This is a genomic window from Halococcus salsus (genome assembly GCF_009900715.1).
GTDB classification, from domain to species: domain Archaea; phylum Halobacteriota; class Halobacteria; order Halobacteriales; family Halococcaceae; genus Halococcus; species Halococcus salsus.
Window position 1 is genome coordinate 912,966 of sequence record NZ_JAAAJC010000001.1, and the last position, 114,134, is coordinate 1,027,099.

Here is a 114,134-nt window from a genome sequence, read left to right on the forward strand (position 1 = left end):
GACGGCTCCAGCCACCGGTTCATCGGCGTGCCGAACGGGACGCCGACCGAGATCGCCGACTCGTCGGTGGATTGGCGGCGTGCGACGATCCCCTCGCCGGGCGGCGGCGTGACGGGCCCCGTGACGAGCTCGACCCAGCGTCGGTTCCGGACCGCGAACGGTCCCACGACGCTCGCGATAGACCCGCAGACCGACACCGACTCGCTGTTTCCCGCCTCGTGGTACGTGGCGAACGCCTCAACCGTCCGGTCGCTCGGTGACGGCGACGTCGACGCGCTCGTGATCCACCCCGACGAACGCCTCACGGGGCTGCTGTCGGTGCCGACGGTCGGGTCGCCGCTCGTCGCGGCCCTCGTCTTCCTGTTCGCCGGGATGCGCCAGCTACTGACCGCGCTGCTCGCCGCGACGGTCGGGAGCGCGCTGCTCGTGCTCGTCGTGGTCTACAACGTCCTCCGGATGACCGTCCGGGACCGGATCCGCGCGATCCGGGTCATCCGTTCGACCGGCGGGACCCCCCGTCGGGTGCGGTGGCTGTTCGGGCTCCGGGCCGGGCTGATCGTCGGTCTCGGCGTCGCGCTCGGCTACGCGGTCGGGTTCGTCCTCACGAACGCCGTGGTCAACGTCGCGGTGTTCGCGGGGCTCCCGATCTCGCTCACGCCCTCGCTCACGCCGCTCGCGCTCGGCACGCTCGCGGTCGTGCTCCCGACGCTGGTGCTCGCGGGCGTACTGGCGGGCGTGCTCGCCGCCCGGACCGCGACGCGCCGTCCCCCGACCCGTCTCGGGGACGCCCCTCGACGCGCCGGTGCGCGGGACGACTCGACGTTCGGACGGCTCCGCTCGCGGCTCGCCCCGACGTTGCTCGACCCGCGGGCGGTGGTGCCGACGACGCTCACGCTCGCGGTGTTCGCGGTCGTGGTCGTGCTCATCGTCTCGCTCACGGGCGCGGTCGCGCCGCTCTCGACCCAGGACGAGGGGACGATCGCGGAGGCCGGCTCGGCCAACGTACTCAACAGCCGGATCGACGCCGACTACGCGACGGTGCTCCGCTCGCGCGGGATCGATGCCAGCCCCGAGATCATCCTCGCCCAGGCCGTCGACGGCGAGCCGTTTCTGGGGCTCGGCGCGAACTACACCGCCTTCGCAGCCGTCACGAACGCCAGCCTCGAACGCGGTCACGCGCCACGAACCGATTCACAGGCGGTCATCGGGGCGGACCTCGCGCGAACGCTCGACGTCGAGGTCGGCGATTCGCTGACCCTCGGGGGAAGCTTCTCGCCGGCGGTCACCAGGGTCACCGTGGTGGGCGTGTTCAGCGCTAGCGGGGTCGACGACGACCAGGTCGTCGTCCCGCTCCCGATGGCTCACCACCTCGCGATCCGGGAGGGGATCGTCCAGTACATCCGTACCAGCGGCGCGGCCTTCGACGGGATGAACGGGACGACCGCCCGCGCCAACGACACCATCACGGCGACCGTCGTCTCCGCACCCAACGTCACGGCGGCGAATCGTCCCGTCTCGGTCACGGTGCGTGCCGAGAACCCGGGCGACGCCGCCGCGACGCGCGAGGTCCCGGTCTCGATCGGGAACGTCACCCGAACCCGGTCGGTGAGCCTCGACGCCGGCGAGTCGACGCAGTTCTCGGTGTCGCTGCGTGCCCCCGCACCGGGCGAACGGACGCTCCGCGTCGGGTCGCGGAGCCAGCCGATCCGCGTGCTCGCCGCGAACGCGCTCTGGTTCCCCACCGAACTCCCCGGGACCGGGCCGCCGAACGCGACGCTGTTCGTCCCCGTCGTGACCCCCGACGAGGAGCCGATCCCGAACGCGACCGTCACCCTCGGCGAGCGGACGGCGAACACGGGCTCGAACGGCATCGCGCAGGTCACCCTCCCGGCCGAACCCGGGAGCTACGTCCTCCGGGCGAGCAAGGCCGACCGGCCGCCCGCGACCCACAACCTCACCGTCGCGACCGGGAGTCGCCGCGAGCCCTCGGCACGGCTGCAGGTCACGCCACGGAGCGGGAGCGTGCTCGAACGCCCGACGGCGAACGTCACGGTCGCGAACCCCTGGAACGCCAGCCTGACCCGTGAGCTCACGCTGAGCTCGGCGATAACGAATCGAAATCGGACCGTGACCCTCGACCCCGGCGAGGTCGCCTCGCTCAACGTGAGCGTCTTCGCGGGGGCCGACGGGCGCGCCTCGCCGGGCACGTATCCCGTCCGGCTGCTCTCGAACGGGACTCCCATCGCCCGGACGGAGTACACCGTCGAGGGCGACCAGCGGCTGTTCTCGGCGCTCGCGAGCAATGGGCAGTACTCCGGGAACGCGGGCATCGGCCAGGCGATCCAGAGCGTCTTCGGCAACGTCCAACTCCTGTTCGTGGTGATGGTGCTGCTCGCGGGGCTCACGACCGTCGGAACCACCGCCGCGACGTTCGCCCAGACCGTCCACGCCCGGCGGCGCGCCATCGGGGTCCACCGCGCGACCGGCGCGACCCCGCGGGACGTGCTCCGGACGGTGCTCGCGGACGTCTGTCTGATCTCGGTTCCCGCGGCCGTCGTCGCGCTCGTGCTCGCGGTCGGCACCCTCCGCGTCCTCGGGCGGGTCGGGGTGCTCACGCTGTTCGGGATCCGGCTCTCGGTCGCCACGCCGCCGTGGGTGCTCCTCGCGACCGCCGTCGGCGCGTTCGCGCTCTCGGTGCTCGGTGCCGTCCTCGCGACGACCCCGTTCCTCACCGGACCGCCGACCGGCCTCCTCGGCGAGACGACCGCCGAACCCGCGCACCGGGACCGGGAGAACCGGTGACCGGCCGATGACCGGCCGCCGACCGAGGAGGGTTTATCCTGACCCGGGGAGAAGGGTCGTCGATGACGACGCCCGTTCTCGACGCCGACCACCTCGGCGTCACCCGCGGCGGCACGGCGATCCTCACCGACGTCTCGATGACGGTCGCGCCCGACGCGCGGACGCTGGTTCAGGGGCCGAGCGGGGCGGGGAAGACCACACTGTTCAACGTGCTCGGGTTGCTCGACCGGCCGTCGAGCGGCACCCTCCGGGTCGAAGGGCGGGTCGCGGACTCGCTCGGGGAGCGCGAACGCGCCCGGCTCCGCCGCGAGACGATCGGCTTCATCTTCCAGGAGTTCCAACTCATCGCGGACCTCACCGCCTGGGAGAACGCGCGGTTGCCCCAGGAACACGCCGGCGGTGGCGATTCGTCGTGGGTCGACACCCTCTTCGACGCCCTCGGCATCGACCACCTCCGCGAGCAGTACCCCGCGACGCTCAGCGGCGGCGAGAAACAGCGGGTCGCGATCGCCCGCGCGCTCGCGAACCGACCGGCGATCGTCCTCGCCGACGAGCCCACGGGCCAGCTCGACCCAGAGACCGCCGACGGCGTTCTCGACCTCCTGTTCGACATGCAGGACACCGCCGGCACCGCGTTGCTCACCATCAGCCACGACCGGCGGCTCCGCTCGCGTTTCGAGGACGTCGTCCGGCTCGAAGACGGCACGACGAAGCCAGTACCCCGGGCGGGTTCCGACTCGTCGGACGGGTCGGCCGTTACGAACTCGTGATGGTGTAGTCGTCGGTCTGTGCCGTGGCGTTGTCGACCGTGAGACCGAAGGTGTAGCTGCCGGCGCTCCCGGTCTCGACGCCGCCCTCGAGGACCGCGACGATCTCGTCGCCGGGTTCGACGGTCACGTTCCCGTCGAGCGGGATCGTGAGCCGACGACCGTCGTCGGCCACCCGAACGTCGCGTTCGACGCTGGAAGCGAGGCTCTCGTCGGTCCGGTCGCGGGCGAGGCTCCCGTTCTCGTCGATCCCGGCGGTGTCGACGTTCGCGACCGAGACGTTCGTCAGGTCGAGCCCGCCGCCGGTCTCGATGGTGATGGTCTCGATCCCCTCGCTCGCCGTGGCGTCGGTCATGGTCGCGCGGGCGGTCAGGTTCACGTCGGTGGTGTTCTCGGTCGTTGGCTCGACCGTCACTTCGAGGCCCGACGCGTTGGTGGAGCCGTTGGCGAGCATCGTCGACGTGCCGGTCGTCGCGGCCGTCGACGGGGTCGTGCTCGATGCTCCCGTCGCCGTCGCCATCGTCGGCGCGCCGGTCGCCGTCTCCTCGACGGAGGCCTGAGTGGTGGCCACCGTGGTGCCACCGTCGTCGGTGTTGCCGCCACAGCCAGCGAGCAGCACCAGACAGACGAGCACGCCGGTCAGGAGCAATCGCGTTCGCGTCGGTCCCGTCGAGTCGTCGCCCCGGGACCGGGGTCGCTTCGGGTTCATTGATCGAGAGACGCCCGGCGAACGATAATAATCCTACTGGTCCGGGCGGAGAAATCGACGGTCGACGACTCGAAACGAATCCGCTATCGGTCGAATACCGGCGGAACTCCCAACCTTGATATAGCCGTCGGCAGTTGTCTCCATCGACACCACCGACGACCATGAGCAGCGAATCCGACGCGTGGCTGTTGGTTCCGCGGCCCCTCCGCCGCCTGCCGGTGGACCTCGTGGTCGTCGCGCTGCTGGTCGTTCTCACCGCGGTCTCGGCGCTCGTCCCGCCGATCAGCGGGACGCCGATCCGGATCGTGCTCGGGCTGCCGTTCGTGCTCTTCCTGCCGGGCTACGCGTTCGTCGCCGCGCTCTTTCCGGAGGCCGGCCGAACGACGGACCGGACGGAAGACGACGAGTCGGACGACCGGATCGAACGCGCTCGCGAGGACGGTATCGACGGGATCGAGCGCGTCGCCCTCTCGTTCGGGCTCAGCATCGCGGTCTCCCCGCTCATCGGGCTGGCGCTCAACTTCACGCCGTTCGGGATCCGGCTCGTTCCCATCGTCGTCGCCATCGGAGGGTTCACGCTCGTCGCGGTCGCCGTGGCCGCCGCCCGGCGGTTGGCGCTCCCGGCCGCGGATCGGTTCCGGATCCCGCTGGGCCGGTGGTACGCCGCCACCCGCACGGAACTGTTCGACCCCGAAACCCGGATGGACCAAGTGCTGAACGTCGTGCTGGCCGTGAGCCTCCTGCTCGCAGTGAGCTCGGTCGCCTACGCGGTCGCGACCCCGACCGCCGGCGAGTCGTTCAGCGAGTTCTACTTCCTGACCGAGAACGAGACGGGCGCGCTCACCGCCGAGAACTACCCCGAGAACTTCACCGAGGGCGCGGGCCAACCGCTCGTGGTCGGGGTCTCGAACCACGAACACCGACCGACGAACTACACCGTCGTCGCCCAGCTCCAGCGCGTTCGGGTGGCGAACAACACGACGCGGGTGCTGGAACGGAGCCCGATACAGCGGTTCAGTCCGCGATTGGCGGACAACGAGACCTGGACCCGACGACACACCGTCACGCCGACGATGACCGGCGAGCGGCTTCGATTGACATACCTCCTCTATCGAGGCCCGGCCCCGGCGAACCCGACGACGGGGAACGCCTACCGCGAGACCCACCTCTGGGTGAACGTGACGTCGTAACGACGTCGAAGGGCCCTCAGGGGGTCGTTGTTCGGTCGTTCGGGACCACCTCGTCGGGATAGTCGCGAACCGAGAACTCCGGTGAACGATCGCATCGGGAGCGCCGTCTCCGCGCTACTTGAGGAGTACGTGATTGCAGTGCGGGCACTCGACCATGTTCCTCGACTCCATCTCGTCGTCGGCCGGCCGGTGATAGTAGACGGTTCTGCCGCACCGTTCGCAGGCTGTCTTTGGCACCGCTCCCCCGTTCGGGCGAGCCGATGAAGTGCCGCCTGCTTGCAGTGTAACGGTCGACGGCACCCGGCGATTCGAAGCACGGTGCCGGTTCGAGTGACCGGTGTGAGGTGCGGGAGCCGTCGTCGGGATCGAACGGTGGTCGTGGCTATGCAGGCTGTTGCTCACCTGGCGCGCGGATCTGTTCGTAGAAGGCGACGCCGTACGCCGCCGTGAACGCGCCGATGATCCCGGTCGCTATCACGAGCCCGACCGAGAGCACGGCGGCGACCACCAGGAGGTCGTTTACGTCGTACAGCGTCGGGAGCGTGCCGACGATCCCGCCGATGGTCCCGAAGACCATCGAGAACAGCACCAGGATGGCCATGTAGCCGAGCGTGCTGAGCTTGTGTCCCCACACGACGCGGACGCTCTTCTTGAACCCGCCGACGGCACTTTCCCCGTCGAGGACGATCGCCTGGCCGAAGAACTGGACGAAGAACGAGAAGGCGAACACCAACACGAACAGCAACAGTACGAGACCTGCGAACACCAGCAGCGAACCCGTCCCCGCAGCACCACCGCTCTGGCCGATCCCCACGGCGACGAACCCGCCGACCCCGCCGACGATGGCGAGGACGACGAAGTAGACGACCATCGCTACCACCAACAGTAGATACGCACCGAACATCGAGACGTAGTTGGCCCGTCCCACACGGAGGAACGTCCGGAGACTCGTCTTCCCGTTGAGCGCTTCGGCGGCCATCCCGATGATCCCCCCGAAGTAAAACGGCAGGACGAACACGAACACGAGCGAGAAGAGCCCCGATACGACCAGCCCGATGTCCGTGGCGAGATACGGCGAGACCAACTGCGGTATCTGGAGGAGCGCGAACAGGAGCGTGACGACGATGATGACCGGGTTTCGCCTGACGGCGTTCACTGCCTCTCCGATCGCTGCTATTGCACCCATAACTCAACGGGAAGTACTCCTCCAATAAACGTTGTGTTCGTCCGTCAGGTAGTGTGGTTCTGGGGTCGATCCTCCGCCGAAGGTCTCCCCGTCTTCTCGGCACTCCCCGCACTCGGATCTGGACGCGACCGACGGCCGGAGGAAGTGCTCGTTCGGTTTAGAGCGTGAACGGGGGCAACAGAGCATCCCTCGTTAGCGCATGGCCGCATCTATCGCACTCCCACGCTATCTGTTCGCCACCGTTGACCTCCGAGATGGAGTACATCTCGTGTCCGAAGAGGGCGCATTTGAATTGCACTACTGTGCTCTACTCACAAACGAGGAAAACAAATGCGTGTCGGCTTTCGCTCGGTCGGATCCCGGGGACCGAAGTCACGATTCGACGGTGGTCGTGAGTCGAGATTCCTCGGCCGACGACACGCGCCGTAGCGACCGGACCGAAGGTACGGTTCGGCGGCGGTTGGTGGGTACACGGCCCACAACGATTATACTCGATGAGCCGACTAACGCGAATACGGCGATGAGTTCGAACGGGTCGCCAGTCGAAACGTGTGCTGAGTGCGGGGAAAACGTGCTGACGGCGTATCTCGACGACGACGTTTGTCCAGCGTGCCGTGACGAGTGAGGAGACGGTTTCACAGCGCCAGTAGCCGTTTCGCTTTTTGGAGCCGTCGTACTCAGTGGGCTGACACTCGCTCCGGAACACCGGGTTTCCGCTGTGAATCGGGAGAATCGCCGGGCGTGCCCGGAATTACTGTGGTCGCGTGTCGTTTACAGTGCCGACGTCGAGAGGGTGACCTCGTGGTCCGTCGCATCGGGACGCGGATCGGTGGAGAACGTGAGCTGTTCGAGCTCGAAGCTCCACGTCTCACCGCTCGGGAGGTCAGAGACGTTCGTGTAGTCGCTATCGAGAGCGGTGCCATCGTCAGTGAGAAACACGACATTTGCTTCGAGATATGAGATCGGCGAACCGGACATGTTCTCCGCACGACCGGTGACGAGCGGTCCGCTGTACTCATCGGCTGGCTCGTTGAGACTGCTCTCAAGCAGCTCGACGCCTTCCGGCGAGGGTGGCGAGCCCGGTATCGCCGAGGCGACCTCGACCTCTCCCTCAGCGGGTGGCTCGCTGGCGAGCGACGGTACGTAGAAGTTCCAGGTCTGACCCTCCTCAAGCCCCTCGAAGTATACCGAGTTGGTGTCTACGACGTCGCCGGCATCGTTGCGGAAGCGAGCCTGGAGTTCGATCGACGCGAGATACGATGGTGCGGTGAGTTCGCCCACCACGGCAGTGTCGGTAACTCCCGACGCACTCTCCTGTGAGAACTCGCTCGAATCGATACTCACGTCGGCGTTGCCACCGCCACTCCCACTCATCGACGTTCCCATGCCGTCGCCGCTCATCGTCGTCATCGGGCTCGGCGTCCGCATCGCCGTCGGCATCTCGGTGTCGCCACCCGCCGTCCGCATATCCCCGGCTTCGGTGTTCGAGTTCTCGCCTCCGGAGGTCGACATCCCGGTCGCCTCGCCTCCACCCGAAGCTTCCGTCGACTCGCCACCGCCGTCGGAGCCGTTCCCGCCGCCACTACTGCTGTTGTTGCCGCCCGTCTCACCGCTACATCCTGCGAGGCCAGCCCCTACTGCAATTCCAACGACCGATATGTACTTACGTCGGTGCATCACGAATAAATACAGGTTTGATCGGGATAGTTCTTTGTTTTCCGACAACAGTACACTCGCGAGGAACTGACGAACGGTTCGACTGTGGACCGCGGTATGATCCTGTTTGTGGGTTCTGTAAGTGGTGTTCCAACTCAGAAGGAGGCCGGTGAGCCTACGCTACGGTTATCCGCTAGTCCGTGATTTCTGAAGTACTGGTAACAGCCAACGTTTGCACTGGCGTTGCCCGTGATGCTGACATCACACCCTGCAAGGTACCCGTTGTAGAGCGTCGCTACTCGTGATCCAACGGATCCCTCTGGAATAGTCGAAACAATGCGGTAGGCTACTTCACCCTGACAAGAGCGATTGCCACCTGATTCATTGTGTGTCTTGATGTTGATCGCGTAGGATTTGAAGCGCGTATTGTTTCGCGATATCTGCGAGAGGTTGGCCGAAAGCGTCGCTGCTGGCGACGCGGTGTTGATAACGCCAGTATAGGTTTTGTTGTCTCCAGCCCCCTCATACGAACCATAGACTTGCGGGAGATCCCCGCGGCAACCACGGTCAGTAACCGTGATTGACGTCACACCGGGATCGTCGTCGAATGGCCCGATACCCGCTGTATATATTCCGTACCCAGAGAAGGCGACGACGATGAGGACCACGACGAAGATATCGTAGCGTCGGTTCATCGAATCAACCGACAGCTTCCGAGATATTTATAGTACGCCGATCTCTTTGGCGCAGCTGCATTCAGTGGCTTTCGCGTGTACCGCCTGAACTTATAGGATCGAGCGGAACACGTGCCTACTTCGTCTCGTAAAGCCCTGTTCTCTATATAAACGGCCGAGCTTGTGAAATCCCGATACGAAGCCAGGGGTGGGATTTGAACCCACGAATTCTCGATTACAAATCGAGTGCTTGCACCGCCCAAGCTCCCCTGGCGCGGGCGGGAGTTACCGCCCGTCGGATTTGTGGCTATCGCTTTCGAGCCGTTTCTCGAGATCCAGTCGCTGTGGCGTGTAGCCGTGTCGTTCGTAGAACCGCCGTGCGCCGTCGTTGTCGGCGAGCACCGAGAGCGAGACGACGTCGAACCCCTCGGCTCGAAGGGCGCTCTCCGCCGCGTCGAGGAGCGCACCGCCGATCCCCTCGTCGCGGCGCTCGGGGCGGACCACGAGGTTTCGTACGATACCCCGCGAGACGTCCTGGGCGTACTGCTCGGATTCCGGCCCGAACATCACGAAGCCAACGAGGTCGTCCGTCTCGTCGCGCGCGACCAACAGCCCGTCGGCGATGATGTCCCGGACGACCGCCTCGCGGATGGTCTGCCGGTTCGCCTCGGCGTGGAGGTGCGAACCGTGGGCGCGCTGGCCCCGCGCCAGCTCGACCCACATGTCGGCGATGGCGTCGGCGGCCTCGGTGCTCGGGGCCTCGATGGTCACGCCCGCAGCGCCTCGACCGCCGGGAGCGAGTCGCCCGCGAGCAGCGTCAGCGACGCGCCACCGCCCGTGCTCACGTGTGAGAACCCCTCGATGTCCAGCTTTCGGATCGCCGCCGCGGTGTCGCCACCGCCGACGATGCTGTACTCGGCCCCCGCGGCCGCGGTGTAGAGGTCACGGGTGCCGTGGGCAAACGTCTCCTCCTCGAAGACGCCCGCCGGCCCGTTGAGGATCACCGTCCCCGCCGACTCGATCACGTCGGTGTAGGCCGACACGGTCCGGCTCCCGACGTCCATCGCCGGCGAGTCGGCCTCCGGCGGGAACTCGTCCACGGCGACCTCGTGGCGCTCGCCGTCGCGCTCGACCGCGACGTCCCGGGGTACCTCGATCTCGTCGTAGGCGTCGAGGAGGTCGCCCGCGCGGTCGATCTCGTCCCAGTAACCGTGGTCGTAGACGAACTCCGAGGTCGCGGGGCCGAGCTCCGCGCCGCCCGCGAGCAGACAGACGTTGCCGACGACGCCCGCGGTGAGGACCGTGTCGGCGAGCCCGCGTTCGAGCACGCTCCGGGCGACGCCGACCGAGTCGCCGACCTTCGCGCCGCCGAGGAGGTAGACCCGCGGCGTCGGGGTCTCCTCGATCGCCCCCAGCACGTCGAGCTCGCGCTCCATCACCCGGCCGGCGTATCCGGGCAGTCGTTCGGGAAAGCCGACCAGGGAGGGCTGGGAGCGGTGGGCGGCCGCGAACGCGTCGTTGACGTAGACGTCGAGTACGGGTGCCAGCCCCTCGACGAGATGGGTGTTCGCGGCGTCGGCCGCCTCGAACTCCATGTACTCCTCGGCGTAGAAGCGGGTGTTCTCGAGCACAACGATTGTCCCCGGGTCGAGTCCCGCGACCGCCTCGCGCGCCGCCGTCGAGAACGTGGCGTCGCAGTAGCCGACGGGGGCATCGAGCAGCTCGTCGAGGCGGTCGGCGTGGGCGGCGAGGGTGGAGAAGTCGTCGTCGCCGGGCCGGCCTTGGTGGGCGAGCACCGCGACACGCGCGCCGCGCTCCGTGAGCTCCGAGAGGGTCTCGACGTGGGCGCGCAGCCGGGCGTCGTCGGCCAGCCCGCCGTCGTCGCTGGCGAGCGGGCTGTTGATGTCGATGCGGACCCCGACGGCGACGCCCTCCAGGTCGAGGTCGTCGAGGGTTTGGAGCATTGCTATCCCTATTTCGGGGGGCCGGCAAATCCCTTTCCCTCCGAACGCACCGCCCCGCCCTCGGTTCGAGACCGTGCGACCCCGGGCCGGTGAGGAAAGCTTATTAGCACATCCCTACCGCGATTCATGTGGAACACTATCATGGGTATTGCTGAGACCTACTCTCGCGGCCGAAACTACCTCGCCGAGCAGCCGCTCGGTTTGCTCGTCGCGGTCGTCTGCGTGATCTTGTCGCTCGATCTCGTTCGCAAGCTGCTCGACGGCTCGCTCTCGGCGCTCAGCCTCGGTATCTTCGTGAAGGAGGGGCTGATCCTCGGGCTCGAACTCGGCCTCGCCGGCGTGGGCCTCTCGATGACCTACTCGATCCTCGGCTTCGCGAACTTCGCACACGGTGATTACATCTCGACGGGCGCGTTCGCCGGCTGGGCGACGACCTACGTCGTCGCGGGCTTCGGCGTGCTCCCGCTCGGCGACCTCGTCCTCGTCGGCGTGAGCGGCGACGCCACCGCGGGCGACGTCGGCGTCAGCGTGGTCTCGACCCCGCTGGCCGTCGTCGCGGGGCTCGTCGTCGCGGTGGGCGTCGCGATCGTTCTCTCGCTGGTCCTCGACCGCGTGGTCTACAAACCCATGCGCAATCAGGAGGGGATCGCGCTCCTCATCGCGAGCATCGGGGTCGCGCTCGCGCTCCGCTACCTCCTCGCGTTCGTCTTCGGCACCAGTGCACCGGGCGTCACCGGCGGGGAGGTCCCGGGGTTCACCGTCCCCGGCGTCGGGATCCAGATAAACGCCCACGAGGCCACGCTCGCGGTCTGTACCGTCGTCCTGCTCGCCGGCGTCCACGTCCTGCTCCAGTACACCAAGCTCGGCACCGCGATGCGCGCGATGGCCGACAACCGCGACCTCGCACGCGTCACGGGTATCCCGACCGAGCGCGTCGTCCGCATGACCTGGATCATCGGTGGGGGGCTCACCGGGGCGGCGGGCTACCTCGTCACGCTCGAAACCGGCACCATCAGCTTCGACTTCGGCTGGACGCTCCTCCTCTTGATCTTCGCCGCGGTGATCCTCGGCGGGATCGGGTCGGTCTACGGCGCGATGTTCGGCGGCCTCGTGATCGGGCTGGCCAGCCAGGTCTCGCTGGTCTGGATCCCCTCGGACTTCACGACCGCCGCGGCGTTCACCGTGATGATCGTGGTCCTCGTCGTGAAGCCCTCGGGGCTGTTCAGCGGGGTGACGACCACATGAGCGCCGTCGAGGGACTGCGCCGACGGCTCTCCGGAACGGACACGACCCTCGTGCTCGGGGTGCTGTTCGGGCTCTACGCGCTCTACATCGTCTTCGGCTGGATGCTCGGGCTCGGCGTCGGCGGGATCGTGAGCACCCTCCAGCAGGTCACGTTCCTCGCGGCGGTCTACGCGCTCGTGGCGCTCGCGTTGAACCTCCAGTGGGGCTACGCCGGCCTGTTCAACATCGGTGTGGCCGGCTTCATGGCCGTCGGGGCCTACACCATGGCGATGCTGACCGCGCCCGTGAACCCCGAGGTCGGCGGGATCCCGGGACTCGGACTGCCGCTCTGGGTCGGTATCGTCGGTGGGATGCTCGCGGCGGCGCTGGTCGGCGCGCTGGCGGCCCTCCCCGCGCTCCGGCTCCGGGCCGACTACCTCGCCATCGTCACGCTCGCGCTCTCGGAGATCATCCGGTTGGTCTTCAACTCCACCCCCGTGCAGACCTTCTCGCTCGGCGGAGTCGACCTCGGCACCGGCGGCGCACGCGGTATCCAGGCCCCGACCAACCCGGTCGGCGCGCTCTACTACACCGACCCCGCGAGCCCGGCGGCGGGCACCACGGGTCTCGGAAACGCGGTCTTCGGGTTCTTCTCCGGGCTCGGGATCGGCGACACCACGGTCGTGGACTCGACCTACACCCTCGTGCTCGTGCTGTTCGTCGTCGGCTTCTACCTCCTGCTCTCGCGGGTCGGGAACTCGCCGTTCGGCCGGGTGCTGAAGGCCATTCGTGAAGACGAACTCGTGGCGAACGCGCTGGGGAAGAACACCCGCCGGTTCAAGATCAAGACCTTCATGCTCGGCTGTGCGCTGATGGGGCTCGCCGGGATCCTCTGGCAGGGGAGCCAGGGCCGGATCACGCCCGCGCAGTTCCTCCCGATCGTCACCTTCTACGTCTTCATCGCGGTGATCATCGGCGGCTCGGGGTCGAACACCGGGAGCGTCATCGGCGGCGCGCTGTTCGCGGGCCTCCTGTTTCTGGGGCCGACCTACGTCGGGCGGATCGTCGGCAACTTCTTCGACCTCGGGGGCGGGCCGAACACGTTCACGGCCGCCGTCGGCGCGCTCGGAGCCTTGAACCCGGAACCGTTAGTGGCGTACGCGCTCAGCGACATCGCCAGCCTCCGGTTCGTCCTGCTCGGGGTCGTGTTGGTCTACCTGATGCAGAACCGTCCCGACGGACTGCTCGGCCATCGGACGGAACCCGCGGCGGCGGTCTCGCTCGCGCGACCCACTCCCGACGACGAGTCCACGGCCGCCCACACCGACGGCGGACCACGAACGGAGGAAGGCCGATGAGCGACACCGGCGATACCGGGCAGACGGAGATCATCGAAGGGACGGAAGGCGGTCCGGAGAACCTCTCCGAGATCGACCCCGAGGCCGAATCCGACGTCGAACGCGCCGCCCGTCGAACCCCCCCGGGCAAACCCCTCCGAGTACGCGACCTCAGAAAGGAGTTCGGCGGGCTGACCGCGGTCGACGGCGTGAGCTTCGACATCGTGGAAGGGTCGCTGACGGGGCTCATCGGGCCGAACGGCGCGGGGAAGTCGACGACCTTCGACTGCATCACGGGTGTCCACCGCCCCACCGGCGGCTCGGTCCACCTCCGCGACGAGGAGATCACGGGACTCAGACCCCACCAGATCGCGAACCGCGGGTTGGTTCGAACCTTCCAGATAACCCGCGAACTCACCGAGATGACGGTGCTCGAGAACATGCTGCTCGCGCCGCGGGGACAGCGGGGCGAGTCGCTCTGGCGGTCGGTGTTGCCCGGTGCGCGCGGTGGTGTCCGCACCCAGGAGCGCGAACTCCGCGACCGGGCGTGGGAGACGCTCGAACGCTTCGAGATCGACCACCTCGCCGAGGAGTACGCGGGGAACCTCTCGGGTGGTCAGCGCAAACTCCTCGAGATGGCGCGGGCGCTGCTCACCGACCCCGACGTCGTCCTGCTCGACGAGCCCCTCGCGGGGGTGAACCCCACACTCGAACGCAAACTCCTCGCGCAGGTCCACGAGCTTCGCGAGGAGGGCTACACCTTCCTCCTGGTCGAACACGACATGGACGTGATCATGGAACACTGCGAGCGCGTCATCGTGATGCACCAGGGTCGCGTGCTCGCCGACGACGACCCCGCAGCCGTCAGATCGAACGAGCGCGTCATCGACGCCTACCTGGGGGCGAACGTATGAGCGACGACGCGACGGACGAGTCCACCGACGAAAACGGTCCAACAGACGGAGGCGACCCGACGGATGGGAACGAACCAACTGTAGAGGAGTCGGCGGACGGAAACGGATCGGGTACGGACGCGTCGACGACGGACGAGTCAGTAACGGGCGGGACAGCCACGGGGTCCCCCGCCGACCTGCTCGCGGTCTCGGGGCTCGACGCGGGCTACGGCGACCTCCAGATCCTCTCTGAGGTGGATCTCGACGTCCACGACGGCGAGTACGTCACCATCGTCGGGCCGAACGGTGCGGGGAAGTCGACGGTGATGAAGACCGTCTTCGGGCTCACGACCTACATGGGCGGGGAGATACGGTTCGCCGACGACGACATCAGCGGTCTCGCACCCGAGTCGATCATCCACCGGGGACTGAGCTACGTCCCGCAGAACGAGAACGTCTTCGCGGGGCTGTCGGTCCGCGAGAACCTCAATATGGGCGCGTACATCCTCGATTCGGTGCCTCAGGACCGACTCGACTGGGTGTTCGAGCGGTTCCCGATCCTCGAAGAACGCCAGACACAGCGTGCGGGCACGCTCTCGGGTGGCCAGCGCCAGATGCTCGCGATGGGACGGGCGTTGATGCTCGACCCCGACCTCCTGATGCTCGACGAACCCTCGGCGGGGCTCGCACCGGACCTGGTCGACGAGATGTTCGACCGGATCGACGCCATCAACGCGTCGGGCACGGCTATCTTGATGGTCGAACAGAACGCGGTCGAAGCGCTCTCGCGGTGTGACCGGGGTTACGTGCTGGTCCAGGGTCAGAATCGGTTCGAGGACACCGGCGAGGCGTTGCTCGACAACGACGAGGTGCGCCAGGAGTTCCTCGGCGGGTAGCCGACTACCCGCTGGTGGCGTTCGTACTCGAATTGCCGCCGCCACCGCTCCCACCGCCGCCACCCGCGCTGAACTCGACGGTGTCCTCCTGTTCGACGCTGCCGTCCTCGGCGTAGGCGAAGATCTCGTAGGTCACGGACTCGACGTCACCGTTCTCGTCGAAGTTGACGCTGCTTGATGCGCCCTGGTAGTTTATCTCCTCGCCGTTGGCGGCCATCCGAACCCCCTCCGCGAGGTTCTCGGGGCCGACGGCCGTTCCGCCGGGGTTGGCGACGGCCGCGACGTTCTCCTGGACCGCCGGACCGCTGTTCTCGCCCGCGGCGGCGTTGGCGAGGATCTGGACCGCGGTGGCGTCGTAGGCCTGCGAGGTGAACACGCCGGGTTCGTTGCCGTACTGTTCCTGGAAGGCGTTCGTGAAGAACTCCTGGGCGGGCCCCGCGGCGAGCGGTGCGGTGCCGATCACGTTCGTCATCGACTGGCCGACGTTGCCCGGGAGCTCGGGGTCGCGCAGCCCGTCGGTCACCATGATGGTCGTGTCGCGGCTGTAGTTCGAGTAGTAATCCCGGAAGAGCTGGTTGCCGCTCTCGGGGTAGCCGATCACGAGGAGGCCGTCGGGGCTCGACGACATCGCCTGCTGGAGCTTCGAGGTGTAAGAGGACTGGGCCTTCTCGAAGGAGACCTGCGCCGGTACGTTCCCCTCCCCGAAGGCTTGGACGAAGCTGTCGGCGAGCGCCTGGCCGTAGGAGTTGTTGACGTACATCACCGACACCGTCGAGGCGTCGACGCGTTCGTTCGCCACCTGTGCCAGCACCTGCCCCTGGAGTGCGTCCGAGGGCGGTGTTCGATAGACGTAGCCGTTGTCCTGGAGGTCGGTGATGTCGGGCGAGGTGCTCGACGGCGAGACCAGCACGACCTGGTTGGGGATCGCGACCTCCTGGGCCACCTGGATCGTGGTCTCGGAGGAAGCCGCACCGGTTATCGAGGGGTAGCCACCGTCGACCAGCGACTGCGCCGCGGTGATGCCGGCCTGCGGGTCGGTCTGGGTGTCCTCGGTCTGGGTATCGATCGTGAAGCCGAGGTTCGAGCTACTCAGCTGGCGGGCCGGCAACAACGCCCCCTGCTGGATCGGCTGACCGACCGAGGCGAGGTCGCCCGTCGTCGGCAGCAGGACGCCGACCTTGATCGACCGATCCCCGCCTCCACCCCCACCGCCACCGCTTCCGCTGCTCGTGCCGCCCCCGCCGCCACTGGTTCCGGACCCACCACCGCTGGTTTCGCCACCGCCGCCACCACCGGTCCCCTCGCCGCCGCTCCCGCCACCTCCACCGCTGGTGCCGTTGCCTCCACTCCCGCCGTCGTCGCTCGCACACCCGGCGACGCCAGCGATACCGGCCACGCCGAGAGCCGCGAGAAATTCACGCCGTTTGCGATCACGTGACATGATACCGAAACACTTCGTTGATGAGGTGATAAGTCTTCCCCATCGTTTCGGCCGCCCACTGCCGGTTTCAACGGGGATCGTGGTCGGTGGGTTCTACGGCTCGTCGAAGACCACGTCGAGACCGTCGTGCCGACAGACTTCGAGGGCGTGTTTCGCGGCCATCCCGGCCGGCTGGGCGGTCCGCGCCCGTCCGACCCCGACCTTGAGGTCGACGTCGACCACCTCGCGGACGTGGGCGATCGCGTCGCGGTAGGCCGTCTCGTCGAGGCTCGAACAGACCGCGATGATGTTGTCGCCGCCGACGAAGAAGGCGAGCGAGTCGTGGGCCTCGCGGAGGTAGCGCATGAGTTCGGCGTAGCCCTGCTCGATGTGGATGAAGGTGTCGAAGGCCCCGATCCGGTCGGTGTACTTCTCGGTCGCGTCGTTGACGTCGAAGTGGGCGACCTGGAGGTCCTCGGTCGTCCGACGGTCCTCGGCCAGCGGTTCACCACGGAGGATCTCCCGTCGGTCCTTCGCCTGGGCGCTGCCCGCGTCCTGTAACTGGGTGCTCGCCGTGTCGAGCGCCGCGGCGGGGGTGTCGCCGGTCGCGACGCTCAGGCTCAACGTCACGGGATACCGGTTCGCCACCGACTCCTGGACCAGCGCGTGGGCGTCCATCCCGATACCGTTGGTGACCGCGATCATGTTGTCGAACCGCGAGAAGAAGACGTAGCCGTCGCGGTTGCCGAACAGCTGCGAGAGGTCGGCGTAGAGGCGCGACTGGAGCGTCTGGAGGTCGACTTCGCGACGCGGTTCGGGGGTGACGGTCCAGGGCCCGTAGTTGTCGATCTGGATGAGCGTTACCTGCGTGTTCGTCACGGTGGTCGAGGTACGAAAGCCGCCAGTATGCGTCTTTGGATATCGAGACCCGGCTCAGTCGCTTTCCGAACGGGACTCGGTTCCCGATGGCGGGACGGACGGCTTTCCGACTCCAGCATCGTCCGATCCACCGGCGAACACCACCGCGAGGATCACGACGAGTTCGTTCGCCGCGCCGACGAGCGCGAGGTACTGGATGGCGGGGAGCGACACCGACTCGACGCTGCCGGCGAGCGAGGGAAGCACCACGAGCGCGCCCCCGACGCCTGCGAGCCCCGCCAGCGCCGCGAAGCCACAGAACGCGAGCCGCAGCCGGCGCGAGAGGTGGTCGATGGCGAGCAGCGCGGTCGGGATCACGACCGGGAAGGCGATGAACAGCACCCGGGTGATGTTGCGCGCGATGAGGGGCTGAAGGAACGCGAGCGGCACGACGGCGATGCCGGCGGCGAGGAACGCGGTTCGGCGGTCCACGGACCGCTCGCGAACGACTTTCGGCAGCGTGAGGAGCCCCCACAGCGCCGCGAGCACCCAGAGCGTGCCGAAGGCGCTGTAGACCTCGTAGGGGATGTAGAAGACGCTCATCGCGAACTTGTCGAGCTGCGCGCCGACCCCGCGAGCGACGATCGCGCTCAGGGTGTCGCCCGAGAAGCCGTAGAACACCCGCAAGCCGAGGTACATCACGCCGGCGGGTATCGCCGCGGCGACGGGGCGGACCACACCACGAATCCCCCGTCGTTGGAGGCAGTAGAGCCCGTAGATCGGGAGGGCGAACAGCACGCTCTCCTTGGTGGCGACGCCGAGCGCGAGGAGGAGGGCGAAGACCACCAGTCGATCCCGATAGGCCGCCCAGAACACGCAGGCCAGCATGAACATCGTCACGCCGTCGACCAGCACGAGGTTGGTCGAGAGGTAGGCGACCGCGGGCGAGACCACGAACAGCGCGAGGCCGAAGCCCGCCCGTCGAACCCCGAACCCGAGGTCGCGGAGGTAGGAGTAGACGACGACCCCGCTCGCGGCCAGCGCGGAGACGTTGACGACCGCGAACCCGACGAGTCGGGAGGTCGGGAGCAGCCACGCGAGGACCGGCGTCACCACGCGATAGCGGAACGGTGCGGAGGGCACGTCCGCCGCGTCGAACGGAGCGCGTGCGATCTGGAAGTACTTCGGCGCGTCGCCGGCTCGCACGACGAGAAGCGGATCGACGAACAACGACGCGCCGGCCACCACGAGCCCGACGAGCAGCGTGCTCGTGAGGATGGCGGCGGGGAGTTCGTGATCGCGCCACGCGTCGGCGATCGGGTTGGAGCTCATCGGTGACGCGCCACGAGCGGCGTTAGATGCGTTTGAAGACGCCCTTCACCAGCGTGAGCGCGCCCTGGTCCCAGGCGACCCGGTGGTCCAACCCCGTGCCGTCGGTCTCGGGATCGTCGTAGTTGTCGAGGTACCACTCGTAGGTCTCGACGAGCGCCTCCTTGTTGGAGTAGCGGGGTTCCCAACCGAGCGATTTCAGCTTCTCGACGGAGACGTAGGAGTCCTCGTGGGCGGTCTCGTAGACCCAGGGGTAGAGCGGCGAGAGGTTGAGCTTGTCGAGCGTACGGAGCGCGAACACCGTGAGCGGGGTCGGGGTGCCCACGGTGCGCTTGCCGGTGCCCGCGTAGTCGATCGGGGCCTGGAAGTCCTCCTTCATCGTGCCGAACTCCTCGGCACCCACGTTGAACGTGGTGTTGACCTCGTCCTCGTCCTTCGCGAACATGAACTCCATCGCGCGCACGAGGTCGTAGACGTGCATCAGCTGGTACTTGTTGTTGCCCCAGCCGACCATCGGGACGTTCGCGCCGGACTCGATCCAGTCGAACAGCACTTGAAAGACGCCGAGGCGCTTCGGGCCGATGAACGTCTTCGGTCGGAGGATCGGAACGCACATGCCCTGTCGACGGAAGTCGCGACAGATCTGCTCGGCCTCGATCTTGGCCTCGCCGTAGGGACCAACGCCGTCGAGCGGGGATTCTTCGGTTATCGGGTGGTGGTCGTGGGTGCCGTAGACCGCGGTCGAGGAGATGTAGACCACACGGTTGACGCCCGCGTCCTTGGCGGCCCAGAGGACGTTACGAGTACCGTTGATAGTGGTGTCGCGGATGCGCTCGTCGTCCCAGAGCGGGAGCGCCGCGGCGGTGTGGACGACCGAGTCCGCGCCCGACTCCTCGAGCGCGGCGGCGATGGACTCCTCGTCGCGGACGTCGCCCTCGATGAAGTCGACGCCATCGATCTCGTCCTCGGGTTTGAAGGGTTTGAGGTCGAGCGCCACGACGTCCCAGCCGCGTTCCTTGAAGTATTCGCAGGTGTGAAGCCCGAGGAATCCGGTGCCGCCGGTGACGAGCAGCGTTCCGGGCTCGGTGAGCCGTTCGTCCGCTTGCTGTTGTGCCTGCATTGCCCCGTGATTCACGATGGGGTTTGAACTATCTACCGATACGGTCGCGTTTCGACGCCGGAGCTTGGCGATAAAACGTGCTGAAACGTGTCCCGGACGCCGGGAACGAAGCGGAACGGTCCGCACCGATCGGCCGTTTTATGGGACCCCATCCCGCAGAAGGGTGCAATGGGCGAGGCGCAGACACAGCGGAGCAGCATCGTCGACACGGCCGTCGGTCTCGCCTACGAGATCCGCCCGTGGCAGTGGTACAAACAGTCGGTCCTCCTCATCGGGATCGTCTTCTCGCGGGAGCTGTTCAACCCCGCGGCGTGGAGCCAGGTCATCCTCGGCGTGCTGGCCTTCTGTGCGATCGCCGGTGCGACCTACATCTTCAACGACATCAGCGACGTCGAGGCCGACCGCAAACACCCCACGAAGCGCAACCGGCCGATCGCCTCCGGCCAGGTGAGCGTCGCGACCGCGGGCGCGTTCGCGGTCGCGCTGCTTGTCGGCGGGTTCGTGTTGTCGTACGCCCTCGGACGGCTGTTCCTTATCGTCGTCCTGACGTACATTGCACAGAACGTGCTCTACTCGCTCTACCTCAAGGACGTCGTGCTGGTCGACGTGATGCTGATCGCGATCGGGTTCGTGCTCCGGGCGGTGGCGGGCGTGGTCGCCATCGGCGTGGCGCTCAGCCCCTGGCTCGTGGTCTGTACGTTCCTCGCCGCGCTCCTCCTCGCGATCGGCAAGCGCCGCAACGAGTTCGAGGCCAGCGACCTGCCCGGCGAGACCCGGGCGACCCTCGAGGAGTACACCCCCGAGACCCTCGACCAGCTCCTCGGGATCGTGACCTCCACCCTCCTGATATCCTACTCCATCTACACCTTCACCGGCGCGAAGCTCGCGATGATGCTCACGCTCCCGTTCGCCTTCTTCGGGGTCTTCCGGTATCACCACCTGGTTCACACCACCGACTCCGGCGTCTCGCCGGAGGTACTCCTGATCGACCGTCAGTTCATCCTCAACCTCGCGCTCTGGGGGCTGATCGCGGTGATAGTGCTCTACGGCCGCCCCCGGGCCTGGCTGATCGGGGCCGGGGTGGTCTGATGAAGCGCTACGACCTCCAGGTTCACACCGACGCCTCGCCGTGTTCGGCGACCCCGCCCGAGGAAGTGGCTGCGGCCGCGGCGGACGCGGGTCTCGACGGGATCGTGGTGACCGACCACGACACCCTCGCGAACGTCGACCGGGTTCGTGCGGCGGCTCCCGAGGGGTTGGACGTGATTCCGGGCGTCGAGGTCACCACGACACAGGGGCACCTCTTGGGGATCGACGTCGCCGAAGCGCCACCGCAGACGGAGCCGCTGACAGTCGTGGACCGGATCCACGACCAGGGCGGGCTCGCGGTGCTCTCGCACCCGTTCGATTCGCTCCGGCAGTACTACGACCGCGACCTCGACGACCTCGCGGCGGCCGTCGACGGGGTCGAGGTCGAGAACTCGCGGTGTGTTCGGGAATCGTTCAACCGGCAGGCGCGCGCGTACGCGACCCACCACGGACTGGCGATGACGGGCGGGAGCGACGGCCACTTCCCACGGGAGGTCGGGCGGGCGTACACGGCGGTCGAGGGGTCGCTCGTGGACGCGATCCGCGAGGGCTCGACCACGCCGCGTGGGCGCGGTCGGTACGCATCGGGCCACGTTCTCACGAAGGTCCAGCAGGCGCGACGGCTGATCGGGGGCGCGACGCCGTGAGCGGCCTCCCCGACGAGGGTCGGCCGGGCGGAGACCCGACGGGCGAGCCGGACGGGCTCACCGGCCGTGTTCGGCGGGTGGTGAGCGAGCACGGGATCTGGGTGACGGCGGTGCTCACGGTCGTGGTGTTCGCGGCGCTGTTCGCCTTCGGCGACGCCAACCAAGTCGCGAACGCGCTCGCACAGTTCGATATGCGGGCGTTCGCGGTCGTGATCGCGCTCACGACGGTCGGCTATCTCGTCCGGTTCGTGAAGTGGGAGCTCTACCTCGACGAACTCGACATCGACGTACCCCGGACGACGAGCCTCACGGTGTTCTTCAGCGGGTTGATGATGGTCGTCACGCCGGGGAAGGCGGGCGAGGTCTGGAAGGCGTGGCTCCTGCGCGACATGGAGGACGTCCCGGCGAGCAAGACTACCCCCGTCGTCGGGGCCGAGCGGATCACCGACGTGGTCTCGCTCGCGGTGCTCGCGTCGGTCGGCGTGGTGGCCTACGGCCGTTCGCCCGCGATCCTCGCGGCGGTCGTGCTGGCCTTCCTCGCCGGACTGGGGTTGCTCCAGTGGCGTGCGGGCTGTCTGCGGCTCCTCTCGTGGGCCGAAGGCCTGCCGGTCGTCGGCGAGTACGCCGACGAGTTCGAGACGTTCTACGAGAGCACCTACGTCCTCTTCCGATTCCGGCCGCTGGCGCTGGCGACGCTCCTCAGTGTCGTCGCGTGGGCGCTCGAAGGGATCGCGCTCTGGATCACCCTCGACGGGTTCGGGGTCGAGGTCTCGGTTCTCGCCGCGGTGTTCGTCTTCGCGCTCGGGTCGGTGATCGGCGCGGTGAGCCTCCTCCCGGGCGGTCTCGGTGCGGCCGAAGCCAGCATGACCGGGCTCCTGCTCACGTTCTCGGTCGCGGAGCCGATCGCCGTCGCCGCGACCCTGGTGGTCCGGGTCGGGACGCTCTGGTACGCCGCCGTCCTCGGGTTCGCCGTCTTCACCGTTCACAAGCTCCTGGGTGGGGAACCGAACCCCGAGGCGTGACCGGATAGCGCGGAGCGGACACCCGATCTGTTTCGCACGGCCGAGGCATTTCGTACGGTCGGAGCGGTTGGCGCGCGCTCGCGACCGGTCCGAACGATAGTGAGGGCCGGTCGTGGACACTGTGCGAGGGATGAGCACCGGAGTGAGCGACTAACGGGAGCGAACGAGGAGCGCAGTCGGCTGGGGAGGCGTGTGGCTGTCGCGGGACGGTGGGGTGCGGAGATGCAAGTTGTTGCACCGCGAGCGAGTGAAACGAGCGAGCGGGCCAAGGAACCTCCGAAGGAGGTGACGCAGGCTTTTGATCCACATTTTGCCAGGGAGCGAACGAAGTGAGCGACCGCAGCAAAAGGTGGGGGCGTTTTACCACCAATAGTCGCCGATCAGCTGCATGAAGAGCGCCTGGCCGAACACGGCGGCCGCGAGGATCGCCCGCCGGCGGGTCGTGGGGTCGGCGGCCCGGACCGCGGCGGCGACGGGAACGAGCAGGAACGGGTAGACGAACAGCGCGCCGCGGGCGGTCTCGCCGGTGTGGTAGACGCTCCCGAGGAAGAGGCCACCGAGCGAGAGCACCGCGCCGCCGAACAGGAGCAGGGGCTCGCGGTCCACCCGACCGCCGGCGCGGGCGCTCCGCCGGAGGACGCGTACGCCGCGGATCGCGAGCACGCAGAGGAAGGGGGTGAAGAAGAGCGCGATCTCGGCGACGTTCTCGATTCGGCTGTAGAGGTAGCGGAGCGGCGAGACGAACAGCAGGAACCCCTCGGTGTTCTGCTGGTCGGACGCCAGCGAGAACGAGTGGAGGTAATCGAAGCCGAAGCCAACCGCGAGGAGGGCGTAGGCGGCCACGAGACCGACGAGGACCACGGCGAACGGGAGCCACTTCTCGCGGCGGGCGAGCGCGAGCACGCCGAGCACCGGGAGGATGAACACGAACGTGAAGGTCTGGGTGGAGGCGACGAACACGCAGACGAGCGTGCCGAGGGCGGCGACGACGGGTGAGTCCCTGGTGAAGCAGTAGACCGCCGCGAGCATCACGACCGTGATCATCGCATCGAGGCTGGTGAGGGTGTAGATCTGGACCGCGGGAAGCAGGACGAACAGGAAGGTGGTGTAATTCGCGACCGACGCGGGGTAGTAGGTCCGGAGGAGCCGTGAGAGCAGGAGGGCGGCGAGCGCGAGCGAACCGAGACCGACGACGAGCGAGACCCAGAGCGCCGAGGGGAGTATCGTATCGAGGACGTAGAAGGTGAGCACCGCACCCGGAGGGTGTGTCTGTGCGTGGAGGGGTAGCGAGAGCTGCTGGGCTTCGAAGGTTTCGAGGAACCGGACCGGGTCCGCGACGTCGATCGCGGCGAGGTAGTAGCCCCCAGGATCGAGGATGTCGATCGCCGCGCGCTCGTAGTTGCCGGGGGCCGAGAGCGGTCTGAGGATCCCCGGGCCGACGCCGTGGGTCAGGGTGGTGAGCACGAGCAGCGCCCCGCCGGCGACGACTATCGGGAGGAGGGTGCGGTGGTCGGTCCGGAGGAGCACGACCACGGCGACGGCGAAGACGACGAGCGCGAGCGCGGCGAAGACCGCCGCGTCGGGCAGCGGGAGGCGCGTCACCCGAAGCGCGAACTTGCTGATCGGCCAGTATCGCGGGATCGGCACGTTCTGTGCGTCGAGAAGTTGGCGGTCGAACAGCTTGATGACCAGGTTACAGAAGACGACCGAGGTCAGCGTCACCCAGCCGAGCCCGAGCACCGCACGCACCGAGAGCAGTCCGTCCGATCGGCGTGCGGCGTCGGTCCCGGCGGCCATACTCGTCCGTTCAGTCCACGACGCTTAGGTGCTTCCGTCCGCGCCGGCTCAGGCCGACCCCGATTCGGGGCCCTCCGTCTCGGGGTCGTACTCCCAGAGCCCGTTCGCCCGCATGGACTCGCCGACGCGCTGGTGCATCGTCTGGATGTCCCCGATCTCGTCGTCCTCGACACCGTCGAAGACTTCTTCGAGGCTCACGACCCGCTCGTAGTTGAGCCGGATCGGTTCGTCGCCGTGTTCGTCGACGAACGCGCCCACGTCGAGCGGGAAGTCCTCCCCCTCGTCGACCTTCTTCGCGACGATCGCCTGCCCGTACTTGCGCATTCCCTCGCTGCCCTCCTCGCCGTCGGGGTCGTGCGGCCAGTCTGCCATACTTGCTCCTACCGCGCTCGCCGCAAAAGGATTGCCGTCCGTCGGCGCATCGTCGGGATAGTGCGCCAGGGGACGGTCGGCCCGCTGGTCGCGCTGCCGCTCGCGACGCGCTTCGGCTACACCGTCGAGTACCTCCTGTGTGCCGTGCTCGTCGTCGTCACCGCCGCGCTCGTTCTGGTCGCCCTGGTCGTCGAGGGCACCTCCACGGTCGACAAGCGGCTCGTCTCGGCCGACGATTGAACATGGAGTTCGACCGGTGGAGCTTTCCTGCGCGAGCCACGAGTCCGAACCGAAGTGAACAAGGGCTCCAGGTCGAACGTTATCCTTCGGTAACGCAGCCGTCTCGCTGACGGGTTCGACCGGCTCGCCGACGGTGGAAGTCCCGGCACCGACCGTGTTCGGTCGCGCTTGCCGGTGCGACACGCTGTTCGGCACTCGGTTCGCGCGCCGCGCCAGTCGTGCGTGAACCACTTTTCGGGTTCCTCTCGATGGGCGCAGCGCGTGGGCTGTCCCGTCCTCCGACCACCATGACCCCCAGCATCCACGCCAATGCCGAACACGCCGCGAGCCCGATCCTACCGCCCCCGACAGCATCGCCTCGGCCATCGTCAACGATACCACCACCGCCACTGCCACCGCTTCCGCGACTCGGTATCTGATCCGGTTTCGAGTGAGTGGCCGGTCGATCCACCCGGTGCCGGGTTCGTGCTCGGGTCGCGGGGGTGGCGGGGATGAGCGACGATACTCGCGTTCTCGAACTCGAATCACGGGTTTCGGCCGCACGACCCGTCTATCGGTTCCGTACCGCGGACGGCGTTCACTCGAAGCGCTCGTTTCGCACAGCCGAACTCCTGCTTCTCGACGCGCTCTGGGATTCGACCCTCGGGGACTGTTGCTGTCTCGAAGCCACCTACGGGGTCGTCGGTTGCGTGCTCGCCGGCCGAGCGGATTCAGTCCACATGACCGAATCGAGCGCCCGTGCCGCGCGTCTCTGTGGGCGAAACGCGAGCGCGAACAGTGTCGACGCGACGACCGCGCTCACTGCCGACCCGCGAACCCTCGACGAGCGATTCGACACGGTGGCGTACGCGCCGAAGCCCTACACACCGCTCTCGATGGGCCGCCAGCGCATCGCGAACGGTCTCGCCGTTCTCCGTCCCGGTGGTTCGCTCTCCCTCGTGGCGGCGAAACACACCGGGCTCACGCGCTATCGAGCCTGCCTTCGCGACCTCGTGGCCGGCGTCGAACGGGTCACCGAGCGCGACGGCTTCGTGGTGCTCCGTGCCAGCCGTCCGCCGGTGTTCGACCCGCCACAGCTCGTTTCGCCGCGAACGATCCACACGGCGGTTGACGGCACCGAACTGTCGCTCGTCACCCTTCCCGGGGTGTTCTCGGCCACCGGGCTCGACGACGGAACCCGGTTACTCCTCGAAGCTGCGACCGTGGAGAACGGCGAGCGGGTTCTCGACCTCTGTTGTGGCTCCGGCGCTATCGGAACTTACACCGCCCGTGTCGCCGACTGCGAGGTTTGGCTCACCGACGACGACTGCGTCGCGACGTGCTGTGCCGAGCGCACACTCGACGCGTCCGGCGTGACGGGGTCCATCGTGACCGCCGACTGTACCGACGGCGTCGATGGCCCGTTCGACCGCGTCCTCTGCAACCCACCGACTCACGCCGGTCGTGGGGTGCTCGCGGACCTCTTCGCGGGTGCTCGTGAGGTGCTCGCGCCCGGTGGTGAGTTCGTTCTGGTCCACCATCGCGACCTCGACCTTCGAGCGCATCTCTCGGGGTTCGAGACGGTGGAGGCGCTGCGGACGGGTGACGAACACGTCGTCCTACGAGCCACCGGATGAGGACGGACTACCCCGCTCTCGTTAGCCGTGCCTGGCGATGGTGCGTCCCGCGAAGAACGCGACGACACCGACCACGAGGGCGATGACACCACCGATGTTGAAGAAGAGGTCGGTGAATCCACCGCCGAACACGGGTCCCGCCGTCCTGAAGAACGCCATCGCGAACACCCCGAGGAACGGGGCGGCGGTGAGTGCGACGACGAACCCCCACGCTCGGCGGTCCCGCCGAGCGTGATATCCAAGCCCGAAGAACAGCGCGGTCGGTACGAACAGTGATAGAGCCATCCGGGACCCGTCGGTGAGGGTTCGACCGGCGAACACGACCGCGAGAAATGCGACCACCGCACCCAGCGCCACGACGAGGGAGACTCGCTCGTTGTGTTGCGCTGCCCCGTCCAGTCGACGTGTCAGGAATCCAGCGGCCCCACCGAGTACGAGCATCGTGAAGAACACTATCGACAGGGATTCCGTAGCGAGCTCCGGACCGACAGCGAGCGCGGTGGCGAACAGCCCTACGAGACTCGGAACGAGCGTGTCCGTCGGTACGAACGCCAGATAGGTGGGTTCGAAACCGACCTCATCGGGTCCGCCGCTCCAGACCACCGCCGAATCGTTCGTCGTGGCGATGCCAGTCGGTCGGTTCGCGGGACGGTAGCCCGGCGGAGCGTGGACCACGATGGTATCGACCCGGGCAGTGAGATACGGACTGGTGAGCGAACCGACGACGACAGCCCCCGCCGAGCGACGGGCGAAGTCGGAGTCGCGATAGGTCACGACGAGCGTGTCGTTGTCAACGGTGCTTCGAACGTCCGGTCCGTCCATGGCCGAGCGATCCACCGAGTCCCGAACGATGCTCCGTCTGCGCTGGTCGTTCTCCCGAAGGGCGTCCGCACCCGAGCGGAGTTCGACACGGGTGTGCCAGCGCGCGGAACCGTTCTCGGCGACCTGTATCGAGAGCTGACTCGCCCCGGTCGAGAGACCGACGCCGTGATCGGCCGCCGACTCGGTGAGTGAGTCGCCACAGACGCCACACAACGGTTCCGGCGGTGGGCTCGCCGCGGTCGCGCCCACGACGGTGAGGGAGAGAACGAGAGCAACTACGAGGAGGGACCGGGAACGAGCGGGCATCGACTTCTCAAATTGCGGATCGGTTCGGCTTAACTATTTTGGAGACCGTCGCTCGTCGGTTACCGACACTCGTCGTCCGTGTTCACGAGAATGCGGTGGGGATGGGATTCGAACCCATGAGGCCATAGGCCACCTGTTTTCAAGACAGGCGCAATTGTCCACTCTGCCACCCCACCGCGACCCCGACTACCGCCGCGCGTGTCTAAGGCCTGTCGGTGTCCGCTTTCGAGACCGTGAGTTCGTTCCCGTCCTCCTCAATCCCGATACCGAGACCCGAGAGACACGCCGCGGTGTGCTCGGGAACCCGCCGTCCAGCGCGTTCGCGGGCTTCGATGAGCCCCAGCGCGCCCGCGAGGTCGGCGGGCGTCTCCAGTACTGGCAGCATCGGTGCGTAATCGACGTCGAGCCCCGCATCGAGCGCACGGTTGGTCAACGTCGTGATGGCGGGGGCGGTGTAGGCGTCCGCGAAGTCGATAGTGGCCCCGAACGCCGCGGCGTAGACCCGACCGTTGGGTGCGGGTCCGAGAACTACGTCGTTCCGGCGGAGCTTCATCGCCAGCCCGTCGACATCGCCGCGGGCGAGGAACGGCGCGGTCGGTTCGATGGCGATCACGGAGGTCTCCTCCTCGGTTTCGAGCAGGTGTGTGAGGGTGTTCCCGACGCGTCCCGAGAACGTCGACCCGACCTGTGGCTCGAATCGCGCCGCGTCCGGGTCGTCGAGCGCATCCGTCACGACCGTTTGGAGGTCCTCCGGAGGGTCCTCGCCCTCGGCCCGGTAGTTGACGATGAGGTCGGCTGCGCTCTCCTCGACCGCACGAACGGTGTCGGCGCACATCGCCCCGTAGAGCGCTACATGGTCCTCGGCCGAGAGCGGCGACGGGTCGAGACCGGGGAGCACGCCCGTCCGCGGCGGGTCACAGAGCACGGCGACGGTGGTCATGGGAGGGGTCGGTGCGCGGCCGTCTTGAACGACGTGGGTCGGGCGCGGGAGCCGCCTGGGGGCCGGCGGTGCGTTCGTCGGACCGCGAGTCTTATTTGCAGCGACGGAGTGATCCAAGCAACGACAATGGTCTCCGACAACGCGGCCGGGTCGTCCTCGGGAGCGCCCGGGTGGGTCGTCGGTGGGACGGCCGACGACGTCGAGCACTCCGGAGGGTCGATACCGCTCTCGACCGGGACCGTCTGTGAACTCATCAGCAACGCCCGCCGCCGGGCGGTCATCGAACACGTCGCAGCGCTCGACACCGAGGAGGGCGTCGGGATGGGCGACCTCGCACGAACGATCGCGGGCGAGGAACACGACATCCCGCCCGCGACGGTCTCGGCCGAACAGCGAAAGACGGTCTACGTCTCGCTCCTCCAGAACCACCTCCCGAAGCTCGACGCCGCGAACGTGGTCGCCTGGAACGACCGCTCGGGGATGGTGGCCCACGGCGAGTGTGTCGACGAACTCGCGGCCCTCGTCGAGAGCATCGACCGCGCCTGCGACCCCGATGGCGTCTGAGATGCATCCCTCACAACCGCTCGCCGTCGTCGTCCTCTTTCTCACCGCCGTCGTGCTCCTCGCTACGCTCGTCAGCCTCGTGCTCACCGGGCTCGGCCTCGCGACGGTCGTGACCCTCGCGATGGCGCTCCTCGCGCTCGCCGGGACGTGCGCCGTCGGTGCGGGCTCAGCGCGGCGGCGCTCGAACCCCTACTGGTAGCCCGACGGGTACGTTTTCGTTGCTCCGGAGTGAAGCGACGATATGACGTTTCTCCCGGGTGACGCGGTCGACCTGGTTCCACTCGATCCTGCCGACGACGCCCACGTCGCGGCCTACCGTCGGTCACGCAACGAACCCACGATGCGCGCCACCGGGTCGTACGGCCGTGGACTCACCGACGGCCACGCGAGCGATCGGGTTCAGGAACTCCAGACCGGCGACGAGGACCACGCGCTCTGCGCGATCCGGGCCGAGAACGAGACGGTGGGCTGGGGAACCATCCACACGGTGGACGGACGTTCACGGACCACGGCTGTAGGCTACTACGTCCTCCCCGAGTACCAAGGCAACGGGTACGCCAGCGAGGCCGCTCGGCTGCTCGTCGCGTACGCTTTCGACGAGCTCAACGCCCGCCGTGTCGAGGCCACGGTGCAGGCCGACAACCCCGCGAGCAAGCGCGTGCTCGAAAAATTGGGCTTCGTCCACGAGGGCACGAAGCGCGACGCCTACTACAAAGAAGGCGAGTACAAGGACATCACGCTCTGGGGTCTGCTCGCCAACGAGTTCGTCCGAGCGTCTTCGTAGCGATCAGTCGTCCGTCGGTTCGGTGCTCGTCGCCGCGTCTTCCGGGTCGTTCTCCGGGCTCGACGGGTGGTAGTCGGTGTCGTACTCGCCGAGGTCGCCGTCGAGCCGGTCCGGATTGACCCGCCCACCGAGGAGCATGAAGTCGACCATCGTGAGCGCCGCCATCGCCTCCACCACCGGGACGCCGCGCGGTGGGAGCACGGGGTCGTGGCGACCGATGACCTGGGCCTCCTTCTCCTCGCCCGTCTCCCAGTCGACGGTGGTCTGCTTTTTCGGGATCGAGGTCGGCGCGTGGAGCGTGACCTCCCCACGGATCGGCTGGCCGGTCGTGATCCCGCCCTGGATGCCGCCGTGGTCGTTGCCGGTCGGGATTGGATCCCCGTTCTCGTCGAACTCCCAGTCCTCGTTGCGTTCGCTGCCCCGGTAACGCCGCGCCTCCCGCCCCAGCCCGAACTCGAAGCCAGTCGTCGCGGGGACGCTCAGCATGGCCTGACCGAGACGTGCGGGGATCGAGTCGAATCGGGGGGCACCGAGGCCGCGCGGCGCGCCCCGGATCTCGAAGTAGATCGACCCGCCGATCGAGTCGCCCTCGCGCTGGTAGTCGTCGATCGCCTCGCGCATCCGTTCGGCCGTCTCGGGGTGGGCACACCGGACGGGGTTCTCCTCGGCGTGCTCGCGGATATCCTCGAAGCTCACCTCGGGAGCCTCGATGTCGCCGATCTGGTTGACGTGCGCGCGGATCTCGATCCCCTCGCTCGCGAGGATCTTTCGGGCGACCGCGCCCGCGGCGACCCAGTTCGCGGTCTCGCGGGCCGACGAGCGCCCCCCGCCGCCCCAGTTCCGCGTGCCGAACTTCGCGGAGTAGGTGAAGTCGCCGTGGGAGGGCCGCGGAGCCGTGATGAACGGCTCGTACTTGCCCGAGCGGGCGTCCTTGTTCTGGATCACCATCCCGATCGGCGTGCCGGTCGTGTAGCCGTCTTGCAGCCCGCTCTTGATCGACACCGCGTCGGGTTCGCCGCGGCTGGTCGTGATCTGTGACTGGCCGGGTTTGCGCCGGTCGAGTTCGATTTGGATGTCGTCCTCGTCGAGTTCCAGTCCCGCCGGACAGCCCGATACCGTGACCCCCATCGCCTGACCGTGGCTCTCGCCGAACGTCGTGACCCGAAAGAGCCGTCCGAACTCGTTGCCGTTCATGGTCGAGCGTCGGTGGCGAGGGATTTGAACCTTCCAGTCCGTGCAGCGGTTGCGCTCGGAACGAACAAGCGGCTCACGACGATGTGGAGTGCCAGCACGGTGTCTCGTCTGATTTCCGTTCTCGAACTCGCTGTTACCACAAATCCCGATACAAACGAGAAACCGCCCCGCGACCGCTCCGCCCACACGCCTCCCCAGCCGATTCACTCCGCTCGCTTCACTCGCTCCGTTCATCCCTCGCACGGCGTCCGCGGTCGGCGTTCGTGGTTACTCACGCCGACCGCTGCCGCGCGCCGACCGCACTGTGGCCCGTGTCGATGCCGATTCGACCGACCCGATCCCTGCTCACCATGCGTCTTCGAGGGTCCCCTCGATCTCCTCGACGGTCGGCTCGAACCCCTCGGGCCCGTTGTCGAGCGTCGCGTCGTCGTAGATGTACTCGGCGACACCCGGGAGCGCGTCGCGCTCGACCGCGTCGAGGTCGCGGAGCTTCGTCGGGAGGTCCATCGAGTCCCGCACCTCGGCGACGCGCTCGACGACCGCCGCGGCCGTGGCGTCCGAGCCCTCGGCGCTCACATCGAGCGCGTCCGCGAGGGCGTCGCGGCGACCGTCGACTTCGGAGAAGAGGAGTTCGAGCACCGGCGGGGCCAGCACGGCGTGGGCGATCCCCTGCTGGACGCCCTCCTCGCGCAGCCCGTGACCGAAGGCGTGGATCGCGGACAGCAAGCCCGGCCCGCGATTCCCCTGACCGTACTGGACGAGCACGACCCCCGCGACGGCGGCGTCCATCGCCTCGGGCGCGGGAAGTTCGGGCAACGCGTCGGCCATGAGTTCCAATCCACGTAGCGCGGTCGCGTCGGTCAGCGGGCTGGCGTGCCGGGCGTAGGGCAGTTCGAGCCCCTTGTCGAACCCGTTCATCGCCGAGCCGAACAGCACTCCCTCGGGCGTCGTCTCGAACAGCTCCGGGTCGTAGACCAACGCGTCGGGCATCAACGCGGGGTCGCTGAACCCGGCGACGATGTCGCCGTCCTCGCCGTCGAACGTCACCGAGCCGCCGGCCGAGAGGTCGGCCCCCGCGAGCGTCGTCGGAACCGCGACGAGCCTCGTGAGGTCGCCATCGGGAATCGGCAGTCCACCCGTCTCGGCGGCGTGCTCACGAAGGTCGTCCCTATCCCGGTCGCCGGCCTCGATCGCCCGCATCGCCCGCGCGAGGTCGATCGAACTCCCGCCACCGACCGCGACGAGCGCGTCCGCGTCGAGCTCGTCCATCGCGGCGACCCCACCGAACGCGCCCGCGGCCGATTTGTCGGGCGTCGTCCCGTCGAAGGTCCCCGCGTACCGCTCGCCGAGCCCATCTTCCACTGGGTCCATCAGCTCGCGATTCGCGCCGACGTGTTCGCCACAGACCACGAGTGCGCGCTCGCCGCCCGCGTCGCGCACGAGGTCCCCGAGGTCGGCCGCCGTCCCACGACCGAACGCGATCCGGCCGGCGGCGTTGTCGTACTCGAAGGGATCGATGGGATTCATGTCACCCACCACGGCCGGCCGTCGGATAACGATTCTTCTGGGTGTGCTGAACGCTCTGGGTGAACGAACTCAGTCGAGGTCCACATCGGCACCGGCCCCGCGAAGCAAGTCGAAGAAATCGGGGAACGAGACGTCGACGTGTTCGGCCCCCGTGACGGTCGTCGTGCCCTCGGAGACCAGGCCCGCGACCGCGAGCGCCATCACGATACGGTGGTCGCCACGACCGTCGACCCGCGCGCCGTGCAGGGTCGAGTCGCCGCCGTGGATCGTGAGCGAATCCTGCCGTTCGGTGACCGCCGCGCCCATCTTCTCGAGTTCCTCCGCCATCGCGCTCACACGGTCGGTCTCCTTGTATCGGACGTGCTCGGCGTTCACGATCCGCGTCTCACCCTCGGCGGCGGCCCCGAGGGTCGCGAGCGTCGGCAGGAGGTCGGGGGTGTCGCCGACGTCGACCTCGATGCCCTGGAGGTCGCTTCGCTCGACCGAAATGGTTCCAGAATCGCGGTCCCACGAGAGCGCCGCGCCCATTCGTTCGAGGTGGTCGACGATGGCGGTGTCGCCCTGAGCGCTCGGGTACGCGCCCGCCACGTCGAGCCCCTCGTCGGCGGCGAGCGCGCCCGCCGCGAGGAGATAGGAGGTCGACGAGAAGTCACCCGGGACGCGGTAGCTCCCACCCGAATCGTAGGACTGTGCACCCGAGACGGCGAATCCCGCGTCCGTTCGCTCGGTCTCCACGTCGAAATCAGCGAGCAGCTCGCGGGTTATCTCGACGTAGGGCGCGGACTTGAGCTCGGTTTCGAGGTCGATAGCGAGTCCCGACTCGGTGCGCGCGCCCGCCATCAGGAGCGCGGTGACGAACTGCGAGGAGACGTCGCCGGGGATCGAGACCCGCTCGCCCGCGACGGGACCGCCGACCACGAGCGGCGCTCGTCCGTTGGCCCGGGTGCTCTCGGCGCGCCCGTCGAGGTCCTCGATGGCGTCGAGCAGCGGGCCGTGGGGGCGCGATCGGAGCGATCCGTCGCCGGTGAGGACGGTGAGGCCCTCGGCGAGCGCCGCCGTCCCGGTCACGAGCCGCATCGTGGTGCCGGAGTTGCCGCAGTCGATGACGTCCTCGGGGACTGCGGGGTAGCCGAACCCCCGGACGACGAACGCGTCGTCGGCGAGGTCGACCTCCCCGCCGAAGGCGCGCACCGCGCGTGCGGTCGCCCGCGTGTCGGCGCTCACGAGCGGCGCTTCGACTCTGGTCTCGCCCTCGCCGTAACCCGCGGCGAGGATGGCCCGATGGGTGTAGCTCTTCGACGGCGGGGCGGTGACCCGGCCGGCGACCGACGACGGCGCGATCTCTGCGTCCATGCCCGCTCGACGACTGGGGGTAGTATCAGCGTGGCGACCGTCGGCCACAACATTAATGATAGTCCGTGATGGAACATGGATCGAGGATGTACAAGATCACCTGCGAAACGTGTGGCGACGTCGGGTTTCACCCGTCGCGGATCGGCGCGGAATCGCGCGCCGAGGCCCACGACAACGAGACCGGCCACGACTCGCGCATCGAACCCATGACCGAACCCAACCTCTCGACCTGACGGCGAGGGGGCCGCCGGTGGCCGAAACAGCATCGTTTTGGTCGGAGCCCCGGAACCGGTCGCATGGATCTCGACCTTTCGGCGCTCGATACGGCGCTCGACGATGCCGACGCCGACGGCTACCTTCTCAACGCCGACTCCGACGACCCCGACCAGCGCTACCTCTCGGGGTTCACCGCCCCCGACCCGTTCGTGACGCTCTACGACGGCGAGACCCACCTCCTCGTCTCGGCGCTCGAATACGGTCGTGCGAAGGGCGAGAGCCGGGCGGGGACGGTCTCGCGCCACGCCGACTACACCGACGGCGCGGGGAGCCGCGAGGCGGGCCACGTCGTTCTCGCGGCGTTCCTCGACGACCACGACGTCGCCTCGGTGCTCGTCCCGCCCCGGTTCCCGGTCGGGACCGCCGACGGCCTCCGCGAAGAAGGGATCGCGGTGACGGCCGAAGAGGGAAGCGTCCTCACCGACATCCGGGCCGTGAAGACCGACGAGGAGGTCGACCACATCAGGGAGGCCCAGCGCGTCAACGAACGGGGGATGGCCGCCGCCGAGGAACTCCTTCGCGAGGCCGACGTGGAGGACGGCATCCTCGTGCTCGACGGCGAACCACTCACCTCGGAGCGGGTCAAGACCGCTATCGAGACGACGTTCCTCGAGAACGGGTTCTCCTCCGGGGAGTCGATCGTGGCCTGCGGCAGCGGTGCCGCCGACCCCCACAACCGCGGGAGCGGCCCGCTCGCCGCCGACGAGTCGATCATCATCGACATCTTCCCGGGGAGCGGCGAAACTGGCTACCACGCCGACATGACCCGGACGTTCGTGAAGGGCGAGCCCAGCGAGACGATCGAGGCGTGGTACGACCTCACCGAGGACGCGTTCGACGCCGCGATGGACGCGATCGAACCCGGCGCGACGGGCGCAGCGGTCCACGACGCGGTCTGTGACGTCTACGAGGACGCCGGCGAGCCGACCCTCCGCGCGGACCCCGAAACCGAGACGGGCTACATCCACGGGACCGGTCACGGCATCGGGCTCGCGGTCCACGAGCTACCGAGCCTGAGCTTCAACGGCGGGGAACTCGAACCCGGCAACGTCGTCACCGTCGAACCGGGGCTCTACGACCCCGACGTCGGCGGGGTCCGGATCGAGGACTTCGTGGTCGTCACCGAGGACGGCTGTGAGAACGTCGCCGAGTACCCGAAATCACTTCGAGTCGAGTAGTTCGCCCTGGGACCAGTCACCGGGAGAGACCGTGGTCGGTCCGTCGTTCGTTCTCGGTCCCTCGTCCGTTCTCGATCCGGCGGATCCGTCGTCTCGGAACGTTTTTCAGGTCCGGTCACACACCGTTTATATGGTAACCAACGGTTCGGAACCCTTCTCGGAGAAGCTTCGTGTCCCGGAAGCGCTCACGTTCGACGACGTGTTGCTCCGGCCGAAGGAGAGCCGGGTCGAGCCCGACGAGGCCGACACCGCGACCCGCGTCTCGCGCTCGGTCGAACTCACCGTCCCGGTCCTCTCGGCGGCGATGGACACCGTCACCGAGAGCGACCTGGCGATCGCGATGGCGCGTCAGGGTGGGCTCGGGGTGCTCCACCGGAACATGGACATCGAGGAGGTCGCCGCGGAGGTCGAGCGCGTCAAGCGCGCCGACGAGCTCGTGATCCGCGAGGTCGTGACCGCGAGCCCCGACCAGACCGTGCGCGAGGTCGACGAGATGATGGAAGCCGAAGGGGTGAGCGGCGCGCCCGTCGTGAACGAGGCGGGCGAGGTGCTGGGGATCATCTCCGCGACCGACATCCGACCCTACCTCGAAGTCCGCGATCGCGACGAGGTCCGCGAGGCGATGACCGACGAGGTGATCACGGCCCCCGCGAACGTCGACGCACGCGAGGCGCTCGAACTCATGTACGAGCACAAAATCGAGCGCGTGCCGGTGGTCGACGAGGAGAACCGACTGAGCGGGCTGGTGACGATGCAGGGGATCCTCCAGCGCCGGGAGTACGACTCGGCCGCCCGCGACGAGCGGGGCCGACTCCGGGTCGGGGTCGCCGTCGGACCGTTCGAGACCGACCGCGCGGCGGCGGTCGACGAGGCGGGTGCCGACGTCCTCTTCATCGACTGCGCGCACGCCCACAACCGCAACGTCATCGACTCGGCGCGCGAGCTCGCGTCGGGCGTTGAGGCCGACGTGGTGGTCGGCAACGTCGGGACCCGCGAGGCCGCCGCGGAACTCGTGGACTTCGCCGACGGGATCAAGGTCGGCATCGGCCCGGGGTCGATCTGTACGACGCGGGTCGTCACCGGGTCGGGAATGCCCCAGATCACCGCCGTCGCGCAGGTCGCGGACGTCGCTAGCGAGCACGATATTCCCGTCATCGCCGACGGCGGGATCCGCTACTCGGGCGACGCCATCAAGGCCATCGCGGCGGGCGCGGACGCGGTGATGCTCGGGTCGTACTTCGCCGGAACCGACGAGGCACCGGGCCGCGTGGTGACGATGAACGGCAAGCGCTACAAGCAGTACCGTGGGATGGGGTCGGTCGGCGCGATGCAGTCGGGCGACGACGGCAACCGCTATATGAAGGACGTCCAGGAGGACGAGGACTTCATCCCCGAGGGTGTCGAGGCCGCGACGCCCTACAAGGGCAGCGTCGAGAGCGAACTCTTCCAATTGGTGGGAGGAATGCAGAGCGGGATGGGCTACGTGGGAGCGGACACCATCCCCACGTTCAAAGAGCGCGCGGAGTTCGTTCGGGTTTCGTCTGCGGGCCAGACTGAGGGCCACGCCCACGACGTGGTGATCACCGACGAAGCGCCGAACTACAGCCCGGATAGCTAGAACTCCGGGCCGAGGTATTCGCTCCGTTTCGGTCGTCGTGAACATCGTCCACCGAACCGGGCGAGATAGTTTAAACGATGAGGGGCACACGCCCCCGTGTGTTCGGGGGTAATCCGATGACCGGTCTCGCTCGTCTGTCTCGTCGGCTTGTCGATTTCTTGCGGTCGAACATCGGTCTCACCCTCACGTTGAGAGACCCGACGAACGGGGATCGATTCGTAGTTCGCAGGGAAATCGAGGGGCGGACGACCGATCCGACCGTTCTCGATGACGCTTGTACCGAAGCTCGAACGGTACTCGACCACCAGATCGATCTGAACGACGACATCGATGACAAGTCGATGCGGACCGCGAGAATAATCACGGTCTCCCTCTCGATCGTCGCCGGGATCGTTAGCTCACAGTCCGCCGCTGCCCTCCCGAACCTGTTGAACGGACTCATGTCCGCTGGTGTTCTCTTGGCCGTGCTTTCACTGGTCGTCTTGGTCATCTCCTACTTCGCATCCGAGCCGAAACTGGGCCCCGGCTCGGAGTATCTCGAAACGAACATCCTGAACGACGAACCATCGAGGCAGCACTATCGAAAAGAACTGCTGGAAGCGTATTCCGTCTGGATAGACCAGACTGGCGACGCCATCGCACTCAACGGGGCAGTTCTCAGCGTGGGTGAGTCGCTGTTCGCCCTCGGGATCCTCTGTTTCGTGCTCGGTCTCTTGGAGCGGGTATGGGAAGTAAGCTTATTACAGTGGTTACCGTTCCTGTAGATATGAGTGGAAACGAGCGACAGGAAGACGAGCACCGAAAGCGGCGGCGCGCAGAACTCTCGGAGCAGGGGCAGGGCGGAGCGAAAGGCCCGAGAGCCTTCTCGACGATGGCCGAACTCATAACGCTGCGCGGTTTGTGGAAGTAACAGCCACACACCCCGACTCAGTGCGTGGTTGGTTTTCGGTTGCCCACTGGTTCAATGACGACAGAGTCCCTCGCTTAGCGGCTGTCACACAGCTCTAAAAGTCGCGTCGCATCGCAATCTCGAACCACGGACACAGATCCAACTGCCGGTACCAGCGTGGGTTCTCGTGGAGGTGTTCGTAGGGAACCCAAAGCAGGCCCCCGACCTCCTCCTCGTCCGGCGCGAGCGAGGTGTCCGTGAGGGTGGCTTTCAGCACAGTACAGACCTCCCACTCGATGCCCTCGTCGAAGTAGTAGCGTTTGTACTCGAAGCGGTCCGTCGTCCGAAGGTCGTCGTACTGGTCGGGTGTGACGCCGAGTTCCTCTTCGAGGCGTTTGCGGGTCGCCTCGACCTGGGTTTCACCCTCGCGGGGATGGGAGGCCACGGTGCCGTCCCAGCAGGTGTCCCAGAGGCGTTTCTCGGGGCTGCGCTGGGCGAGCAGGAGGTTGCCCGATCCATCGAACAGCAGGGCGGTGAAGGCTCGGTGGCGAACCCCGTCGCCGGTGTGGGCGTCGAGGCGGTTGACGAGTTCGCTCGGCTCGTCGTTCTCGTCCACCGCGATCACGTCCTGGGCGGCGTTCGGGTGGGTCTCCCCGTCGGTCGCGGCGGGTGGGTCGGCGTCGTCGCCTGCGGCGGGCGTGCTCATGCTCCACCCTCGGCGAGCGCCCTCAAAGCGGCTTCGACTGCCGTCCGTCGGTCGTTCGAGGTGGCACCGGTTAGTCCACGGCGGGCGGGGTGGGGTCGTACGCCTCGCCGACGCACAGCGTGACCGCGTTGGCGTGGGTTTCGAGGTCGAGCTCGCGCGCCGAGAGCATCTCGCCGTCGAGGCTGAAGGTGCCGGGTTCGCCTCCGTTCACGGACACCGCGAGTTCCGGGGCTTCGAGCCGCGTGATGTTCCCCGTGTCACTCCCGAGCAGCCGCCGGAGGGTGGCCTCCCCGACGAGCTTGCCCGTCGGACGATCCTCGATGACCGTGACCTCGAACCGACCGTCCTCCATGTTCGCCTGCGTCCGCCCCTCGACCGGGAACCGCCGGCCGTTGCCGACGAGCACGAACGCCGCCTTCCCGGTCCAGGCGGCCTCGTCGTCGGGCGTCTCGATCGAGAGGTCGAGTCCCTCGAAGTCCGCGGCGGTTCGGATGGTGTTGACGACGTAGGCCAGCACGCCCAGCGAGTCCTTTTGGTCGGCGGAGGTCTCGGAGCTCGCATCGGCGGTCAGCCCCGCGATCGCGGAGTTGACGAACGGGTGGCCGTTCGCCACCCCGAGGTCGATCGCGCGTCGTTCGCCCCCGTCGAGGGTCTCGAAGCCGTCCGCGATGGTCTCGATCCCGACGTTCCCCGCGAAGTTGTTTCCCGTGCCGGTGGGGATCACGGCGACGGTCGTCGTGTCCAGGGTGTCCGCCTCGTAGAGCCCTCGAACCACCTCGTGGAGGGTGCCGTCGCCCCCGCCGGCCGCCACGAGGTCGGCGTCGGTCTCGCGAGCGAGATCGACGGCGTCGCCGCCCTCGTTCGTCTCCCGAACCGTCACGTCGTACTCCTCGGCGAGGTCGTAGACCTCGTCTGTGTGGCTCCCGTTCCCGCTGACCGGGTTGTAGACGAGCACCCGGGAGCCGCCGCCGTCGGTCCGGACCGCGTTCGGGCGGACGTGAGGGGTCATGACCCGGGTTCTCAGCGGAACAGCAAAGGCCTGCCGGGACGCTTCACCGACGTGTACCGGATCGACCTCCACGCCCACACCCGCTTCTTCCACGGCCGTCGCCGCGTCGGCGACGCCTACGACCCGATCGGGGTTCGTCTGCTGGCGGGGACCGCGCGCGCTCGTGGGCTCGACGGCGTCGCGACGACCAACCACGACTACTGCCGACGGTTCGAGAACGAGGTCGCCGGCGTGGCGGTGATCCCCGGTATCGAGGTCTCGACCAGTCGCGGCCACGTGCTCGTGGTGGGGCCCGACCCGCCCGCCGAGAGCAAACCGGGCGAACTCACCCCGAGCGAGACCGTTGAGTTGGCCCACGACCGGGGCTGTGCTGCGATCATCGCCCACCCCTACCGGAACTCGACCGTCCGCGAGGTCGACGCCGACTTCGACGCCATCGAGGTCAACGGCAAGCATCCCCGCACCCGCGAGTGGGTCGAACGCCTCGCCGCCGACCACGACCTCCCGATGACCGGGGGCAGTGACGCCCACTACCCCGTCGAGGTCGGTCGGGCTTACACCGCGGTCGACGTCGAGGAGCCGACCCCCGAGAACGTCGTGCGCGCGATCCGCGATGGCCGGGTCGAACCCCGCGTCGACGACTGGCTCCCCTATCGGCTCATCGGCCGACTCTACCGCTCGATCCACAGGGGCAAGGGCCAGCTCGACGCCCCCGACTGGGCCACTCCCGGCGTCGGCGCGCCGCCGAAGAACGAGTGAAGGCGAATCCACACTCGAATCTACTGAAGACCTTCCGGGTGTGGCGCTACTCCACCGTTGGCTTCGAGGTCGGGGTGGCTACCGATACCCATCGAAATATCTTCATATCGACGGGAAAACTTATACCGGACGGTCGGGAGGGTCTCTGTAGAACCGAGAGTGGACGTCCGTTGTCGATGGTTTGGTCACGATAGGTACACGACCTCGACGGTCGACGGCAACTACGTCGTCTATCGGTGCGAACGGTGCGGCCAGGAGATCCTCAGAGGGGACGACGAGCCGCCGTTCGACGTGTGAACGCACCGACGTCGCTCGGTCGACGGTGGATCGTTCGAGCGGTCGAGAACCACCGTCGAAGGGCGTGACGGCTCCAACGTCGGACGGTACGGGGATCGAACACCGAGCGGAAACCGTTTTGCCCCGGCGGGGTTGGAGGGGCGTATGGTTCGCGCCGCCATCCAGTTGTACACCCTTCGCGACGTCGAGCAGCCGCTCCCGGAACTCCTCGAACAGGTCCGAGAGGCCGGTTTCGCGGGCGTGGAGTTCGCCGGTCGGGTCACGGACGCCGACGGCGACCAGGTCCGGGAGACGCTCGACGAAACGGGGCTCGAATCCGTCGCCGCGCACGTCGACATCGAACGGCTCGAAGCCGACCCCGACGAGACCATCGAGTTCTACCGCTCGCTCGGGTGTGAGCACCTCGTCGTTCCGTGGCTCGGCCCGGACGCGTTCGAGACGGTCGAGGCCATCGAGACGACCGCCGACCGGCTCCAGTCGGTCGCCGAGACGGTCGCGGACCACGGGATGGCGTTCTCCTATCACAACCACGACCACGAGTTCGTGGAAGTCGACGGTGAGACGGCCTTCGACCGGCTCGCGGCCGCCACCACCGACCCCGTCGGGTTCGAGCTCGACTGTGGCTGGGTCACCGTTGGCGGTGTCGACCCCGTCTCGCTGCTCGATCGCCTCGACGACCGCGTGTCGCTCGTCCACATCTCGGACGCCGACGAGACGGGGTCGCCGACCGAGGTGGGCGAGGGCGTCCTCGACGTTACCGGCTCTCTGGAGGCCGCCACCGACCACGGGATAGAGTGGGCGATCTACGAGCACGACGACCCCGACGACGCCATGGCGTCGGCCAGCCACGGTGCCGAGGTCCTGGGTCGGTTCTGAGTCGTCGGCGACCGACGTACCGCCGTCCAAGCCACCGTCTCGAACCCGAACGTTCTTCGGCCGACCCGCTGACTGCCAGCCATGGCGGAGCACGACCCGGAACCCGAGGCGAACGACGAGGACTCGAACATCGAGGTCATCGCGGCGTACGGTTCGGTCACGGGCGAGGGCCCGCTCTGGCACCCCGACGAACAGCGCCTCTACTGGGTCGACATCCCGGAAGGGAAGCTCTACCGCTACGACCCCGCCACCGACACCCACGAGCAGTGTTACGAGGGGCGTCCCATCGGCGGGTTCACGTTCGAGGCCGACGGCGCGTTGCTCCTGTTTCGGGATCAGGGGACGGTGACGCGCTGGGCGGACGGCGAGACGCGAACGGTCGTCGAGGAGATCCCCGACGAACGCGACACCCGGTTCAACGACGTCGTGGCCGACCCGGAGGGCCGTGTCTTCGCGGGCACGATGCCGACCGAAGACCGGCTGGGTCGGCTCTACCGCTTCGACCCCGACGGGAGCTACACGCTGGTCGAGGACGACCTCGATATCCCGAACGGGATGGACTTCACCCCCGACCGGACCGGGATGTACTTCTCGGTCTCCGAGGAGTACCGCGTCTATCGCTACGACTACGACGCGTCGAGCGGGCTGCTGGCGAACCGAACGACGTTCCTCGACCTCGACGGCCCCGCGATATCCGACGGGCTGACGGTGGACAGCGAGGGGTTCGTTTGGGTGGCCCGGTGGAACGGGGCCCGGGTCGAACGCTACGCCCCGGACGGCGAGCTCGTACGAACGATCGAGGTGCCCGCCGAGCGCCCGTCGAGCGTGGCGTTCGGCGGCCCGGAGTACGAGGACCTCTACATCACCTCGGCCCGCGGTGAGGGCATCGAGGAGTACGGCGACCTCGCGGGCGCGCTGTTCCGTACCCACCCCGAGGTCGGTGGTCGACCGGAGTTCCGCTCGCGGATCGCGACGGAGGAGTGAGGGTGGTTTCGGGGGATGATTTAATCCTCCCACGCCGAAGGAAGCTCATGAAACGATACGCGACCGACGTCCGCGACGGGGTGTTGTACGTCGAGACCGACGACGACTGGCTCGAAGTCGGTCCAATGGACGAAATTTGTTCCATAATGGGTGGCGAGACGTACACCATCGAGTACGACGAGCGCCAGCGGACGATGGACTGGCTCGACACCGATTCGGAGGGGCGGCTCACCTTCGACGTGCGAGAGACGATCGAGGGGATGGACTACAACGAGGCGTTCGTCGCGGAGCTCGCGGCGGTCGATGCGGACGCGACCGACACCGACGGACATCCGCTCCGGGCATCGGTGTTCGCCGACCTCATGACCTCTATCTGGGATTCGAAGGGCGCGCTCGAGAACGCGTAGAAACTGACCGCCGCTACGTCCCCCGTTCGACGACCGGACCGACGGAACAGAAACGAAACAGTATTTTGTACGTTATGGCTGTAGTGTGAGAAGTGGTCGCGATTCGCTCGCCGAAAACGTTCACCTACCTCCTTGCTGGAAGTGTCGCACTCATCGTCATCGGCGTCTACGCCGTGCGTGGTCAGATGACACAGATGGCGTGTATGTATCCGGCCCCCAGTCGGCAGGTCATGAGTTTGTTGGGGTTCGATTATCGAATCACGTCGGTCGGGATAGACAGTATCGGCTACTACGATGGCTGCAACTACGCGCGGGTCTCGACGATTAGTCTCCTACCGGAAGCGCTCGGTATCGTTTCGTTTCTGACCCTCGTGAGCTACCCAGCCACGAAGTCTCTCGAAGGGATCTATACTCGTCTGAACGGCGTTTTGATCGTGCTGGGGGCGCTCGGACTGCTGTTCACTTGGTCCGTCGGACTCGTTCCCGGATTTCTGTTGGTCGTTTTCCTCGGCTTCACGGCCGTCATGCGGTCGAAGTGGGGCGGACGAAACGAGACGGCTGGGGAATCGGCGTAAGTCAGTTCGAGAACTGCTGCCGGAAGTTGAGGAGAAACGAGCAGAGGTCAGATACGAGCGTCCCAGTACGTCGCCCACCAGATCGGAGGCTATCCCACTGTTCTGAGAGCGCTCGAACGGGGGTCGCCTGATGGCGGTCGTCGGACGCGTACCCTAACCGTTCGCGCCGGGATGAGATTCAGCGTCTTCCAGACCGGCTAACCTCGGAGCGGTGACACCTCGGACTGGCAGGCCATTCACGACGCGCAGGGCGACCTCGCTGCTGATCCGGAGTACCCGATGGTGTCGATGATCTCGGAGAGATAGAAAGACTTCCCGAGCCAGGGGTTGATGAACCCCAATTCGAGTCTAAGCGAGCTGCACTACTCCCAGGCAGGCTACAACCGGATGGGTGTCGAGGGAGCCGAACGGCTGGAGATGGGGCCCGTGAAACCACTCGCGCAGACGGCATAGTCACGCGCCCGCAGACGGGACGGGTGCTGTAGTCTAGGCCAGGCTTATTCGTCGACGTACCCGAGCGCGGCGAGCTGTTCGGCCATGCCTTCTTCCGAAGTGGCTTCGTCGGCGGATGCGAATCGCGGCTCATAGTTCCTTGAGTCCGTAGCAGTAGTTTCGGCCCACGGCACGAATCGGACCTGTGGGTCCAGTGACCCAACGTGATGATCATAACGGAGATACTCGCCGAACGCTTCACCGTGATCCGCCGTGATTGCCACTTTCTCGGCGTCGATATTATCGAGGAGAACTTCGATGCTGTCCAGAACGTATCGGAGCTCGTCAAGGTAGGCCCCGAACGCGACCTCGCGGGAGCCGCCCTGCATCAGATAGGCCGACGCATCGCTCTCGTAGAGGTATTGATCACGACCCTCCTCGAGCGTTTTTGCGACCCATCCAACGTGCGGCTGGATGTAGTGGAGAATCATACGGTCGCAGTCGGTGTTTCTGCCGACCGAGATGCCGCGGTCCGTAACATATCCTGGTGGTGTTGAGCCGTTCACGTGGCGTGGGAGGCCATCGCCCTCTTGCGGTTCGTACCGATGGGCGCGTTCGTAATATCCCAAGTCATGTTTGCGGAGTGTGTCGCTCCAATCGCCAGCAAAAAGGTGATCTTCGGGACCGTTCGTCGCCGTCCAGCGGCTCTTATCCATCCCATACTCGAAGATGAAATCTGCATAGGCGTTCGCGGTCACGTACGCGGTATCGCGTATCTTCTCGAGATAGGGTTCGCGGAAGGTGGAGGCAACCCACTCAGGAGTGGAACCTCCTACCGAGCACATTCGGTCTACATCGTTGACAAATGAGTATTCATCGGCGACCATCCGGAGTGCGTCTACACGGCACGCATCCATTACGATCAGAAGATCCCAGTCACGGGAGAAAACGTTCGTTCCGAGTAGACCTCTCGAAGAAAGGTTGACTGCGGTGGACCGCAAGAAAGGACGTTTGCCCGTTATGTGTCGAATTGCTTTCTTGGGATCGCGGGCACCCTTTACCGCGTATCCTACCTGAGATCTCAAGTCCATATTCTGGTTTTAGTTTCCGCGCACCTCTCTCATAAGTGTATTTCTTGGATCCAAGTAGATAGCTCCTCAGAAGGAGCCGAGTGGTTGGTGACGGGCCCGTGAAACCACTCGCGCAGACGGCCTGATCGCTTTCAATTCTCTGGCGAGGGTCGCCCGTCAGTAGCGACGCTGTATCCTTAACTGCCAGCGGATAAGCCTGGTTCTCACACAAAGCTTATCACATGTCACCCACACAAGACTTATTACAAAATCGGTAAGATTCGTTAGTGGATATGACATCCACTAACCCCTTCCGCGAGTCGGAAAATTCTCAGACCGTCGACGTCACGCGACGTCGGTTCCTAGCAGCTGGTGCGGCCGGGGTGGCGGGCGTCGGCGCGCTTGGCAGTCTCGGGAGTGCCGCGGCCGCTTCGGAGAAGCACCTGCTCACCATCCAAGGTACTGGCTCATCCACTACCTACTCGTTCACTGTCGGCGGCGATCTCGAGCAGGTCACGGCGGAAGGCGCGACGATCCAGGACAACGATAACATCGTGAGGCAGAGCGCCCACGGTGAGGTCAGCAACGGGAAGGACGCCTACACGTTCACCGGGCCGCTCTACTCGTTCGACTTCGACCAGTCAGGTGAAATCGACGTGGACCTCGATGGCGAACCTGCCTATGTCGGGGACCGACCCGATCACACGCTCCTCATCGAAGGGACGGGTCCATCCACGACGTACTCGTTTGGAGCCGATCAAATCATCGGAAAGAGCGACGCGTACGGGGCGAGTAAGAACTCCAGGGACCGGTTTAACATCTATGGGGCAGAGGGAGAGGTCAGCATCGGCAAGGACGCCTATACGTTCAATGGAGAGCTACAGGCATTCGAGTTCGAAGGGGGTGCTATCGAGGTTACCATCGACGGAAAATCTGCTCACGTCGGCCAACTCCCGGACCAGGCGATGATTCTCTTCTCCGAACGAGAATACTGGGATGCGGAGTACGAGGTTACAGTCAGCGGCTCGATTCGAGAAGTGCTCTACGAAGGGCAAAGCGGCCAGAGACAGTCTATTAGTGAGAGGACGATCTCCGGTTGGGTCTGGGGAGGGGCAGCCGACAAGTTCACCTACGATGGGGAAATCGAGTCGTTCACTACTAACGACCCCGACGAGCTCGAGGCTTACTCCAACTACGAGAAGCTCTACTGAGCTAGTTTCGGGGCTCGCATCGCTTCGGTGACTCACACATTTTGGCCTACTCAACCTGTATCCGATTGTAGCAGTGGGTACAGGGGATCTCGTTCGGGTGGTCTTCGGCGTCGAACTCCACCCACACCCCACAGACGTCGCAGGCGACGGCTGCCATGCCACCCTCTGACGTGCTGTTCCTCATTTGAGCGTTCCGCGGCTTGCTCTCCGAGAACACCGTTCGTCAGTGGTAATACCGTTCCCTCGGCCGGCAGCTGGTAGGCCAGATTCTCACACAAAGCTTATCACATGTCACCCACACAAGACTTATTACAAAACCACTAAGATTCCTTACTGAATATGAGATCCACTAACCCCTTCCGCAAGTCGGAAAATTCACAGACCGTCGATGTCACCCGACGTCGATTCTTAGCAACTGGTGCGGCCGGGGTGGCGGGCATCGGAGCGCTCGGAAGTCTTGGGAGTGCTGCAGCGGCTCCGGACCAGCATCTGCTCACTATCGAAGGCACTGGTTACTCAACCAACTACTCGTTCACTGTCGGTGGCGATCTCGAGCAGGTCACGGCGGAAGGCGCGACGATCCAGGATAACGACAACGTCGTCATGCAGAGCGCCCACGGCGAGGTCAGCAACGGGAAAGACGCCTACACGTTCACTGGCCCGCTCTACTCGTTCAACTTCGATGAATCGAACGACATCAGTGTGAAGCTCGACGGTGAATCAGCCTACGTTGGAAATCGGGCCGACCACACGCTCCTCATCGAAGGGACCGGTCCGTCCACGACGTATTCGTTCTCAGCCTATGGACTGATCCAGCAGAGCGAGGCCTACGGAGCGAGCAGAAACTCCAGAGACCGGACCAATTCCTACGGCGGGGAAGGGGAAGTTAGCATCGGCAAGGATGCCTATACGTACAGCGGAGATCTGGTAGCCTTCGAATTCGATCAAGCTGGAGCTATCCGAGCTACCATCGATGGGAAAGCCGCTCACGTCGGACAGCGTCCCGATTATGCCCTTACCATCGTCGCTAATGATGGGTACGTCGAATACGAGGTCGAAATCGATGGCAATATTCGAGAGGTGACAAGTTCCGATGGGAGTCCAGATAGCGTCGACGGAAACACGTTCTCCGGTACTCTTCAAGGAGTTGGGCTCGACCGGTTCACCTACGATGGCGAGATCGAATCATTCACGCACTCCGGAAGAGGTGACTTCAGCGCTTACAGGAACTACCAGCAAATCAAATAACGGAGTGTGGCGGTCATCTTCTCAGCAGTTTTCGTTCGAGATAGTGACCTTATTGGGAACTGATGTGAAAGCAGAACTCAGGGACCCGCGTAGCTGCGATGATTCGCGCGTTCGCGGCCTTGGCGCGGTGACGACGAGGCCACGACCTCGGGCGCGACGATCGTGAGCTGGTGGTCCTGCTCGACGACGTCCGAGAGCATCCCGAGTCGGGCGTGAATGACGTGTGTTTCCGTCCCGACCATCGGGTAACGAACGCGTTCCGGGCGGCACGGGCCGCCGTAGAGACGTCCGACCGTCCACTGGCCGTCGTCGGAGTGGCGGTAGACGACCGCGCCGATCGCGCTGCCTTCCTGGAGCTCGTCGTTGCAGTCGGCGTTCGTACAGCGGACCAGGCCGTCGTGGCCGACCGCCATCCCGCGGACGGCCTGAAGTGCAGCGTTGGGTTCATTCGCTGGCCTCCAGAAGGTCCGCATAGGTGTCGAGGACGGTCTGGAAGGTCTCTTTCTCGGACTCGCCGACGTGCGCGACCTCTTCGACGTGCCGGCACTCCTCGTGGTCGACCCGCAGCGAGTGCGGGATCTCCGACACCATGCCACTTGGGAAGGCGGATTCGAGTTCGCCGTCGTGGTGGACGAGCCGCGCGCCCCCACAACGTCGTGAGACAGGTAGGCGTCGCTGCTGTCAACGTCCTCCGCGACGCTCACACTTCTCGGCGTCGACGTACCCGCGCATCGCGACGAGGTACACCGAATTTCGTCGCCGAAATCAGCACGTAGCATTAACTGGTCATTGGTGTCCGTGATCCGAGTCTCTAGTTTCAGACAACGGATCGTGGGATACGAAGGCTATATGCGGGCATCCCAGTACGAGACCGACGCGACGTGGTCGCCCACCGGCGACCCCATGACGGAGGTGTCGAGGTCGCGGAGGGCGGTCGCCACCCCGTCGGGAAGCTGCCGATACAGCCCATACGGGAAGACGAAGTCGTGTTCCTCGTGGGCCAGCCGGAGGCCCGCGCCGTTGAGCAGGCGTTCGACCTCCACGCGGGAGTAGAGCCGCGACCCCATCGGGAGCAGCCAGTTGTAGATACTCCGGGTGCTGAATCGGCGGAAGGTGTCGAAGACCACCTGGTCGCGCGCGACCCGACGCATCTCGGCGAGGAACGACGCGGGGGTGTCCGCGAGGTGGAAAAAGCGCATCGCCACCACCGTCTCGAAGTGGTCGTCGGGGAACGGGAGCCGGGCGGCGTCCCCGCGCATGAATTCGAGATGGTCGGCGACGCCCGCCGCGTGGGCTTTCTTCCGTCCCTCCTGGAGCATCGCGGGCGAGATGTCGAGGCCCACGATGTCGGCACCGCGCCGGGCGAGCATCGTGGTGAACCGCCCCGTCCCGCACGCGATCTCGAGGATGTGTTTCCCTTCGACCGGGCCGACCGCCGAGAGCACGGCCTCCTTTTCGCGCTCGTCGATGAGCTGACCGCCGTCCGAGAACCGTTTGTCCTCGTAGGCTTCGGCGACCTCGGCGGTCTGGTACCATTCCTGTCCCTTCACTATCGACGTGTTCGCCCGCCGGGGGATAAAACCGTACTGGATGCGTGTGCCGACTACCCGTCGCCCACCGCGACGTCGTCCGGGCGGATCCGGAGTATCACCCGCGGCGACGCCTCCTCGTCGAGGTCGGGATACTCTTCGACACCCATGTAGCGCCGAGCGAGTTCGTTGATGTGCTCGACCGCCCCCTCCTCGGTGAGTTCGTCGACCTCGCCCTGGACCGAGACGAACCGATACGGGTTGTCCGGGTCGACCATCGAGACCCCGACCTTCGGTTCGTTGCGGACGTTCCGCTCCTTGCGCCGCCCGCGTGCGGTGTTCACGAGCACTCGGTCGTCCTCGGGGTCGTAATCGACCCAGACGGGGGTCACTTGCGGGGTACCGTCGGGCATCACCGTCGCGAAGTGCGCGAAGGTCTCCCGGTCGAACAGGTCGTGAAACGCGTCGGGGATCGACGACATACGACCGGTCCGACCCCACCGAAAAAAGCGGTTCCGACGGTGATGTATTATGGATGCCCGTGAGACATTATGACTTCATACAGTACAGCCACATACATGGGCAAGTTTTACCAGCGGTCTTGGCAGAACTGCACGTATGAGCACCACGTCCAACCGCTCGGGCCCCGACGACCCCCTCTCACAGACCGAGTTCCGCGACCGGCTCCGCGAACTCCCGCCGAGCGCGAAGCTGGTCGCGAAGGTCCTCGAAACCGAAACCCCGCTCTCGCAGGGCCAGCTCGCCGAGGAGTCGCTGCTCCCGGACCGAACCGTTCGGTATGCGCTCAACCGGCTCGAAGAGGACGACCTCGTCGGTTCACGTTACAGCTTCCGCGACGCCAGAAAGCAGGTCTACTTCCTCAACCAGTAGTCGAACGCGTTTTCGCTCGTCGTCGCCCCTTCCCCCTCATGGCAGCGCCCACGCGTGTCCCGATTCCCGTCGAGACTGCCGCCCCCGGCGGCGAAACCAACGCCTACGTTCTCGGGGAAACACGATCACTCCTCGTCGACCCCGCCGCCGCCACACCCGCGCTCGACGAGGCCCTCGCCGGTCGTTCTCCCCACCACCTCCTCGTGACACACACTCACCCCGACCACGTGGGTGGCGTCGCCGCCTACGCCGACGAGGCGACGGTCTGGGCGCGCGCCGGCTACGTCGAGCGCTTCGAGCGCGCGACCGGGGTGATGCCCGACCGCGTCGTCCGACCCGGAACGACCATCGAAACCGACGCCGGCACGGTCGCGGTGGACTCGATGCCCGGCCACGCCCCCGACCACCTCGTGCTCGGGGTCGACGGCGACCGCCTCGTGGGCGACCTCGCGGTCGCGACGGGGAGCGTCGTGGTGGGTCGCGACGACGGGGACATGCGAGCCTATCTCACCGCACTTCGACGGCTCCACGCCCGGGACCCGGAGCGGCTCTATCCGGGTCACGGTCCGGTCATCGATGACCCACGGGCCACGCTCGAACGACTGATCCGGCATCGACTCCGGCGTGAACGACGGATCGTAGAAGCGGTTCGTGCGGGCGCGCGGATGCTCGACGAGGTCACGGATGCCGTCTACGAGAAGGACATCTCGGGGGTGCGTCGGTTGGCGACGGAGACGGTCGGGGCCCATCTCGAAAAACTCGCGGTCGAAGGGACCGTCGCGTGGGACGGCGAACGCGCGAACGCACGGTAGAACATCGGCACCGGTTTGAGACCGACTGGTCGCTACTTGATGAACTCGTTGTTGCGCCAGTCGACGCCCTTGCTCGCCGCCGGACCCTCGGTCGGGTCCTCGACGACTTCGAGCGAGGCGGGCCGCTCCTCGCCATCGACGATCCGCGTCGCCTTGAGTTCGCCGTTGCGAGCGGCGATCGCCGTGAGAGTGCCCTTCTCGGCGATCCGCGCGATCTCACAGAGCACCTCGAACATCGGGTACTGGACCGCGGTGTTCTGGAGGACGGTCTCGCGGTCGCCCTTGAAACAGGCGTACTCGACGAGTTCGGAGGGCGGGAGCTCGTCCTCCTCGCCGGGCGCGCTCCCCCATCGAGGGCCGCCGGCGGGCGGTTTCTGCTCTTCGAGCGGCTCCTCGTAGACCCGATTCTCGGTCACGCTGGCCTTCAGCTGGGCCGTCGGGGTGTACTTGCTGATGGTGTCGTCGGCGGCGACGGCGCTGACGATCAGCGTGTTGTTTCGGCGGGTGAAGTCGATGGAGTCGATCTCCTCGGGGAGATCGGGATTGTCGAGGAAGTCGTGGACGTCTTCGAGGGGCAGTTCGAGCGTCGAGTGGAGTTGGAATACACAGTCATCGGTCATGCTATCACCGGCAGTCGGGCCTGCTGCCGACGGTGCCCGTCTACCCTTGCATACGCATCCCGCACATATATTCCCTGTCCTTCGCGCGCTCGGCGGACGCGGGTCACTCGCCGGCCAGCGTGGCTTCGAGCTCGCCACGCTGGTCGAGTTCGGCGAGCACGTCGCTGCCGCCGACGAACTCCCCGTCGACGTAGGCCTGCGGGGTCGTCGTCCAGCCGCTGTGGGCTTCGAGCGCCGTCCGATATTCGTCGATCGATTCGAGCACGTCGACGGTCTCGAACTCGTCGCGGTACTGGCTCATGAGCGTGACCGCACGGTCGGAGTAGCCACACTGGGGCATGAGCTCGTTGCCTTTCATGAACAGCACCACGTCGTTCTCCTCGATGGCGCTGTCGACCCGTTCGGTGACCTCGTCCTGGCTGAGACCGGTCGGGGGTTGGAACGTCACACGGAGGTATAGGACCCGGTTGGACAAAGATGTTGTGACGGTTACAGAGTTCGGAGCGTGAAAACTAGCAGGAGAGTGAGAGGGGGTTCCGCGGCTCGCGACGCCGACCCGTGGCTCAGTCGTCCGCCGTGGCGGCGGTCGTAGCGTCGTCCTCGATGCTCGGCGGGTACTGCCCGCGGTCGATCGTGAGGTCCGAGAGCGGTCGCGCCATGCATGTCAGGGCGTACTCCTCGGCCTCCTCCCCGGTAAGCCCGCGGGCGGCGGGCTGGGTCACCTCGCCCTCGACGATCCGCGCCGAGCACGCGAGGCACATCCCGACCCGACACGAGTACTCCTGGGCCAGCCCCTCCTCGATGCAGCGGCTCAGGATCGTCTGTTTGTCGGAGACGGTGATGGTCTCGTCGGTGGTCACGAACTCGACGGTGTACTCGGCCATGCCCCCCAAACGCGGACCCGGGTGAAATCAGTTGCTGTCGGTCGGCGGTCGCTTTGGAGAAGAGTTTTCCACCCTCCCCGCCACCACCCGGGCATGACCACCTACGAACCCGATGTCGCCGTCGTCGGCGCGGGGACCAGCGGGTGTTACGCCGCGGCGACCATCGCGCGGGCGGGCTACGACGTCGTCATCGTCGAGCGCAAATCGCCGGAGGAAGCCGGCCACATCGCCTGTGGCGACGCGCTCAAGGGCGCGGACGCCTTCCCCGAGGCGATCCCCAAGTCCCAGATCGAACCCGCCATCACGAACACCGTGGTCGACCACGGCCGGTTCGAGATCCCACAGGAGGACGCCGTCCTCGATATCCCCGTCCCCGGCGAACTCGGTGTCATCGACCGCCTGAAGTTCGGCAAGCTCCTCATCGAGGGGGCGGAGAAGGCCGGCGTCGAGTTCCACTACGACACGGTCGTGAACGACGTCCACCAGGACGCGGACGGTCGCGTGACCGGCCTCGCGGGTAGACGGCAGGGCGAGGCGGCCGAGTACGACCCCGAGATCGTGATCGACGCTGCGGGCGCGCTCTCGTTGCTTCAGGACAAAGCCGACCTCTCGAACGCGACCTTCGACACCGACGTCAACTACTCGCAGTTCTCCTCGGCCTACCGCGAGGTCGTCGAGGTTCCCGAACCCGTCGAGTGGAACGACGCACTGGTGTTCAAGCCCACCGAACGCGCTGCGGGCTACCTCTGGTACTTCCCGCGAACCAGCACCGAGATCAACGTCGGGCTCGGGTTCCAGATGACCGAGGAACCGATGAAACTGGTCGAGTCGCTGAAACGCGACCTCCGCGAGCGCCCCGAGTTCAAGGGCGCGAAAGTCAAGGACAAACTCGGCGCGGCGCTCCCGACCCGCCGACCCTACGACTCGGCGGTCGCCCCCGGTTTCATCGCGGTCGGCGACGCTGCGGGCCACGTCAACCCCACGACCGGCGGCGGGATCGCGGGCGCGGCCTACGGCGGGGAGTACGCCGCCGAGGCGGCGATCGAAGCGATCGAGGACGGCGACACGAGCGAGGCCGCCCTCTGGGAGTACAACGAGCGCGTCATGGACCACTTCGGCGGCCGGTACGCGGGGCTCGACATCTACAACATCTTCGTCGGCGCGGTGGGGATGGGCAATCTCACTGGCCTGCTCGCGTCCCTCCCGGCCGAGAAGCTCTCCGACGCGCTCTACTCCGGGAGTGCCGACATCAGCCTGCCGCTCGCGCTCCGCACGGCGGTCAAGAGCTTCGGCCACTGGGGGACGGTGCTCGACCTCTACAAGACCAAGACGCAGGCCGACCGTCTGCTCGATCACTACGAGGAGTATCCCGACGATCCAGAGGCGTTCGAGGCCTGGCAGGCCCAGCGCGACGGGTTGATGGACGTCATCTACGCGACGGCGGGTGCCGAGGCGAAGTACTGATCCGTTCTAGGTCGTCCAGCTAACGGACCGCCGGCCTACCACTCCACCTCGAACGCCATCGTCTCCTCGCCGTCAGTTGCGGCTTCGTACTCCTCGCGAAGGATCGTGAACCGATGCTGATCGGTCACGGTACCGTCGGGCCGGGACGAGTGTTGGCGCAGCAGCCCCTCGTGTTGCCCGCCGTACTTCGAGACGTACTTCTCGATCATCCGCCGGGACGGACGGTTGTCGGCGGCACACGTCGTGTAGTAGGCATCGAGGTCGTAGCGCTCGAAGCTGAGTTCGACGAACACCGATGCGCGTTCAAGGCCGTACTCGCGTCCCCAATAGTGCTCCGCGAGCACGATTCCCGACCCGGCGCGACGCTCCTCCCACTCGGGACCGTACGCGGTGGTCCCGACGATCTCGTGGTCGGCCTTCCGCCGGAGGAGATACCGCGCCTCGTCGTGTTCCTCCCATCGCCGTTCGGCACGGTCGAGGAACGCCATCACCTGGTCGAGGCGTCGAAAACGAAACCACGGCATGTGCTCGGTCGCCGCGCCCTGCCAGTCGTCGCGGGTGACGAACGTGTAGAACTCGAAGGGGTCGACGGTGTCGTGATCGAACCGCTCGAAGACCAGTCGCTCCGTCTCGATTCGCGTCGGAAAGAGTGTCGGTGTCATGGCTACTCGACCGCGCGATACCGGAACCCCGCCGACGTCAATCGAGCTGTTCGGCCGCGTCGCGCTCGACGAGCGGCGTCGCGTTGACTTCTGGGAGGGTGACCACGTCCTCGGCGGAGAGGTGGTAGGTCTGTTCGTCGACGCCGAAGACCTCGCCGACGTCCTGGGTGATCCGGACGGTCGTGCGGTCGGTGTCGGGGTTCGGCGTCTCGCCACCCGCGTCGTCCGCGCCGGCCGGCGCGCGGTCCGCGGCGGCGGACGTCTCGCCCGACTCGCTAGTGGGCTTCGGTGACTGCCCGCCCATCGCGTCCGCCACGCTGACACCCTCGTCGGCCGTCGCAGCCCCTCCACCGACCTCGCTCCCGGCGGGCTCGTTTCCGACGGCTTCGTTCTCGGCAGGCTCGGCTCCCACGTCCACTGGGTCGATGGTTTCTGCGGGGTCCGCTTGTTCCCCGGGTTCCACCGATTCGGTCGCCTCCGCTGTGTCGGGTGTGTCGCTGGCGGCTGGTTCGCTATCTGGTTCGGTGGCCGAGTCGGTGACGTCGACCGACCCGCCGGTCGCGCGGTCGCCGGCGAGCACGTCGTCGAGGACGTGTTCACGGTTCGATTCGATTGCGTTCACGAGGGTCTCGAAGAGGTCGCGCTCCTCGTCGGTGAGGCCGTCGGTCTCGGCGGGCATCCCGGCGGCCGCGAGGCTCGCGAGCTTGACGAGTTTGCCGACCCGGCGCTCGTAGACCGCCTCGACGGTGTTCTCGGCGGCCTTGATGTCGTCGGTCAGCCGGCGGACCTCGGGGGCGTCGAACGGGTCGTCCGACGCCGCGGCGGCGCGTTCGCGCTCGGTTCTGAGCTCGGCGACGAACGAGCCGACGTCGGCGTAGAAGTCGTCGTGGAGATGCTGGAGGCTATCGCGCTGGCGTTCCTTGCTCCGTGCCGACTGGAGGTCTCCGAGATCCATACTATGCTTCCTCGCCCTTCTCGGCGCGGCCGCGTGCCATCAGGAACACGCCCGCGTATTCACGAACTCGATGTGTGCCCGCCGGGAGTGTAAAGCTATCGCCCCCGAGTTCGACCTGTGATTCCTCCTCGACTTCGACCGATATCTCCTGGTTCCGAAAGGTGTCCGGGACCGCGTCGGTCAGGGGGTCGAACGCCTCGATCGCGTCGCGGTCGAGCCGTGTGACACACAGCCCGCTCCCGCCGTGGAGACTTCCTGGGAGTCGAATCAGGCGGTTGGTGTCCGTCGTGACGGGTTCGTCGATCGGCGCGTTGTCCGCCGCGACCACCTCGGGGATCAGCTGGCGCGAGAGCGAGTAAAAGGCCGGATGGACGTCGATGTTGCCGGTCGCGATCTGGTCGTCGTTCGTGCGGGCGGCCCGGAGCGCGGCCGTCGCTTTCCCCTCGCCGATCCCGTCGAACTCGCGGAGGCGCTCGACCGCATCCTCGTCGTCCATCGCAACGAGCTCGTCGACGAACGACATGAGGTGGCGATGAGCGCGCGCGCTCCAGCCCCCCGTCGTGCGGAGGGTGCGCTTCCTCGCCGGGCTCGCCCGTCCCGCCGTCCCGCCGACGGCCTCCTCGTGGATCACCCCTTCGAGGTCGAGCCCGATGCCACGAACGTAGTCGACGATCTCCCGGCGGGCGTCGCTTTCGAGCGGCTGCACCGCCGGGTCGCGAACGTGGACGTGGTAACCCCGCCCGCCGGAGAACACGACCGTGAGGTCCTGAAACCCGAAGTCGTCTTCCAGAAAGTCGAGCAATCGAAGCAGCGCGGCTTTGCACTTCTCGAGCATTTCCCCGTAACTGTCGACGCCGAGTTCGACGGCCGGGAGGTGGTCGGCGTCGAGGTCGAAGACCAGGTCGGAGCCGACCCAGCCCTTCTCGCTCATCGACCCCGCCGCGGGGTCGTCGTACCGGCCCGCGGAGAAGTAGACGTGGCGCGGGCGTTCGCGCGCGAGGAACTCCCCGAGGTCGCCGAGGTCGAGGGTCGACTTGTGCCGGACCATCGTGGTCCCGGGCCCCGACGTCCACGGGATATATCCCCACTCGCGCGCGTCGGCGTCGGGCGGGAGCACTGGCTCCGTCCGGCGGTAGTGGTCCCGAAATCGCCCCCGGAGATAGGCGCGCGTGCGCTCTTCCATCAGGTCCCTCGCTTCGGGAAACACCGGCATAATCCTACCGTCTCGCCACCGTCACGGGTTCCGATGTCGATCCTTCCGCTTCCGTTGCGCACATCGAGTACATCGGTTGTCATATCTCACCGGTGGAACGCAGATTTTATCCGGAACGACAAAATTTAACACCGATTGGCAGCACCATCTTCGCAGGAATGGGTGGACCACACGAGGGGCGCGAGCGGGACGTCGAGCCACGAGCGGGAACCGAACCGGACCTTTCGGAGCGAGCGGCGCTCTCACGGCGACGGGTGTTGCAACTGAGTTCGCTCGGTATCGCCGGCGGGGTTCTGGTGACCCCGGCGGCGGCACAGTCGCTTTCGCGAACGCTCACCATCGCGAGCAACGGCGGTCGGTTCTCGTACACGGTTTCTGTGAGCGGCGAGTTGGAGAAATCGAGCGCTAACGGCGCGAGCATCGACCCCAACGATACGATCTCGGGAAGTACGGCGACTGGGCAGGGTGGCGGTGGGGGTGTCGATAGCTACGAGTTCTCGGGCGAGGTCGAGTCGTTCGCGTTCGAGGGCGATGCGACAGTGACGGTCGACGGTGGAGAGATAGATCCGGACGACTATCCAAGCAACGTCGTTTCGATAGCCGGAAACGGCGACTTCGAGTATACGCTTGCGACGAGCGGCGGTATCGAGAAGAGCACAGCGAACGGTGGGAGCATCAACGATGACGACACCATTTCCGGGACCACTGCCACTGGAGATGGTATTGAAAGTGGTGTCGATAGTTATGTCTTCTCTGGCGAGATCACGTTTCTCGATTTGACAGGTAGTGCAACAGTGGTGGTCAATGGTCAGCGTATCAACCCAGACAACTACTCAGATAATGTACTTTCGATCGAAGGGGAGGGCGACTTCGAGTATACGCTTGCAACGAGTCGAGAGTTGGCGAAGAGTACCGCTAACGGTGGCAGCATCAACGACGAAGACACCATCTCCGGCACTACTGCCACCGGGAACGGCATCAAAAACGGCGTTGATAGTTATGTCTTTAGCGAAGGAATCGAGGCGCTTGACGTGGATGGAAGTGCGACCATCTCTCTGAACGGGAGTCGTATAGATCCCGCGAATTATCCGGAAAACGTGCTTTCAATAGCTGGAAGGGGCGATTTCAACTACGAACTCTCCGTCAGCGGAGGATTGGCAAAAAGCACGGCTAACGGGGGGAGCATTAACGCGGACGATACTATCTCCGGAAATACGGTAACTGGTGACGGGATCGAAAACGGCGTCGATAGTTACGTGTTCGCCGGCGATCTTGAAGCGCTCTCGCTTGATGGTGATGCTATCGTCACGATGAACGGTCATCGTATCGACTCCAGTGAGGATCCAGATGGTGGTTCTGACAACATTCTTACGATTGACGGCAGCAATTCGGAAGGAAATTACACAGTTGGGGTTTCAGAGGGACTCGAAAAAAGTGAGGCGAACGGTGCATCGATCGATACTAATGACGTCATATCGGGTTCGATTGCAACCGGCCGTGTCAACGGTGGTATTGACTCCTACGAAGTTTCGGGCAATGTTCTGTTCTTCGACCTAGATGGTGATGCCACCGTCACGCTGAACGGCACCGAAATCGACCCCGATGCATACAACCTCATCACGATCACCGCCGACTCACGTGTCGACTACACGTTCTCCGTGACGAGCGGGCTCGAGAAGAGCACCGCCGACAACGGGACGATCGACTCTGGCGACGAGGTCTCGGGGTCGACGGCGACCGGTCACGTTCACGGTGGTACCGACTCCTATACCTTCGCCGGCGAACTCATCAACCTCGACGTCGACGGCGACGCGACGGTTAAAGTGAACGGTGAAACCATCGCCGACTCGGGACCATCCCCGGTACTCGGTATCCACAGTGGCATCAGCGACACGGACTTCGCGACCATCGACCGGATCGAGGAGTGGCAGGACGCACAGTACCCGGTCCAGACGATCTTCATCCCGTGGAACTCGGACGAGGGGCACCTGAACTGGCTGTTCGACTATCTCCTCCCGCGGATATGGGATGCGGGGCGGATCCCGCTCATCACGTGGGAGCCGTACACGCCGGGGGCGAGCGCCGCGTCGGTCGACACACAGGCTATCGTCGAGAACCAGGAGTACAGCGCCTACCTCGAGAGCCTCGACACCACCACACCGGACGACATCGAGGTTCGAATCGCGAACGGGGAGTACGACGACTACCTCAAGACGTGGGTCTGGCGGCTCCGGCAGTGGCTCGCGGGTCCCGACGGCGAGCAGGGCACCGACGACGACCGCCGGGCGTACATCCGCCTCGCACACGAGATGAACGGCGACTGGTACCCGTGGTCGCCGACGGTCGGGAACTCCTCGGCGTCGAGCTACGTCGAGATGTGGCGGCACGTCCACGACCAGTTCCGGTACTCGGGGATCGACACCGCGAACATCGAGTGGATGTGGTGTGTCAACGCCGAGGACCAGGGTTCGTACACCGCCGAGGAGCTCTATCCCGGCGACGACTACGTCGATTGGCTCTCGGTCGATGGGTATCAGTGGGGCACGAGCCAGGACTGGTCGAGCTGGCGCTCGCCCGATGCCGTCTTCGGGAACATGCTCGGCCGGGTCCGAAACCTCGCGGACAAACCCGTCTGTATCGCCGAGACCGCGAGTAGTTCGGCAACGAACTCCGGATCCGACCCCGCCCGGAAAGACGACTGGATCCGCAGCGCGTTCGAGTACTTCGACGACGAAGGCGTCGACATGTGGTGCTGGTTCAACGAGGACAAGGAGACCGACTGGGCGATGTTCAACGGCAGGCACGGCACCGAGCGGGTGAGCTACGACGGCGAGCGGGTCAACGCCTACACGGCCTATCGGGAGGGTGTCGACGCCTACTCGGGAGCTGGCGCGGCGGCCTCGGGTACGACACCACTCACGTCCGCATCGTTCAACGGCGAGTAGCCTCAGTACCGGGAGAAGACGGGGCGGCTCGGGAAACGGGTCTCATCACACGGGGCTCGGTGGGGGTAACCCTCGTCACGGCCGCCCGGTCGGGTTATTCGGGATCCGGACTTGTGTCTTTTGTCCGGTCGGCGAGCCCCGCGAGCTCGTCGGCTCGGTCGGCGATATCGCTCGGGGCGAGTGGTCCGTCCTCGGTCACGACGGTCACGGCGTCGGCTGGGGTGCGGTCGAAGGTCGGGTTCGCGATATCGATCGTCTCCCCGCCGTCGTAGACCGCGCCACGAGCCCCATCCTCGAAGTCGGGATCGCCGTCGTAACTGATCTTGTCGCTCGACGTGACGGCGTAGGTAGGAATACCCTCGTGCGCGGCGGCGAGAGCGAGGCCGCGCGTCCCGACCTTGTTCACGACGCTTCCGTCCGACAGGACCGTGTCCGCACCGACGAGCACGCACTCGACGGGACGGGTCGCGAGGAGATGCGGGAGGGCCGCGTCCACCGCGAGCGTCACCGAGCGGTCGTCGGCGAGCGCTTCGGCGACACCGACACCCTCACGCGCGGGCCGTGACTCGCCGACGATCACCGATGTCCCGTCGGCCGTTCGGAGCGCGTCGAGCACCGTTCCCGACCGGGAGAGCGTGACCACGGTCCCCGAGAGCAGGCCGGCCGCCTCGCGTGCCGCCGCGGCATCCGCTTCGAACGCGCGTTCGATGCCGTCGATGGTCGCTCGCTCGACCGCTTCGGCCGTCCCGCTCTCGTTCGCCGTAGCCATCGCGCGGTTGACCCGGTTTTCGACGACCGCCATGCTCGGGCGCGCCGCGCGGAGATCCGCAGCGAGGTCGAGGAGGTCGTCCCACTCGTGTTCGCCGCTTGGGTCGTCAGCCGTCGCGAGCCCGCCGGCCCGATCCCGGAGGACGGCGAGGGCACTTACCGAGAGCCAGGCCGACCCGTGGTCGGTGTCCGCCGCGACCGTTTCGACCGTGGGCGCGACGCGTTCGTAGGCGCGCCCGAGACCGGGGACCGTCTCGCGCCGCCGGATCTCGGTCGGAGGGACCCACTCGAATTCGACGACTTCGTCACTGGGTTCGACGGCGCGCGAGTCGCACTCGAACAGAAACGGGAACCGCTCGCGGGACCCCTCTCGTCCGTCCTCGATCGGGAACGGCTCGCCGGCCCGAACGGGCGAACAGTCGTTCTCCGGCCCGACCACCGACCGGACCGCGTTTCGTGCACCCCGTCCGGGATCGTCCGAAACGGTGTCCGAGACCCCATCCCACCGTCCGGGTTCCCCGTCCGATCCGCGTGGCCGAACCAGCAGAACCTCGCCACGATTTCGGAGGAAGCAGACGACGGAACGGGCGGCACGGGTTGACATGGATTTCCCGCACTTCGTCCGGGGCGGTCGTAAACGGTCGGATCGTGTTGTGGGACGGATCGGGGCTCGAATGGACGAGCGATCGTCTGGAGGGTCCCCTCGGAGTACCGGAACCCATGTCGTGCATGGACAGCCTCAAGTCACGGTAGGCCCGAGTACGAACAAGGATGTACGAACACGACGTCATCGTGGTCGGCGCGGGCGGGGCCGGCCTCCGGGCGGCGGTCGCGGCGGACGAGGAGGGTGCGGACGTCGCCCTCGTCTCGAAGCTCCATCCGGTGCGCTCGCACACCGGGGCGGCGGAGGGCGGGATCAACGCCGCGCTCCGCGAGGGCGACTCGTGGGAATCGCACGCCAAGGACACGATGAAGGGGTCTGACTACCTCGGCGATGCACCCGCCATCGAGACCCTGGTCCACCAGAGTCCCGACGAGGTGATCCAGCTCGAACACTGGGGGATGGCCTTCTCGCGTGAGGACGACGGTCGGATGAGCCAGCGCCCGTTCGGCGGGCTCTCCTTCCCGCGGACGACCTACGCCGGTGCCGAAACCGGCCACCACCTGCTCCACACGATGTACGAACAGGTCGTGAAGCGAGGGATCACGGTCTACGACGAGTGGTACGTCTCGAACCTCGCTGTGACCGACCACGACGATCCGGAGGAGCGCGAGTGTCACGGCGTCGTCGCCTACGACATTCAAACCGGCGAGATCGACGCGTTCAAGGCCCGAAACGGAGTCATCCTCGCGACGGGTGGTCCGGGGCAGGTCTACGACCACACCACGAATGCCATCGCCAACACCGGCGACGGCCAGGCGATGGCCTACCGCGCGGGCGTCCCGCTCGAGGACATGGAGTTCGTCCAGTTCCACCCCACGACGCTTCCCTCGACCGGGGTCCTGATCACCGAAGGGGTCCGTGGCGAGGGTGGCATCCTCTACAACTCGGAGGGCGAGCGCTTCATGTTCGAGGGTGGCTACGCCAACAACGTCGGCGAGCTCGCGAGTCGCGACGTGGTCGCACGCGCCGAACTCGACGAGATCAACGCGGGCCGTGGCTTCGAGGACGACTACGTCCACCTCGACATGCGCCACCTCGGCGAGGAGCGGATCACGGACAGACTGGAGAACATCATCCACCTCTCGGAGGACTTCGAGGGCGTCAACCCCCTGGAGGCCCCGATGCGAGTCAAACCGGGCCAGCACTACGAGATGGGTGGCATCGAGGTCGACGAGAACGGCGAGACCTGCATCGGCGGGCTCTACGCCGCGGGCGAGTGTGCTTGTGTCTCGGTTCACGGCTCGAACCGGCTGGGCGGGAACGCCTTGCCCGAGCTCATCATCTTCGGCGCGCGCGCGGGTCGCCACGCCGCCGGCAAGGAGATGAAGCCCGCGGAGATCGAGACCGGACCCTCGGCGAGCATCGGTTCCGGCGAGGTCGACACCCCCGTCTCCCCGGGTGCGGTCGACACCACCGACGACGACGTGGTGGCGGACGGCGGCACCGCCACCGACGGCGGCGCGGTCGTGGGGATGGACGAGACGGTCGAGCACGCGCTCGAAACCGAGCGCGCACGCATCGAACGGCTGCTCGAAAAGGACGACGGCGTCCAGCACGCCGAGGTTCGGACCGAACTCCAGAAGTCGATGACGGCGAACGTCAACGTCTTCCGGAACGAGGAGGGCCTGAAGCAGGCGCTCCGCGACATCCGACAGGCCCGTGAGGACTACGAGGACGTCTACGTCAACGACCCCTCGCGGACCTTCAACACCGACCTCCAGCACACCATCGAGACCCGGAACCTCATCGACCTCGCCGAGGCCATCACGCTCGGCGCACTCGCCCGCACCGAGTTCCGCGGCGCGCACTGGCGCGAGGGCTACCAGGAGCGCGACGACGAGAACTGGATCAAACACACCATGCTCTCCTGGAACGAGGGCTCGCCGAACCTCTACTACGCCCCGGTGATCCTCGAGGGCGAAGAGGGCGAGTACGAGCCGGTCGAACGGCACTACTAGAACCTCCAACCTCCACCTTTTGCTGCGGTCGCTCGCGTTGCTCGCTCCCTGGCAAAATGTGGATCAAAAGCCGTCGTCACCCCACTCGCTCCGCTCGGGGGTTCCTTGGCCCGCTCACTCGCGCCGCTCGTTCGCGGTACAGTTGCTAACGACTCCGCAACCGCCCCGCACAACACCGCCGAAGCCCTCGCGCCCTCCGGGCGCTCGCCCTTCATCCGCCAGGCACCGCTCCGCAACTGCTAACCACCACCGCGGCGGCCGCCGCACCGCACCCGCCGGCCGCGCCGCGACCGCACCCGCCGGCCGCCATCAACCAGACGAGTTTTCGTCGCGGGCGAAAAATCCGGGGTAATGAACGACGAACTCCGCGAGCAGGTCGAGCACGAGGCCGAAAAACACGCCCTGCTCAACGCGGTCAAACACGACAGCGACGCCGACGTCGGTGCGGTCATCGGCCCCCTGATGGGCGAGAATCCCGACTTCCGCGAACACGGCGACGAAGTCCCCGGTGTCGTCGCACCGGTGGTCTCACGGGTCAACGAACTCGACACCGAGGGCCGACAGAAACGCCTCGAAGTCGTCGCGCCCGACCTCCTCGCCGAACTCCAGACCGACGACGAGGGCGACGATCACCCGCTTCCGGACCTCCCGAACGCCGAGGATGCACCTGTACGGATGCGCCTCGCACCCAACCCCAACGGCCCCTGGCACCTCGGTCACGGCCGGATGCCCGCCGTCATCGGGACCTACAAGGAGCGCTACGACGGCTGGATGCTCTGTCGATTCGACGACACCGACCCCGAGACCAAACGACCCGACCTCTCGGCCTACGACGCCATCGTGGGCGCTATCGAGTACCTCGGTTTCGAACCCGACGAGGTAGTCAAAGCCTCCGACCGGATGGAGACCTACTACGACCACGCCCGCGAACTCATCGACCTCGGCGGGGCCTACACCTGCCCCTGTCCTGCCGGCGAGTTCTCGGACCTGAAGAACTCCGGCGAGGCGTGTCCTCACCGCGACAAGAGTCCCCAGAAGACCCGCGAGGAGTTCGAGGCGATGGTTGACGGCGAGTACGGCGCGGGCGAGATGGTCCTCCGCGTCCGCACCGACATCACCCACAAGAACCCCGCGCTCCGCGACTGGGTCGCCTTCCGGATGGTCGATACACCGCACCCGCGCGAGGAAGCAAGCGAGTACCGCTGCTGGCCGCTGCTCGACTTCCAGTCCGGCGTCGACGACCATCTCTTCGGTATCACCCACATCATCCGGGGCATCGACCTCCAGGACTCGGCGAAACGCCAGCGCTTCCTCTACGACTACTTCGACTGGGCGTACCCCGAGGTCGTCCACTGGGGCCACGTCCAGGTCGAGGCCTACGACGTGCAGATGAGCACCTCGACGATCAAGGAGCGCATCGACGAGGGGTCACTCGACGGCTGGGACGACCCGCGCGCACCCACGCTCGCGAGCCTTCGGCGGCGCGGCATCGAGGGCGGGGCGATCACCGACGCGATGGTCGAACTCGGCACTTCGACCTCGAACGTCGACCTCGCCATGAGTTCGATCTACGCCGCGAACCGCGAACGGGTCGACGACGACGCCGACCGTGCGTTCTTCGTTCGTGACGGCGTCGAGAGGGCCCTCGACGGCGGACCGGAGACCGGCGAACCGCCCGTCCACCCGGACCACACCGACCGCGGCGTTCGCGAGATCCCCGTCGGAGAAGCGGTCCTCGTCGAACCCGACGACCTCCCGGACGAGGGCGAGCGCGTCTGGCTGAAGGGCTACGGCTGTGTCCGAAACAGCGAGAACGAATTCGAGTTCGTCGGCACCGACATCGACGTGGTCCGCGAGGAGGACGTGCCGGTGGTTCACTGGGTTCCGGCGAACGAGAACCGCCCACTCACGCTCCGGACGATGGAGGGAGACGTCGCGGGCCACGCCGAACCCGGTATCGGCTCCGCCGACCCCGACGACGTGGTCCAGTTCGAGCGGATCGGCTTCGCCCGAATAGACCGGCAGGGCTCGGACGAGACGGTGGCGTACTTCGCGCATCCGTAGCGAACGCCACCCGGAATCGTGGACGAAGCCAAACTCGGTCCGAGAACGGGACGTGCTGGGCACGCGAACCGGATCCGGCCTTCGGAACGCCCTCGTCCGTGAATACGCTGTTTCCCGTTTTCAGCAGGTATAAACTCCGTCCGAACGGATCGCCGAACATGGAGATCATCGACCCGCACATGCACATGGTCTCGCGCTCGGCCGACGACTACCAGCGCGCGCGGATGGCCGGCGTCGAGTGCTGCATCGAACCCGCCTTCTGGAGCGGCACCGACAAGGAGTACGCGGGTTCGTTCTTCGATTACTTCGAGCAGATCATCGACTTCGAAACCCAGCGCGCGGAGCGCGCGGGTGGGATGAGTCACTATGTGACGATCGGTCTCGAACCCAAGGAGGCCAACTACCGCGAGATGGCCGAGGAAGTTTTGGAGGGGATCCCCGAGTACCTCGACCGCGAGAACGTCGTCGGGGTCGGCGAGATCGGCTTCGACCAGCAGACGGAGGATGAAGAATGGGCGCTCCGCGAGCAGTTGCGGATGGCCGACGAACGCGAACTCCCGGTCATCATCCACACCCCACACACCGACAAACCCTCCGGCACCGAGCGGATCGTGGAGGTCATCGAGGACGAGGGCGTGACCCAGGAGCGGATCGTGATCGACCACAACACGGCCGAGACCATCGAGACCTCCCTGACGACCGACTGCTACGTCGGCTTCACGCTCTATCCCGGGAAGATCGAGGCCGAGGCCGCGATCGACCTCCTCGAGGAGTACGGCACCGACAAGATGCTCTTCAACAGCGCCGCCGACTGGGACCCATCGGACCCCCTCGCGGTCCCCAAAGCGCGGGACAAGATGCTGGACCGTGGCTGGGATCGCGAGGACGTCAAGAAGGTCGTCTTCGACAACCCCTACGAGTTCTTCGACCAGTCGCCGAACTTCGACTACGAGCGCCCATGAAGTTCGGCTTCTCGGCCAACGCGTTCCGCGAGTATACACCTGTGGAGACCATCGAAATCGTCGCCGACGCGGGCTACGACGGGATCGAACTCCTGTTCGACCGGCCCCACCTCTACCCGCCCGACACGGACGAGGAAACCGTCGAGCGGGTCCAGCGGACCCTCGCCGACAACGACCTCGCGATCAGCAACTGCAACGCGTTCATGCTGACCGCGATCGAGGGCTTTCACCACCCCTCCTACATCGAGCCGGACACCGACTACCGGCAGCGGCGGATCGACTACACGAAGGGCGCGCTCCGGACCGCGGCGGCGCTCGACCACGACTACATCTCGATCGAGCCCGGCGGTCCGGTCCCCGAGGAGAAGTCCCGCGAGTGGGCCCTAGAGACGTTCGTCGAGAGCCTCGAAGACGTCCTCCCCGTCGCGGAGGAGGTCGGTGTGGACCTCCACGTCGAACCCGAACCCGACCTCCTGATCGAGACGGCCGACGAGTACCTCGAGTTCGTCGACCGGATCGATCATTCACAGGTCCGCTGTAACTTCGACGCCGGCCACCTCTTCAGCGTGGGCGAGGACCCCGTCGCGGCGTACGAGGCGCTCGCCGACTACGTCGACCACGTCCACCTCGACGACATTCCCGAGGACCGCCGGCACGAACACACCCAACTCGGCGAGGGCGCGATGGACATCGACGGCTTCCTCGCGGCGCTCGACGACGCGGGGTACGAGGAGTTCGTGACGGTCGAACTCTACCCCTACGAGGAGACGGCAGCCGAGACGGTCGAGGACGCGATGGCCTACCTCGAAACCCACGGGTGGGCCTGAGACGGGTGCCGCGCGGCGACCTCCGGGACCGGTTCGAGGCCTACGCGAGCCTAGTCCGATTGCCGAACCTCTTCAGCGCACCGCCCGACGTGGTGCTCGGCGCGGCGCTGGTCGCCGCGAGCGGTGGTTCGGTGTCGATCCCCGCGCTCGCCGGCCTCACGCTCGCCTCCGTTCTCCTCTACGCGGGCGGCACGACGCTCAACGACTACTTCGATGCTCCAGTCGATGCACGGGAGCGCCCCGAGCGACCGATCCCAAGTGGTCGGGTCGCGCGCTCGCGGGCGGGCGCGCTCGGTGGCGGTCTGCTGACGGCCGGGGTCGTGGTCGGTTTCCTCGCCGCCGAGCTTCAGGGTGGCGTCGTCGCGGCGGCGCTCGCCGTCGTCGTGCTCGCCTACGACGGCTGGCTGAAGGGGACCGGTATCGGATTCCTCGCGATGGGGGCCGCACGCGGGTTCGACGTCGCGCTCGGATTCGCGGCGGGCGGCTTTGGGGTCCCTATCTGGACTGTATTCGTCCCCCTCGTCGTCGTCGGCTACATCGCGCTCGTCACGCGGATGGCGGCGAACGAGGCCACCACCACCGAGCGAGGCGTCGTGGCGGGTGCGGCGGGCGGGGTCGTCCTCGGCGGCGTCGCGGTCGTCGCGCTGGTCGGGTTCGTTCGACCGTCGCTCGTCGAGATCCTCCTCGCGGTCGCGCTCGTCGTGGGGTTCTTCGGATGGACCGGGCAGGCGATCGGGCGGGCCTACGCGACACCCCGGCCGGACACCGTCGGGCCGGCGGTCGGGACCTGCGTGCTCGCGCTCGTCGTCCTCGACGCGGCGTTCGCGGCGGTTGCGGGGCTCCCGTGGGCGCTCGCCGCGGTCGCGTTTCTGATCCCCGCTCTCGGGTTCTCGCGGCTGTTCGACGTCTCGTGACCCGGTGCTGATCTCGGAAAGCGTTTGGGCGCGGCGACCGTTTTTCGACCATGGTCGACCTCGCGTTCTCGACGAACGCCTACACCCGTCACCCGCTCCCCGAAGCGATCGACCGCATCGCCGGCCACGGCTACGACGGCGTCGAACTCCTCGCCGACACGCCGCACGCCTTCTTCCCCGAGTTCGCCAATTCGGACCGCGAGGCCACGCTCGCGGCGCTCGACGATACTGAACTACCCGTATCGAGCGTCAACGCCAACACCGCCGCGGGCTACTACGACGACGCGCCGCCGTCCTCGTTCTTCGACCCGAGCATCGTGACCGACGACGACGAGGACCGCGAGTGGCGGATCGAGTACACGAAACGCGCCATCGAGTTCGCCGACGCCGTCGACGCGCCCGCCGTCAGCATCGGCACCGGCCGCCCGCTCGCCAACAACCCGCCCGAGCAGGCCCACGAGTACCTCCGCGACTCGCTCCACACGATCCTCGACCACGCCGAGGAACACGACGTCCGGGTCGGGATCGAGTACGAACCCGAACTCCTCGTCGAGTGTACGGACGAGGTGCTCGCGCTGATCGGCGACGTGGGTCGGGACTCGCTCGGCGTCAACCTCGACCTGGGCCACGCGGCGGTCTACGGCGAGGATCCGGCCGAGGCGATCCGCCAGTGTGCGGGTCACATCACGGGGATCCACCTCGAAGACATCGCGGGCGGGCGACGCGGCAAGCACTACCATCTGGTTCCGGGCGACGGCGACCTCGACTTCCGGGCGATGTTCGACGCGCTCGACGACGTCGACTACGACGGGTTCGCGACGCTCGAACTCTACACCTACACCGCGAACCCCGACGAGGCCGCCAGTCGGGCTGCCGACGCGCTCGCCGAGTTCCGATAGCGACCGGCGGGGGTCCGAAACTCCGATAACCTCAAACCCGCGTCGAACGCGGTTCGGACATGGAGTTCCACGACGCGGCGAACTTCCTCTTCGGGCTTCGCCGTTACCCCCCGAGACCGGGGCTCGCGGCCACCGAGTCCCTGCTCGACCACCTCGGCGACCCCCACGAGGGACTGACGGTGGTCCAGGTCGCCGGTTCGAACGGCAAGGGGAGCACCGCCAGGATGACCGAGTCGGTCCTCCGCGAGGCGGGCCTCGACGTCGGTCTCTACACCTCGCCCCACCTCGATTCGGTTCGCGAGCGGATCCGGACGAACGGCCGCCAGCTGACCGAGGCCGCGCTCGTGGAGTACGTCGAGACCGTCCGGCCGTACGTCCTCGACCGCGCGGCCGCGGGGACATCGCCCACCTTCTTCGAGACGGTGACGGGGCTCGCGCTCTGGGCGTTCGCGCGAAACGAGGTCGACGTCGCGGTCCTCGAGGTCGGCATCGGCGGGCGCTACGACGCCACCAGCGTGACCGACCCCCTCGTGAGCGCGGTGACCAGCGTGACGCTCGAACACACCGACGTCCTCGGCGACACCGTCGAGGCGATCGGGCGCGACCTGGCCCACGTCGCACCCGCCGACGGCCGACTCGTGACCGCCGCCGACGGCGACGCGCTCGCGGGGATCGAGGCACAGGCCGACGAGGTGGTTCGGGTCGGCGACGATGGGGCCGTCGGGGTGTCCTACGGCGGCCGAACGGGGATCGAGGGACGCGTGCGGCTCTCCGGTTCGGACTGGCGCGTCGAAACCCCGATTCCACTGGTCGGCGCACACCAGGCCGACAACGCCGGCGTCGCGACGCTGCTCGCGAGACAGGTCTCGTCGGCGCTCGACGTCGACCTTTCGACGGACACCATCGAACGCGGGCTCCGCACCGCCCACTGGCCCGGCCGGTTCGAGGTCATGGAACGCGAGCCCTTGGCGGTGCTCGACGGGGCCCACAACCCCGGTGCGTGCGAGCGGCTCGCGAGCACGTTGGCGGAGTTCGACTACGACGACCTCCACCTCGTCTTCGGCGCGCTCGCGGACAAGGACCACCGGGGGATGGTCGAGGGGCTCCCGACCCCCGACAGCGTCGTGGCCTGCCGCCCCGACGTCGACCGGGCCGAGGACAACGCGGTGCTCGCGGCGGTCTTCGAGGACGTCACCGGGATCGACGTCGAGACGACCAGCGACGTCACCGACGCGCTCGCGAACGCGCTCGGGCGGGCGGACCCCGACGACTGCGTACTGGTCTGTGGCTCGCTCTACACGGTCAGGGAGGCCAGAACCCGCTGGAGCCGGCTCGACGTTCCAAAGGCTGTCGACGACGTGGCCGACGCCCGACGGGCGCTTCGGGAGACCCACGTCACCGACCCCGGCATCTACCGGATGCGCGGCAAGGCGGTCCACCGAACCCTGAAGACGCGCGTTCGGCCGCGGCAGGCTCAGTACCTGAAGGAGGAGCTCCTCTCGCTCGGTGGCGAGTGTGCGATATCGGGGCTCAACGACCAGGACGAGGAGTTCCTCGACGTCCTCCTGATGGGCACCCTCGCGCAGTTCAAGCGGCTCACCCGGAAGCTCGACGCCCAACCCTACGGCCTCGGACCGCTGGCCGAGGGCATCGCCGACGCGCTCTCGCTCGGTGACGGGGATCGTGACCGGGGCTACCCGTGGGACGACCGAACGGCTGTGATGGGCATTCTGAACGTCACCCCCGACAGCTTCCACGACGGCGGCGAGTTCGAGACCACCGAGCGGGCCGTCGCACGCGCCGAGGAGATGCTGGCGAACGACGTCGACGTCATCGACGTCGGTGGTGAGAGCACGCGACCCGGTGCGGACGAGGTCCCGGTCGCGGACGAGCGTGATCGAGTCGTGCCCGTCATCGAGCGGCTCGCGGACCGGGACGTTCTCGTGTCGATAGACACCCGGAAGGCGTCGGTGGCGCGCGCGGCGCTCGACGCCGGCGCGGACATCGTGAACGACGTCTCGGGGCTCGCCGACCCCGAGATGCGGTTCGTGGTGGCCGAGTACGACTGTCCGGTGGTGGTGATGCACAGCATCGACGCGCCGGTCGATCCCAGTACCGAAGTCGACTACGACGACGTGGTCGCGGACACGCTCCGCGAGCTCCGCGAGACGATCTTGGTGGCCGAACGGGCGGGTATCGACCGCGAGAACGTCATCGTCGACCCCGGGGTCGGTTTCGGGAAGAGTAGAACCGAAAGCTTCGCCGTGCTCGGTCGGCTCGGCGAGTTCCGCGCGCTCGGCTGCCCGATACTGTTCGGCCACTCCCACAAGTCGATGTTCGACCTCGTGGGGCGCGACGCCGACGAGCGCCTCCAGGCGACGGTGGCGGCGAGCGCGGTGGCCGCCGAACGCGGGGCCGACATCCTGCGGGTCCACGACGTCGCGGAGACCGTGGCGGCGGTCCGGGTCAGCGAGGCTGCGAACGACCCCGACGCGTTCACCATCGATTGAAGCACTCGACGAGCGCGCCGTCGGCGGGCGGCAACAGCGCTTTCCACCACCGACCCGACCGTCGAGCATGGCCTTCGAACCCGTCGACCTCGACCACGTCGCGCTCCGCGTCGGCGACCTCGACGACGCGCTCGCGTTCTACCACGACCGCCTCGGGCTCGCCGTCCGGGACCGGGACGCCTTCGAACGCGACGAGGTCCCGTTCGTGGCGGTCGCCGCCGGCGGCCGGCACCTCCACCTCGTGCCGACCGACGAGCCCTTCGACGTCGACGGCGAGCACGTCTGTCTGTTGCTCCGATCCGACGAAACCGACACCCGCGAGGCGATGGCGACGCTGCTCGACGAGCTCCGCGAGGCGGGCGTGACGGTCGAGTCGGGCGAGCCCCACGAACGACTCGGGGCCTACGGTCGCGACTGGGCGGCCTACGTTCGCGACCCCGACGGCCGCCGGGTCGAACTCAAACTCCACTGAGTCGGGTTGAATCCGTCCCGATCCTCCCCGTACGATCTAGCTACCTAGTGATATTCGTTACAATAGCAACCCGCATTGTCCTATGTAGATGACGTTCGCAACACAGTCGGTCCGGACCGAAAGAAACGTTACCGAGGTCTGTCACGCCCTGCTGGACGGCCGTTCGGATGACATCCTCGTGGTCGGCCCGTCGCCGGCGGTCATCGAGGGTCTCCTCGACGCCCTCGACGACCGCACCGACCCGCCCACGATACGCCTGCTCGCGGCCGAGTCGGTGCTGAAGGCGTTCGTGCGTGACTTCACGGACGCGGCGACCCTCGCGGACTTCGTCGCCGCCGACGTGGTCTCGCTGAGCGTCTCGGCGGACCTCTTCGATGGCCCGCTCGTGCTGACCGACGACGAGGTGGTGTCGGTCGTCTCGACCGAGAACCGGAGTGCGATCCTGAGCACCGACGACGAGACGTTCGTCGCGACCGCCCGGGAGGAGTACACCGCGTGCTGGGAGAACGCCGAGCCGTTCAGCCTCCGAACCCCGCCGCTCTCGCGCGTCCACGAGACCATGAACGAGGAGTTCGGCTCCGAGACCACGGCGGACTTCGAGCGGATGCGCGCCTCGCTCGCCCACGACGACGCCTCGGGCGGTCTCGACGAGGTGGACATCAGCCTGCTCGCCGCGGCGAAGAACGAGGTGCTCCTCTACGACCTCAGCACGTGGGGCGAGAGCGTCGGTCTCGCCAGTCGCGCGACCTTCTCACGGAAGAAGACCCAGTTCGAGGACGCCGGCCTGATAGAGACCGAGAAGGTCCCGATCGACGTGGGTCGGCCACGGCTCCGGCTCCTGCTCGGGGACGACCGCCTTCGCGACGCCACCGACTTGGTCGCGACCGCCGAGGAGCTGCTCGCGGACGCCGACGTCTGAAGAGGCATTGATTCGTTCGGTCCGATACGCTTCGAACGCCGTCAGACCTGGCCGTAGCCCTGGAGCGAGAGCCAGACCGACCCGACCACCAGCACGAGCCCGACGACGACGACCGCCCAGTCGACGGTGTCGAACGCCGGTTTGTCGTAGAACGTCCGGTCACGTCGCGGGTCGAACCCACGGGCTTCGAGCGCCATCGCCTGGGTCTGGACCGACCGGACCGCGGTCATGAACACCGGGACGATCAGCGGGATGTAGGCCCGGAATCGGGCGATCGGGTTCGTCCCGCTCACCTCGTGGCCGCGGGCGGCCTGGGCCTGCCTGACGGTGCCGGTCGCGCCGAGGAAGGTCGGGAACAGCCGGAGGGCGGTCCCGACCGCGAAACAGAAGGCGTAGGGGAGCCCCAGCGACCGGAGCCCGGTGACGATCTCCTCGTTCGAGGTGGTCGTGATGAACAGCAGCCCACCGAGGATGAACGCCACGATGCGTTCGCTCCGCCCGAGCGCGAACAGGAGCTCGTAGGTCGTGACGGCGAACCACGGGGTCTGGAGCACGACGGTGTCGCCGGGTGGGGTGAACGCCGGCCAGAGCACGAACCCGACGAGGAACACCGCGACGATCACGAACGAGAGGCGCTTGACGTTGCGCCACCCGCCGGCGTACACCAGCGCGACGAACAGCGCGACGAGTGGGACGGCGACCACGACGGGGTTCCCGAAGACGTAGGCGGTCGTGAGCACGCCGACCAGCAACGCGAGCATCGACCGGGCGTTGAGCCGGTGGAGCATCGTGGGTTTGTCGACGTAGAGCGAGGTCGAGCCGCTCATTCGAGGCCCCCGTCGTTCGCCGTTCCCCGCGGCGTGCTGTCGGCCGAGACCGCGTTCTCGCCGCCGAGCCCGGCCACCACCTCGTCGACCGAGAGCGCCGGCAGGTCGCCCTCCCCCGCGAGCCGGTTCGAGAGCGCGACCGGTTGCGGGGACTTGAGGTCCCAGCGTTCGAGCGCGTCGACGTCGGCGAACAGCTCACGGGTCGGGCGGTCGGCGACCTTCTCGCCGTCGGCCATCACCACCGTTCGGGGCGCGTACCGTGCCACCGTACCCATACTGTGGGTCACCATCACCAGCGTGAGCCCATCCTCGCGGTTCAGCCGGGCCGCGAGGTCGAGGAACTGGCGTTGCTGTGCGGCGTCGAGCCCCGTCGTGGGTTCGTCGAAGACGATGACCTCGGGGTCGGTGGCGAGGATGCTCGCGAGCGCGACCCGCTGGCGTTGGCCCTTCGAGAGGCTGAACGGGTCGGCCTCCTCCAACCCGTCGAGTTCGACGGTCTCGATCGCCCGCTCGACACGTCTGTCGAGGTCCTCGCCCTCCAGCCCGAAGTTCTCCGGGCCGAACCGGACCTCCTCGGCCACCGAGGTCGCGAAGATCTGGTGGTCGGGGTTCTGGAAGACGTAGCCCACCGACCGACCGACCTCGCCCATCGAGAGCGCGGAGACGTCGCGGTCGCGCCACCGCGCGCTCCCCGAATCCGGGGCGAGCAATCCGTTGAAGTGTTTCGCGAGGGTGGTCTTCCCGCTGCCGTTGTGGCCGACGATGGCGACCACCTCGCCCTCGCGGACCGTGAGGTCCACGCCGTCGACCGCCCGGACGACGCCCTGGTCGGTATCGTAGGTGTGCACGAGGTCGTCGAACTCGAAGACCGGGTCGCCGAGGGAGCCGCCGGTGCCGGCCGGCGCACCCGGGAGCGAGCCGTCGCGGGTCGCGGGCGGGGTCCATTCGAGGTCCCTCCCGGCGACGCACTCGACCGCCTCCTCGACCGTCAGCGGGTTCTCGTCCGGCCAGCCCACCCGGTCGAAGACGTCGACGACGGCGGGAACGCCGACACGTGCCTCGCGGAGCGCGTCGGCGTCGGTGAACACCTCGCGTGCGGTGCCGTGACGGAAGACCCGACCGCCGCGGAGGAGCACTGCCCGGTCGGCGAGCAGCGCCTCCTCGATCTTGTGGGTCACCAGCACGATGTCGCTCGGGCTGCCCGCCTCGCCCGCGTGGTCGGCGAGCGAACGGACCACCGAGAGGGTGTCGCGACTGCCGCCGGGGTCGAGATCGCTCGTGGGTTCGTCGAGGAGCAGGAGGTCCGGGTGGTTCGCCATCACGCCGGCGAAGACGAGGCGCTGTTTCTGCCCGCCCGAGAGGGTGTCGGGCGAGCGGCGGCGGTCGAGGTCCCCGAGGCCCATCAGGTCGAGCGAGCGCTCGATGCGGTCGCCGATCTCCTCCGGCGGGACCGCGAGGTTCTCCGGCCCGAAGGCCACCTCCGCCGAGATGCTCGTCCCGAAGAGCTGGTCCTCGTAGTCCTGGAGCACCATCCCGACCACCTCGGCCATCTCGCTGACGCGAGCCTCGGTGGCGTCGCGACCGAGCACCGTCACGTCGCCCGAGAACGAGCCCGTGATGAAGTCGGGGATGATCGAGTTGAGGGTGCGGAGGAGGGTTGACTTCCCACCGCCGCTCGCACCCATCACGACGGTGAACGAGCCGGGGGCGAAGTCGAGGCTCGTCCCGCGGAGCACCGGCCCGCCGCGTTCGTCGGGGTCCGGTGCCGAGTCGTCGGCGAAGGTCGCGGCATCCGGCAGGTCCACGCCCTGCTCGTAGGCGAAGACCACGTCTTCGAGCCGGGCTGCGGGGTCGGTTTCGTCGGTCGCTTCTCCCATTCTTATGGTTCGCTCGCTTCCCACACGGTTAAACGCAATTTTTTAGCTCACGATCGACGAGAGTCGTTCGCCCGAGATCGCCGCGAAGGCGAACGCGAGAACGAGCCCGACCGCGCCGAGCACCAGCTGGACGGTCGAGCCCGGGGACGCGACGAACGTCCCGACCGCGATCCAGACGAACGCGACGACGAGGAACCCGACGGCGGCGAGCTGCGTTCGCGAGCTGCTCACGTTCGGGAGGTCCTCGTTTCGCATCACGTCGGGGTAGAGGAGACCGAGGTCCTTGACCCGCCCCCAGAGCAGGAAGAGCAGGATCGGCCCGAGGATCGCCGACGTGAGGAAGTTGTTGATACCGATCGAGACGCTGATCGCCGGGAAGGGCGCGAGGCCGAGGGTGTCGAGCCCCCACGCGATGGTCGACGCGGTGAGCGCCGAGGCGACCGCCGCGATGACGACGTACTCGGCGAGCTGTTTGCCGGTGTTCGTGCGGAAGTCCGGTTCGTTGCCGCTCGATAGCGGCCCGAGGCTCCCCCAGAGCTTGTAGCCGATCATCCCGTAGAAGAAGTTGCCGATGAACCCGAAGATGCTCCCCGGCGAGAGCGTCCCGCCGAAGATATCGCCGATCAGGTTGCCGATCGCCGACCCCCACGCCGCCGCGGGGCCGAACATCAGCCCGAAGATCACCGGAAACACGTTCGCGGGGCGAACGCTGACGAACCCCGGGATGAGCTGAAACGCCTTAAAGGGGATCAGGATCGCGGCGTAGACGGCCGCCACCACGGCGACCAACATGATCATTCGGGTGTCGCGCCACATCGTGAATGCTTCTCGCATTATACGACGCTCCTCGAAGACGCTACGCTTAAAATATTTGCTTTCGCTTGGATGCCTGATCGCTTTCGCGCCGTATTCCGTCACATTCGACACAGCACTGGGTGCCTAGTGGGCCACGACGGGCCGAGCGCTCCCCGCCGACGACGGAGCGGTAGGTCTATTTCCCGCCCGCGAGTCGGCCGCGGTATGCAGACCATCGTGCTCGCGGCCGGCGAAGGCACCCGGATGCGACCGCTCACCGCCCACACCCCGAAACCGATGCTCCCGGTGGCCGACCGCCCGCTGTGCGCCCACACCGCCGACGCCGCGGTCGCGGCCGGCACCGACGAGCTGATCTTCGTGGTCGGCTACGAGGCCGATGCCGTGCGCGAGCACTTCGGCGAGGAGTACCGCGGGGTGCCCGTCGCGTACGCCACCCAGGACGAGCAGCTGGGCACCGCCCACGCCGTCCGGGCGGCGCGCGAACACCTCGACGGCGAGTTCGCGGTGCTCTACGGCGACGACCTCTACGACCCCGCGAGCATCGAGGCGCTGTTCGCCTCGCGCCCCGGGATCGCGGCCTACCGCGCCGAGAACCCCTCGAACTACGGCGTGCTCGACACCGACGGCGACCGTGTCGTGGGTGTCACCGAGAAACCGGAGAACCCCGAGACGGACCTCGTGAGCGCGGGCGCGTGCGTGCTGCCCGGCGAGGCCCGCGAGTGGCTCGACGTCGAGCAGAGCGCACGCGGCGAGTACGAACTCACCGACGTGCTCGATAGGGTGTTTGCCGAGTACGAGGTCTCCTACACCCCACTCGACCGCTGGATGGGGGTCGGCCGACCGTGGGAGCTCCTGATGGCGAACGAGTGGAAGCTCGCCGACATCGAGCGACGCATCGAGGGTGACGTCAGCGAGCGCGCGGAGCTCCGCGGGCCGGTCGTCGTGGAGGAGGGCGCGGCGATCGAACCCGGCGTCGTGGTCGAGGGACCGGCAATCATTCGGTCGGGAGCCCACGTCGGTCCGAACGCCTACGTCCGCGGCGCGACGCTGCTCGGCGAACGCGTTCGAGTGGGTCACTCCGTCGAGATCAAGAACTCAGTGGTGATGGCCGAGACCCACGTCCCCCACCTCTCCTACGTCGGCGACAGCCTGCTCGGCCGCGAGGTCAACTTCGGGGCTGGTACGACAGTAGCGAACCTCCGTCACGACGACGAACCCGTGAAACAGACGGTGAAGGGCGACCGGGTCTCCACGGGTCGACGGAAGTACGGCGTCGTGGTCGGCGACGGCGCGAAAACCGGCATTCACACCACACTCCACCCGGGTGTGGTGCTCTCGGCGGGGGCGCGGACGATGCCCAACGAGACGGTGGACCGCGACCGATAGACCGGGGTTCGACCGCTCTCAGTCCTCGACCTCGCCGTCCTCCCAGCCCTCCGAGAAGACCTGGTCCTCCGGCACGTCGAGGTCGGCGAGGTGCTCCTTGGTGTCGACGACCATCTGGGGCACCCCACAGACGTAGAAGTGCCTGTCGAGGTCGTCGAGCACGTCCTCGACGTGGTCCTGGACGTGCCCGGTGCGACCGTCCCAGTCCTCGTCGGAGAGCGAGAAGGTGAGCGAGAGGTTGTCGTGTTCGCTCGCGAGCTGGTCGAGCGTCTCGCGGTACATGAGGTTCTCCTGGTTCTTCTCGCCGTAGAGGAAGTGTGCTTCACCAGTCCCTTCCTCCAGATACTGTTTCAGCATCGCCATCATCGGGGTGATCCCCGTTCCCGTCGAGACGAAGACGACGTCCTCGTCGGTGTCCCGGAGCGAGAGCTCGCCGTGGAACTCGGCGAGCGTGATGGTGTCGCCGGGGTCGCGGTCGTGCATGTAGACCGAGGCGGTGCCGTCGTCGTAGCGCTTGATCGCGAGGGTGATCGCGTCGTTGCCGGGCGTGTTGGTCGCGGTGTATGGTCGCGAGACCTCCGCGTCCTCGTCCTCGTCGGGATTCTCCTGTTCGAACTCGACGTTGGTGTGCTGGCCGGGTTCGAACTCGAAGGGCTCGTCGCGCTCGACGACGAACTGCTTCACCCGGGGCGTCATCCGATGGATCGACGTGATGGTTGCCTCGAACGACATGGGAGCACCTCGCCGTGTATCGTTGTAAGCCCCGGGCTTGCGGTACGCGTGACCGAGTTCGCTCGATCCCTCCACGACCACGCCGGCCCGAAGTGGTGGAGTTATGCGGGCCGACGCCCTCGATAGCCCATGGTCGACCCAGTCTCCGACGTGGCCGAGGACACCGAAGAAACCGCGCCGACGTGTGCGACCTGCGGCGAGACGATCCTCAACGAGCCGACCCACCGTGTGACGACCGAGGTCGCGGACGGAGCCGTGGTGACCACCCACTTCTGCGACGAGGACTGTCTCTCCGCGTACGAGGGCTAATCGAACGCCGGACCACCCGTTCGACCCGACCGCGCCGCCGACACCGCAGCCGTATCCCGACCGGACCATCGTGGACGGGCGGGCTACAGCCGACCGATGAGACGTTCGACGAGGCCCCGTTCGGTGGAGCGTTCGGCGATCACCACCGAACACGACACCCCGTCGACGACGTCGAATCGGAGCGAGTCCGAGACGAGCCGCGAGAGGACGCCCGCTTCGGTCGCCCCCAGCACCAACAGCGAGTGGTCCGCGGCGACCCGCCGGATCACGGGGCCGACGTCGCCGGCCTCCACCACCCGCTCGGCGTCCGCGAGGTCGTGCTCGGTCGCCCACTCGTCGAGGAACGCCTCGCCCGCCTCGCGGTCGGCCGGCGTGTCGACGACGCGAAGCAGTGTGACCGAGGAGCCCTTGCTCGACCGGTAAGCCCGCGCGACCTCGGCGCTCAGCTCGGGGGAGGGACCGTTGCCGACCGGTACCAGCACCCGCGAGGCGTCGGTGCCGCGGTCGTTGAGCACGAGGAAGTCCGCCTCGTGGTAGTGGGTGAGCTCGTCGAGCGGGCGCTCGGTGCGGGCGTCGGCCCAGGGCCGGTCCGAGCCCCAGCCCATCACCACGAGGTCGGCGCACATCCGGTCGGCGGCGTCGAACACCTCCTCGAACGACCGCCGTGAGACGATGGTCGAGGTCTCGGTCGCGACCTCGTAGGACTCGGCGAGCTCGCGGAGCGGTTCCATCCGTTCGGTCGAGTTGGCGACGATCCGCTCGCGGTCGGCGACCCGGTAGCTCGCTGGGGTGTCGGGCGTCTGGATGATGTGGACGACGTGAACCACCGCGTCGTCGTGGCGGCTGGCGAGCCGGCAGGCGAGGTCGACCACCGGCGCTTCGGTTCGCGGGTTGCCGATCGGCACCAGCACCCGGTAGGTCCCGTCGTCGGCGACCGTCGCGCTGGTGTCGACCATCGAGACGTACGACCGACCGGCCAACCCGCCAAGCAGCCACTCGCGGACCGAGAGCTGTCGTTGTGCGCCCTCGAACCGAGCGGCGTCGCGGCGCTCGGCGGAGGTCTGGAAGTAGTTGACCGCCGTCACCAGGACGATCCCGCCGACGGTGTTGCCGAGCAACACCGGGATCACGAACTGCGTCAGCCCGGCGACGAGTTCGAGGTTCCCCGCGAGCACGAGATAGAGCATCTCGGTGAACGAGACCACGACGTGGAAGAGGTTCCCCATGGGTATCGCGAGGAAGGCGAGGTAGACCACGACGAGCCGGGAGATGGTGTCGCGCGAGGCGTAGACCACCCAGACCACGCCCGCGACGATCAGCCCGGCGAAGACCGCCTTCGAGAACAGCGCGGGGGCCGGCGTGTCGATGCCGTGCTGGGCGTGTTCGAGCGCCGCCTGGGTCGCCGCGGGCGAGAACACCCCGCCCCACGTCAGCGCGACCGCGCCCAGCCCGCCGCCGGTGAGGTTCCCCGCGAGTACGATCGTCCAGTGACGGAGGAGCCGGGGGAGGCTCACGAGACGTTCGAGGGTGAGCGCGACGGGAGGGAGGGTGTTCTCGGTGTAGAGCTGGTAGCCGCCGATGATGATGTAGATGAATCCCAGCGGGTAGAGCAGCGCGCTCAGGACGGGGTCGTGGTCGGTCGCGGCCGTCATCGAGGAGTAGAGCAGGAAGGTGATCGTGATCGCGAAGCCCGCGGCGAGCCCGCTGAAAAACAACTCGCGCCGACCCGAGGTGACCTCCTCGTCGGCGGCGGCGATGATCCGCTGGAAGACCTCGTCGGCCGAGAACCGGTCGCGCACCACGGCCCCCGCCGCCGGCACGCCGCTCCGCGAGCGGTCGATCGCGTCGCGAACCTGCCCGTCGTCGCCGGGGTCGTCTCGACTGGCCATTGCAGGTGGGTGTTCCGGCGAGAACTAAGCATTGGCGTTCGCCCCGGCCTCAATGCGGTGATTTACCATGGGGAAAATACATTACCACACGCGTCGAAGGATGGGTGGAGTCACAACACATGTCAATGAGAGCCGTCGTCTACCAGGGCGCACACGACGTCGCGGTCGAGGACGTCGACGAACCGGAACTCGAACACCCCAACGACATCGTGATCGACATCACGACGTCGTGTATCTGTGGGTCGGACCTCCACATGTACGAGGGGCGAACCGCGGCCGAGCCGGGGATCGTCTTCGGCCACGAGAACATGGGGATCGTCGAGGAGGTCGGCGAGGGCGTCTCCAGCCTCGAAGAGGGCGACCGCGTCGTCCTCCCGTTCAACGTAGCCTGCGGCCACTGTCGCAACTGCGAGAACGGCAAGACCGGGTTCTGTACCAACGTCAACCCCGGCTTCGCCGGCGGGGCCTACGGCTACGTCGCGATGGGACCCTACAAGGGCGGGCAGGCGGAGAAGCTCCGGGTACCCTATGCCGACTTCAACGCGCTCAAACTCCCCGAAGGGGGAAGCAACGAGGATTCGTTCGCGCTGCTCGCCGACATCTTCCCGACGGGCTGGCACGGCACCCGGCTCGCCGACCTCCAGCCTGGGGAATCGGTCGTGATCTACGGCGCGGGTCCCGTCGGATTGATGGCCGCCTACAGCGCGAAGATCCAGGGGGCTTCGGAGATCTACTCCGTGGACCGCGTCCCGAGCCGACTGGACCTCGCACGCGACCACTGCGACGCCACCCCGATCAACTTCGAGGAGGGCGACCCCGTCGAGCAGATCAAGGACATTCACGGTAGCGGCGTCGACAAGGGCGTCGACGCGGTGGGCTATCAGGCGGTGGACCCGGACAAGGAGGCCGACAGCGCCTACGACCCCGCCCGCGAGAGCCCCGCGAACGTGCTCAACAACCTCATCAGAACCGTTCGCCCGACCGGCCAGCTCGGCATCGTCGGGCTCTACGTCCCCGAGGACCCCGGCGCGCCGGACGACATGGCCGCTCAGGGCCGCCTCGGCATCGACTTCGGCCTGCTGTTCGAGAAAGGGCAAAAGTTGGGAACCGGCCAGTGTGACGTGAAATCCTACAACCGGCAGCTCCGCGACCTTATCATCGAGGGCCGGGCCGACCCGAGTTTCCTCGTCTCCCACCGCGTGGGCCTCGACGAGGCTCCCGAGATGTACGAGCGCTTCGACAACCGTGAGGAAGGCGTCACGAAGGTCCTGCTCGAACCCTAACCAACTCTCGACCCTTTATCCACGATCTTCCGGAGCGGCCGCTACGGGAACAGCGAGTCCGCGACGTAGGCCGAGACGGTCCAGTTCGGCGCGTCGACCACTTGATTCACCTTCAGGTCGACCGCGACCGAGGCGAGGACGTAGGCCTGCTCGCGCGTGAGCCCGCGTTCGGCTTCGAGGTGGTCGAGCATCCGCGAGGTCGCGAGCCGGCAGGCGTCCATGAGGTCGTCGCTGATCCCGACCGTGGCGTGAGCGGGTTCGTCCCGGCCCGAGGGCGTGAACGGCCCCTCGGTCTCGAACTCTGGGGCCGTGAGGTCGCGTTCCACCAATCGAAGGCGAGCGGTGACGTCCATCGGCGCTTCGATACCGGTGAGGCAGACCTCGCCGTCGCCCTGGGCGGCGTGGCAGTCGCCGATCGAGAACAGCCCGCCCGCGACCTCGACCGGGAGAAATAGCGTGCTCCCGGCGGTGAGATGTTTGACGTCGAGGTTGCCGCCGACGTTTCGCGGCGGGGTCGTCGAGTGTGACCCCGGCTCCGCGGGCGCGAGGCCGAGGTTCCCCGGAAACGGCGCGAGCGGGACCTCGATCCCGCTCTCGAAGGCAGCGACTCCGTCTTCCAAGTCCCAGTTGTAGCAGAACGGCTCGGGGAACTCCTCGGAGAGGAGGCCGGCCCCGCTGTCGCCGGGCGGGAAGTACGAGACACCGTGGCCGTGGTGCTCGAAGTCGAGGAGGTCGACCGCGAGGGTGTCGCCAGGCTCGGCTCCCTCGATCTCGATCGGACCGGAGAGCGCGTGGCCTTTCGAGTCCATCGCGGCGATATCCGCACCGGTGGCGTCCCGCGGGAGCTGGTTGTCGGCGGCGTCGCGACACTCGAACCGGACGACCGCGCCGTCCGCGACCGTCGCGACCGGGTCGAGACCGTTGTCCCAGGTGTAGTGGATGTTCTCGTCCGTGTCGGTAACGACGGTATCGGGGTTCACACCCACACGACAGCCGCCGGTGTCTTCATCCTACGGGCGGGACCGCGATGCCGATCCGACCGACCAGTCCGGTCTCATCGCCGCAGGCGGTCGCGGAGCGCGGGAACGAGCGTCGCGGTGCCGAACGAGACGAGCGCGCCCGCGGCGACGAGGAGGCCGAGCCCCGAGAGCCCCGGTTCGGGTGAGGGTGGCTGGACCGTCAGGTTCCGAACCTCGGGGACCGCCGACGGAGTTCCGACCGGCTCGTCGGTACCCTGGCTCGCGGTACAGTCCGCGCCGTAGCCGACGTTTCGGGTGGTCACCCCGACGATACTCGCCGGCCCTGCGCCGGGGAGGCGGACACAGCTATCCGCGAGCACGGAGTTCGGCCGCGCGTCGGTCCCGCTGACCGCCGGGCCGTCCGTCGCGCTCCCTCGTATCTCGATCCGGTCCATCCGTATCGCCTGCGGCCCCGTCGACGCCCGGTGTGGCCCCGTTCCGGGTGCGTCGATCCGGACTGCCGGCGTCCCGTCGATGTCGGTCGTCAGTCGGCAGTTGTGCAGCCGGCCGGTGCCCGCGCTCCCCTCGAAGACGACGAGACCGGGACAGCGCGCCAAATTTCTGGCCCGGACGTCGAGATTTCGAAAGCGTGCGCCCTCCTTGTTGAGCGGGCCGGTCTCCGACCGCACGCCGCTCACGCCCTGGATCTCGCCGATCGTGAATCGACCCGGCCGGTCGTCGGGCCAGCGGCTCGCGTCGAGCACGATGGTCGCCCCGTCGCAGAACGATTCCGCGCCGCTGATCCGGACGGCGGTGTTGTTGTTGTTGACGAAGCTGCCGCCGACCACCTGGACCGCGCCGGGGGTTCGGGAGGCGTAGAGACCGTTCTCCCAACCGTGGAGGGTGGGTTCGACGAACTGGATCACACCCCTGTTGGCCGTGCCGACGAACGCAGCCGGCACCCCGCCGGCGACGTGGCCCGGTGGCGGGGATTCGGGCCGAACCCAGGCGTGCGAACCCGCGTTGGTGCCGCCGACCGCGCGGAGGTTCTCGATCCGGACGCTCGCCGCCCGGTTCGTCGCCACGGGCCGTACCAGCGCCTGCTGGTCGTCGCCGATGGCCTCGGCCGGCCCGCGAAACGTGAGCCCGCGGGCGTCGAGGTGGTCGTCGGTCGAGAGGAGCAGCGAGACCGCGGCCCGGTCGGCGCGCTGGTCGATCGTGACCCCCTCGAACAGGCCGCGCGAATCGGTGTGAACGTTCAGCTCGCATCGAACCCCGGAGTCGACCCGGAAGACCGCCCGCGGGCCGACGATACCGAACGGTCCGGCGGGCGAGATGCTGACGTCGCCCGCGATCCGGTAGGTACCGGCGGGAAACTTCAATCGAACCCCGTCCAGGTCGCCACTGGCGTCGGCGCGTTCGAGCGCCTCGTTCAGGGGGCCGTTCGACCCGAGCCCGAGGTACTCGACCGCGTTCACCGTCCGGTCGAACCCGGACGACCCCGAGCGCTGGGTGACCTGGCGTTCGACCGTTGCGAGCGCGCGGTAGGCGGCCCTGGAGGGTGATCCCGGCGTCTCGAATCTCCCACGATGGGGTCGAGCGCCGTTCGTGACGGCCACCGAGTCGGGACCGGCGGGCGGTCGGGCCGCTACGGGACGGGACAGCGCACTCCCCGCGCCGACGCCGAGCCCCGCGCGCAGGAATCCCCGCTTGGTGCACTCGAAGTCCGACGACGGCTCCTCCACGATATGATACTGCTGGGGACCCGCGGCGTGATGAGCGTTATCCCCCGAAGTGGACGACGGGGACGCCGACCGCGGCGAACGAGACCAGACCGAGGGTGCCGAGGAAATAGAGGAGTCCGACCGGAGGGAGCCAGACCACGAACCCGAGCGCGCTCGCGGCCGGCCAGCCACACGGGTAGCGAACCGCGACGAGCACGACCCAGACGAGGAGCGCCAGCACCGGACCGAGGACCGGGGTGGACGCGAGGAACAGGCTCACCGCACCCCAAGCCACCGCGCCGGCCAGCGCAAGTAGCAGTCCGTCGACGGGCTCGATCGCGTTATCGACGAGCAGGCGAACCCCGGCGTAGATCCCCACCCCGCCGACCAGCGTGGCGACCAGAACGATGAGTACAGTATCGAGAAGCGCCACGGAAACGTCCGTCTCAGAACCCGTCGGCCAAGCTTCGGGTCCGTTCGCGCCCGAGGCTCGTCTCGCGGAGCTCCCGAACGCCGGCCGGGTCCACCTCGACCATCAGCCCCTCGTCGGTGTGTTCCTTCCGGACGGTTCGCATCGATTCGAGCGTGGTCGCCACCGTGGTGATCTCGTCCGTGCTCGACGCCCCGAGTCGGTCGAGGAGCGTGCGCTGGCTCACCGGGCCGTCCGCGTCGATGAGCGTGGCGACGATCCCCTTCGCGTACGCTGGCGACGCTCGCGAGTGGTCCTCGGTTCGCGCGATCTCGTGGCGAACGATGTCCATCTCGAGCAGGTCGGCGGAGGACGGCTCGTCCGCTGGATCAGGGTCCGACCCGCCGGGGCCACCGGGGTCGTCGGCGACCCTGATCGGGTCGGCCTCGCCCGTCTCGGAGGCCGGTCCGTCGGCGGTTTCGTCGGTCGCTTGGACCTCGCTACCCTCGTCGGTATCGAGGGCGTTGTCGGCGTCGACCGTCCCGGCGATGTCGGCAGTGGTGGTCGTGTCGTCGGCGTCGTCGCTGGAAGTGGTGTCGGCTGTGGCGTCGGAGCTGGCGGCGTCGGTGCTACTATCCGAAACCTCGTCGTTCGCCTCGAAGTCGCCGAGTTCGTGGTGCGTCGGTTCGTCGTCCGAGCCGGGTCGCCGATTCGCTGACGGTACACCGTCACCGGTCAATGCGCGGGTGAACTGCTGGGCCATCTCGCTGAGGTCACGCGCCCGGGCGAGCTCGCGTTCGAGCTCCGCGATGCGCTCGTTCTTGCGTTCGAGGTCGGCTTCCAGTTTGGCGAGGCGGTTCTCGTGCTCGCGCTTCTGGTCCGATATCTCGGTGAGGTCGCCGAGCAGCCCCTCGCCGATCGACTTGAGTTCCGGGCGGTCGACGTCGCCGAGCCCCGGTGTCGAGCCCGCGTCGAAGGTCCGTTTCCGGCGGACCTGCACCCGGCGGCGGGTGCCGTCCCAGTCGGTGACGAGGATCGCCTCGCCGTCTGCGAGGTTCTGTACCGCTTCCGCGGCCTGGTTGTCGAGGACGCGCCCCACGACGGCGGTGTCGTTGTTCCAGGTGAGGCGGTGCCAGCAGAGCCAGTCACACTGGGTGATCACGTCCTTCTTGACGTTCGCCGGGCGCTGGGAGATCCCACAGAAACCGAGGCCGCGCTTGCGGCCGCGTTTGGCCACCCGGACGAGCATCTTCCCGGCCTCGGTGAGTCCTCCCGATTCCGGGATGAACTCGTGGACCTCCTCCACCAGTAAGAGGAACGGCCGTCGGGCCTCCTGTTCGCGTCGGAACAGCGCCTCGACGGTCGCGCGAACGATGTCGTGGCCGCCGTCGTCGAGGTAGGCCGAGACGTCGAGGATCACCGGGACGCCGCCGTCGAGCGCGAGCTCGGCGAGCTTGTCGGCGTGTTCGGTGCCGACCTGGACGTCGCACTCGTCGTCGCCCCCCGCGTGGAGGACCTCGTAGCGCTCCTTCAATCCGTAATATTCGCCATCGGTGTCGACGATCATGAGCGGGTGGCCGTCGTCGAGGAGCTCCTCGGCGACCACGCTCGCGGTGTTCGACTTCCCGCCGCCGCTCTTTCCCGTGACGAACCCCCGACCGGTGAGGAGCTCGATCGTCGGGATCCGAACCTCGCCGTCGGCGTCGAGCGTGACCGTCTCCGTCGTCTCACTCGCCATTCGTCACCCCTCGTCGGAGGCGGTCCAGTGCTCCGTGCGTCTCACCCGGTCCGGGTGCGGCTCGACTCCCCATTCGTACCGGTTCTGCAACCGGCAGACACAAAATCCTAGCGGACGGGCCGACCCCACCGGGTCGACCGGAAAACACGGCGACGTGGGCACGACCGTTCGTCTCCGTACCGCGCAGGTATAAGTGCGGACGGCGCGTAGCCGCCGACCGACCCCCGCCCACGATGAACGAGGACGAGCTCACGAACGCGCTGATCCGCCACCACAAACGAAGCGAGCGGGCCGCTCGTTCGCGTGGCGAGCGGGACGTCGAGACGAAGCTCTACCCCGAGGAACACTACAACCACTACGGCGACCGGGGCGTCGTCGACCTCTATCAGACCACCGGGAGGTCGAGCGGCCACCTCTACGAGGTCAAATCCGAGTCCGCGGTGCGCCACGCGACCGGCGCGAACGAGATCGTCCGGCAGTTCAACCGGATGCGCGGCCACTTCTACCCCGGCACCGACCACCCGGTTCCCGACGAGGTGCACTTCGAGCTCTGTTTCCTCCCGACCGCGCTCACCGCTCGGCACCTCGTCGAGAACGCCGAGATGTACGCCCAGTGCGTCGCGAACGACGTCTCGCGACTAGACGAGGTCGACCGGGTCGTCGCCAACATCTGTTTTCGGCTGCCGGACCCCGAGACGATCCGCCCGGTCGTCGCGTTCACCAGCACCTCGCCGTTCCACGGGATCACGAACGACAGCTTCCCGGCGTACGCGGCCGAGACCAACCCCGCGGTCTACGAGCGCATCCGGTCGTCGCTCGCGAGACGGTCCTCACCGGACTGATCAGGCGACGTCGACCACACACCGGAAGCCGATGTTCCCGGTCGAGCTGTCGGGCGTGTTCTGCGAGCGCGCCGCGACCCGGTAGCGGTTGCACCACGAGCGGTGGCAGAGGTACGACCCGCCCCGCATCACCCGTGAATCGCCGTCGGGCGGACCCGTCGGGTTCGTCCGGGAGTACGCCTCGGTCGTGTGGTAGTCCGGGCTGAACCAGTCGGCACACCACTCCCAGACGTTGCCGGAGACGTTGGAGAGCCCGAACCCGTTCGGTTCGTAGGCGGTCACGGGTGCGGGACCGAGGTAGCCGTCGTCGCCGGTGTTGTGCGTCGGGAAGTCGCCCTGCCAGATGTTGCAGCGGTGCTCGCCGTCGGGCCGGAGTTCGTCACCCCACGGGTACCGCTTGCCCTCCAACCCGCCGCGTGCGGCGTACTCCCACTCGGCCTCCGTCGGGAGGCGCTTGCCGGCCCACTCGGCGTACGCTTGGGCGTCGTTCCACGAGACGTGCGCGATGGGCTGTTTCAACCGGTCGTCTCCGACCACGCTCGAACTCGGCCCCTCGGGTCGGAGCCAGGTCGCGCCCTCGACGGCGACCCACCACGGCGCTGCCGCCACCGACTGCATCACGTGTGACTCGTCGGCGGCTGCGACGAAGTCCTCGAAGACGAACGACCAGCCGAACCGCTCGGCCTCGGTGGTGTACCCCGTCTCGCGAACGAACCGGAGGAACTCGGCGTTCGTCACGGCGAACCGGTCGACGTAGAACGGGTCGAGCGCCACCTCGCGTGCCGGCCCCTCGCCGTCCTCGGGGAAGCCGACCTCGTCGTCGGTGCCCATCGTGAACCGACCGCCGTCGAGGCGGACCATTCGCCTCGTGCGCTCGTCGTCGGCCGTCGCCGGGGCGGTTCGTTCGACTCCGTCCCGATCGGCCGCCGAGGGTCGCTCTCGCGATGACCGCTCCGGGTCACGTGAGGCCGCACAGCACGTCCGGTCGTCCCGTGCCATGGCCGCTCCTCGCGCCGTCGGAGTGAAGGGGTTACGGTCCGTCCGCCGACTCGTCCGAGCGCACTCGCGAACCGACCTCAGGTCCGACGAGAGGGGTTTCGTCGGGCGACCGAACGGGATAAATGAGTCCGCGAGTCGGTAGGTTGAAGGACGGCGACCGGGAGACGGTACCATGGCAACCCAGCGGCGACAGCGCTTCGTCTACGGGCAGACCGCCTGGATGCTCGCGACGGTGGTCTGCCTGTCGCTGCTGGGCGCGCTCTCGCTGGAGCTCTTCTTCGTCCTCTCGCTCATCGGCTTTCTCGTCGTGGTCGAGCTCACCGCCCCGTTCGCTGTGACGCCGCGCTGGCGGGCCCGCCTCCGGTGGGTTATCCTCGCCGGGCTCGTCGTCTTCGCCTACGTCGTGATCCGACGGGTGCTCGCCATCCTCCCCCAGGGTGTGGTCTGATGGATCGGCCGGATTTCACCTATCCCCAGGTCGTGCTCGTCGGGCTCACGGTCGTCGTCGCCGTCGGCCTCGTCCTCGCGGCGACCACGTCGAGCGCGGCGTTCGGGTCGTTCAACCAAGGCTGGGACGGGGCCTCGCAGCTCCAGGACGAAGCTCGAGCCGTCGGGGCCGAGGGCGAGATCGTCAGGAACACCAGTCAGTACTCGAGCGGGCCGGCGAACGGCTCCGTCGCGGTCGTGCTCTCGCCGGAGACCGGCTACGGCCCCACCGACACCGACCGTCTTCGGGCGTTCGTCCGGCGCGGCGGCACCCTCGTCGTCGCCGAGGACGTCGGACCGCACTCGAACCCGCTGCTCGCCCGGCTGGGCGCGAGCGCACGCGTGGAGGGCGACACGCTTCGCGACGAACGCTACAACTACCGCTCGCCGGCGCTGCCGGTCGCGCGGAACGTCTCGAACGTGGGTCTGCTGGCGGGCGTCGACAGCCTCACGCTCAACCACGGCACCGGCGTCGACCCCGACGGCGCGACGGTGCTCGCGAGTTCGTCCAGCGTGGCGTATCTCGACACCAACGCCAACGACGAACTCGACGACAGCGACCCGGTGGGGAGCTATCCGGTGGCGACGACCGAGTCGGTCGGAGCGGGCCGAGTGGTCGTGGTCGGCGACCCGAGCCTGTTCATCAACGCGATGCTCGATCGGTCCGACAACCGGGCGTTCGTTCGGTCGCTGTTCGCCGACCACGACCGGGTCCTGTTGGACTACTCCCACGCCGGTCGGCTGCCGCCGCTCTCGGTGGCGCTGCTCGTCGTTCGGGACGCGCCACTCCTTCAACTGCTGCTCGGGAGCCTCTGTCTCGGCGTTCTCGGGCTCTGGACCCGTCCCCCGAGGGCGCTTCGGCGGCTCACCGATCGATTCGGGAGCGAGCCGGCCCCGGACCCGACCCTGGACGCCGACGAACTCTCGTCGTTCGTCCGGAGCCGGCATCCGGAGTGGGACGACGAGCGGGTCGACCGGGTGATACGAGGGATTATGAGCCGGCGGGATGAGGACTAACCAATGACCGAACCGGACGAGATTTACACCGCCCTCCACGACGAGATGGAGTCGGTGCTCATCGGCAAGGAGGAGCTCGTCGAGGGGATGACGATCGCCCTCCTGACCCGCGGGCACGTGCTGCTCGAAGGGGTGCCGGGCGTCGCGAAGACCACCGTCGCCCGGCTGTTCGCTCGGGCAAGCGGGCTGGGACACAACCGGGTCCAGCTCACCCCGGACGTGCTCCCGGCCGACATCACCGGCACCCACATCTATCGGGAGTCGACCGGCGAGTTCGAGCTCCAGCGCGGACCCGTCTTCGCGAACCTCGTTGTGGCCGACGAGATCAACCGCGCGACGCCGAAGACCCAGAGCGCGCTGCTCGAAGCCATGCAGGAGCGCCAGGTCACGATCGACGGCGAGACCCTCGCGCTGCCGGAGCCGTTCATGTTGATCGCGACCCAGAACCCCATCGAGATGGAGGGGACCTTCGAGCTCCCCGAGGCCCAGCGCGACCGCTTCCAGTTCAAGCTCACGGCGGACCTCCCGACGAAGACCGAAGGCCGGGAGCTCCTCGATCGGTTCGACACCGACCCGACGCTCGGCCCCGACCGGATCGAACAGGTCGTCACGGCCGAGGAGCTCCTCGACGCCCGCGAGACGGTGGCCGAGGTCTACGTCGACGGGACGGTGAAGGAGTACATCCTCGACGTCGTGGGCGCGACCCACGAGAACCCGCACGTCGAGTACGGCGCGTCGCCCCGGGCGAGCCTCGCCTTCCTCAACACCGCGAAGGCCCGCGCGGCCATCACCGGTCGCGACTACGTCATCCCCGACGACGTGAAGGCCCTCATCGAACCGATCCTCGTCCACCGGTTGGTGTTGAGCACCGACGCCTCGCTCAGCGACGTCTCGGTCGCGGACGTGCTCGACACCATCGCCGCCGAGACCGAACCACCCGGCGAGGACGTGGCCGAGCCACAGGCCGCGGTGAGCGACGGCGGGAAACAGGAATAAGCGCCGTCAGTCGTCCCACGAGCACGTCACGAGGTAGTCGGCGCGGTCGTCCTCGACCGACCGGACGGTGACCGACACCGGTCTGTCGAGCCCCTCCGCGAACCCGACGCCGAGAAACGACGCTACGGGGTGGTCCATCCGGTCGACCGCGCCGTACGCGCTCCCGTCGATCCCGATCGTCACGTTCCCGCCCTCCCCGTCGGATTCCCCGGAGACGTCGCGCGTCGTGCTCCGCACCAACTCGAACTCCTCGACGAGCCCGTCGGCGAGACGGTCGGCCAGACGGTCGGCGTCGGCGGGGAGCGCCGTCGAGAGCGCCCGGCGGAACTCCTCGAACAGCGGCCCGCCGCTCGGATGGAGGCTCAGCCCGCGAGCCGCCTCGTCGTCGATGACGAACACCGACCCGAGGGCCATCGGATCCGGCGGCCGGTACTCGGCGTGCTGGGGGACGAACAGCCGTATCGAACTCCCCTCGACGGTCTCGGGACCCGGGAGGTAGACCCGGTCGTCCTGAAGCCCGAGTTCGTCGACGAGCGCGGCTTCGGTCGTCGCGAACGCGCTGTAGACCCCCTCGCCGACGGTCGCCGAGACGAACTGCTCCGGCGTGAGGTAGTAGGTGAGCGCGGCGGCGAACAGTCCCGTCCCGCCGAGCGCGAACAGCACGGTTCGGGTGTTCGGAAAGAGCACGCCGCCGAGCGCCGCGACCAGCCCGACCGCCGCTAGCGCGAGCGCCGTCCGACGGTACTGGGTTCGACGGGCCCGCGCGTACTCCTCGCGGAGGCGCTGGTTCTCCTCGCGCAACACCTCGATCCGCGCCGTGCGGTCGTCGTCCGGGGACGGCTCCCGCTCCATCGGCTCTTCATCGTCCGGCCGTGCGACGGTCTCACTCACGCTCGACCAACCCCAGTCGAACCCGTTCGTACCGGTGGGCCGCGTAGAGGACCAGTGCGAGCCCGGCGACGAACGCGCCGCCCGTGAGCGGGACCGAGTCCGTCGTGCGGAAGACCAGCCACGTCAAGCCGCCGACGGCGACGCCCGCGACGAGCGTCGCCACGACCGAACGTACCGGCTCCGCGTGGTCGACGAGCCCGGAAACGAGGACGAGACACAACCCGGCTTCGGCGAGGGCGAAGTCGGTCACGGGGCCGTCGAACGGAAGCAGGCCGACGAGCACGACCTGTCCGAGCGCGAACGCGACCGCCGTGCCGAACAGGTACTGCCCCGCACCAACCGCGACCGCGACGAGCAGCCCGAGAGGACCGACCAACAGAACCGTCGTCGCCGTCGCGACGAGCACCCCGAGCGCGGCGAGTGATCGCCGTACGCGCGGGTGGCGATCGACCCCGGTGGCGCGAACGGTAGCACTCACTTCACGGGCTCCCGGAACGGTCGCTGGGAAGCGGAGCGGTTCACGTGTTCGAATCCACCCAGGACGGCTTATTTTTTGCCCTTCCCGTTACGAAAAACGGGCCGCGTTCGGGGTCGAACACCCGACACGAGCGGCGGAGCCGACCGGAACGTCGGTCGGATCGATCGTTCGACGACACATCCCCGGAGCGTTCTCCCGGGATACATCGTTCGTTCTTTTCTCCCGACCCGAAGTTTTATAGAGGTTATAGTAGATAAAACAACTGATGATATCAATGAAGCAGCTGGGCGCGATAGTGGTCGCGCTCGGTCTGCTCACCGTCGCGGTTCCGGCCTCGGGGGTCTCCTTGTTCGGCGGCGACCAGGTCGCGAACGCGGCGAGCCCACAGGCGGACGTATCGAACGGCGCGAACGCACAGGTCGAGTCGACGGTGACCGAAACCGCCAACGAAACGACCGCAACCGCCTCTGACACGGCGACCGAAACCGCCACCGCAGCCGGCACGGCGACTGGGACGGCGTCCGGAGACGGTGACCGGACGTTGCTCGACGTCTATCAGGACGCACGGACGTCCTACGAGGGGCTCCACGACCTGAGCGCGACGGTCGAGAGCGAGACTGTAGTCTCGAACGACGCCGGGAGCCAGTCCTACAACGCGAGCGCGAACGTCTCGTACAAGGCACCCGATATGTTCCGGCTCGACGTCCTCGAACCCGAGGCCCAGGCCGGCACCATCGTGGCCTCGAACGGCACCGCGGTGATGTACTACGACCCCGCGACCGACACCACGACGGCGATCCCGGCCGCGGAGCTCACCGGTGACGTCTCGCCGGCGAGCACGATGGGTGGAGCGGCGGGCGGCGTCTCGCAGGCCGACGCGATGGGCATGAACGCGAGCGCGATGGGGATGGGTGACCCCTCGGCGATGCTGGCCGACAGCGACGTGACCTACGAGGGGACCGAGATGGTCGACGGCTACACGACCGACGTGGTCGCCATCGAGAGCGAGAACGAGTCGCTCGGCTACACCGCCTCGGCGACCGTCTACCTCGACCGGGCGTCGAGCGTGCCGGTGAAGGGCGTCTCGAACGTCACCCTCACGACCGAGGGTGAGACGACCACGATCAACACCTCGTTCCTCGTGAGCGACCTCGCGGTCAACGCGGGCATCCCGAACGCCACCTTCGACCTCGCCGACGGCGACGTGACGCCGGTCGAGGAGCGGCCGATGCCCCAGAACGCGACGTACTACCAGGTGGACTTCGTGACGGGCGAGCCGATCGAGGAACTCCGGAGCGACGAGGGCTACTACACCCCCGATAGACTGGTCCGCTTCGCGCACGGCAACACCGATTCGGGCGTCACGCGCGTCTCCGACGGCGAGTTCGTGACCGACGAAACGGTGGCCGACCGGATCGAGAGCGAGGACATCGCGGTCGAGGACGACACCGCGACGATCACCTTCACCGTCAGCGAGGGCGAGCCGATCGACCTCACCCTCGCGAGCTACGAGAAGCCCGGCCCCGGCTGGAGCCCCCAGACCGAGGCCGACCAGGTGTTCGTCGACAGCGACACCGAGACCTTCGAGTCGGGAACCCACACGCTGACCGTCGACCTCCCCGACGAGAGTACGGAGGACTCGACGGTGACGACCACGGCGACAGCGACCGAAACGGAGACGACGGCGGCAGCCGAGACGACGGCGACGGCAACCGAAACGATGGAGACGGAGACGCCGACGTCGAGTGCAACGGACACGGCGACGGCGACCGAAACCGCGACAGCGACCGATACGGCGGCGGCGACCGACACTGCAACGGCGACCGAAACCGCGACGACGACCGAAACCGCGACGGCGACAGCAAGCGCCGCAGCGGCGAGTGATGCTTCGGGCGACGACCTCAACTGTGACGATTTCCCGAGCCAGGAAGCCGCACAGCAGAACCTCGAGAACAATCCGAGCGACCCGAACCAGCTCGACGGTGACGACGACGGCGACGCCTGCGAGTCGGGTGTGGACTCGTAGTCACGAACCGAATCGGACGAACCGAACGTTTCGAGGGGATACATCGGATTTCGGTCGGGATCGCTCGAACCACGTTCTGCTCGCACGTTTCTCACACACCGTTTCGGATGAACGACCGCTCTCGCTTCGTGCGCCGTTCGTCCTCATCCGCTACGACCGGCGTCCCGGCTCTCACTCTTCTCTCGACACCAGTGAGTGCGCTGGGGCGGAACGAATGGATGCATAGCGGGGTGTGGAACGGCGGAAGAACTATCTCATCGCTGGCAATTCGATAACGAATGAGACTCGTCCTCGATTACGGTGGCGTCCTCGCCGACCACGTCGACGAGCGGGAGTACGCACACCTGCTTGGCGTCTCCCCGGACCGGGACCCCTACCCCGGCTGGTTGGCCTACTACCTCTTTCGGACCGGGTTTCTGGACACCGAAGCCCAGTACGTCGACCTGCTGTCGACGCTGACCGGCGCGACCGAGGCGGACTGTCGCGAGTACGTCGAGCGGACGTGGCTCGATCCAGCGTTTCCGGCGGAACGCGTGGAACTCCTCACCGAACTGGCGACCCAGCACTCCCTCGTGTTGCTCGGCAACATGGTGAAGCCCTGGGTCGAGTCGGTGCTTCGGGACCACGGGGTCCGGGACTGTTTCGATGCGCTCCTGGTTTCGAGCGAGCTGGAACGGCCGAAGCCACATCCGCGGGGCTACGTCCGTAGCATGGAGGGGACGAACGAGACGGTCGTGATGGTCAGCGACGAGTTCAACGAGGACCTCCTGATGGCCCAGTGTCTCGGGATGACGACGGTCTGGGTCGAGAACGAGGACGACGAGGAACCGTACCGGCGGCCCGACTACACCATCGAGGATTTCACAGTGCTTCCAGCGGTCCTCGATCGGATACGGCGTTCGAACTGAGCGAACGATCACTTTCCGATGAGAGGCGGTTCGGCGGCGAGCGCGCCGGTCGGTGGACTTCACAGGGTCCGGGCCCGTCCTCAGTCGTCGGCCGGGCTCGCACCGGGTCGGTAGCTCCGACTGACGCGCTTCCACTCGCCGGTGGCGAGTCGGTAGTAGTTGAGGGCGGCCGGCACGGTGGTCTCGGCCGCGAAGGAGAGGTAGATCCCCCAGACCCCGAGCGGCGTCGTCGCGCCGAGGTAGGCCAGCGGGATCGCGACGAAGAACGTTCCGACCGCCTGGCTCGCGAACGGCCAGCGCGTGTCGCCGCTCGCGTCGAGCGGGCCGGCAGCGCCACCCGTGACCCCCTGGAAGACGATGGCGATACAGGCCGCCGAGACCATCGAGACCGCGAGCGGGATCGCGGGGCTGGTCGGGTTGTCGACGAACGCCCGGACGATCGGTTCCGAGAGGACGAACACCACGGCCGCCGAGAGCAGGTAGACGCCGACCGCGAACCGGACGATCTCGAAGCCGTAGGCCTCGGCGGTCTCCTCGTGGTTCTGGCCGAGTTCCTGACCGACGAGGCTGGAGGAGGCGAGCCCGAAGCCCCAGCCGGGCGTGTTCATCAGCCCCCAGATCCGTCTGGCGATGACGTAGGCGGCGACCACCTCGGTGCCGAAGAGGCCGACGATCGCGAGCATCGGGAACTCCGCGACGGTCCAGACGAGGTTGCGACCCATCACCGGGGTGCCGATATCGACGAGCTGCGAGACGAACTCGCGGTCGAGGTACGACCCCAGGGGGTCGATCCGGACGGGGAACTCGCCGATGCCGGGGAACCGGCCCGCGACGAGCCCGGTCGCGAACACACCGCAGACGACCGCGTTCGAGACCACGGTCCCGATGGCCGCACCGACGACACCCATCCCGAGCCCGAAGATCAGCGCCGCGTTGATGAGGCCGTTGGCGACCGCCCCCGCCGACCGGAGGATCATCGGTGTGCGGGCGTCGTTGAAGCCGATGAAGACCCGACTCCCGATGAGGTTGAGCGCCGCGAACGGCACGCCGAGCGAGACCACTTGGAGGTACGACGCACCGAGCGCGGCCGCTCGCGGGTCGCTGGTCATGAGCCCGACGAGGTCGGGCGCGAACACCCAGAATATCGCGACGATCGGGAGGGTGAGGCCGACGACGACGGCGGTGCTCGACCGGACCGTCTGGCCGATCCCGTCGTGCTCGCCCGCGCCGTAGCGCTGGGAGACGAGCGCGATCGTGCCCGCGGCGATCCCGCCGCCGATGGCGAAACCGAGCCCCCAGAACGGGCCGGCGAAGCCGACGCCCGCGATGCCCGCCGAGCCGACCGCGATGCCGACCATCGCGACGTCGACGGCGTTCTTCGACATTCTGGCGATGCCGGTGACGATACGGGGCCACGCGAGATCAGTGGTCCGGCGCGCACGTTGCCGGTCGATGATCCCGAGCCAGGACAGCACGAAACCGACGGCCGAAACGAGAAACCGGATAGGGTTTGGAACGGATAGCAACACCCTCCCTACCCGATCGCGACGTAAAGGCGTTTCAGTATGATTCGTATATACTGTACAAATATGGATGAAAACTTGGTGAAATTCCGAGTTACATCCTCACACGGACCGGTTTTCTCCGATTTTATATCACGATCTATTTTGTTGTCGGTCGACACGTCTCGTCGATCGGCGGCCATCGACGGAGTTTAGGGCCGCCACCGGCTCGTGGGACCATGGTCGCACAGACGATGGATCGTGTTCCGCGATAGCCGTCCCGACCGCCGCCCGTTCTCCCGTCAATCGTGTGGTGAGCGGCGGTGACCGGCATCGCCACCTTCTCGATGGCCGGCTTCGACGGGGTCGCGCTCAAACCGACCGAGGTCGACCTCGACCGGGTCAGCCTCGACGGGGTCGAAAGGGCGGTGATCGACTACGAGGGTCGCGAACGGGTCCCGAGTTCGGAACGACTCGCCGACCTCGCGCAGGGGACCGACCTCCGGGTCACGACGCCGGTCCGTGCCGACGGCTTCGACCCGCTGGGCGACGACCGGCTCGCGGCCCGCCTCCCCCCGAACGTGGGTCGGGTGGTCGTCGCCGGCAACCCGGCGTATCTCTCGGCGAACGAACGGAGTCGTGCGATCGCGCCACGACTCGGCGCGGCCCGCGAGCGCTCGCCGGGCGCGTGGGTCGGCACCGAGGGCGTCGAGCGGATCGCGCTCGCGGCGGGTGGCACACAGTTCGAGCTCCTCGAACCCACGACCCTCCGCGAGGTGCGAGCGCTCCGCGCGGCGGGCTTCGAGGGCGGGATAGCCGTCTACGCACCGGTCGTCTTCAGCGAGGACGAGGACGTCCTCCTCGACGCGCTCGGTGGCTACGTCTCCCGCCGGGGCTCGGTCGCGGCGTCGCTCGATGCCGCAGCCGACACGTCGGGGGCCGCCGCGGACGGCACCGCGACCGACGCGACGGCCACCGGTCGGTCGCGCTCGGTGTTGCTCTCGGCCACCGAGGGGTTCGCGCTCGCGGGCCCGCCCGAGACGGTCGACGAACGAGTCGACGAGCTCCGGGCCGCCGGCGTCGACGTCCTCGTCGGCTATCCGGCGCGCGGGCCGACCGCGTTCGGCCACTGACGGCTGACCGACGAAGACATCACAGGAGAGCTTCCGTCCGACCACTGGTCCCTCAGCCCCGACCGGCGAGGTCGTCGCGGGTGTCGACATCGGCCCGGACGCCCCGGTCGTCGGTCTCGACGACCGCCCCGCGGTCGGCGTCGAGGAGCACCGGTTTCCCACCCACGTCGCCGCGGACCGCGCGGAGCGCCGGGAAGTGCCGCTCGTCGAAGAGCACGGGGTTCCCGCGGCGGCCGTCGTGGCTCGCCGCGATCGCATCGGCGAGGCCTGCCCGATAGGCGTCGACGAGCAGGTCCACGGTTTCGGGGTCGACTCCCGGCATATCACCTGGGAGGAACACGACCGCGTTCGCCCCGACCTCGGCCGCCGCGTCCACGCCCGCCCGAACGGACGTCGAGAGCCCACGTTCGTAGTCGGGGTTCGTGACGAATCGAAGGTCCTCGGAATCGCCCTCATCCTGGGCGAGCGCGTCCCGAACCGCCGCCGCGTCGCAACCGAGCACCGCGACCAGCCCCGAGAGCCGGGCGTCGCGGAGGGTGCGGGCCGCGTGGCGGACCAGCGGTTCGCCGTCGACGTCGGCGAGGAGCTTGTTCGCCACGCCGAACCGGCTGCTGGTACCCGCGGCGAGGAGCACCCCGACTACCGTCGGATCCGCGGACCGCTCCACATCGAGTGCGTCCCGCACCGTGGCCGGCGAGAGCCGACGGAGGTCGTTGGTCATTCGACCACCGAGTACGGGACGACCTCGATAGTTTCGTCGGATCCGAGCGACGAGTCGGTGAGCACGAAGCCGTCGGCGAGCGTGGCGCGCGTGCTCGCGGCGACGAGCCCCGCCGCGAACCGCTCCTCGTAGAGCGGGAGCGGCGAATCGACGTGCCCGAGCGGCATCGCCGTCCGGCCCTCGTCCCCGACTTCGAGAATCACTGGAACGGCGTACTCGATCCCGTCGTCGGGGACCGAGACAGCGCGGGCGAATTCGGCGGTCGTCGTCGGCATCGCCGTCCTGCCGACGAACAGCGCCCGAGCGACGAGCACCGCGGCGGTGTGGGCCGCGATGGGCTTGCCCGGCAACCCGACCACCGGGGTGTCGTTCACCAGTGCCGCGGTCACGGGTCGGCCCGGTCGGAGCGCCACGCCGGCGAACAGCCGCTCGTGGTCGGCGAGTACGTCCGAGACGTGGTCGGCGGCCCCGACGCTCGTCCCGCCGGTGGTGAGGACGGCGTCGTGGTTGGCGGCCGCGTCGGTGATGGCGCTCGCGACCCCATCCGGATCGTCCGAGACGGTCCTCGGAGCCGACGGCTCGCCGCCCCACCGACGGACGAGGCCGGCGAGGAAGCCCGAGTCCCGGTCGGGCTGGCGACCCTCGTGGATCTCGGTACCGGTGGCGACGACGGCGACCGACGGTGGGCGGCGGACCCGAACCGACTCGACCCCGACGTCGGTCAGCAGCGCCGCGTGTCGCGGGGCGAGCCGGTCGCCGGCCGCGAACAGCCGCTCGTCCGCCGACGCGGTGGTTCCCCGACGGATCACGTTGGTGCCCCCCGCGAGACCGGGGTCCGTGAGTCGGTCGTCCGCCACGGTCGCGTCCTCGCGCGGGACGACGGCGTCGGCCCGCTCGGGCAGCGGTGCACCGGTCGCGACCGCGACGGCTTCGTCGGGGTCGGTTCGTGGGGGGGCGTCCTCGGGGGCGACGCTGCCGACGACCGTTCGCGAGCCCTCGTCGGCGGCCGCGACGGCGTAGCCGTCCATCGTGGCGTAGTCCGTCGGCGGCACGTCGCGGGGCGAGCGCACCGCCTCGGCGAGCGTTCGACCGGCGCTCTCGGCGGGTCCAACGGATTCGGTCGGGAGCGCCCCGAGGAACCCGGACCGGTGTTCGAGGAGCCGGTCGACCGCGGTCGAGCGCGCCACCATCTCGAGTTCGACCATGACACGGTTACGGCGAACCGGCGGAATACGCTGTCGGCGTCTCCCCGGCCGTCGAACCCAGCTCGATCCGCCGTCGCCCGTGGGGACGACTCCGCCCTCGGTCGGTCGTGAGAATAAGGCGCGCCTAAACTATCAGGATCGACACTAATCTTTTTGTCTTCGAAGGCCGCAGTAGCACGAAGGCAGCGCGTCCTGCCGAGGATACCTGACATGGAATTCAATGGGACGTTCGAACTGGAGGACACCACGGTCGACGAGGTCTGGCTCGCGCTCTCGGACCCGGTGATGATCGAGAACGCGCTTCCGGGCTGTCAGTTCCTCGTGCCGGTCGAGGACGAGGACGTCGACTTCGACGCGCTCCGCGAGGAGCACGGCGATAGGGACGTCGAACCGACGTCGGACCCGGAGGTGATCGCGAACCGCGCGTTCGAGGAGGGGCAGACCTACGCCACGGTGATCGGCATCAGCATCGGGCCGGTGAACCCCACCTTCGAGACGGTGGTGACCATCGATCACCGCGAGCAGCCGGAGATGAAGGCCTCGGGCGAGGGCTCGGCGGGCGACAGCTCGTTCGAGATGAACGCCTGGATGGACCTCGACGGGACCGACGACGGTGTCGAGGTCGACTGGCGCGCCGAGGCCGAGGTGTTCGGCCGGATCGCGTCGATGGGCCAGCGCGTCATCAACCCCGCCGCGAACCAGGTCGTCAAGCGGTTCTTCTCCTCGGTCCAGAGCGAGATCCGCGACCGGGAGATCGCCGACAGCGAGGCGATCGACGCGGACGAAGGCGAGGTGGACGACGCGGCGGCGGAGACGGAGGCATCGAACGACGGCGGCATCGTCGATCGGATCCTCGGGCGGTCACGGAGTAACTGACAATGGCAGAACACGACATCGAACTCAGCGTCAACGGCACGGCACACGAACTCAGCGTGGACTCGCGAACGTTGCTGGTCCACGCGCTCCGCGACGAGCTCGGCTATACGGGCACGAACGTCGGCTGTGAGAGCTCGACCTGCGGGGCCTGTACGATCCACCTCGACGGCGAGGCGGTGAAGTCCTGTACCCTGCTCGCGGTCCAGGCCGACGGCCGCGAGGTCACGACCGTCGAGGGGCTCGCCGAGGACGGCACCTACGCCCCGATCCAGGAGGGCTTCCAGAAGGAACACGGCCTCCAGTGTGGGTTCTGTACGCCCGGGATGATGCTCGCGGCGAACGACCTCCTCGCGCGAAACCCGGACCCCAGCGAGGAGGAGATCCGGGAGGCGATCGAGGGGAACCTCTGTCGGTGTACTGGCTATCAGAACATCGTCAACGCCGTCGAGTACGCCGCCGACCACATGGACCAGGAGGTCGCGGCCGACGGTGGCAGCGACCGCGTGGAGGGCGAGTGAGATGGGTATCGAGACCATCGAATCGAAGGACATCGACGCCGAGGCCGTGCTCGGGTCGGCGGTCGAGCGCCGCGAGGACCCCGCGCTGATCACCGGCGAGGCCGAGTACACCGACGACATCCAGCGGCCGAACATGACCCACATGGCGGTGGTGCGGAGCCAGTACGGTCACGCGACGATCGAGGGCATCGACACGAGCGCGGCCGAGGAGCTCGACGGCGTGCTGGCCGTCTACACCGGCGAGGACGTCGACGTTCCGGGGATGATCCCGACCGGCTGGCAGCTCCCGAGCCTGAAGAACCCGGACCGACCGATGCTCGCGACCGACCGGGTACGCCACGTCGGCGAGGCGGTCGCCGTCGTGGTCGCGGAGGACCGGTACACCGCGAAGGACGGCGTCGACCTCGTCGACGTTGACTACGACCGCCAGGACGCGACCGTCGACCAGAGCGACGCGCTCGACGACGACGCACCGCGGGTCCACGAGGAGTTCGACGACAACGTCGCCTTCGACTTCGAGCTCGGCGACGAGGACGCCACGAACGACGCCTTCGAGAACGCGGCCCACACCGCCGAGGTCGATCTGGAGAACCAGCGGGTGATCCCGAACGCGATGGAGCCGCGGGCCGCGCTCGCGGAGTACAAACCCAGTTCGGGCGACCTCGAACTCGACCTCACCACCCAGAACCCCCACCTCCATCGGCTGTTGCTCCCGGGCGTCATCGACGTCCCGGAGCACAAGATCCACGTCCGCGCGCCCGAGGTCGGCGGCGGGTTCGGGAGCAAGTCGCCGCTCTACCCGGACGAGGCGCTCGCGTCGTGGTGTTCGATGCAGGTCGAGCGACCGGTGAAGTGGACCGCGACGCGTTCGGAGACCTACCAGACCGACGCGCAGGCGCGCGCCCACCAGACCACCGGCGAGATCGCGATGGACGAGGACGGCACGATCACGGCGGTACGGGTGAACACGATCGCCAACATCGGCGCGTACCTCTCGATCTTCGCCGCGGCGATCCCCACGGTTCTGTACGCACCGCTGCTCTCGGGTCAGTACGAGATCCCGTCGATCTACTGCAACGTAGTCGGCTCGTTCACCAACACGGTCCCCGTGGACCTCTATCGCGGCGCGGGCCGGCCGGAGGCGCTCTTCGTGGTCGAGCGGCTGATCGACCTGGGGGCGCGCGAGGTCGGCATGGACCCCGCCGAGTTCCGGCGGCACAACTTCATCGGCTCCGACGACTTCCCCTACGAGACGCCGGTGGCGGTCACCTACGACAGCGGCGACTACGAACCCGCGCTCGACAAGGCCCTCGACCTGCTCGACTACGACGACCTCCGCGAGCGCCAGGAGGAGCTTCGCGACGAGGGTCGGTACCTCGGCGTCGGCTTCTCGAGCTACATCGAGGCCTGCGGGCTCGCACCCTCGAAGATCGCGGGCTCGCTCGGCGCGCAAGCGGGCCTCTGGGAGAACGGGCTGGTCCGGATGCACCCCGGCGGGAAGGTCACGGCGTTCTGTGGTACCTCCGGACACGGTCAGGGCCACAAGACGACCTACGCCCAGATCGTGGCCGACGAGCTCGGGGTTCCCTACGACGACGTCGAGATCGTCGAGAGCGACACCGACGAGGTGCCCGAAGGCCGGGGGACCTACGGCTCGCGGTCGGCGGCGGTCGGCGGGAGCGCGCTCTCGACGAGCGCGGGGAAGGTCGTCGAGAAGGCACGGAAGATCGCCGCCCACCAGCTGGAGGCCGACGAGGCCGACATCGACTTTTCCGGTGGTGAGTTCAGCGTCTCGGGCGCACCGGACCGTTCGATGACCATCCAGGAGGTCACCCAGCAGGCCTACCTCGCCCAGGACCTCCCCGAGGGGATGGAGCCGGGGCTCGAGGAGACCGCCTTCTACGACCCGGAGAACTTCGTCTTCCCGTTTGGGACCCACGCCGCCGTGGTCGAGGTCGACCCCGAATCCGGCGAGATCGAGTTCGAGAACTACGTCGCCGTCGACGACGTCGGCCCCCAGATCAACCCCAAGATCGTCGAGGGCCAGATCCACGGCGGGGTCGCCCAGGGCGTGGGGCAAGCGCTCTACGAGGTCGCCGAGTACGACGACAACGGCAGCCTCGTCACGGGGTCGATGCAGGACTACACGGTGCCGAAGGCCGAGCACGTCCCTCACATGGAGACGGACCACACGGAGACGCCGTCGCCGCACAACCCGCTCGGCGTGAAGGGTGTCGGCGAGGCGGGCACCATCGCGGCCCCACAGGCCGTGGTGAACGCGGTCGTGGACGCGCTCGAACCGTTCGGCGTCGACCACATCGACATGCCGCTCACGAACGAGTCGGTCTGGCAGGCGGTGAACGACAGCGCCGTCGCGGACGGCGGGACGACCGACGAAGCGAGTCGTGACGACGACGCCGACGCGGGAGGTGCGAACTGATGTTCCCCGACGAGTTCGACTACTACGAGGCCGAGAGCGTCGCGGAGGCGATCGAGTTGCTCGACGAACACTTGGACGAGGAGACCGAACTACTCGCCGGCGGTCACAGCCTGCTGCCGGCGATGAAGACGGGGCTGTCGAGCCCCGACGTCCTGATCGACATCAGCGGCATCGAGGGGATGACGGGCGTCGAGGTCGACGGCGACACGCTCGTGATCGGCGGGATGACGACCTACGGCGCGATCCTCGAAGCGGAGGAAGTAGCCGAGCACGCCCCCGCGCTCGAAGAGGCGGTGGCGTGGGTCGGCGACGTCCAGGTCAGAAACCGCGGCACCATCGGCGGCAACCTCGCCCACGGCGACCCCGCGGCGGATCTACCTGGGGCGGCGCTCGCCTCGAACGCCACCCTCGTGGTCGAGGGCCCGGACGGCGAACGCGAGGTACCGGCCGACGACTTCTTCTTCGGGATGTACGCCACCGACGTCGGTCCCGACGAACTCCTCACGCGCGTGGAGATCCCGGTGGCCGACGGCGCGGTCGGCGCGTACGCGAAGAAGGCGAGTCCATCGTCGGGCTACGCGATGGTCGGCGTGGCCGCGCTGCTCGACATCGACGGCGACACGATCGAGTCCGCCCGCGTCGCCGCCAACGGCGTGATGGACCACGGGGTCCGGCTCGAACCCGTCGAGGAGGCGCTCGTCGACGGCACGTTCGACGCCGACACCATCGAGGCCGCCGCCGACCACGCGGGCGACGACCTCGACGTGGACCTGATGATGTCGGACCTCCAGGCCTCGAACGAGTTCCGCGCCCAGCTCCTCGAGGTCTACACGAAGCGGGCGCTGACCGGCGTCCACGACGCCGCCGACCGGACGGCGGCCGACTGATCGGCGGGACCCCGGTCCGCCGCGGTCCGGGCGAGCGAGGGAGCTACATTCCTTGACGACGAAGGGGACACCATGAGCGAACGGCCGACGGGGTTCACCGAGGCGACCGAGGCCGAGGTCGGGGCCGCGTTCGACGCCACGGGATACGTCGCCGACGACGAGATCGTGACGACGACGGCGCTGTCGCTTCGGCTCGGCAAGCCGCTGCTCGTCGAGGGCGAACCGGGAGCGGGAAAGACCGAACTCGCGAAGGTGCTCGCCGACGGCTTCGACACCGACCTCGTTCGACTCCAGTGTTACGAGGGACTGACAGCCGAGAGCGCGCTCTACGAGTGGAACTACACCAAACAGCTCCTCGCGACGCAGACGGCCGACACGGGGGAGGCTGGATCCGCTGCCGACGATCCGGACCACTCCGTCTTCACCGAGGAGTACCTGCTCGAACGCCCGCTGCTCCGGGCGCTCCGAGCCGACGGCGACCGTCCCCCAGTACTCCTGATCGACGAGGTCGACCGCGCCGACGAGGAGTTCGAGGCGCTGTTGCTCGAAGTCCTCTCGGAGTTCCAGGTCACGATCCCCGAACTCGGGACGGTCCGGGCGGCGACCCCACCGGCGGTGGTGATCACCTCGAACCGGACGCGCGGGCTCTCGGACGCGCTGAAGCGCCGGTGTCTCTTCCTCCACGTCGAACCGCCGTCGTTCGAGAAGGAGCGCGCGATCCTCGAACGGAAGGTCCCGGAACTCGACACCGCGGTGGCCGCCGAGCTCTGTGCCGCGGTCGGGCGGCTCCGCGAGGAACCTCTGTTGAAACCGCCGGGGGCGGCCGAGACCATCGACTGGGCGCGTGCGGTGGCCGCGTTGCGTGACGGGTCGGACGAACCCCTCGATCGCGAGACCGTCAGAACCACGCTCGGCTGTCTCCTGAAGGAGGTCGAGGACGTCGAGCGCGTCGACGACGACCTGCTCGGTTCGTTGCTCACCGCCGCGACGGAGGTCGACGCGTGAGCCCCGGCCGCAACGGGACCGAGAGTGGAGCCCCGCTCGCCGCCGCCAGCGACCACGTTCGCGACGAACTCGTGCGGTTCGTCCGGGCGCTCCGGCGGGCGGGCGTGGCGGTGCCGGCGAACGCGGGCGTCACGGCCGGGCGCGCGCTCGCCGACGTAGGGCTCGACGACCCCGACCGCGTCCGGGTCGCGCTCCGGGCGAGCCTCGTCGCCGACGCGACGGACCGCCCGACGTTCGACCGGCTGTTCGAGGCGTTCTGGCGGCGGCTCGCCGCCGGTCCCGATACCGCGGACGCAGCGGGGTGGACCGACGACGGGCCCGAGGGCGGACTCGCGTCGTTCGGGGCCGAACCGGCCGCCGGTGAGGGAGGAGCACAGGACGACGAGAACGAAGCCGACGAAACGGTCGCCGAACGCCACGTCGGAGCCGTCATCGGTCGCGAAACCACGGCTTCCGACGCCGACGGCGACGGCGCGACGACCGCACGGTACAGCCCGAACGGCCGGCGGACGGCGGTGTCGGCAGCCCACGCCAGCCACGAGTTCGGGACGGCGTTCGACACGCTCACCGAAAGCCTCGCGACGCTGTCGGGCCGGCGGTGGCGGGGGGGCGGCGACGAGCGCCCCGACGTCCGGCGCGCGCTCCGGGCCAGCGTCGCCACCGGCGGCACGGTGGTCGAGGTCCCGCGGCGACGACGCGCGCGGAGCGAGCTCCGTGCCTGTCTGCTCGTGGACGTCAGCCGGTCGGTGCTCGACGTGGTGGACCGCTCGTTCCTGCTCGAGTTCCTCCGCCGCGCACACGAGGCGTGGCGCGAGGCGCGGGTGTTCTTCTTCGACGACGACCTCCGTGAGGTCACGTCGGCGTTCGACGCATCGGACGAGCGCGCGCTCGACGCGCTCTCGCGAGCCGAGGCCGAGTGGGGCGGCGGCACCCGGATCGGCGGCTCGCTCGCCCGACTCCACGAACGCGCGTCGGACGCCGTCTCGCGCGACTCCGTAGTGTTCGTGGTCAGCGACGGGCTGGAGATGGGCGACGTCGAGACCCTCGAACGCGAGGCGGCGTGGCTCTCGCGGCGGGCGCGGGCGGTGTTCTGGTTGAACCCGCTCGCGGTCTCGCCGGAATACGAACCCACGGCGCGCGGGATGGCCGCCGCGCTACCCTATCTCGACGGGTTGTTCGCGTTCGCCGGCCCCGACGACCTCGCGGAGCTGGCGCGCCAGCTCGACCGGCGGGGCCACCACGGCCGTATCGGCTACGAGTACGACCCACGACGGGTCGAAGCGACTCACGAACGGAGACACACCGCATGACCACGACCGACTGGAGCCTCTCGGAGACCGACGTACTGTCCCGCGTCGGCGACGCGCTCGCCGACGACCGCGACGACGTGCTCGCGACGGTGATCGACGTCGAGGGGAGCGCCTACCGACGACCGGGTGCGAAGATGCTGATCCGGCCCGACGACACCGCGGGGTCGATCACCGCGGGCTGTCTCGAAGACGAGGTCGCGCGGGTCGGCGGCGAGGTCCGCGAGTCGGGCGAGCCGCGTATCGAGACCTACGACCTCACCGGTGGCGACGACGCGCTCTGGGGTCACGGCATGGGTTGTAACGGGATCATAACCGTTCTTCTCGAACCCGTCGACGAGCGCCACCGTCCGGTGGTCGAGACGGTCGCGGCCCACGAACCGGTCGCCGTCGCCACGGTCGTCGGCGGTGCGGGGACGGTCGGCGAGCGCGCGTGGTACCGCCCCGACGAGGGCTTCGCGGGTGGGCTCGACGAACAAATTCGGGAGGCACTCGCCGGGCCGGCCGCCGAACTCCTCGGCGACGGCGGGGCGGACGTCGTCGAGGTCGAGACCGACGACGGACCGATCGAGGTGTTCGTCGACGGGATCGACGTCCCGCCGCATCTCGTGGTGCTCGGGTCGGGCCCCGACGTCGTTCCGGTCGTCGACCTCGCCAAACGCGTCGACTTCCGGGTCAGCGTCGTGAGCTTCCGCGGTGCGCGCGCGAACCGGGAGCGGTTCCCGGGGGCCGACGCCGTCCTGTCGAGTTCGCCGGCCGCCCTCGGTGACGACCTCTCGTTCGACGACGAGACCTACGTCGTGGTGATGACCCACAACTTCGTCGACGACGGCCTCGCGCTCGAAACCCTGCTCGACACGCGGGTGCCCTACATCGGGTTGATGGGACCACGCGAGCGCTTCGAGGAGCTCCGCGAGGAGTTCGACGACGAGGTCTCGATGACGGGCGAGGACGTCGAGCGGGTTCACACGCCGATCGGCCTCGACCTCGGCGGCGATTCGCCCTACGAGGTCGCCTACAGCATCGTCGGCGAGGTGCTCGCGGTCGCCAACGGTCGGTCCTCGGGCCACCTCTCGGCGCGTGCGGGACCGATCCACGACCGCCGCGACCTCGACGCCGGGGTCGCCCCCGAGTAGTCCCGACCGTTCCACCCTACCGGTTCCTACTGCGTGTTTCGCGAACTCGCACGCCGGCGTGCGCTCGACAGGATGGCGTCGATCCGGTCGCGCGGGCCGACCTCGAACGCCGAGACCCGTCGCAGTCGTGCGAGTTCGAGCCGGAAGGACTCGAACTCCCGGTAGCGCTCGTAGCTGGCTTCGAGGTCGGTGAGGCCGCCCGGTTCGAACAGCGCCGACGGGGTGAGGAAGACGAGCACGCGACCGTCGCCGCGGCGGGCTAGCCTGACCGTCTCGCGGAGTTCGGCGCGGTTGGCGTCGTCGGTGAAGATCACGGTCCAGACGGTGCCGCTCAGCCGGGCGAGGTGGGCGCGGGCGGTCTCGAACAGCGGGTCGCCCCTGATGCGTTCGGCGTAGGTGTCGTCCGTCTCGAAGTACGGCCGAAGCGTGCGCCCGAATGCGTCGTCGCCGGAGAGGCGGACGGCGGCGCGCCGCGAGGTCGCCGGGCTGTGGCTCCCGGAGTCGCCGGCGGTCGTGGTGGCGGGGTCGGTCGCCGTGAGGTCGCGCAGTCGCCCCTCGATGAGCGAGTACTGCCCGACCGCGGGGTTGCGCCGGTCGGTGAGCCCCTCGTCGCCGACCGCGTAGTAGCCGAGCGGGTCACCGAACGACCGGACGCTGTCGACGAACAGCAACGCGACCTGGGTGGCGTAGTCGAGCTTCGTCTCGTTCGTCGGCCCGTCGGCCATCGTCGCGCGGTGGTCGACGAGCATCGCGGTGACGATGTCGGTCTCGATCTCGTACTCGCGAACGTAGGGCTCGCCCATCCGGGCGGTCGCCTTCCAGTCGATCCGACCCGCGGCGTCGCCGGCGACGTACTCCCGGAGCTCGCCGGGGTCGAGCCCGGCGTCGCGGCGGCCGCTCTCGCGCTCCCCGTAGGCGGCCATCAGCGGGTCGCCGCCTTGCCCGACGTGGACGTCGTGCGGACCGCGCGGTTCGACCACCATCGTCGGCGTGGACCCGCGTTCGAAGCGCTCGGTGAAACACCCGGCCGGACCGAGGACCTCGATCGCCGGCGTTCCGAACTCGTAGGTCCCGGCGACCGCCCACTCGAGGAAGACCGCCGTGCTCGCGGTCGTCTCGCCCGGTTCGAGCCGGACACGGCGGTCCTCGCGGTCCGTCCCGGTCGCGCTCACCGGCGGCGCGAGCTCGACGGTGACGGCGAGCGACGACGGCTCGGGCAGCCGTACGGCGAGCGTGACCGACGTCTCGCGCTCGGCGACGACGCGCTCCTGGGCGAGTACCTGCTCGACGACGATCGTGTCGGCGGTCCGCCTCGCCGCCCGAACGAACCGGTACTGCTCGACCGCCAGCCACGCGCCGAGCGCGGCCGCGCCGACCAGCAGGCGCGGGTCGGCGAAGGCGACGGCGAGGCCGACGAGAACCCCGCCGGCACCGACGAACCCCCAGCCACGGCGCGTGAGTCGCATGCGTCTACCTCGATAGCGCGATAGTTCAAGCTACTGGTCGTCCGAACGGATCGTGGACCTCGACGGTTCGGCGACCGGTGTGACGCGAATCGTGGTGAGAAGGGTCGTGCGCCGATCCGTGGCGAAGCGTGGCGAGCCGCTCACTCCCCGGTGTGCTCGTCCGATCCGTCCCCGGTGACCGTCTCGGCGTCGTCGATCGCGGTGCCCGCCGTCCCCTCCGAGAGGTCGTAGGGCGAGAACGCCGCCTGCTCGTAGAGTTCGGTGAGGCGGCCGAGGGCGGCACCCCGACGGTCCCCGACCGCGTTCCGGGCGGCGTCGAGGAACTCCCAGTGGGTGTAGGCCCCGCCGAGCCCGAGGTCGTTTCGGAGCTTCCGCCGGGTGGCCGCGTAGGCGGTGGCGACCGCGGCCGCCCGGTCCCCCGTGAACAGCTGGTGGTTCGCGGCGTCCAGGAGCGAACCCCAGTCCGCCGTGGTCTCGCCCGTGGACGACCCCCCCTCCGCGGCGGGGTCGGTCGTCGTCGACGCCTGATCGGCGTCGGAGCCGTCCCGGAGTCGGACGACGGCGTAACCGAGTCCCAGCACGAGGACGACCACCGGAACGCCGACGTACCACGGATGCTCGGCGAGGAACGCCAGGAGCTCCGCGAGGAACGTCGGTGTGGGCTGGGCGGGGACGTCGATTCGGAGCCTCGTCCGCGCGGTGGAAGCCTCGAGACTCGTCCCGACGCCGGCGTAGCGCGCGCCGACCACGATCGGAACCGTTCCCGTGCGCCCGGCGAACACCGACTCCGGAACCGAGACGTTCGCGTCGTAGCTCCCGTTCTCGTCGGTGGTCACCGTCGTCGTGGTGGTGTCGTTGACCGCGAGCGCCACGGACTCGTTACGGACCGCTTGGTCACCGTTCGTCGTGAGGCGACCCGCGAGGCGAACCACCGGCCCGCTCACGTTCGACCCGTTGACGGAGGTCTGCGTTGCGTCGACCGAGAGGGCCGTCGGCGTCGACCGAACGGTGAGGGGTATCGAGACGTTGTCCCGGGCGAGCGCACGGTCTTCGAGCGGGAGCGACACCCGAACGCTTCGCCGTCCGTCGTTCACCTCCTTCGGTAGCCGGGCCGAGAGCCGGAAGCCGCCGTTCGACGCCGTCCGCGCGCGGGTTCCGTCCTCGAATCGGAGCTCCTCGCCGTCGACCGAGACGGTGACCGGCATCCCCCCCGCACCGATACCGTCGACGGCGAGGCTTCCGTTGACCGTCACCAGCCCACCGTAGCTCACCGCGTTCGAACCGCCGGTCGCCCGCAGGGTCGGTTCGACCTGGCGGATGTCGACGGGCACCGCGGTCTCGTTGCCGCTGTAGACCGAGCGGTTTCGCGGTAGGTACTGGAGCGTCACGCGCTCGGTATCGAGCGGAGCCCGCGTCGGACGGTACGTGAGCCGGTAGACGCCTGTGGCGTTCGTCGTCGTGGTCCCACGGATCCGCCCGTCGACCCGAACACCAACGGTGCGGTCCGCGAGGCCGGTGCCGTTCGCGGCGGCGACGCGGCCGGTCACGCGAAGCGGCTCGCGGAAGGACATCACACGGTCCGCCCCCCGCGCGGTGACCGTCGTGTTGCGGAACTGCTCGATCGAGAGCGATGCGGCGGTCGTGGTGACGTTCCGGCTCACGTTCCGGGTCGTCCGCGTCGCCGGGCTGAGGTCGCGTCCCGTCCCGTTGGCGATGGCCCCGTAGTTCCGCGTCAGGTTACCGCTCGTCCGGTTGATGTCCGTCGCCAGGGTCTGTGCCCGACGGGCCAGTCGACGCGCCCGCTGGGTATCGCTGTCGTTCCGGGCGTCGTTGTACGCCTCGACGGTGTTCCGAAATCGCCGAACCTTCGAGGCGTACTCGGTCTGGTTCTCCCTGGTGCGCTCGAACGCGTTCGTTCGGTTGTCCCCCGAGTCGCTCTCACGGGTGACGTTGACGTAGCCGCTCAGCCACTCCGGATACTCCCCGTCAGACTGGTTGCAGGCGTCGTACTCGCCGACGGTGAGCCCCTCCGAGCAGTTGACGACGGTCTGACTCAATCGACCCGAAAACCAGCTCTGGAGCTCCGAGACGTTGCCCGAGGAGTCCACCGATTCGGGGTCCTCCTGCTGGACGCTCGTGTCGTTCGCCGGTGACGCGCCGTTACCGCGCTGAGGAACGATTTCGCTCGCGTCCTCCGGCGATACCGACGGAACAGCACCCGCGACCGGAGCGCCCACAGCCGCGACCAGGAGCACGCCGACCCAGACCAGCACCCCGGCGCGACGGTGTGTGAAACCCACACTGACGAGTCTCAATGCCCGGATAAAACTGCTTTCCTTCGTTTCGAAAAAAGAGGATGAAACCCCCCCCCAGGTGGCGGGCGAACTGGTCCGCGAACGCGTCTCGACCACCGGGGCCGGAGGGCGACGTTTATCACGCACTATCACCGACTACTCGGGGATGACGTCGGACCCGATCGACTACGCGCGTCTCGACGAGGGGCGGGAGTGCAACTACTGGGAGCTCGACCGGACTCTCCAGTTCGAGGCGCGGCGAGTCTACCCGGACGACGAGTTCGAGTGGGCCGAGGCGCTCCTCTCGGCGTTCGGCGAGCGCCTGGGTCACGAGATGGCCGACACCGCCGACCGGATCGACGAGGCGGGCCACGAACTCCGGTCGTTCGACAAGTACGGCGACCGACTGAACGAGGTCGAGTACCACCCCTCGATGCGCGACCAGGAACGGATCGCCTACGAGGAGTTCCGGGTCACACACGACGCGTTCCACGCCCCACCCGGTCGGGAATCACCCGTCGGGCTCTGTCACCCGCTGACGATGCAGGCATTGCTCTCGTACGTCGACATCGGCTTTTGCTGTCCCGTCTCGATGACCACGGGGGTCGCCATCGTGCTCGATCGGTTCGACGACGGACGGCTCGACGAGTATTTCGACGGGTTGACGGCCGCGACCCTCGACGACCACATCGAAGGCGCGATGTTCCTCACCGAGGAGCAGGGCGGTTCCGACGTCGGCGCGAACGAGGTACGCGCCGAGCCGACCGACGAGGCGGGCGTCTACGAACTCCACGGCGAGAAGTGGTTCTGCTCGAACATCGACGCCGAGGGCGCGCTCGCGCTCGCGCGGACACCCGACGCGCCCAACGGTGTCGCGGGGCTCTCGCTCTTCCTCGTGCCGCGCACCAAACCCGATGGCGAGGTCAACGACTCGCACTTCCGTCGGCTCAAGGACAAACTGGGAACTATCTCCGTGCCGACCGGCGAGATCGAGTTCCAGGGTGCGGCGGCGTATCTCGTCGGCGAGGAGGGACGCGGCTTCAAGTACATGTCCGAGATGATGAACTACGAGCGCCTCACGAACGCGATGGGCGCGGTCGGTGTGATGGGACGGGCGCTGCTGGAGGCGGAGGTCCGTGCCGCACGACGCGAAGCGTTCGGCAACCCGATCGACGAGTACCCGCTGATGCGACGCGATCTGGTGGGGATGGCCGTCGACTACGAGGCCGCCGCCGCGTTCTCGTTCGAGGCCGTACGACTCCTCGACGAACGCGAACGGGCGGGCGACGACTCGGCGGCCTACAAACTGCTGCGGCTGTTCGTTCCGGTCGCGAAGTACAGGACCGCCCGAATGTCGGTCGAGACCACCTCGTACGCGATGGAGGTCCTCGGCGGAAACGGCTACGTCCGCGAGCACACCACCGAACGGCTCCTGCGCGACGCCCAGGTCCTCCCGATCTGGGAGGGGCCCTCGAACGTCCTCGGGCTCGACGTCCTCCGCGCGCTGAACCGCGAGAACGCCCACGAGGCGCTCCTCCCGTACGTCGAAGGGAAGCTCGACGGGGTCGACCATCCGGCGCTGGAGTCGACGGTCGAGACGGTCGAATCGAGGTACGGGGAGCTCCAGGACGCGCTGGGAACGCTCGCGACGGAGGACGAGGCGTTCGCCCAGTATCACGCCAAGCGGCTCGCGGACCTCGTCTTCGACGTGGTGACGGGAGCGCTGTTGCTCGAAGAGGCGCAGTGGGCGATCGATACGGCGCAGGACGGTCGGAAGGCGCTCGTCGCCCGGCGATTCGTCGAGACCCGGTTCGGCGACGCGAGCTACGGGATCGCCGCCGACGAGCGCTTCGGGATGGCTGACGAGCAGTTCACCGCGGTCGTCAGGTACGGCTCCGTCGAGCCGGCGACGCTGCTCGACGGGATGGCCCCCGCCGAGTGACGACACGTTCTACCGATCCCGTCCGAGCCGACGCGCGGCGAGACCCGCGACCCCGGCGAGCGCGGCGAGGACACCGAACCCGGGGCCGTCGGTCGCGGTCGTCTCACTGCTCGCGTTCCCGCCGCTCCCGTTCGTGTCGCCGTTTGCGCTCGCCCCGGAACCACCCGTTCGAGCGCTCGTCGCGGGGGCTCCCGCGCTCGTTTCCGCGCCGGTGGCCGCTCGGGACGTGTCGGTCGCGGCGCTCGTGCGGCGGTCCGTGACTGCGCCCGTCGTTCCCGACCCGGTCGTCGGGCCGGCCGTCGAGCTCGTCGATGCCGTCCCGGTCGCCTCCGTCGCGGCCGTCGC

107 protein-coding genes and 2 tRNA genes (2 of these 109 cut by a window edge) are annotated in these 114,134 nt (G+C 67.7%); 58 read left to right on the plus strand and 51 right to left on the minus strand.

Annotated features, from left to right (window positions below; translation table 11 throughout):
- Together GT355_RS04835 and GT355_RS04840 are read left to right on the plus strand one after the other, a co-directional pair.
- On the plus strand, positions 1-2,802 hold the 3' portion of the coding sequence (locus GT355_RS04835) for an FtsX-like permease family protein (protein ID WP_160133571.1). It extends 252 nt beyond the left edge of the window; the window shows 2,802 of its 3,054 coding nt (coding positions 253-3,054); its start codon lies beyond the left edge, outside the window; its stop codon occupies positions 2,800-2,802.
- 62 nt (positions 2,803-2,864) lie between these two features.
- Positions 2,865-3,572, plus strand: coding sequence for an ABC transporter ATP-binding protein (locus GT355_RS04840; protein WP_160133572.1), 708 nt, complete (start codon positions 2,865-2,867; stop codon positions 3,570-3,572).
- Here the strand turns inward: GT355_RS04840 and GT355_RS04845 are convergent.
- The gene (locus tag GT355_RS04845) at positions 3,559-4,278 is read right to left on the minus strand and encodes a hypothetical protein (RefSeq protein WP_160133573.1); all 720 of its coding nucleotides are present in this window, start codon (positions 4,276-4,278) and stop codon (positions 3,559-3,561) included. The genes GT355_RS04840 and GT355_RS04845 overlap by 14 nt on opposite strands.
- Positions 4,279-4,439: 161 nt before the next feature.
- On the opposite strand from GT355_RS04845, the gene GT355_RS04850 reads away from it, so the two are divergent.
- Positions 4,440-5,468 carry a DUF1616 domain-containing protein gene (locus GT355_RS04850; RefSeq protein ID WP_160133574.1) on the plus strand — a complete coding sequence of 343 codons (1,029 nt, stop codon included), beginning with the start codon at positions 4,440-4,442 and terminating at the stop codon, positions 5,466-5,468.
- Positions 5,469-5,850: 382 nt separating this feature from the next.
- Here the strand turns inward: GT355_RS04850 and GT355_RS04855 are convergent, their stop codons facing one another.
- The 6 genes from GT355_RS04855 to GT355_RS04880 form a co-directional block, all read right to left on the minus strand.
- The gene (locus GT355_RS04855; protein WP_240145715.1) at positions 5,851-6,654 is read right to left on the minus strand and encodes a DUF7847 domain-containing protein; all 804 of its coding nucleotides are present in this window, start codon (positions 6,652-6,654) and stop codon (positions 5,851-5,853) included.
- A gap of 771 nt (positions 6,655-7,425) precedes the next feature.
- On the minus strand, positions 7,426-8,331 hold the full coding sequence (locus GT355_RS04860; RefSeq protein WP_160133575.1) for an FxLYD domain-containing protein: 906 nt from the start codon (positions 8,329-8,331) through the stop codon (positions 7,426-7,428).
- Positions 8,332-8,465: 134 nt separating this feature from the next.
- Positions 8,466-9,005: a hypothetical protein gene (locus GT355_RS04865; protein WP_160133576.1), complete on the minus strand. Its 540-nt coding sequence runs from the start codon at positions 9,003-9,005 to the stop codon at positions 8,466-8,468.
- Positions 9,006-9,184: 179 nt separating this feature from the next.
- A tRNA-Thr gene (locus GT355_RS04870) sits at positions 9,185-9,258 on the minus strand.
- A gap of 11 nt (positions 9,259-9,269) precedes the next feature.
- Positions 9,270-9,755, minus strand: coding sequence for a GNAT family N-acetyltransferase (locus tag GT355_RS04875; protein ID WP_160133577.1), 486 nt, complete (start codon positions 9,753-9,755; stop codon positions 9,270-9,272).
- Entirely contained in the window at positions 9,752-10,948 is a 1,197-nt protein-coding gene (locus GT355_RS04880) for a phosphoglycerate kinase (RefSeq protein ID WP_160133578.1), read from the minus strand. The genes GT355_RS04875 and GT355_RS04880 overlap by 4 nt, the downstream gene beginning before the upstream one ends.
- 141 nt (positions 10,949-11,089) lie before the next feature.
- Between GT355_RS04880 and GT355_RS04885 the strand changes: the two genes are divergently transcribed.
- From GT355_RS04885 to GT355_RS04900, 4 genes are read left to right on the plus strand one after another with little or no spacing between them, the layout of a single operon-like run.
- A complete protein-coding gene (locus GT355_RS04885) occupies positions 11,090-12,193 on the plus strand; it encodes a branched-chain amino acid ABC transporter permease (RefSeq protein WP_160133999.1) in 1,104 nt (367 codons plus the stop codon).
- Positions 12,190-13,530 (plus strand): branched-chain amino acid ABC transporter permease, encoded by a 1,341-nt coding sequence (locus GT355_RS04890; protein ID WP_160133579.1) that lies wholly within the window; start codon positions 12,190-12,192, stop codon positions 13,528-13,530. The genes GT355_RS04885 and GT355_RS04890 overlap by 4 nt, the downstream gene beginning before the upstream one ends.
- Entirely contained in the window at positions 13,527-14,423 is an 897-nt protein-coding gene (locus tag GT355_RS04895) for an ABC transporter ATP-binding protein (RefSeq protein ID WP_160133580.1), read from the plus strand. Before GT355_RS04890 ends, GT355_RS04895 begins: the two co-directional genes overlap by 4 nt.
- Complete coding sequence (locus tag GT355_RS04900; protein WP_160133581.1) at positions 14,420-15,298, plus strand: ABC transporter ATP-binding protein; 879 nt, start codon at positions 14,420-14,422, stop codon at positions 15,296-15,298. The genes GT355_RS04895 and GT355_RS04900 overlap by 4 nt, the downstream gene beginning before the upstream one ends.
- A 4-nt stretch (positions 15,299-15,302) precedes the next feature.
- Here the strand turns inward: GT355_RS04900 and GT355_RS04905 are convergent, their stop codons facing one another.
- The 4 genes from GT355_RS04905 to GT355_RS04920 form a co-directional block, all read right to left on the minus strand.
- Positions 15,303-16,739 (minus strand): ABC transporter substrate-binding protein, encoded by a 1,437-nt coding sequence (locus GT355_RS04905; protein ID WP_192927960.1) that lies wholly within the window; start codon positions 16,737-16,739, stop codon positions 15,303-15,305.
- 93 nt (positions 16,740-16,832) lie between these two features.
- The gene (locus GT355_RS04910) at positions 16,833-17,597 is read right to left on the minus strand and encodes a GTP cyclohydrolase III (protein WP_160133582.1); all 765 of its coding nucleotides are present in this window, start codon (positions 17,595-17,597) and stop codon (positions 16,833-16,835) included.
- Positions 17,598-17,651: 54 nt separating this feature from the next.
- Complete coding sequence (locus GT355_RS04915) at positions 17,652-18,908, minus strand: hypothetical protein (RefSeq protein WP_160133583.1); 1,257 nt, start codon at positions 18,906-18,908, stop codon at positions 17,652-17,654.
- Between the two features lie 22 nt (positions 18,909-18,930).
- Complete coding sequence (locus tag GT355_RS04920; RefSeq protein ID WP_160133584.1) at positions 18,931-20,025, minus strand: NAD-dependent epimerase/dehydratase family protein; 1,095 nt, start codon at positions 20,023-20,025, stop codon at positions 18,931-18,933.
- A 168-nt stretch (positions 20,026-20,193) separates the two neighbouring features.
- Between GT355_RS04920 and GT355_RS04925 the strand changes: the two genes are divergently transcribed.
- Genes GT355_RS04925 through GT355_RS04935 form a run of 3 tightly spaced genes read left to right on the plus strand, consistent with a single transcriptional unit; the run spans position 20,194 to position 22,783 of the window.
- On the plus strand, positions 20,194-21,114 hold the full coding sequence (locus tag GT355_RS04925; RefSeq protein ID WP_160133585.1) for a UbiA prenyltransferase family protein: 921 nt from the start codon (positions 20,194-20,196) through the stop codon (positions 21,112-21,114).
- Positions 21,114-21,761, plus strand: coding sequence for a PHP domain-containing protein (locus GT355_RS04930; RefSeq protein WP_160133586.1), 648 nt, complete (start codon positions 21,114-21,116; stop codon positions 21,759-21,761). Before GT355_RS04925 ends, GT355_RS04930 begins: the two co-directional genes overlap by 1 nt.
- Positions 21,758-22,783 (plus strand): lysylphosphatidylglycerol synthase transmembrane domain-containing protein, encoded by a 1,026-nt coding sequence (locus GT355_RS04935; protein WP_160133587.1) that lies wholly within the window; start codon positions 21,758-21,760, stop codon positions 22,781-22,783. Before GT355_RS04930 ends, GT355_RS04935 begins: the two co-directional genes overlap by 4 nt.
- Before the next feature lie 360 nt (positions 22,784-23,143).
- Here the strand turns inward: GT355_RS04935 and GT355_RS04940 are convergent, their stop codons facing one another.
- Entirely contained in the window at positions 23,144-24,580 is a 1,437-nt protein-coding gene (locus tag GT355_RS04940) for a hypothetical protein (protein ID WP_160133588.1), read from the minus strand.
- 48 nt (positions 24,581-24,628) lie between these two features.
- Entirely contained in the window at positions 24,629-24,952 is a 324-nt protein-coding gene (locus tag GT355_RS04945) for a DUF5785 family protein (RefSeq protein WP_160133589.1), read from the minus strand.
- Positions 24,953-25,012: 60 nt separating this feature from the next.
- On the opposite strand from GT355_RS04945, the gene GT355_RS04950 reads away from it, so the two are divergent.
- Together GT355_RS04950 and GT355_RS04955 are read left to right on the plus strand one after the other, a co-directional pair.
- Positions 25,013-25,192: a hypothetical protein gene (locus GT355_RS04950; RefSeq protein WP_240145716.1), complete on the plus strand. Its 180-nt coding sequence runs from the start codon at positions 25,013-25,015 to the stop codon at positions 25,190-25,192.
- Positions 25,193-25,683: 491 nt separating this feature from the next.
- Positions 25,684-26,808, plus strand: coding sequence for a methyltransferase (locus tag GT355_RS04955; RefSeq protein ID WP_160133590.1), 1,125 nt, complete (start codon positions 25,684-25,686; stop codon positions 26,806-26,808).
- Positions 26,809-26,829: 21 nt separating this feature from the next.
- Here the strand turns inward: GT355_RS04955 and GT355_RS04960 are convergent, their stop codons facing one another.
- The 3 genes from GT355_RS04960 to GT355_RS04970 all read right to left on the minus strand — a co-directional run bounded on the left by GT355_RS04960 (position 26,830) and on the right by GT355_RS04970 (position 28,876).
- Positions 26,830-27,936, minus strand: a complete 1,107-nt coding sequence (locus tag GT355_RS04960; protein WP_160133591.1) for a hypothetical protein — start codon at positions 27,934-27,936, stop codon at positions 26,830-26,832.
- A 93-nt stretch (positions 27,937-28,029) separates the two neighbouring features.
- Positions 28,030-28,112, minus strand: a tRNA-Ser gene (locus GT355_RS04965).
- Positions 28,113-28,138: 26 nt separating this feature from the next.
- A complete protein-coding gene (locus tag GT355_RS04970; protein WP_160133592.1) occupies positions 28,139-28,876 on the minus strand; it encodes a hypothetical protein in 738 nt (245 codons plus the stop codon).
- 126 nt (positions 28,877-29,002) lie between these two features.
- On the opposite strand from GT355_RS04970, the gene GT355_RS04975 reads away from it, so the two are divergent.
- The 3 genes from GT355_RS04975 to GT355_RS04985 are packed head-to-tail and all read left to right on the plus strand — an operon-like array spanning position 29,003 to position 30,224.
- A complete protein-coding gene (locus GT355_RS04975) occupies positions 29,003-29,440 on the plus strand; it encodes a DUF7344 domain-containing protein (RefSeq protein ID WP_160133593.1) in 438 nt (145 codons plus the stop codon).
- A 1-nt stretch (position 29,441) separates the two neighbouring features.
- Positions 29,442-29,639 carry a hypothetical protein gene (locus tag GT355_RS04980; protein ID WP_240145717.1) on the plus strand — a complete coding sequence of 66 codons (198 nt, stop codon included), beginning with the start codon at positions 29,442-29,444 and terminating at the stop codon, positions 29,637-29,639.
- Between the two features lie 42 nt (positions 29,640-29,681).
- Complete coding sequence (locus GT355_RS04985) at positions 29,682-30,224, plus strand: GNAT family N-acetyltransferase (protein ID WP_160133595.1); 543 nt, start codon at positions 29,682-29,684, stop codon at positions 30,222-30,224.
- 3 nt (positions 30,225-30,227) lie between these two features.
- On the opposite strand, the gene aroC is transcribed toward GT355_RS04985, so the two are convergent.
- The 3 genes from aroC to aroA all read right to left on the minus strand — a co-directional run bounded on the left by aroC (position 30,228) and on the right by aroA (position 34,298).
- A complete protein-coding gene (aroC, locus tag GT355_RS04990; protein ID WP_160133596.1) occupies positions 30,228-31,418 on the minus strand; it encodes a chorismate synthase in 1,191 nt (396 codons plus the stop codon).
- Between the two features lie 345 nt (positions 31,419-31,763).
- On the minus strand, positions 31,764-32,945 hold the full coding sequence (locus tag GT355_RS04995) for an iron-containing alcohol dehydrogenase family protein (RefSeq protein WP_160133597.1): 1,182 nt from the start codon (positions 32,943-32,945) through the stop codon (positions 31,764-31,766).
- Between the two features lie 69 nt (positions 32,946-33,014).
- A complete protein-coding gene (gene aroA / locus GT355_RS05000; protein WP_160133598.1) occupies positions 33,015-34,298 on the minus strand; it encodes a 3-phosphoshikimate 1-carboxyvinyltransferase in 1,284 nt (427 codons plus the stop codon).
- An 86-nt stretch (positions 34,299-34,384) separates the two neighbouring features.
- Here aroA and GT355_RS17960 point away from each other — a divergent pair, with 86 nt between their 5' ends.
- From GT355_RS17960 to GT355_RS05020, 5 genes are all read left to right on the plus strand, one after another.
- A complete protein-coding gene (locus GT355_RS17960) occupies positions 34,385-34,531 on the plus strand; it encodes a hypothetical protein (protein ID WP_169316560.1) in 147 nt (48 codons plus the stop codon).
- 63 nt (positions 34,532-34,594) lie between these two features.
- A complete protein-coding gene (locus tag GT355_RS05005) occupies positions 34,595-35,752 on the plus strand; it encodes a M24 family metallopeptidase (protein WP_160133599.1) in 1,158 nt (385 codons plus the stop codon).
- A 130-nt stretch (positions 35,753-35,882) separates the two neighbouring features.
- Positions 35,883-37,370 (plus strand): IMP dehydrogenase, encoded by a 1,488-nt coding sequence (gene guaB, locus GT355_RS05010; RefSeq protein ID WP_120074738.1) that lies wholly within the window; start codon positions 35,883-35,885, stop codon positions 37,368-37,370.
- A gap of 116 nt (positions 37,371-37,486) precedes the next feature.
- Entirely contained in the window at positions 37,487-38,134 is a 648-nt protein-coding gene (locus GT355_RS05015; protein WP_160133600.1) for a hypothetical protein, read from the plus strand.
- Between the two features lie 2 nt (positions 38,135-38,136).
- Positions 38,137-38,280: a hypothetical protein gene (locus tag GT355_RS05020; protein ID WP_160133601.1), complete on the plus strand. Its 144-nt coding sequence runs from the start codon at positions 38,137-38,139 to the stop codon at positions 38,278-38,280.
- A gap of 94 nt (positions 38,281-38,374) precedes the next feature.
- On the opposite strand, the gene GT355_RS05025 is transcribed toward GT355_RS05020, so the two are convergent.
- Both GT355_RS05025 and GT355_RS05030 read right to left on the minus strand, forming a co-directional pair.
- On the minus strand, positions 38,375-38,965 hold the full coding sequence (locus GT355_RS05025) for an NUDIX hydrolase (RefSeq protein WP_160133602.1): 591 nt from the start codon (positions 38,963-38,965) through the stop codon (positions 38,375-38,377).
- Between the two features lie 70 nt (positions 38,966-39,035).
- Entirely contained in the window at positions 39,036-39,974 is a 939-nt protein-coding gene (locus tag GT355_RS05030; protein ID WP_160133603.1) for a diacylglycerol/lipid kinase family protein, read from the minus strand.
- A gap of 51 nt (positions 39,975-40,025) precedes the next feature.
- Between GT355_RS05030 and GT355_RS05035 the strand changes: the two genes are divergently transcribed.
- The 5 genes from GT355_RS05035 (at position 40,026) to GT355_RS05055 (ending at position 43,872) form a co-directional block, all read left to right on the plus strand.
- Complete coding sequence (locus GT355_RS05035; protein ID WP_160133604.1) at positions 40,026-40,733, plus strand: CehA/McbA family metallohydrolase; 708 nt, start codon at positions 40,026-40,028, stop codon at positions 40,731-40,733.
- Between the two features lie 441 nt (positions 40,734-41,174).
- Positions 41,175-41,906 carry a sugar phosphate isomerase/epimerase family protein gene (locus tag GT355_RS05040; protein WP_192927961.1) on the plus strand — a complete coding sequence of 244 codons (732 nt, stop codon included), beginning with the start codon at positions 41,175-41,177 and terminating at the stop codon, positions 41,904-41,906.
- An 81-nt stretch (positions 41,907-41,987) separates the two neighbouring features.
- A complete protein-coding gene (locus GT355_RS05045; protein WP_160133606.1) occupies positions 41,988-42,890 on the plus strand; it encodes an SMP-30/gluconolactonase/LRE family protein in 903 nt (300 codons plus the stop codon).
- A gap of 47 nt (positions 42,891-42,937) precedes the next feature.
- Complete coding sequence (locus tag GT355_RS05050) at positions 42,938-43,297, plus strand: hypothetical protein (RefSeq protein WP_160133607.1); 360 nt, start codon at positions 42,938-42,940, stop codon at positions 43,295-43,297.
- Positions 43,298-43,389: 92 nt separating this feature from the next.
- The gene (locus GT355_RS05055; RefSeq protein ID WP_160133608.1) at positions 43,390-43,872 is read left to right on the plus strand and encodes a hypothetical protein; all 483 of its coding nucleotides are present in this window, start codon (positions 43,390-43,392) and stop codon (positions 43,870-43,872) included.
- 497 nt (positions 43,873-44,369) lie between these two features.
- On the opposite strand, the gene GT355_RS05060 is transcribed toward GT355_RS05055, so the two are convergent.
- A complete protein-coding gene (locus GT355_RS05060) occupies positions 44,370-45,395 on the minus strand; it encodes an alkaline phosphatase family protein (RefSeq protein WP_160133609.1) in 1,026 nt (341 codons plus the stop codon).
- 272 nt (positions 45,396-45,667) lie between these two features.
- Here GT355_RS05060 and GT355_RS05065 point away from each other — a divergent pair, with 272 nt between their 5' ends.
- On the plus strand, positions 45,668-46,585 hold the full coding sequence (locus tag GT355_RS05065) for a pre-peptidase (protein ID WP_160133610.1): 918 nt from the start codon (positions 45,668-45,670) through the stop codon (positions 46,583-46,585).
- A gap of 339 nt (positions 46,586-46,924) precedes the next feature.
- Complete coding sequence (locus GT355_RS05075; RefSeq protein WP_160133612.1) at positions 46,925-47,833, plus strand: pre-peptidase; 909 nt, start codon at positions 46,925-46,927, stop codon at positions 47,831-47,833.
- A 77-nt stretch (positions 47,834-47,910) separates the two neighbouring features.
- Here GT355_RS05075 and GT355_RS05080 read toward each other — a convergent pair whose 3' ends face one another.
- The 4 genes from GT355_RS05080 to GT355_RS05095 all read right to left on the minus strand — a co-directional run bounded on the left by GT355_RS05080 (position 47,911) and on the right by GT355_RS05095 (position 49,844).
- The gene (locus GT355_RS05080; protein WP_240145718.1) at positions 47,911-48,246 is read right to left on the minus strand and encodes a DUF8112 family protein; all 336 of its coding nucleotides are present in this window, start codon (positions 48,244-48,246) and stop codon (positions 47,911-47,913) included.
- A 31-nt stretch (positions 48,247-48,277) separates the two neighbouring features.
- Positions 48,278-48,424 (minus strand): hypothetical protein, encoded by a 147-nt coding sequence (locus GT355_RS17965; protein WP_192927962.1) that lies wholly within the window; start codon positions 48,422-48,424, stop codon positions 48,278-48,280.
- Positions 48,425-48,678: 254 nt separating this feature from the next.
- Entirely contained in the window at positions 48,679-49,383 is a 705-nt protein-coding gene (locus tag GT355_RS05090) for a class I SAM-dependent methyltransferase (protein ID WP_160133613.1), read from the minus strand.
- A gap of 53 nt (positions 49,384-49,436) precedes the next feature.
- Positions 49,437-49,844: a pyridoxamine 5'-phosphate oxidase family protein gene (locus GT355_RS05095; RefSeq protein ID WP_160133614.1), complete on the minus strand. Its 408-nt coding sequence runs from the start codon at positions 49,842-49,844 to the stop codon at positions 49,437-49,439.
- Positions 49,845-49,980: 136 nt separating this feature from the next.
- Between GT355_RS05095 and GT355_RS05100 the strand changes: the two genes are divergently transcribed.
- Together GT355_RS05100 and GT355_RS05105 are read left to right on the plus strand one after the other, a co-directional pair.
- Positions 49,981-50,253 (plus strand): MarR family transcriptional regulator, encoded by a 273-nt coding sequence (locus GT355_RS05100; RefSeq protein WP_120074762.1) that lies wholly within the window; start codon positions 49,981-49,983, stop codon positions 50,251-50,253.
- A 38-nt stretch (positions 50,254-50,291) separates the two neighbouring features.
- On the plus strand, positions 50,292-51,065 hold the full coding sequence (locus tag GT355_RS05105; protein ID WP_160133615.1) for an MBL fold metallo-hydrolase: 774 nt from the start codon (positions 50,292-50,294) through the stop codon (positions 51,063-51,065).
- Positions 51,066-51,097: 32 nt separating this feature from the next.
- On the opposite strand, the gene GT355_RS05110 is transcribed toward GT355_RS05105, so the two are convergent.
- The 3 genes from GT355_RS05110 to GT355_RS05120 form a co-directional block, all read right to left on the minus strand.
- Positions 51,098-51,685, minus strand: a complete 588-nt coding sequence (locus GT355_RS05110; protein ID WP_007693322.1) for a DUF7110 family protein — start codon at positions 51,683-51,685, stop codon at positions 51,098-51,100.
- Between the two features lie 103 nt (positions 51,686-51,788).
- The gene (locus GT355_RS05115) at positions 51,789-52,133 is read right to left on the minus strand and encodes a glutaredoxin family protein (RefSeq protein ID WP_120075155.1); all 345 of its coding nucleotides are present in this window, start codon (positions 52,131-52,133) and stop codon (positions 51,789-51,791) included.
- A 115-nt stretch (positions 52,134-52,248) separates the two neighbouring features.
- Positions 52,249-52,569 carry a 2Fe-2S iron-sulfur cluster-binding protein gene (locus tag GT355_RS05120; protein ID WP_160133616.1) on the minus strand — a complete coding sequence of 107 codons (321 nt, stop codon included), beginning with the start codon at positions 52,567-52,569 and terminating at the stop codon, positions 52,249-52,251.
- 93 nt (positions 52,570-52,662) lie between these two features.
- Here GT355_RS05120 and GT355_RS05125 point away from each other — a divergent pair, with 93 nt between their 5' ends.
- Positions 52,663-54,033, plus strand: coding sequence for a geranylgeranyl reductase family protein (locus GT355_RS05125; protein WP_160133617.1), 1,371 nt, complete (start codon positions 52,663-52,665; stop codon positions 54,031-54,033).
- A gap of 35 nt (positions 54,034-54,068) precedes the next feature.
- On the opposite strand, the gene GT355_RS05130 is transcribed toward GT355_RS05125, so the two are convergent.
- Genes GT355_RS05130 through priS form a run of 3 tightly spaced genes read right to left on the minus strand, consistent with a single transcriptional unit; the run spans position 54,069 to position 56,833 of the window.
- A complete protein-coding gene (locus GT355_RS05130; RefSeq protein WP_160133618.1) occupies positions 54,069-54,695 on the minus strand; it encodes a GNAT family N-acetyltransferase in 627 nt (208 codons plus the stop codon).
- 37 nt (positions 54,696-54,732) lie between these two features.
- A complete protein-coding gene (locus GT355_RS05135) occupies positions 54,733-55,650 on the minus strand; it encodes a hypothetical protein (protein ID WP_160133619.1) in 918 nt (305 codons plus the stop codon).
- Between the two features lies 1 nt (position 55,651).
- Complete coding sequence (priS, locus tag GT355_RS05140; protein WP_160133620.1) at positions 55,652-56,833, minus strand: DNA primase small subunit PriS; 1,182 nt, start codon at positions 56,831-56,833, stop codon at positions 55,652-55,654.
- A 188-nt stretch (positions 56,834-57,021) separates the two neighbouring features.
- On the opposite strand from priS, the gene GT355_RS05145 reads away from it, so the two are divergent.
- Positions 57,022-59,808, plus strand: a complete 2,787-nt coding sequence (locus tag GT355_RS05145; RefSeq protein WP_160133621.1) for a glycosyl hydrolase — start codon at positions 57,022-57,024, stop codon at positions 59,806-59,808.
- A gap of 94 nt (positions 59,809-59,902) precedes the next feature.
- On the opposite strand, the gene GT355_RS05150 is transcribed toward GT355_RS05145, so the two are convergent.
- A complete protein-coding gene (locus GT355_RS05150) occupies positions 59,903-61,180 on the minus strand; it encodes an eIF2B alpha/beta/delta subunit family protein (RefSeq protein WP_160133622.1) in 1,278 nt (425 codons plus the stop codon).
- A gap of 167 nt (positions 61,181-61,347) precedes the next feature.
- On the opposite strand from GT355_RS05150, the gene GT355_RS05155 reads away from it, so the two are divergent.
- The 9 genes from GT355_RS05155 (at position 61,348) to tbsP (ending at position 72,765) form a co-directional block, all read left to right on the plus strand.
- Positions 61,348-63,198, plus strand: a complete 1,851-nt coding sequence (locus GT355_RS05155; protein WP_160133623.1) for an FAD-binding protein — start codon at positions 61,348-61,350, stop codon at positions 63,196-63,198.
- Positions 63,199-63,549: 351 nt separating this feature from the next.
- A complete protein-coding gene (locus GT355_RS05160; RefSeq protein ID WP_160133624.1) occupies positions 63,550-65,262 on the plus strand; it encodes a glutamate--tRNA ligase in 1,713 nt (570 codons plus the stop codon).
- Positions 65,263-65,420: 158 nt separating this feature from the next.
- The gene (locus tag GT355_RS05165) at positions 65,421-66,224 is read left to right on the plus strand and encodes a TatD family hydrolase (RefSeq protein ID WP_160133625.1); all 804 of its coding nucleotides are present in this window, start codon (positions 65,421-65,423) and stop codon (positions 66,222-66,224) included.
- On the plus strand, positions 66,221-67,051 hold the full coding sequence (locus GT355_RS05170) for a sugar phosphate isomerase/epimerase family protein (RefSeq protein ID WP_160133626.1): 831 nt from the start codon (positions 66,221-66,223) through the stop codon (positions 67,049-67,051). Before GT355_RS05165 ends, GT355_RS05170 begins: the two co-directional genes overlap by 4 nt.
- 5 nt (positions 67,052-67,056) lie before the next feature.
- Entirely contained in the window at positions 67,057-67,965 is a 909-nt protein-coding gene (locus GT355_RS05175; RefSeq protein ID WP_240145719.1) for a UbiA family prenyltransferase, read from the plus strand.
- A gap of 50 nt (positions 67,966-68,015) precedes the next feature.
- Positions 68,016-68,864 (plus strand): sugar phosphate isomerase/epimerase family protein, encoded by an 849-nt coding sequence (locus GT355_RS05180; RefSeq protein ID WP_160133628.1) that lies wholly within the window; start codon positions 68,016-68,018, stop codon positions 68,862-68,864.
- A gap of 59 nt (positions 68,865-68,923) precedes the next feature.
- Positions 68,924-71,374: a dihydropteroate synthase gene (gene folP, locus GT355_RS05185; RefSeq protein WP_160133629.1), complete on the plus strand. Its 2,451-nt coding sequence runs from the start codon at positions 68,924-68,926 to the stop codon at positions 71,372-71,374.
- Between the two features lie 67 nt (positions 71,375-71,441).
- On the plus strand, positions 71,442-71,846 hold the full coding sequence (locus tag GT355_RS05190; RefSeq protein ID WP_120071002.1) for a VOC family protein: 405 nt from the start codon (positions 71,442-71,444) through the stop codon (positions 71,844-71,846).
- An 88-nt stretch (positions 71,847-71,934) separates the two neighbouring features.
- On the plus strand, positions 71,935-72,765 hold the full coding sequence (tbsP, locus tag GT355_RS05195; protein ID WP_160133630.1) for a transcriptional regulator TbsP: 831 nt from the start codon (positions 71,935-71,937) through the stop codon (positions 72,763-72,765).
- A 41-nt stretch (positions 72,766-72,806) separates the two neighbouring features.
- Here tbsP and GT355_RS05200 read toward each other — a convergent pair whose 3' ends face one another.
- From GT355_RS05200 to GT355_RS05210, 3 genes are read right to left on the minus strand one after another with little or no spacing between them, the layout of a single operon-like run.
- Positions 72,807-73,592, minus strand: coding sequence for an energy-coupling factor transporter transmembrane component T family protein (locus GT355_RS05200; protein WP_160133631.1), 786 nt, complete (start codon positions 73,590-73,592; stop codon positions 72,807-72,809).
- Positions 73,589-75,469: an ABC transporter ATP-binding protein gene (locus GT355_RS05205; protein ID WP_160133632.1), complete on the minus strand. Its 1,881-nt coding sequence runs from the start codon at positions 75,467-75,469 to the stop codon at positions 73,589-73,591. The genes GT355_RS05200 and GT355_RS05205 overlap by 4 nt, the downstream gene beginning before the upstream one ends.
- A 42-nt stretch (positions 75,470-75,511) precedes the next feature.
- Positions 75,512-76,303: a QueT transporter family protein gene (locus GT355_RS05210; protein ID WP_240145720.1), complete on the minus strand. Its 792-nt coding sequence runs from the start codon at positions 76,301-76,303 to the stop codon at positions 75,512-75,514.
- Between the two features lie 186 nt (positions 76,304-76,489).
- Here GT355_RS05210 and glmU point away from each other — a divergent pair, with 186 nt between their 5' ends.
- Positions 76,490-77,671: a bifunctional sugar-1-phosphate nucleotidylyltransferase/acetyltransferase gene (gene glmU, locus GT355_RS05215; RefSeq protein WP_160133633.1), complete on the plus strand. Its 1,182-nt coding sequence runs from the start codon at positions 76,490-76,492 to the stop codon at positions 77,669-77,671.
- Between the two features lie 18 nt (positions 77,672-77,689).
- On the opposite strand, the gene GT355_RS05220 is transcribed toward glmU, so the two are convergent.
- Entirely contained in the window at positions 77,690-78,403 is a 714-nt protein-coding gene (locus tag GT355_RS05220; RefSeq protein WP_160133634.1) for a ferredoxin--NADP reductase, read from the minus strand.
- Between the two features lie 129 nt (positions 78,404-78,532).
- Between GT355_RS05220 and GT355_RS05225 the strand changes: the two genes are divergently transcribed.
- The gene (locus GT355_RS05225) at positions 78,533-78,712 is read left to right on the plus strand and encodes a DUF7576 family protein (RefSeq protein ID WP_160133635.1); all 180 of its coding nucleotides are present in this window, start codon (positions 78,533-78,535) and stop codon (positions 78,710-78,712) included.
- 83 nt (positions 78,713-78,795) lie between these two features.
- On the opposite strand, the gene GT355_RS05230 is transcribed toward GT355_RS05225, so the two are convergent.
- Positions 78,796-80,601, minus strand: coding sequence for a formate/nitrite transporter family protein (locus tag GT355_RS05230; RefSeq protein WP_160133636.1), 1,806 nt, complete (start codon positions 80,599-80,601; stop codon positions 78,796-78,798).
- A gap of 125 nt (positions 80,602-80,726) precedes the next feature.
- Between GT355_RS05230 and GT355_RS05235 the strand changes: the two genes are divergently transcribed.
- Positions 80,727-81,884 (plus strand): glutathione-independent formaldehyde dehydrogenase, encoded by a 1,158-nt coding sequence (locus tag GT355_RS05235; protein WP_160134002.1) that lies wholly within the window; start codon positions 80,727-80,729, stop codon positions 81,882-81,884.
- A gap of 41 nt (positions 81,885-81,925) precedes the next feature.
- Here GT355_RS05235 and GT355_RS05240 read toward each other — a convergent pair whose 3' ends face one another.
- The 4 genes from GT355_RS05240 to GT355_RS05255 all read right to left on the minus strand — a co-directional run bounded on the left by GT355_RS05240 (position 81,926) and on the right by GT355_RS05255 (position 86,714).
- Positions 81,926-82,864, minus strand: a complete 939-nt coding sequence (locus tag GT355_RS05240) for an acetamidase/formamidase family protein (protein ID WP_160133637.1) — start codon at positions 82,862-82,864, stop codon at positions 81,926-81,928.
- A gap of 74 nt (positions 82,865-82,938) precedes the next feature.
- A complete protein-coding gene (locus GT355_RS05245) occupies positions 82,939-84,588 on the minus strand; it encodes a hypothetical protein (RefSeq protein ID WP_160133638.1) in 1,650 nt (549 codons plus the stop codon).
- Between the two features lie 37 nt (positions 84,589-84,625).
- Positions 84,626-85,000: a hypothetical protein gene (locus GT355_RS05250; RefSeq protein WP_160133639.1), complete on the minus strand. Its 375-nt coding sequence runs from the start codon at positions 84,998-85,000 to the stop codon at positions 84,626-84,628.
- Positions 85,001-85,013: 13 nt separating this feature from the next.
- The gene (locus GT355_RS05255; protein ID WP_160133640.1) at positions 85,014-86,714 is read right to left on the minus strand and encodes a helicase HerA domain-containing protein; all 1,701 of its coding nucleotides are present in this window, start codon (positions 86,712-86,714) and stop codon (positions 85,014-85,016) included.
- 233 nt (positions 86,715-86,947) lie between these two features.
- Here GT355_RS05255 and GT355_RS05260 point away from each other — a divergent pair, with 233 nt between their 5' ends.
- Positions 86,948-87,556, plus strand: coding sequence for a hypothetical protein (locus GT355_RS05260; protein ID WP_160133641.1), 609 nt, complete (start codon positions 86,948-86,950; stop codon positions 87,554-87,556).
- Here the strand turns inward: GT355_RS05260 and GT355_RS05265 are convergent, their stop codons facing one another.
- Complete coding sequence (locus GT355_RS05265) at positions 87,557-88,555, minus strand: formylglycine-generating enzyme family protein (RefSeq protein ID WP_160133642.1); 999 nt, start codon at positions 88,553-88,555, stop codon at positions 87,557-87,559.
- 172 nt (positions 88,556-88,727) lie between these two features.
- Between GT355_RS05265 and GT355_RS05270 the strand changes: the two genes are divergently transcribed.
- From GT355_RS05270 to GT355_RS05280, 3 genes are read left to right on the plus strand one after another with little or no spacing between them, the layout of a single operon-like run.
- Positions 88,728-89,003, plus strand: a complete 276-nt coding sequence (locus GT355_RS05270; RefSeq protein WP_160133643.1) for a DUF8044 family membrane protein — start codon at positions 88,728-88,730, stop codon at positions 89,001-89,003.
- On the plus strand, positions 89,003-90,058 hold the full coding sequence (locus tag GT355_RS05275) for a DUF4350 domain-containing protein (protein ID WP_160133644.1): 1,056 nt from the start codon (positions 89,003-89,005) through the stop codon (positions 90,056-90,058). The genes GT355_RS05270 and GT355_RS05275 overlap by 1 nt, the downstream gene beginning before the upstream one ends.
- A 3-nt stretch (positions 90,059-90,061) precedes the next feature.
- Positions 90,062-91,054 carry an AAA family ATPase gene (locus GT355_RS05280; RefSeq protein ID WP_160133645.1) on the plus strand — a complete coding sequence of 331 codons (993 nt, stop codon included), beginning with the start codon at positions 90,062-90,064 and terminating at the stop codon, positions 91,052-91,054.
- Between the two features lie 6 nt (positions 91,055-91,060).
- Here the strand turns inward: GT355_RS05280 and GT355_RS05285 are convergent, their stop codons facing one another.
- Positions 91,061-91,906: a DUF7982 domain-containing protein gene (locus GT355_RS05285; protein WP_160134003.1), complete on the minus strand. Its 846-nt coding sequence runs from the start codon at positions 91,904-91,906 to the stop codon at positions 91,061-91,063.
- A 31-nt stretch (positions 91,907-91,937) separates the two neighbouring features.
- Complete coding sequence (locus tag GT355_RS05290) at positions 91,938-92,423, minus strand: DUF8163 family membrane protein (protein ID WP_160133646.1); 486 nt, start codon at positions 92,421-92,423, stop codon at positions 91,938-91,940.
- Between the two features lie 274 nt (positions 92,424-92,697).
- Between GT355_RS05290 and GT355_RS05295 the strand changes: the two genes are divergently transcribed.
- Together GT355_RS05295 and GT355_RS05300 are read left to right on the plus strand one after the other, a co-directional pair.
- On the plus strand, positions 92,698-94,449 hold the full coding sequence (locus tag GT355_RS05295) for a LolA family protein (RefSeq protein ID WP_160133647.1): 1,752 nt from the start codon (positions 92,698-92,700) through the stop codon (positions 94,447-94,449).
- A 278-nt stretch (positions 94,450-94,727) separates the two neighbouring features.
- On the plus strand, positions 94,728-95,357 hold the full coding sequence (locus GT355_RS05300; protein ID WP_160133648.1) for an HAD family hydrolase: 630 nt from the start codon (positions 94,728-94,730) through the stop codon (positions 95,355-95,357).
- An 80-nt stretch (positions 95,358-95,437) separates the two neighbouring features.
- Here the strand turns inward: GT355_RS05300 and GT355_RS05305 are convergent, their stop codons facing one another.
- On the minus strand, positions 95,438-96,883 hold the full coding sequence (locus GT355_RS05305) for an MATE family efflux transporter (protein WP_160133649.1): 1,446 nt from the start codon (positions 96,881-96,883) through the stop codon (positions 95,438-95,440).
- Between the two features lie 323 nt (positions 96,884-97,206).
- Here GT355_RS05305 and GT355_RS05310 point away from each other — a divergent pair, with 323 nt between their 5' ends.
- Entirely contained in the window at positions 97,207-97,992 is a 786-nt protein-coding gene (locus GT355_RS05310; RefSeq protein ID WP_420825959.1) for a DUF7388 family protein, read from the plus strand.
- A 52-nt stretch (positions 97,993-98,044) separates the two neighbouring features.
- Here the strand turns inward: GT355_RS05310 and GT355_RS05315 are convergent, their stop codons facing one another.
- Positions 98,045-98,713 (minus strand): nucleotidyltransferase family protein, encoded by a 669-nt coding sequence (locus GT355_RS05315; RefSeq protein WP_160133651.1) that lies wholly within the window; start codon positions 98,711-98,713, stop codon positions 98,045-98,047.
- A complete protein-coding gene (locus GT355_RS05320) occupies positions 98,710-99,918 on the minus strand; it encodes a molybdopterin molybdotransferase MoeA (RefSeq protein WP_160133652.1) in 1,209 nt (402 codons plus the stop codon). Before GT355_RS05320 ends, GT355_RS05315 begins: the two co-directional genes overlap by 4 nt.
- A gap of 210 nt (positions 99,919-100,128) precedes the next feature.
- Between GT355_RS05320 and GT355_RS05325 the strand changes: the two genes are divergently transcribed.
- The 7 genes from GT355_RS05325 (at position 100,129) to GT355_RS05355 (ending at position 108,087) form a co-directional block, all read left to right on the plus strand.
- Positions 100,129-100,794 carry an SRPBCC family protein gene (locus GT355_RS05325; protein ID WP_160133653.1) on the plus strand — a complete coding sequence of 222 codons (666 nt, stop codon included), beginning with the start codon at positions 100,129-100,131 and terminating at the stop codon, positions 100,792-100,794.
- A 2-nt stretch (positions 100,795-100,796) separates the two neighbouring features.
- The gene (locus GT355_RS05330; protein ID WP_160133654.1) at positions 100,797-101,312 is read left to right on the plus strand and encodes a (2Fe-2S)-binding protein; all 516 of its coding nucleotides are present in this window, start codon (positions 100,797-100,799) and stop codon (positions 101,310-101,312) included.
- A 1-nt stretch (position 101,313) separates the two neighbouring features.
- Positions 101,314-103,752: a xanthine dehydrogenase family protein molybdopterin-binding subunit gene (locus GT355_RS05335; RefSeq protein ID WP_160133655.1), complete on the plus strand. Its 2,439-nt coding sequence runs from the start codon at positions 101,314-101,316 to the stop codon at positions 103,750-103,752.
- Positions 103,752-104,639 (plus strand): FAD binding domain-containing protein, encoded by an 888-nt coding sequence (locus GT355_RS05340; protein WP_160133656.1) that lies wholly within the window; start codon positions 103,752-103,754, stop codon positions 104,637-104,639. The genes GT355_RS05335 and GT355_RS05340 overlap by 1 nt, the downstream gene beginning before the upstream one ends.
- Before the next feature lie 72 nt (positions 104,640-104,711).
- Positions 104,712-105,644: an AAA family ATPase gene (locus GT355_RS05345; RefSeq protein WP_160133657.1), complete on the plus strand. Its 933-nt coding sequence runs from the start codon at positions 104,712-104,714 to the stop codon at positions 105,642-105,644.
- Positions 105,641-106,954, plus strand: a complete 1,314-nt coding sequence (locus GT355_RS05350) for a vWA domain-containing protein (RefSeq protein WP_160133658.1) — start codon at positions 105,641-105,643, stop codon at positions 106,952-106,954. Before GT355_RS05345 ends, GT355_RS05350 begins: the two co-directional genes overlap by 4 nt.
- Positions 106,951-108,087 (plus strand): XdhC family protein, encoded by a 1,137-nt coding sequence (locus tag GT355_RS05355; RefSeq protein WP_160133659.1) that lies wholly within the window; start codon positions 106,951-106,953, stop codon positions 108,085-108,087. Before GT355_RS05350 ends, GT355_RS05355 begins: the two co-directional genes overlap by 4 nt.
- 26 nt (positions 108,088-108,113) lie before the next feature.
- Here the strand turns inward: GT355_RS05355 and GT355_RS05360 are convergent, their stop codons facing one another.
- Positions 108,114-109,553 carry a DUF58 domain-containing protein gene (locus GT355_RS05360; RefSeq protein ID WP_160133660.1) on the minus strand — a complete coding sequence of 480 codons (1,440 nt, stop codon included), beginning with the start codon at positions 109,551-109,553 and terminating at the stop codon, positions 108,114-108,116.
- A gap of 140 nt (positions 109,554-109,693) precedes the next feature.
- Positions 109,694-111,853: a hypothetical protein gene (locus GT355_RS05365; protein WP_160133661.1), complete on the minus strand. Its 2,160-nt coding sequence runs from the start codon at positions 111,851-111,853 to the stop codon at positions 109,694-109,696.
- A 160-nt stretch (positions 111,854-112,013) separates the two neighbouring features.
- Between GT355_RS05365 and GT355_RS05370 the strand changes: the two genes are divergently transcribed.
- Positions 112,014-113,789, plus strand: a complete 1,776-nt coding sequence (locus GT355_RS05370; protein ID WP_160133662.1) for an acyl-CoA dehydrogenase family protein — start codon at positions 112,014-112,016, stop codon at positions 113,787-113,789.
- A 9-nt stretch (positions 113,790-113,798) separates the two neighbouring features.
- Here GT355_RS05370 and GT355_RS05375 read toward each other — a convergent pair whose 3' ends face one another.
- Positions 113,799-114,134: the 3' portion of a PQQ-dependent sugar dehydrogenase gene (locus tag GT355_RS05375; RefSeq protein WP_160133663.1), read on the minus strand. Its footprint extends 1,758 nt past the window's final position; the window shows 336 of its 2,094 coding nt (coding positions 1,759-2,094); its start codon lies off the right edge, out of view — the gene reads right to left on this strand; it ends in the stop codon at positions 113,799-113,801.

Coding starts and splice junctions, on each gene's coding strand:
- GT355_RS04840 (WP_160133572.1), top strand. CDS start 2,865: ATGACGACGCCCGTTCTCGACGCCGACCACCTCGGCGTCACCCGCGGC.
- GT355_RS04845 (WP_160133573.1), bottom strand. CDS start 4,278: ATGAACCCGAAGCGACCCCGGTCCCGGGGCGACGACTCGACGGGACCG.
- GT355_RS04850 (WP_160133574.1), top strand. CDS start 4,440: ATGAGCAGCGAATCCGACGCGTGGCTGTTGGTTCCGCGGCCCCTCCGC.
- GT355_RS04855 (WP_240145715.1), bottom strand. CDS start 6,654: ATGGGTGCAATAGCAGCGATCGGAGAGGCAGTGAACGCCGTCAGGCGA.
- GT355_RS04860 (WP_160133575.1), bottom strand. CDS start 8,331: ATGCACCGACGTAAGTACATATCGGTCGTTGGAATTGCAGTAGGGGCT.
- GT355_RS04865 (WP_160133576.1), bottom strand. CDS start 9,005: ATGAACCGACGCTACGATATCTTCGTCGTGGTCCTCATCGTCGTCGCC.
- GT355_RS04880 (WP_160133578.1), bottom strand. CDS start 10,948: ATGCTCCAAACCCTCGACGACCTCGACCTGGAGGGCGTCGCCGTCGGG.
- GT355_RS04885 (WP_160133999.1), top strand. CDS start 11,090: ATGGGTATTGCTGAGACCTACTCTCGCGGCCGAAACTACCTCGCCGAG.
- GT355_RS04890 (WP_160133579.1), top strand. CDS start 12,190: ATGAGCGCCGTCGAGGGACTGCGCCGACGGCTCTCCGGAACGGACACG.
- GT355_RS04895 (WP_160133580.1), top strand. CDS start 13,527: ATGAGCGACACCGGCGATACCGGGCAGACGGAGATCATCGAAGGGACG.
- GT355_RS04900 (WP_160133581.1), top strand. CDS start 14,420: ATGAGCGACGACGCGACGGACGAGTCCACCGACGAAAACGGTCCAACA.
- GT355_RS04905 (WP_192927960.1), bottom strand. CDS start 16,739: ATGTCACGTGATCGCAAACGGCGTGAATTTCTCGCGGCTCTCGGCGTG.
- GT355_RS04915 (WP_160133583.1), bottom strand. CDS start 18,908: ATGAGCTCCAACCCGATCGCCGACGCGTGGCGCGATCACGAACTCCCC.
- GT355_RS04920 (WP_160133584.1), bottom strand. CDS start 20,025: ATGCAGGCACAACAGCAAGCGGACGAACGGCTCACCGAGCCCGGAACG.
- GT355_RS04925 (WP_160133585.1), top strand. CDS start 20,194: ATGGGCGAGGCGCAGACACAGCGGAGCAGCATCGTCGACACGGCCGTC.
- GT355_RS04930 (WP_160133586.1), top strand. CDS start 21,114: ATGAAGCGCTACGACCTCCAGGTTCACACCGACGCCTCGCCGTGTTCG.
- GT355_RS04940 (WP_160133588.1), bottom strand. CDS start 24,580: ATGGCCGCCGGGACCGACGCCGCACGCCGATCGGACGGACTGCTCTCG.
- GT355_RS04945 (WP_160133589.1), bottom strand. CDS start 24,952: ATGGCAGACTGGCCGCACGACCCCGACGGCGAGGAGGGCAGCGAGGGA.
- GT355_RS04955 (WP_160133590.1), top strand. CDS start 25,684: ATGAGCGACGATACTCGCGTTCTCGAACTCGAATCACGGGTTTCGGCC.
- GT355_RS04960 (WP_160133591.1), bottom strand. CDS start 27,936: ATGCCCGCTCGTTCCCGGTCCCTCCTCGTAGTTGCTCTCGTTCTCTCC.
- GT355_RS04970 (WP_160133592.1), bottom strand. CDS start 28,876: ATGACCACCGTCGCCGTGCTCTGTGACCCGCCGCGGACGGGCGTGCTC.
- GT355_RS04975 (WP_160133593.1), top strand. CDS start 29,003: ATGGTCTCCGACAACGCGGCCGGGTCGTCCTCGGGAGCGCCCGGGTGG.
- GT355_RS04980 (WP_240145717.1), top strand. CDS start 29,442: ATGCATCCCTCACAACCGCTCGCCGTCGTCGTCCTCTTTCTCACCGCC.
- GT355_RS04985 (WP_160133595.1), top strand. CDS start 29,682: ATGACGTTTCTCCCGGGTGACGCGGTCGACCTGGTTCCACTCGATCCT.
- aroC (WP_160133596.1), bottom strand. CDS start 31,418: ATGAACGGCAACGAGTTCGGACGGCTCTTTCGGGTCACGACGTTCGGC.
- GT355_RS04995 (WP_160133597.1), bottom strand. CDS start 32,945: ATGAATCCCATCGATCCCTTCGAGTACGACAACGCCGCCGGCCGGATC.
- aroA (WP_160133598.1), bottom strand. CDS start 34,298: ATGGACGCAGAGATCGCGCCGTCGTCGGTCGCCGGCCGGGTCACCGCC.
- GT355_RS17960 (WP_169316560.1), top strand. CDS start 34,385: ATGTACAAGATCACCTGCGAAACGTGTGGCGACGTCGGGTTTCACCCG.
- GT355_RS05005 (WP_160133599.1), top strand. CDS start 34,595: ATGGATCTCGACCTTTCGGCGCTCGATACGGCGCTCGACGATGCCGAC.
- guaB (WP_120074738.1), top strand. CDS start 35,883: ATGGTAACCAACGGTTCGGAACCCTTCTCGGAGAAGCTTCGTGTCCCG.
- GT355_RS05015 (WP_160133600.1), top strand. CDS start 37,487: ATGACCGGTCTCGCTCGTCTGTCTCGTCGGCTTGTCGATTTCTTGCGG.
- GT355_RS05020 (WP_160133601.1), top strand. CDS start 38,137: ATGAGTGGAAACGAGCGACAGGAAGACGAGCACCGAAAGCGGCGGCGC.
- GT355_RS05025 (WP_160133602.1), bottom strand. CDS start 38,965: ATGAGCACGCCCGCCGCAGGCGACGACGCCGACCCACCCGCCGCGACC.
- GT355_RS05030 (WP_160133603.1), bottom strand. CDS start 39,974: ATGACCCCTCACGTCCGCCCGAACGCGGTCCGGACCGACGGCGGCGGC.
- GT355_RS05040 (WP_192927961.1), top strand. CDS start 41,175: ATGGTTCGCGCCGCCATCCAGTTGTACACCCTTCGCGACGTCGAGCAG.
- GT355_RS05045 (WP_160133606.1), top strand. CDS start 41,988: ATGGCGGAGCACGACCCGGAACCCGAGGCGAACGACGAGGACTCGAAC.
- GT355_RS05050 (WP_160133607.1), top strand. CDS start 42,938: ATGAAACGATACGCGACCGACGTCCGCGACGGGGTGTTGTACGTCGAG.
- GT355_RS05060 (WP_160133609.1), bottom strand. CDS start 45,395: ATGGACTTGAGATCTCAGGTAGGATACGCGGTAAAGGGTGCCCGCGAT.
- GT355_RS05065 (WP_160133610.1), top strand. CDS start 45,668: ATGACATCCACTAACCCCTTCCGCGAGTCGGAAAATTCTCAGACCGTC.
- GT355_RS05075 (WP_160133612.1), top strand. CDS start 46,925: ATGAGATCCACTAACCCCTTCCGCAAGTCGGAAAATTCACAGACCGTC.
- GT355_RS05080 (WP_240145718.1), bottom strand. CDS start 48,246: ATGGCGGTCGGCCACGACGGCCTGGTCCGCTGTACGAACGCCGACTGC.
- GT355_RS17965 (WP_192927962.1), bottom strand. CDS start 48,424: ATGGTGTCGGAGATCCCGCACTCGCTGCGGGTCGACCACGAGGAGTGC.
- GT355_RS05095 (WP_160133614.1), bottom strand. CDS start 49,844: ATGTCGTCGATCCCCGACGCGTTTCACGACCTGTTCGACCGGGAGACC.
- GT355_RS05100 (WP_120074762.1), top strand. CDS start 49,981: ATGAGCACCACGTCCAACCGCTCGGGCCCCGACGACCCCCTCTCACAG.
- GT355_RS05105 (WP_160133615.1), top strand. CDS start 50,292: ATGGCAGCGCCCACGCGTGTCCCGATTCCCGTCGAGACTGCCGCCCCC.
- GT355_RS05110 (WP_007693322.1), bottom strand. CDS start 51,685: ATGACCGATGACTGTGTATTCCAACTCCACTCGACGCTCGAACTGCCC.
- GT355_RS05120 (WP_160133616.1), bottom strand. CDS start 52,569: ATGGCCGAGTACACCGTCGAGTTCGTGACCACCGACGAGACCATCACC.
- GT355_RS05125 (WP_160133617.1), top strand. CDS start 52,663: ATGACCACCTACGAACCCGATGTCGCCGTCGTCGGCGCGGGGACCAGC.
- GT355_RS05130 (WP_160133618.1), bottom strand. CDS start 54,695: ATGACACCGACACTCTTTCCGACGCGAATCGAGACGGAGCGACTGGTC.
- GT355_RS05135 (WP_160133619.1), bottom strand. CDS start 55,650: ATGGATCTCGGAGACCTCCAGTCGGCACGGAGCAAGGAACGCCAGCGC.
- priS (WP_160133620.1), bottom strand. CDS start 56,833: ATGGAAGAGCGCACGCGCGCCTATCTCCGGGGGCGATTTCGGGACCAC.
- GT355_RS05145 (WP_160133621.1), top strand. CDS start 57,022: ATGGGTGGACCACACGAGGGGCGCGAGCGGGACGTCGAGCCACGAGCG.
- GT355_RS05150 (WP_160133622.1), bottom strand. CDS start 61,180: ATGTCAACCCGTGCCGCCCGTTCCGTCGTCTGCTTCCTCCGAAATCGT.
- GT355_RS05155 (WP_160133623.1), top strand. CDS start 61,348: ATGTACGAACACGACGTCATCGTGGTCGGCGCGGGCGGGGCCGGCCTC.
- GT355_RS05160 (WP_160133624.1), top strand. CDS start 63,550: ATGAACGACGAACTCCGCGAGCAGGTCGAGCACGAGGCCGAAAAACAC.
- GT355_RS05165 (WP_160133625.1), top strand. CDS start 65,421: ATGGAGATCATCGACCCGCACATGCACATGGTCTCGCGCTCGGCCGAC.
- GT355_RS05170 (WP_160133626.1), top strand. CDS start 66,221: ATGAAGTTCGGCTTCTCGGCCAACGCGTTCCGCGAGTATACACCTGTG.
- GT355_RS05180 (WP_160133628.1), top strand. CDS start 68,016: ATGGTCGACCTCGCGTTCTCGACGAACGCCTACACCCGTCACCCGCTC.
- folP (WP_160133629.1), top strand. CDS start 68,924: ATGGAGTTCCACGACGCGGCGAACTTCCTCTTCGGGCTTCGCCGTTAC.
- GT355_RS05190 (WP_120071002.1), top strand. CDS start 71,442: ATGGCCTTCGAACCCGTCGACCTCGACCACGTCGCGCTCCGCGTCGGC.
- tbsP (WP_160133630.1), top strand. CDS start 71,935: ATGACGTTCGCAACACAGTCGGTCCGGACCGAAAGAAACGTTACCGAG.
- GT355_RS05200 (WP_160133631.1), bottom strand. CDS start 73,592: ATGAGCGGCTCGACCTCGCTCTACGTCGACAAACCCACGATGCTCCAC.
- GT355_RS05205 (WP_160133632.1), bottom strand. CDS start 75,469: ATGGGAGAAGCGACCGACGAAACCGACCCCGCAGCCCGGCTCGAAGAC.
- GT355_RS05210 (WP_240145720.1), bottom strand. CDS start 76,303: ATGCGAGAAGCATTCACGATGTGGCGCGACACCCGAATGATCATGTTG.
- glmU (WP_160133633.1), top strand. CDS start 76,490: ATGCAGACCATCGTGCTCGCGGCCGGCGAAGGCACCCGGATGCGACCG.
- GT355_RS05220 (WP_160133634.1), bottom strand. CDS start 78,403: ATGTCGTTCGAGGCAACCATCACGTCGATCCATCGGATGACGCCCCGG.
- GT355_RS05225 (WP_160133635.1), top strand. CDS start 78,533: ATGGTCGACCCAGTCTCCGACGTGGCCGAGGACACCGAAGAAACCGCG.
- GT355_RS05230 (WP_160133636.1), bottom strand. CDS start 80,601: ATGGCCAGTCGAGACGACCCCGGCGACGACGGGCAGGTTCGCGACGCG.
- GT355_RS05235 (WP_160134002.1), top strand. CDS start 80,727: ATGAGAGCCGTCGTCTACCAGGGCGCACACGACGTCGCGGTCGAGGAC.
- GT355_RS05255 (WP_160133640.1), bottom strand. CDS start 86,714: ATGGCGAGTGAGACGACGGAGACGGTCACGCTCGACGCCGACGGCGAG.
- GT355_RS05260 (WP_160133641.1), top strand. CDS start 86,948: ATGAACGAGGACGAGCTCACGAACGCGCTGATCCGCCACCACAAACGA.
- GT355_RS05265 (WP_160133642.1), bottom strand. CDS start 88,555: ATGGCACGGGACGACCGGACGTGCTGTGCGGCCTCACGTGACCCGGAG.
- GT355_RS05270 (WP_160133643.1), top strand. CDS start 88,728: ATGGCAACCCAGCGGCGACAGCGCTTCGTCTACGGGCAGACCGCCTGG.
- GT355_RS05275 (WP_160133644.1), top strand. CDS start 89,003: ATGGATCGGCCGGATTTCACCTATCCCCAGGTCGTGCTCGTCGGGCTC.
- GT355_RS05280 (WP_160133645.1), top strand. CDS start 90,062: ATGACCGAACCGGACGAGATTTACACCGCCCTCCACGACGAGATGGAG.
- GT355_RS05285 (WP_160134003.1), bottom strand. CDS start 91,906: ATGGAGCGGGAGCCGTCCCCGGACGACGACCGCACGGCGCGGATCGAG.
- GT355_RS05295 (WP_160133647.1), top strand. CDS start 92,698: ATGAAGCAGCTGGGCGCGATAGTGGTCGCGCTCGGTCTGCTCACCGTC.
- GT355_RS05300 (WP_160133648.1), top strand. CDS start 94,728: ATGAGACTCGTCCTCGATTACGGTGGCGTCCTCGCCGACCACGTCGAC.
- GT355_RS05310 (WP_420825959.1), top strand. CDS start 97,207: ATGGCCGGCTTCGACGGGGTCGCGCTCAAACCGACCGAGGTCGACCTC.
- GT355_RS05315 (WP_160133651.1), bottom strand. CDS start 98,713: ATGACCAACGACCTCCGTCGGCTCTCGCCGGCCACGGTGCGGGACGCA.
- GT355_RS05320 (WP_160133652.1), bottom strand. CDS start 99,918: ATGGTCGAACTCGAGATGGTGGCGCGCTCGACCGCGGTCGACCGGCTC.
- GT355_RS05325 (WP_160133653.1), top strand. CDS start 100,129: ATGGAATTCAATGGGACGTTCGAACTGGAGGACACCACGGTCGACGAG.
- GT355_RS05330 (WP_160133654.1), top strand. CDS start 100,797: ATGGCAGAACACGACATCGAACTCAGCGTCAACGGCACGGCACACGAA.
- GT355_RS05335 (WP_160133655.1), top strand. CDS start 101,314: ATGGGTATCGAGACCATCGAATCGAAGGACATCGACGCCGAGGCCGTG.
- GT355_RS05340 (WP_160133656.1), top strand. CDS start 103,752: ATGTTCCCCGACGAGTTCGACTACTACGAGGCCGAGAGCGTCGCGGAG.
- GT355_RS05345 (WP_160133657.1), top strand. CDS start 104,712: ATGAGCGAACGGCCGACGGGGTTCACCGAGGCGACCGAGGCCGAGGTC.
- GT355_RS05355 (WP_160133659.1), top strand. CDS start 106,951: ATGACCACGACCGACTGGAGCCTCTCGGAGACCGACGTACTGTCCCGC.
- GT355_RS05360 (WP_160133660.1), bottom strand. CDS start 109,553: ATGCGACTCACGCGCCGTGGCTGGGGGTTCGTCGGTGCCGGCGGGGTT.
- GT355_RS05370 (WP_160133662.1), top strand. CDS start 112,014: ATGACGTCGGACCCGATCGACTACGCGCGTCTCGACGAGGGGCGGGAG.